Source organism: Pseudonocardia alni (assembly GCF_002813375.1).
Lineage (GTDB): Bacteria > Actinomycetota > Actinomycetes > Mycobacteriales > Pseudonocardiaceae > Pseudonocardia > Pseudonocardia alni.
Genome location: NZ_PHUJ01000003.1, coordinates 3595730 through 3708079, shown reverse-complemented (window position 1 = coordinate 3708079; position 112350 = coordinate 3595730). Strand labels below are relative to the sequence as shown.

Annotated in this window: 111 protein-coding genes, 3 tRNA genes, 1 other RNA gene, 2 pseudogenes and 1 riboswitch (1 of these 118 running past the window's edge); of the genes and pseudogenes, 51 read left to right on the top strand and 66 right to left on the bottom strand. The window is 73.7% G+C overall.

What is annotated here, in order from left to right; all coding sequences use genetic code 11:
* Positions 1 to 266: 266 nt before the first annotated feature.
* Entirely contained in the window at positions 267 to 3098 is a 2832-nt protein-coding gene (gene topA / locus ATL51_RS18385) for a type I DNA topoisomerase (protein WP_322789686.1), read from the top strand.
* A 68-nt stretch (positions 3099 to 3166) separates the two neighbouring features.
* Here topA and ATL51_RS18380 read toward each other — a convergent pair whose 3' ends face one another.
* Positions 3167 to 3640 (bottom strand): GatB/YqeY domain-containing protein, encoded by a 474-nt coding sequence (locus ATL51_RS18380; RefSeq protein ID WP_100879338.1) that lies wholly within the window; start codon positions 3638 to 3640, stop codon positions 3167 to 3169.
* Between the two features lie 38 nt (positions 3641 to 3678).
* On the opposite strand from ATL51_RS18380, the gene ATL51_RS18375 reads away from it, so the two are divergent.
* Positions 3679 to 4629 (top strand): metallophosphoesterase, encoded by a 951-nt coding sequence (locus ATL51_RS18375; RefSeq protein ID WP_208623025.1) that lies wholly within the window; start codon positions 3679 to 3681, stop codon positions 4627 to 4629.
* 37 nt (positions 4630 to 4666) lie between these two features.
* Positions 4667 to 4740, top strand: a tRNA-Pro gene (locus ATL51_RS18370).
* A gap of 53 nt (positions 4741 to 4793) precedes the next feature.
* On the opposite strand, the gene ATL51_RS18365 is transcribed toward ATL51_RS18370, so the two are convergent.
* Positions 4794 to 5507 (bottom strand): SDR family NAD(P)-dependent oxidoreductase, encoded by a 714-nt coding sequence (locus ATL51_RS18365; protein WP_100879336.1) that lies wholly within the window; start codon positions 5505 to 5507, stop codon positions 4794 to 4796.
* Here ATL51_RS18365 and ATL51_RS18360 point away from each other — a divergent pair.
* From ATL51_RS18360 to ATL51_RS18335, 6 genes are all read left to right on the top strand, one after another.
* On the top strand, positions 5467 to 5979 hold the full coding sequence (locus tag ATL51_RS18360; RefSeq protein WP_100879335.1) for a polyketide cyclase: 513 nt from the start codon (positions 5467 to 5469) through the stop codon (positions 5977 to 5979). The genes ATL51_RS18365 and ATL51_RS18360 overlap by 41 nt on opposite strands.
* A 57-nt stretch (positions 5980 to 6036) precedes the next feature.
* Entirely contained in the window at positions 6037 to 6369 is a 333-nt protein-coding gene (locus ATL51_RS18355; protein WP_062399612.1) for a hypothetical protein, read from the top strand.
* Between the two features lie 349 nt (positions 6370 to 6718).
* A complete protein-coding gene (locus ATL51_RS18350; RefSeq protein WP_020627798.1) occupies positions 6719 to 6922 on the top strand; it encodes a cold-shock protein in 204 nt (67 codons plus the stop codon).
* Between the two features lie 104 nt (positions 6923 to 7026).
* The gene (locus tag ATL51_RS18345) at positions 7027 to 7857 is read left to right on the top strand and encodes a phosphotransferase (protein ID WP_100879334.1); all 831 of its coding nucleotides are present in this window, start codon (positions 7027 to 7029) and stop codon (positions 7855 to 7857) included.
* Between the two features lie 9 nt (positions 7858 to 7866).
* Positions 7867 to 8445 carry a GNAT family N-acetyltransferase gene (locus tag ATL51_RS18340; RefSeq protein ID WP_100879333.1) on the top strand — a complete coding sequence of 193 codons (579 nt, stop codon included), beginning with the start codon at positions 7867 to 7869 and terminating at the stop codon, positions 8443 to 8445.
* A gap of 119 nt (positions 8446 to 8564) precedes the next feature.
* Positions 8565 to 8930, top strand: a complete 366-nt coding sequence (locus tag ATL51_RS18335; protein ID WP_100879332.1) for a DUF4345 family protein — start codon at positions 8565 to 8567, stop codon at positions 8928 to 8930.
* Here ATL51_RS18335 and ATL51_RS18330 read toward each other — a convergent pair.
* The 8 genes from ATL51_RS18330 to ATL51_RS18300 all read right to left on the bottom strand — a co-directional run bounded on the left by ATL51_RS18330 (position 8873) and on the right by ATL51_RS18300 (position 18046).
* Complete coding sequence (locus tag ATL51_RS18330; protein WP_157818426.1) at positions 8873 to 9583, bottom strand: helix-turn-helix domain-containing protein; 711 nt, start codon at positions 9581 to 9583, stop codon at positions 8873 to 8875. The two genes, ATL51_RS18335 and ATL51_RS18330, sit on opposite strands and share 58 nt — an antisense overlap.
* Before the next feature lie 62 nt (positions 9584 to 9645).
* A complete protein-coding gene (gene lnt / locus ATL51_RS18325; RefSeq protein ID WP_100879330.1) occupies positions 9646 to 11130 on the bottom strand; it encodes an apolipoprotein N-acyltransferase in 1485 nt (494 codons plus the stop codon).
* A 4-nt stretch (positions 11131 to 11134) separates the two neighbouring features.
* Complete coding sequence (gene mptB, locus ATL51_RS18320; protein ID WP_100879329.1) at positions 11135 to 12523, bottom strand: polyprenol phosphomannose-dependent alpha 1,6 mannosyltransferase MptB; 1389 nt, start codon at positions 12521 to 12523, stop codon at positions 11135 to 11137.
* Positions 12524 to 12531: 8 nt separating this feature from the next.
* A complete protein-coding gene (locus ATL51_RS18315) occupies positions 12532 to 14562 on the bottom strand; it encodes a hypothetical protein (protein WP_100879328.1) in 2031 nt (676 codons plus the stop codon).
* A gap of 49 nt (positions 14563 to 14611) precedes the next feature.
* Positions 14612 to 15853, bottom strand: coding sequence for an ATP-grasp domain-containing protein (locus tag ATL51_RS18310; RefSeq protein ID WP_100879327.1), 1242 nt, complete (start codon positions 15851 to 15853; stop codon positions 14612 to 14614).
* A 99-nt stretch (positions 15854 to 15952) separates the two neighbouring features.
* Positions 15953 to 16891, bottom strand: a complete 939-nt coding sequence (gene whiA / locus ATL51_RS18305; RefSeq protein ID WP_157818425.1) for a DNA-binding protein WhiA — start codon at positions 16889 to 16891, stop codon at positions 15953 to 15955.
* Positions 16892 to 16997: 106 nt separating this feature from the next.
* On the bottom strand, positions 16998 to 17192 hold the full coding sequence (locus ATL51_RS28330; protein ID WP_157818424.1) for a hypothetical protein: 195 nt from the start codon (positions 17190 to 17192) through the stop codon (positions 16998 to 17000).
* 140 nt (positions 17193 to 17332) lie between these two features.
* Positions 17333 to 18046, bottom strand: a complete 714-nt coding sequence (locus tag ATL51_RS18300) for a TetR/AcrR family transcriptional regulator (RefSeq protein ID WP_167410015.1) — start codon at positions 18044 to 18046, stop codon at positions 17333 to 17335.
* A gap of 186 nt (positions 18047 to 18232) precedes the next feature.
* Between ATL51_RS18300 and ATL51_RS18295 the strand changes: the two genes are divergently transcribed.
* Together ATL51_RS18295 and ATL51_RS29515 are read left to right on the top strand one after the other, a co-directional pair.
* The gene (locus tag ATL51_RS18295; protein ID WP_301549078.1) at positions 18233 to 19171 is read left to right on the top strand and encodes an NADPH:quinone oxidoreductase family protein; all 939 of its coding nucleotides are present in this window, start codon (positions 18233 to 18235) and stop codon (positions 19169 to 19171) included.
* A gap of 104 nt (positions 19172 to 19275) precedes the next feature.
* Positions 19276 to 20130 carry an excalibur calcium-binding domain-containing protein gene (locus tag ATL51_RS29515; RefSeq protein WP_301549077.1) on the top strand — a complete coding sequence of 285 codons (855 nt, stop codon included), beginning with the start codon at positions 19276 to 19278 and terminating at the stop codon, positions 20128 to 20130.
* Between the two features lie 56 nt (positions 20131 to 20186).
* Here the strand turns inward: ATL51_RS29515 and ATL51_RS18285 are convergent, their stop codons facing one another.
* The gene (locus ATL51_RS18285; protein ID WP_157818423.1) at positions 20187 to 20687 is read right to left on the bottom strand and encodes a class I SAM-dependent methyltransferase; all 501 of its coding nucleotides are present in this window, start codon (positions 20685 to 20687) and stop codon (positions 20187 to 20189) included.
* A gap of 48 nt (positions 20688 to 20735) precedes the next feature.
* Between ATL51_RS18285 and ATL51_RS18280 the strand changes: the two genes are divergently transcribed.
* Positions 20736 to 21167, top strand: coding sequence for a DUF1707 SHOCT-like domain-containing protein (locus tag ATL51_RS18280; protein WP_100879323.1), 432 nt, complete (start codon positions 20736 to 20738; stop codon positions 21165 to 21167).
* An 18-nt stretch (positions 21168 to 21185) separates the two neighbouring features.
* Here ATL51_RS18280 and ATL51_RS18275 read toward each other — a convergent pair whose 3' ends face one another.
* On the bottom strand, positions 21186 to 22352 hold the full coding sequence (locus ATL51_RS18275; RefSeq protein WP_073575774.1) for an LLM class flavin-dependent oxidoreductase: 1167 nt from the start codon (positions 22350 to 22352) through the stop codon (positions 21186 to 21188).
* A gap of 159 nt (positions 22353 to 22511) precedes the next feature.
* Between ATL51_RS18275 and ATL51_RS18270 the strand changes: the two genes are divergently transcribed.
* Positions 22512 to 23102, top strand: coding sequence for a TetR/AcrR family transcriptional regulator (locus ATL51_RS18270; protein WP_073575772.1), 591 nt, complete (start codon positions 22512 to 22514; stop codon positions 23100 to 23102).
* Between the two features lie 12 nt (positions 23103 to 23114).
* On the opposite strand, the gene ATL51_RS18265 is transcribed toward ATL51_RS18270, so the two are convergent.
* A complete protein-coding gene (locus ATL51_RS18265) occupies positions 23115 to 23525 on the bottom strand; it encodes a hypothetical protein (RefSeq protein ID WP_073575771.1) in 411 nt (136 codons plus the stop codon).
* A 75-nt stretch (positions 23526 to 23600) separates the two neighbouring features.
* Here ATL51_RS18265 and ATL51_RS18260 point away from each other — a divergent pair, with 75 nt between their 5' ends.
* Positions 23601 to 25439: a prolyl oligopeptidase family serine peptidase gene (locus ATL51_RS18260; protein ID WP_073575770.1), complete on the top strand. Its 1839-nt coding sequence runs from the start codon at positions 23601 to 23603 to the stop codon at positions 25437 to 25439.
* Here the strand turns inward: ATL51_RS18260 and arsC are convergent.
* Positions 25436 to 25780 (bottom strand): arsenate reductase (glutaredoxin), encoded by a 345-nt coding sequence (gene arsC / locus ATL51_RS18255; RefSeq protein ID WP_100879322.1) that lies wholly within the window; start codon positions 25778 to 25780, stop codon positions 25436 to 25438. The genes ATL51_RS18260 and arsC overlap by 4 nt on opposite strands.
* Before the next feature lie 68 nt (positions 25781 to 25848).
* Complete coding sequence (locus ATL51_RS18250) at positions 25849 to 27306, bottom strand: catalase (RefSeq protein ID WP_073575767.1); 1458 nt, start codon at positions 27304 to 27306, stop codon at positions 25849 to 25851.
* A gap of 187 nt (positions 27307 to 27493) precedes the next feature.
* On the opposite strand from ATL51_RS18250, the gene ATL51_RS18245 reads away from it, so the two are divergent.
* Together ATL51_RS18245 and ATL51_RS18240 are read left to right on the top strand one after the other, a co-directional pair.
* The gene (locus ATL51_RS18245) at positions 27494 to 28687 is read left to right on the top strand and encodes an MFS transporter (protein ID WP_100879321.1); all 1194 of its coding nucleotides are present in this window, start codon (positions 27494 to 27496) and stop codon (positions 28685 to 28687) included.
* Positions 28688 to 29044: 357 nt separating this feature from the next.
* Positions 29045 to 29989, top strand: coding sequence for an endonuclease/exonuclease/phosphatase family protein (locus ATL51_RS18240; protein ID WP_100879320.1), 945 nt, complete (start codon positions 29045 to 29047; stop codon positions 29987 to 29989).
* A gap of 69 nt (positions 29990 to 30058) precedes the next feature.
* Here the strand turns inward: ATL51_RS18240 and ATL51_RS18235 are convergent, their stop codons facing one another.
* The 3 genes from ATL51_RS18235 to ATL51_RS18225 form a co-directional block, all read right to left on the bottom strand.
* Complete coding sequence (locus ATL51_RS18235; protein ID WP_100879319.1) at positions 30059 to 31132, bottom strand: aspartate-semialdehyde dehydrogenase; 1074 nt, start codon at positions 31130 to 31132, stop codon at positions 30059 to 30061.
* Between the two features lie 6 nt (positions 31133 to 31138).
* Positions 31139 to 32404, bottom strand: coding sequence for an aspartate kinase (locus ATL51_RS18230; protein ID WP_073575765.1), 1266 nt, complete (start codon positions 32402 to 32404; stop codon positions 31139 to 31141).
* A 227-nt stretch (positions 32405 to 32631) separates the two neighbouring features.
* Positions 32632 to 33129 (bottom strand): CGNR zinc finger domain-containing protein, encoded by a 498-nt coding sequence (locus tag ATL51_RS18225; RefSeq protein ID WP_208623024.1) that lies wholly within the window; start codon positions 33127 to 33129, stop codon positions 32632 to 32634.
* Between the two features lie 56 nt (positions 33130 to 33185).
* Here ATL51_RS18225 and ATL51_RS28325 point away from each other — a divergent pair, with 56 nt between their 5' ends.
* Positions 33186 to 33347, top strand: a complete 162-nt coding sequence (locus ATL51_RS28325) for a hypothetical protein (protein ID WP_157818422.1) — start codon at positions 33186 to 33188, stop codon at positions 33345 to 33347.
* A gap of 6 nt (positions 33348 to 33353) precedes the next feature.
* Here the strand turns inward: ATL51_RS28325 and ATL51_RS18220 are convergent, their stop codons facing one another.
* On the bottom strand, positions 33354 to 34751 hold the full coding sequence (locus ATL51_RS18220; RefSeq protein ID WP_301549076.1) for an amidase: 1398 nt from the start codon (positions 34749 to 34751) through the stop codon (positions 33354 to 33356).
* A gap of 144 nt (positions 34752 to 34895) precedes the next feature.
* On the bottom strand, positions 34896 to 35201 hold the full coding sequence (locus ATL51_RS18215) for a hypothetical protein (RefSeq protein WP_073575761.1): 306 nt from the start codon (positions 35199 to 35201) through the stop codon (positions 34896 to 34898).
* A gap of 293 nt (positions 35202 to 35494) precedes the next feature.
* On the opposite strand from ATL51_RS18215, the gene leuA reads away from it, so the two are divergent.
* Positions 35495 to 37291, top strand: a complete 1797-nt coding sequence (gene leuA / locus ATL51_RS18210; protein WP_100879317.1) for a 2-isopropylmalate synthase — start codon at positions 35495 to 35497, stop codon at positions 37289 to 37291.
* Between the two features lie 109 nt (positions 37292 to 37400).
* Here leuA and ATL51_RS18205 read toward each other — a convergent pair whose 3' ends face one another.
* From ATL51_RS18205 to ATL51_RS18180, 6 genes are all read right to left on the bottom strand, one after another.
* Positions 37401 to 38504 carry an ABC transporter ATP-binding protein gene (locus tag ATL51_RS18205; protein WP_073575759.1) on the bottom strand — a complete coding sequence of 368 codons (1104 nt, stop codon included), beginning with the start codon at positions 38502 to 38504 and terminating at the stop codon, positions 37401 to 37403.
* Complete coding sequence (locus ATL51_RS18200) at positions 38501 to 39511, bottom strand: ABC transporter ATP-binding protein (RefSeq protein ID WP_301549075.1); 1011 nt, start codon at positions 39509 to 39511, stop codon at positions 38501 to 38503. The genes ATL51_RS18205 and ATL51_RS18200 overlap by 4 nt, the downstream gene beginning before the upstream one ends.
* A complete protein-coding gene (locus ATL51_RS18195; RefSeq protein ID WP_100879315.1) occupies positions 39508 to 40434 on the bottom strand; it encodes an ABC transporter permease in 927 nt (308 codons plus the stop codon). The genes ATL51_RS18200 and ATL51_RS18195 overlap by 4 nt, the downstream gene beginning before the upstream one ends.
* Positions 40431 to 41435, bottom strand: a complete 1005-nt coding sequence (locus tag ATL51_RS18190; protein WP_062399555.1) for an ABC transporter permease — start codon at positions 41433 to 41435, stop codon at positions 40431 to 40433. The genes ATL51_RS18195 and ATL51_RS18190 overlap by 4 nt, the downstream gene beginning before the upstream one ends.
* Before the next feature lie 76 nt (positions 41436 to 41511).
* Positions 41512 to 43149, bottom strand: coding sequence for an ABC transporter substrate-binding protein (locus ATL51_RS18185; RefSeq protein ID WP_073575755.1), 1638 nt, complete (start codon positions 43147 to 43149; stop codon positions 41512 to 41514).
* 129 nt (positions 43150 to 43278) lie between these two features.
* Positions 43279 to 44199 carry a helix-turn-helix domain-containing protein gene (locus ATL51_RS18180; protein WP_157818421.1) on the bottom strand — a complete coding sequence of 307 codons (921 nt, stop codon included), beginning with the start codon at positions 44197 to 44199 and terminating at the stop codon, positions 43279 to 43281.
* Between the two features lie 246 nt (positions 44200 to 44445).
* On the opposite strand from ATL51_RS18180, the gene ATL51_RS18175 reads away from it, so the two are divergent.
* Positions 44446 to 44649 (top strand): hypothetical protein, encoded by a 204-nt coding sequence (locus tag ATL51_RS18175; protein ID WP_157818420.1) that lies wholly within the window; start codon positions 44446 to 44448, stop codon positions 44647 to 44649.
* A 244-nt stretch (positions 44650 to 44893) separates the two neighbouring features.
* Here the strand turns inward: ATL51_RS18175 and recR are convergent, their stop codons facing one another.
* Entirely contained in the window at positions 44894 to 45511 is a 618-nt protein-coding gene (gene recR / locus ATL51_RS18170; RefSeq protein WP_062399547.1) for a recombination mediator RecR, read from the bottom strand.
* A gap of 1 nt (position 45512) precedes the next feature.
* Entirely contained in the window at positions 45513 to 45827 is a 315-nt protein-coding gene (locus tag ATL51_RS18165; RefSeq protein ID WP_100879312.1) for a YbaB/EbfC family nucleoid-associated protein, read from the bottom strand.
* Between the two features lie 127 nt (positions 45828 to 45954).
* On the opposite strand from ATL51_RS18165, the gene ATL51_RS18160 reads away from it, so the two are divergent.
* Positions 45955 to 46758: an N-acetylmuramoyl-L-alanine amidase gene (locus tag ATL51_RS18160; RefSeq protein ID WP_322789685.1), complete on the top strand. Its 804-nt coding sequence runs from the start codon at positions 45955 to 45957 to the stop codon at positions 46756 to 46758.
* A 38-nt stretch (positions 46759 to 46796) separates the two neighbouring features.
* Here ATL51_RS18160 and ATL51_RS29995 read toward each other — a convergent pair whose 3' ends face one another.
* The 3 genes and pseudogenes from ATL51_RS29995 to ffs form a co-directional block, all read right to left on the bottom strand.
* A complete protein-coding gene (locus tag ATL51_RS29995) occupies positions 46797 to 47441 on the bottom strand; it encodes a hypothetical protein (RefSeq protein ID WP_435827765.1) in 645 nt (214 codons plus the stop codon).
* 366 nt (positions 47442 to 47807) lie between these two features.
* Positions 47808 to 49424: pseudogene (locus ATL51_RS29990) on the bottom strand (DNA polymerase III subunit gamma and tau); the annotation flags it as partial.
* A gap of 51 nt (positions 49425 to 49475) precedes the next feature.
* Positions 49476 to 49570: signal recognition particle sRNA small type (gene ffs / locus ATL51_RS18150), an RNA gene on the bottom strand.
* 80 nt (positions 49571 to 49650) lie between these two features.
* Here ffs and ATL51_RS18145 point away from each other — a divergent pair.
* The 7 genes and pseudogenes from ATL51_RS18145 (at position 49651) to ATL51_RS18115 (ending at position 56021) form a co-directional block, all read left to right on the top strand.
* Positions 49651 to 49738, top strand: a tRNA-Ser gene (locus ATL51_RS18145).
* Positions 49739 to 49906: 168 nt separating this feature from the next.
* A complete protein-coding gene (locus ATL51_RS29085; RefSeq protein WP_208623022.1) occupies positions 49907 to 50149 on the top strand; it encodes a hypothetical protein in 243 nt (80 codons plus the stop codon).
* A gap of 482 nt (positions 50150 to 50631) precedes the next feature.
* A pseudogene (locus ATL51_RS18135) lies at positions 50632 to 51465 on the top strand (LysR family transcriptional regulator); the annotation flags it as partial.
* Positions 51466 to 51487: 22 nt separating this feature from the next.
* Positions 51488 to 52603 carry an amidohydrolase family protein gene (locus ATL51_RS18130; protein WP_100879311.1) on the top strand — a complete coding sequence of 372 codons (1116 nt, stop codon included), beginning with the start codon at positions 51488 to 51490 and terminating at the stop codon, positions 52601 to 52603.
* Positions 52600 to 53529 (top strand): MBL fold metallo-hydrolase, encoded by a 930-nt coding sequence (locus tag ATL51_RS18125; RefSeq protein WP_100880787.1) that lies wholly within the window; start codon positions 52600 to 52602, stop codon positions 53527 to 53529. Before ATL51_RS18130 ends, ATL51_RS18125 begins: the two co-directional genes overlap by 4 nt.
* Before the next feature lie 9 nt (positions 53530 to 53538).
* Positions 53539 to 54507 (top strand): fumarylacetoacetate hydrolase family protein, encoded by a 969-nt coding sequence (locus ATL51_RS18120; protein ID WP_100879310.1) that lies wholly within the window; start codon positions 53539 to 53541, stop codon positions 54505 to 54507.
* Complete coding sequence (locus ATL51_RS18115; RefSeq protein ID WP_100880786.1) at positions 54504 to 56021, top strand: AMP-binding protein; 1518 nt, start codon at positions 54504 to 54506, stop codon at positions 56019 to 56021. Before ATL51_RS18120 ends, ATL51_RS18115 begins: the two co-directional genes overlap by 4 nt.
* A gap of 461 nt (positions 56022 to 56482) precedes the next feature.
* Here ATL51_RS18115 and ATL51_RS18110 read toward each other — a convergent pair whose 3' ends face one another.
* Both ATL51_RS18110 and ATL51_RS18105 read right to left on the bottom strand, forming a co-directional pair.
* The gene (locus ATL51_RS18110; RefSeq protein WP_100879309.1) at positions 56483 to 57775 is read right to left on the bottom strand and encodes an NAD(P)/FAD-dependent oxidoreductase; all 1293 of its coding nucleotides are present in this window, start codon (positions 57773 to 57775) and stop codon (positions 56483 to 56485) included.
* A 461-nt stretch (positions 57776 to 58236) separates the two neighbouring features.
* Complete coding sequence (locus ATL51_RS18105; RefSeq protein WP_100879308.1) at positions 58237 to 58761, bottom strand: DinB family protein; 525 nt, start codon at positions 58759 to 58761, stop codon at positions 58237 to 58239.
* A 122-nt stretch (positions 58762 to 58883) separates the two neighbouring features.
* On the opposite strand from ATL51_RS18105, the gene ATL51_RS18100 reads away from it, so the two are divergent.
* The 3 genes from ATL51_RS18100 (at position 58884) to ATL51_RS18090 (ending at position 61835) form a co-directional block, all read left to right on the top strand.
* On the top strand, positions 58884 to 59870 hold the full coding sequence (locus ATL51_RS18100; protein WP_208623021.1) for a DUF418 domain-containing protein: 987 nt from the start codon (positions 58884 to 58886) through the stop codon (positions 59868 to 59870).
* Positions 59871 to 59979: 109 nt separating this feature from the next.
* A complete protein-coding gene (locus ATL51_RS29505; protein WP_100879306.1) occupies positions 59980 to 60825 on the top strand; it encodes a CPBP family intramembrane glutamic endopeptidase in 846 nt (281 codons plus the stop codon).
* Positions 60822 to 61835, top strand: coding sequence for a YdcF family protein (locus ATL51_RS18090; RefSeq protein ID WP_301549074.1), 1014 nt, complete (start codon positions 60822 to 60824; stop codon positions 61833 to 61835). Before ATL51_RS29505 ends, ATL51_RS18090 begins: the two co-directional genes overlap by 4 nt.
* A gap of 7 nt (positions 61836 to 61842) precedes the next feature.
* On the opposite strand, the gene ATL51_RS18085 is transcribed toward ATL51_RS18090, so the two are convergent.
* Positions 61843 to 62481 carry a LysE family translocator gene (locus ATL51_RS18085; RefSeq protein WP_100879304.1) on the bottom strand — a complete coding sequence of 213 codons (639 nt, stop codon included), beginning with the start codon at positions 62479 to 62481 and terminating at the stop codon, positions 61843 to 61845.
* A gap of 124 nt (positions 62482 to 62605) precedes the next feature.
* Positions 62606 to 62672: riboswitch (guanidine-III (ykkC-III) riboswitch) on the top strand.
* 19 nt (positions 62673 to 62691) lie between these two features.
* Here ATL51_RS18085 and ATL51_RS18080 point away from each other — a divergent pair.
* The gene (locus ATL51_RS18080) at positions 62692 to 63006 is read left to right on the top strand and encodes a DMT family transporter (protein ID WP_060713653.1); all 315 of its coding nucleotides are present in this window, start codon (positions 62692 to 62694) and stop codon (positions 63004 to 63006) included.
* 63 nt (positions 63007 to 63069) lie between these two features.
* On the opposite strand, the gene ATL51_RS18075 is transcribed toward ATL51_RS18080, so the two are convergent.
* The 10 genes from ATL51_RS18075 to ATL51_RS18030 all read right to left on the bottom strand — a co-directional run bounded on the left by ATL51_RS18075 (position 63070) and on the right by ATL51_RS18030 (position 72090).
* The gene (locus ATL51_RS18075; RefSeq protein ID WP_073575740.1) at positions 63070 to 63387 is read right to left on the bottom strand and encodes a hypothetical protein; all 318 of its coding nucleotides are present in this window, start codon (positions 63385 to 63387) and stop codon (positions 63070 to 63072) included.
* 83 nt (positions 63388 to 63470) lie between these two features.
* Positions 63471 to 63941 (bottom strand): (2Fe-2S)-binding protein, encoded by a 471-nt coding sequence (locus ATL51_RS18070; RefSeq protein WP_073575739.1) that lies wholly within the window; start codon positions 63939 to 63941, stop codon positions 63471 to 63473.
* Between the two features lie 10 nt (positions 63942 to 63951).
* A complete protein-coding gene (locus tag ATL51_RS18065) occupies positions 63952 to 66303 on the bottom strand; it encodes a xanthine dehydrogenase family protein molybdopterin-binding subunit (RefSeq protein ID WP_073575737.1) in 2352 nt (783 codons plus the stop codon).
* Between the two features lie 387 nt (positions 66304 to 66690).
* Positions 66691 to 67161, bottom strand: a complete 471-nt coding sequence (locus ATL51_RS18060) for a (2Fe-2S)-binding protein (RefSeq protein ID WP_073575739.1) — start codon at positions 67159 to 67161, stop codon at positions 66691 to 66693.
* A 10-nt stretch (positions 67162 to 67171) separates the two neighbouring features.
* Positions 67172 to 69496 (bottom strand): molybdopterin cofactor-binding domain-containing protein, encoded by a 2325-nt coding sequence (locus ATL51_RS18055; RefSeq protein ID WP_100879303.1) that lies wholly within the window; start codon positions 69494 to 69496, stop codon positions 67172 to 67174.
* Between the two features lie 250 nt (positions 69497 to 69746).
* Positions 69747 to 70133 (bottom strand): hypothetical protein, encoded by a 387-nt coding sequence (locus ATL51_RS18050; protein WP_157818418.1) that lies wholly within the window; start codon positions 70131 to 70133, stop codon positions 69747 to 69749.
* A 112-nt stretch (positions 70134 to 70245) separates the two neighbouring features.
* Positions 70246 to 70869 carry a maleylpyruvate isomerase family mycothiol-dependent enzyme gene (locus ATL51_RS18045; protein ID WP_100879301.1) on the bottom strand — a complete coding sequence of 208 codons (624 nt, stop codon included), beginning with the start codon at positions 70867 to 70869 and terminating at the stop codon, positions 70246 to 70248.
* Positions 70870 to 70993: 124 nt separating this feature from the next.
* Positions 70994 to 71078, bottom strand: a tRNA-Ser gene (locus tag ATL51_RS18040).
* A 21-nt stretch (positions 71079 to 71099) separates the two neighbouring features.
* A complete protein-coding gene (locus tag ATL51_RS18035) occupies positions 71100 to 71573 on the bottom strand; it encodes a nucleoside deaminase (RefSeq protein WP_208623019.1) in 474 nt (157 codons plus the stop codon).
* A gap of 1 nt (position 71574) precedes the next feature.
* Positions 71575 to 72090: a tRNA adenosine deaminase-associated protein gene (locus ATL51_RS18030; protein ID WP_174525539.1), complete on the bottom strand. Its 516-nt coding sequence runs from the start codon at positions 72088 to 72090 to the stop codon at positions 71575 to 71577.
* A 109-nt stretch (positions 72091 to 72199) separates the two neighbouring features.
* On the opposite strand from ATL51_RS18030, the gene ATL51_RS18025 reads away from it, so the two are divergent.
* Entirely contained in the window at positions 72200 to 73411 is a 1212-nt protein-coding gene (locus ATL51_RS18025; protein ID WP_100879300.1) for a M20 metallopeptidase family protein, read from the top strand.
* 55 nt (positions 73412 to 73466) lie between these two features.
* On the opposite strand, the gene ATL51_RS28320 is transcribed toward ATL51_RS18025, so the two are convergent.
* Entirely contained in the window at positions 73467 to 73616 is a 150-nt protein-coding gene (locus ATL51_RS28320; RefSeq protein ID WP_157818417.1) for a hypothetical protein, read from the bottom strand.
* A 323-nt stretch (positions 73617 to 73939) separates the two neighbouring features.
* On the opposite strand from ATL51_RS28320, the gene ATL51_RS18020 reads away from it, so the two are divergent.
* The 3 genes from ATL51_RS18020 to ATL51_RS18010 all read left to right on the top strand — a co-directional run bounded on the left by ATL51_RS18020 (position 73940) and on the right by ATL51_RS18010 (position 77704).
* Positions 73940 to 75346, top strand: a complete 1407-nt coding sequence (locus ATL51_RS18020) for an MFS transporter (RefSeq protein WP_455342409.1) — start codon at positions 73940 to 73942, stop codon at positions 75344 to 75346.
* A 42-nt stretch (positions 75347 to 75388) separates the two neighbouring features.
* The gene (locus tag ATL51_RS18015; RefSeq protein ID WP_100879299.1) at positions 75389 to 76687 is read left to right on the top strand and encodes an amidase; all 1299 of its coding nucleotides are present in this window, start codon (positions 75389 to 75391) and stop codon (positions 76685 to 76687) included.
* A gap of 72 nt (positions 76688 to 76759) precedes the next feature.
* Positions 76760 to 77704: a prephenate dehydrogenase gene (locus ATL51_RS18010; protein ID WP_100879298.1), complete on the top strand. Its 945-nt coding sequence runs from the start codon at positions 76760 to 76762 to the stop codon at positions 77702 to 77704.
* Here the strand turns inward: ATL51_RS18010 and ATL51_RS18005 are convergent.
* On the bottom strand, positions 77701 to 78324 hold the full coding sequence (locus ATL51_RS18005; protein ID WP_301549073.1) for a putative glycolipid-binding domain-containing protein: 624 nt from the start codon (positions 78322 to 78324) through the stop codon (positions 77701 to 77703). The genes ATL51_RS18010 and ATL51_RS18005 overlap by 4 nt on opposite strands.
* A 52-nt stretch (positions 78325 to 78376) precedes the next feature.
* Entirely contained in the window at positions 78377 to 79291 is a 915-nt protein-coding gene (gene ligD, locus ATL51_RS18000; RefSeq protein WP_100879297.1) for a non-homologous end-joining DNA ligase, read from the bottom strand.
* Positions 79292 to 79343: 52 nt separating this feature from the next.
* On the opposite strand from ligD, the gene ku reads away from it, so the two are divergent.
* Positions 79344 to 80297, top strand: coding sequence for a non-homologous end joining protein Ku (gene ku / locus ATL51_RS17995; protein WP_100879296.1), 954 nt, complete (start codon positions 79344 to 79346; stop codon positions 80295 to 80297).
* A 9-nt stretch (positions 80298 to 80306) separates the two neighbouring features.
* Here the strand turns inward: ku and ATL51_RS17990 are convergent, their stop codons facing one another.
* Positions 80307 to 81644, bottom strand: coding sequence for an LCP family protein (locus ATL51_RS17990; protein WP_100879295.1), 1338 nt, complete (start codon positions 81642 to 81644; stop codon positions 80307 to 80309).
* A 149-nt stretch (positions 81645 to 81793) separates the two neighbouring features.
* Here ATL51_RS17990 and ATL51_RS17985 point away from each other — a divergent pair, with 149 nt between their 5' ends.
* The 8 genes from ATL51_RS17985 (at position 81794) to ATL51_RS17950 (ending at position 87789) form a co-directional block, all read left to right on the top strand.
* Positions 81794 to 82645, top strand: coding sequence for a nucleoside phosphorylase (locus tag ATL51_RS17985; RefSeq protein WP_100879294.1), 852 nt, complete (start codon positions 81794 to 81796; stop codon positions 82643 to 82645).
* An 11-nt stretch (positions 82646 to 82656) separates the two neighbouring features.
* Entirely contained in the window at positions 82657 to 83715 is a 1059-nt protein-coding gene (locus ATL51_RS17980; protein WP_100879293.1) for an NAD-dependent epimerase/dehydratase family protein, read from the top strand.
* A gap of 78 nt (positions 83716 to 83793) precedes the next feature.
* Positions 83794 to 84441, top strand: coding sequence for a glycosyltransferase family 2 protein (locus ATL51_RS17975; protein ID WP_100879292.1), 648 nt, complete (start codon positions 83794 to 83796; stop codon positions 84439 to 84441).
* Positions 84438 to 85127 (top strand): TIGR04282 family arsenosugar biosynthesis glycosyltransferase, encoded by a 690-nt coding sequence (locus tag ATL51_RS17970; RefSeq protein ID WP_100879291.1) that lies wholly within the window; start codon positions 84438 to 84440, stop codon positions 85125 to 85127. The genes ATL51_RS17975 and ATL51_RS17970 overlap by 4 nt, the downstream gene beginning before the upstream one ends.
* Positions 85124 to 85747: a methyltransferase domain-containing protein gene (locus tag ATL51_RS17965; RefSeq protein WP_301549072.1), complete on the top strand. Its 624-nt coding sequence runs from the start codon at positions 85124 to 85126 to the stop codon at positions 85745 to 85747. Before ATL51_RS17970 ends, ATL51_RS17965 begins: the two co-directional genes overlap by 4 nt.
* Positions 85744 to 87000 carry a molybdopterin-dependent oxidoreductase gene (locus ATL51_RS17960; protein ID WP_301549071.1) on the top strand — a complete coding sequence of 419 codons (1257 nt, stop codon included), beginning with the start codon at positions 85744 to 85746 and terminating at the stop codon, positions 86998 to 87000. The genes ATL51_RS17965 and ATL51_RS17960 overlap by 4 nt, the downstream gene beginning before the upstream one ends.
* On the top strand, positions 86984 to 87424 hold the full coding sequence (locus ATL51_RS17955; protein WP_100879289.1) for a hypothetical protein: 441 nt from the start codon (positions 86984 to 86986) through the stop codon (positions 87422 to 87424). The genes ATL51_RS17960 and ATL51_RS17955 overlap by 17 nt, the downstream gene beginning before the upstream one ends.
* A complete protein-coding gene (locus ATL51_RS17950; protein WP_100879288.1) occupies positions 87421 to 87789 on the top strand; it encodes a PH domain-containing protein in 369 nt (122 codons plus the stop codon). The genes ATL51_RS17955 and ATL51_RS17950 overlap by 4 nt, the downstream gene beginning before the upstream one ends.
* Positions 87790 to 87796: 7 nt before the next feature.
* On the opposite strand, the gene hepT is transcribed toward ATL51_RS17950, so the two are convergent.
* Together hepT and ATL51_RS17940 are read right to left on the bottom strand one after the other, a co-directional pair.
* A complete protein-coding gene (gene hepT, locus ATL51_RS17945; RefSeq protein ID WP_073575717.1) occupies positions 87797 to 88216 on the bottom strand; it encodes a type VII toxin-antitoxin system HepT family RNase toxin in 420 nt (139 codons plus the stop codon).
* Positions 88213 to 88611, bottom strand: a complete 399-nt coding sequence (locus ATL51_RS17940) for a nucleotidyltransferase family protein (protein WP_073575716.1) — start codon at positions 88609 to 88611, stop codon at positions 88213 to 88215. The genes hepT and ATL51_RS17940 overlap by 4 nt, the downstream gene beginning before the upstream one ends.
* 80 nt (positions 88612 to 88691) lie before the next feature.
* Here ATL51_RS17940 and ATL51_RS17935 point away from each other — a divergent pair, with 80 nt between their 5' ends.
* The 3 genes from ATL51_RS17935 to ATL51_RS17925 all read left to right on the top strand — a co-directional run bounded on the left by ATL51_RS17935 (position 88692) and on the right by ATL51_RS17925 (position 93858).
* Positions 88692 to 89975, top strand: coding sequence for a geranylgeranyl reductase family protein (locus ATL51_RS17935; protein ID WP_100879287.1), 1284 nt, complete (start codon positions 88692 to 88694; stop codon positions 89973 to 89975).
* Positions 89976 to 90132: 157 nt separating this feature from the next.
* On the top strand, positions 90133 to 91716 hold the full coding sequence (locus ATL51_RS17930) for a serine/threonine-protein kinase (RefSeq protein WP_100879286.1): 1584 nt from the start codon (positions 90133 to 90135) through the stop codon (positions 91714 to 91716).
* A 105-nt stretch (positions 91717 to 91821) separates the two neighbouring features.
* The gene (locus tag ATL51_RS17925) at positions 91822 to 93858 is read left to right on the top strand and encodes a cytochrome c oxidase assembly protein (RefSeq protein WP_100879285.1); all 2037 of its coding nucleotides are present in this window, start codon (positions 91822 to 91824) and stop codon (positions 93856 to 93858) included.
* A 100-nt stretch (positions 93859 to 93958) separates the two neighbouring features.
* On the opposite strand, the gene ATL51_RS29500 is transcribed toward ATL51_RS17925, so the two are convergent.
* A complete protein-coding gene (locus tag ATL51_RS29500; RefSeq protein ID WP_301549070.1) occupies positions 93959 to 94093 on the bottom strand; it encodes a hypothetical protein in 135 nt (44 codons plus the stop codon).
* 208 nt (positions 94094 to 94301) lie between these two features.
* Positions 94302 to 96611, bottom strand: a complete 2310-nt coding sequence (locus tag ATL51_RS17920; RefSeq protein ID WP_301549069.1) for a heavy metal translocating P-type ATPase — start codon at positions 96609 to 96611, stop codon at positions 94302 to 94304.
* A gap of 149 nt (positions 96612 to 96760) precedes the next feature.
* On the opposite strand from ATL51_RS17920, the gene ATL51_RS17915 reads away from it, so the two are divergent.
* On the top strand, positions 96761 to 97447 hold the full coding sequence (locus tag ATL51_RS17915; protein ID WP_100879284.1) for a DsbA family protein: 687 nt from the start codon (positions 96761 to 96763) through the stop codon (positions 97445 to 97447).
* A gap of 37 nt (positions 97448 to 97484) precedes the next feature.
* Here ATL51_RS17915 and ATL51_RS17910 read toward each other — a convergent pair whose 3' ends face one another.
* Positions 97485 to 97778, bottom strand: a complete 294-nt coding sequence (locus ATL51_RS17910; RefSeq protein ID WP_157818416.1) for a hypothetical protein — start codon at positions 97776 to 97778, stop codon at positions 97485 to 97487.
* Positions 97779 to 97810: 32 nt separating this feature from the next.
* Positions 97811 to 98011, bottom strand: coding sequence for a hypothetical protein (locus ATL51_RS17905; protein ID WP_100879282.1), 201 nt, complete (start codon positions 98009 to 98011; stop codon positions 97811 to 97813).
* A 243-nt stretch (positions 98012 to 98254) separates the two neighbouring features.
* Between ATL51_RS17905 and ATL51_RS17900 the strand changes: the two genes are divergently transcribed.
* Complete coding sequence (locus ATL51_RS17900; protein WP_100879281.1) at positions 98255 to 99151, top strand: helix-turn-helix domain-containing protein; 897 nt, start codon at positions 98255 to 98257, stop codon at positions 99149 to 99151.
* On the opposite strand, the gene ATL51_RS17895 is transcribed toward ATL51_RS17900, so the two are convergent.
* On the bottom strand, positions 99118 to 99324 hold the full coding sequence (locus ATL51_RS17895; protein WP_100880780.1) for a DUF397 domain-containing protein: 207 nt from the start codon (positions 99322 to 99324) through the stop codon (positions 99118 to 99120). The two genes, ATL51_RS17900 and ATL51_RS17895, sit on opposite strands and share 34 nt — an antisense overlap.
* A gap of 105 nt (positions 99325 to 99429) precedes the next feature.
* Positions 99430 to 100374: an EamA family transporter gene (locus tag ATL51_RS17890; RefSeq protein WP_167410014.1), complete on the bottom strand. Its 945-nt coding sequence runs from the start codon at positions 100372 to 100374 to the stop codon at positions 99430 to 99432.
* Between the two features lie 55 nt (positions 100375 to 100429).
* Between ATL51_RS17890 and ATL51_RS17885 the strand changes: the two genes are divergently transcribed.
* Positions 100430 to 100999 (top strand): CGNR zinc finger domain-containing protein, encoded by a 570-nt coding sequence (locus ATL51_RS17885; protein WP_100879279.1) that lies wholly within the window; start codon positions 100430 to 100432, stop codon positions 100997 to 100999.
* A gap of 79 nt (positions 101000 to 101078) precedes the next feature.
* Here the strand turns inward: ATL51_RS17885 and pcaD are convergent, their stop codons facing one another.
* A complete protein-coding gene (gene pcaD, locus ATL51_RS17880; RefSeq protein ID WP_073575705.1) occupies positions 101079 to 101846 on the bottom strand; it encodes a 3-oxoadipate enol-lactonase in 768 nt (255 codons plus the stop codon).
* 95 nt (positions 101847 to 101941) lie between these two features.
* Here pcaD and ATL51_RS17875 point away from each other — a divergent pair, with 95 nt between their 5' ends.
* Entirely contained in the window at positions 101942 to 103417 is a 1476-nt protein-coding gene (locus ATL51_RS17875; protein ID WP_073575704.1) for an aldehyde dehydrogenase, read from the top strand.
* Here the strand turns inward: ATL51_RS17875 and ATL51_RS28315 are convergent.
* The 9 genes from ATL51_RS28315 to trpB all read right to left on the bottom strand — a co-directional run.
* Positions 103404 to 103541, bottom strand: a complete 138-nt coding sequence (locus tag ATL51_RS28315; RefSeq protein WP_157818415.1) for a hypothetical protein — start codon at positions 103539 to 103541, stop codon at positions 103404 to 103406. The two genes, ATL51_RS17875 and ATL51_RS28315, sit on opposite strands and share 14 nt — an antisense overlap.
* 414 nt (positions 103542 to 103955) lie before the next feature.
* Positions 103956 to 104414: a Rieske (2Fe-2S) protein gene (locus ATL51_RS17870; protein WP_100879278.1), complete on the bottom strand. Its 459-nt coding sequence runs from the start codon at positions 104412 to 104414 to the stop codon at positions 103956 to 103958.
* A gap of 39 nt (positions 104415 to 104453) precedes the next feature.
* Positions 104454 to 105800: a DUF6529 family protein gene (locus ATL51_RS29495; RefSeq protein ID WP_301549068.1), complete on the bottom strand. Its 1347-nt coding sequence runs from the start codon at positions 105798 to 105800 to the stop codon at positions 104454 to 104456.
* Entirely contained in the window at positions 105800 to 106360 is a 561-nt protein-coding gene (locus ATL51_RS17860) for a hypothetical protein (RefSeq protein WP_100879277.1), read from the bottom strand. Before ATL51_RS17860 ends, ATL51_RS29495 begins: the two co-directional genes overlap by 1 nt.
* A gap of 1 nt (position 106361) precedes the next feature.
* Positions 106362 to 107324: a Pecanex-like protein 1 gene (locus tag ATL51_RS17855; protein ID WP_100879276.1), complete on the bottom strand. Its 963-nt coding sequence runs from the start codon at positions 107322 to 107324 to the stop codon at positions 106362 to 106364.
* Positions 107321 to 108289, bottom strand: a complete 969-nt coding sequence (locus ATL51_RS17850; RefSeq protein ID WP_100879275.1) for a DUF4142 domain-containing protein — start codon at positions 108287 to 108289, stop codon at positions 107321 to 107323. Before ATL51_RS17850 ends, ATL51_RS17855 begins: the two co-directional genes overlap by 4 nt.
* Before the next feature lie 17 nt (positions 108290 to 108306).
* Positions 108307 to 109683: a ferredoxin reductase family protein gene (locus tag ATL51_RS17845; RefSeq protein WP_083658629.1), complete on the bottom strand. Its 1377-nt coding sequence runs from the start codon at positions 109681 to 109683 to the stop codon at positions 108307 to 108309.
* A 627-nt stretch (positions 109684 to 110310) separates the two neighbouring features.
* Positions 110311 to 111105 (bottom strand): tryptophan synthase subunit alpha, encoded by a 795-nt coding sequence (gene trpA / locus ATL51_RS17840; RefSeq protein ID WP_062399443.1) that lies wholly within the window; start codon positions 111103 to 111105, stop codon positions 110311 to 110313.
* Positions 111105 to 112350, bottom strand: the 3' portion of a protein-coding gene (trpB, locus tag ATL51_RS17835) for a tryptophan synthase subunit beta (protein ID WP_208623018.1). 17 nt of this gene lie beyond the right edge of the window; only the last 1246 of its 1263 coding nucleotides appear in the window; its start codon lies beyond the right edge, outside the window — the gene reads right to left on this strand; it ends in the stop codon at positions 111105 to 111107. The genes trpA and trpB overlap by 1 nt, the downstream gene beginning before the upstream one ends.

Below are 112350 nucleotides of genomic sequence, written 5' to 3'. Positions count from 1 at the left end.
CGACGGTGTGAGATCGTGCGATCGTCGACCCCGAACAAGACGCTCAGCGCAACCGTCCCGGCACGCTCCGGGACCGCACGGTGTAACAGTGCGAGGTCGGGAAACGGCTACGACGTCGCAGGGACCGCGACGCAGCCGAGGAGATGAGGTAGGACCACGTGGCAGCAGCGACAACGGGAACGACGGGTTCGGCACGCACGTCGGGGGGCAGCACGCGCAAGCCGACCTCGACGGCGAACGCATCCGGCCGCCCGACGCGCCGCCTGGTGATCGTCGAGTCCCCCAGCAAGGCGAAGAAGATCCAGCCCTACCTGGGCAACGACTACATCGTCGAGTCCTCGGTCGGTCACATCCGTGACCTGCCGCGCGGCGCGGCGGACGTCCCCGCCAAGTACAAGGGCGAGTCCTGGGCGCGGCTCGGCGTCGACGTCGACAACCAGTTCAGCCCGCTCTACATCGTCACGCCGGAGAAGCGCAGCACCGTCTCGGAGCTGCGCGAGGCGCTGAAGACCGTCGACGAACTCCTGCTCGCGACGGACCCCGACCGTGAGGGCGAGGCCATCGCCTGGCACCTCCTGGAGACCCTCCAGCCGAAGGTCCCGGTCCGGCGGATGGTCTTCCACGAGATCACCGAGTCGGCGATCCGCGCGGCCGCCGAGAACACCCGCGAGCTCGACCAGCACCTCGTCGACGCACAGGAGACCCGCCGCATCCTGGACCGCCTCTACGGCTACGAGGTCTCCCCCGTGCTGTGGAAGAAGGTCATGCCGAAGCTGTCGGCGGGCCGCGTCCAGTCGGTCGCGACCCGGCTGATCGTGCAGCGCGAGCGGGACCGCATCGCGTTCCGCTCCGCGGAGTACTGGGACATCGCCGCGACCCTCGACGCCGGGGAGAAGGCCACACCGCGCTCGTTCGGTGCGCGGCTGCTGCAGGTCGACGACAAGCGTGTCGCCACCGGCCGCGACTTCGACTCGCTCGGGCAGCTGAAGAAGGGCTCCGCGGAGGTCGTCACCCTGAACGAGGCCGAGGCGCGCCGCCTCGCCGAGGGGCTGCAGGACCGTCCGATGGAGGTCGCCTCCGTCGACTCCAAGCCCTACACGCGCAAGCCGTACCCGCCGTTCATGACCTCGACGCTGCAGCAGGAGGCGGGCCGCAAGCTGCGGTTCTCCTCCGAGCGCACGATGCGCAGCGCGCAGCGTCTGTACGAGAACGGCTACATCACCTACATGCGTACGGACTCGACGACGCTGTCGGCGACGGCCATCGAGGCGGCCCGCTCGCAGGCCCGTGAGCTGTACGGCGACGCCTACGTCGCGGACTCGCCCCGCCAGTACACGCGCAAGGTGAAGAACGCCCAGGAGGCCCACGAGGCCATCCGTCCCTCCGGCGAGACCTTCCGGACCCCGGGTGCCATCGCCCGCGAGGTCGACGGCGACGACTTCCGCCTCTACGAGATGATCTGGCAGCGGACCATCGCCTCGCAGATGAACGACGCCCGCGGGACCACCGTGAGCGTCCGGATCGCGGGCACCGCGGGGACCGGCGAGAAGGTCGTGTTCGCGTCCTCGGGCCGCACGATCACCTTCCCCGGCTTCCTCAAGGCCTACGTCGAGACCCTCGACGACGAGGCCTCGGGCCAGCAGGCCGACGACGCCGAGTCCCGGCTGCCCGAGCTGACCGAGGGCCAGCCGCTGACCGCCACCGAGCTGGTGCCCGACGGGCACTCCACCAGCCCGCCATCGCGGTTCACCGAGCCCGCGCTGGTCAAGGCGATGGAGGAGATGGGGATCGGCCGGCCGTCGACGTACGCGTCGACGATCAAGACGATCCTCGACCGCGGCTACGTCTGGAAGAAGGGCTCCGCGCTCGTCCCGTCGTGGGTGGCGTTCGCCGTCGTCGGGCTGATGGAGCAGCACTTCGGCCAGCTCGTCGACTACGACTTCACGGCCGCGATGGAGGACGACCTCGACTCCATCGCCTCCGGTGACGACTCCCGTGTGCACTGGCTGTCCGGGTTCTACTTCGGCACCGACGGCGCGAGCAGCGGCTCGGAGATCGCCCGGGCCGGTGGGCTGAAGAAGCTCGTCGGATCGAACCTGGAGGAGATCGACGCCCGCACGGTGAACTCGATCCCGATGTTCGCCGACGCGGCGGGCAACGACGTCGTCGTCCGGGTGGGGCGTTACGGCCCGTACCTGGAGCGGATCGTCGACGGCGAGTCCCAGCGCGCGAACCTGCCCGACGACCTGGCCCCGGACGAGCTGTCCGAGGAGATCGCCGAGAAGCTGTTCTCGGTGCCGCAGGAAGGCCGCAAGCTGGGCACCGATCCGGTCACCGGACACGAGATCGTGGCGAAGGAGGGCCGCTTCGGCCCCTACGTCACCGAGCTCCTGCCCGAGCCGGAGGTGCCCGAGGGCGCCAAGAAGAAGCCGGCCAAGCCGAAGCCGCGCACCGGCTCGCTGTTCAAGTCGATGACGGTCGACACCATCACCCTCGAGGACGCGCTGCGGCTGCTGTCGCTGCCGCGGATCGTCGGCACGGACCCGGACTCCGGTGACGAGATCACCGCGCAGAACGGCCGCTACGGCCCGTACCTGAAGAAGGGCACGGACTCGAGGTCGCTCTCCGGCGAGGAGCAGCTCTTCACGGTCACCCTGGAGGAGGCCCTGGAGATCTACAAGCAGCCCAAGCAGCGGGGCCGCGCCGCCGCGGCGCCGCCGCTGCGCGAACTGGGCGAGGACGCCTCGACGAAGAAGAAGATGGTGATCAAGGACGGCCGGTTCGGCCCCTACGTCACCGACGGCGAGACCAACGCCAGCCTGCGCAAGGGCGACTCGGTCGAGGAGATCACCGACGACCGGGCCTCCGAGCTGCTCGCCGAGCGGCGGGCGAAGGCCCCGGCGAAGAAGAAGACGACGACCCGCAAGCCGGCGGCGTCGAAGAGCACGGCGGCCAAGAGCACCGCAGCCAAGAGCACCGCGGCCAAGACCGGGACCCGCACCGCCGCGACGAAGAAGACGACGACCCGCAGCACCGCGGCCAAGACCACGCCGACGAAGTCGACCGGGACCCGGACGCGCACGACCCCGACGACCTGAGACCGGTGACGACGACGGGCCCCGCTCCGGATGATCCGGTGCGGGGCCCGTCGCGTCGGCGGGGCCGGTCAGCCCGCGGCGAGGGCCTTCTTCACGGCGGCGGCGACGCGGCCGCCCTCGGCGCGGCCCGCCGCGGCGGCGTTCGCCTTCTTCATGACCTGGCCCATCTGCTTCATGCCGGGCTTCTCCCCGGTCTCGGACTCCACCTCGGCGACGGCAGCGGTCGCCAGGGCGGCCACCTCGTCGTCGTCGAGCTGGGTCGGCAGGTACCGGGCGAGGACCTCGCCCTCGGCGCGCTCACGCTCGGCGGACTCGGGGCGGCCGCCGTCGGCGAAGGCCTGGGCGGACTCGGCGCGCCGCTTGGTCTCCTTGGTGATGACCGCGCGGACCTCGTCGTCGGAGAGCTCCCGGGCGGTGTCACCGGCCACCTCGGCGTTGCCGATGGAGGTCAGGACGGATCGCAGGGTCGTCCGCACCAGCTCGTCCCTGGCCTTCATCGCGATGGTCAGGTCGGCCCGCAGCTGCTCCTTGAGGGTGCTCACGGGTCGCCACGATAGTCCCGCGACGTAGGCTGGATCGCGTGAGTATCGCCGGGACCCTCGCCCGTACCGCCGCCGGCGCCGCCCTGCTCGGAGCGTCGGGCATCGGGTACGCGGCGGGGATCGAGCGGCGGCACTGGACGTTGCGCCGGGTCGAGCTGCCCGTCCTCGACGAGGGTGCGCGGCCGCTGCGGATCCTGCACCTGTCGGACTTCCACCTCACGCCGGGCCAGCGCAGCAAGATCCGGTGGATCGCGGCGCTGGACGAGCTCGACCCGCACCTGGTGATCGACACCGGGGACAACCTGGCGCACCCCGACGCGGTCCCGGGCGTGCTTACCGCGCTGGGGAGGCTGCTGGAGCGGCCGGGCGCGTTCGTGTTCGGCAGCAACGACTACTACGGCCCCACCCCGAAGAACCCGGCCCGCTACCTGCGCCGCGGGGACACGAAGCGGGTGCACGGGGCGGACCTGCCCTGGACCGACCTGCGCGCCGCGTTCCGCGAGCACGGCTGGGTCGACGCCACCCACGCCCGGCACGTGCTCGAGGTCGACGGCCGGACGGTCCGGATCGCGGGCGTCGACGACCCGCACCTGAACCTGGACCGCTACCCGCGCATCGCCGGCCACGACGCCGACGCCGACCTGCGCATCGGACTGACCCACTCCCCCGAGCCGCGGGTCCTCGACGGCTTCGCCGCCGACGGCTACGACCTCGTCCTCGCCGGGCACACCCACGGCGGTCAGCTGCGGGTGCCCGGCTACGGCGCACTCGTCACCAACTGCGGGATCGACCGGTCCCGGGCCCGCGGGGCGAGCCGCTGGGGCAGCCGGATGCGGCTGCACGTGTCGGCCGGGCTGGGCACCTCGCCGTACGCACCGGTGCGCTTCGCGTGCCCGCCGGAGGCCTCGCTGCTGACCCTCGTCCCCCGCGCGACCGGCCCCGATGCGCGGACGGGAACCCCCGCGCAGGCCTCGGAGGGCATCGGGTAGAGTCCTCCACGGCTCACGGGGAGACCCGGGTGTCCATCGGGGTGTGGCGCAGCTTGGTAGCGCGCTTCGTTCGGGACGAAGAGGTCGCAGGTTCAAATCCTGTCACCCCGACAACACGAAGGCCCAGGTCCGGCGGACCTGGGCCTTCGTCGTGTTCCACGGCCTCACCGGAGGGCCGGGCCGAGCAGCAGGCCGCCGTCGCTCACGTACTCCGAGCCCGTCACGAAGGACGCCGCCGGGGAGGCGAGGAACAGCACCAGCGCCGAGATGTCCGCCGGTTCCCCCAGCCGCGGCACCGCGAAGGGGTCGGGCGAGTAGAAGTCGGCGATGGGGGCGGCGGCTCCGGCGGCGGGCTCGGTGATGAACGGCGTCGCGATGACCCCCGGGTGGACGACGTTGACCCGGATCCCGTCGCGGCCCAGCTCGAGCGCCGCGGTCCTGGTCAGGCCGCGCAGCGCCCACTTGGCGGCGACGTACGGCGCGTAGTGGGCGGTCCCCCCGGCCCCCATGACGGAACCGATGTTGGTGATGGACCCGCCGCCCGCACGGCGCAGGGCCGGCGTCACCGCCTTGATGCCGAAGAACGCACCGGTCAGATCGATGTCGAGCACACGCCGCCACGTGGACGCCTCGGTCGTCTCGATCGGTGCGGGCGGGTTCTGGACGCCGGCGTTGTTGACCAGGACGGTCAGCCGGCCGAACCGGTGCTCGGCCTCGGCGACGGCCGCGCTCCACGACGGCGCGGTACGCGGGTCCGGGCCACCGACCCCGGGTCGTGACGACGACCGCGCGGTTCGTGGCGCGGACGGCGGACGGCGTCGGGTGCACGATGGACCCGTGATCGGTGACCGCTGGGGCGTGAGCGACGCCGAGACCACCCGCCCCTACCCGTGCGACGAGCTCGTCCGGGCCCCCACGCTGCAGGCGTGGCGGGGCGTCTCCGTCGCCGCGCCGGCCGCCGTCGTCTGGCCGTGGGTCGCCCAGATCCGGCTCGCCCCGTACTCCTACGACTGGGTCGACAACCTCGGACGCCGATCCCCGCAGGAGCTCGTGGGGCTCCCGGAACCGCAGGTCGGGGACGCCTTCACCGCGACCGGCGGACGGCGGCTCGGCCGGATCCTCTCGGTCGACCCCGGCGTGCAGCTCACCGGCAGCGTCCTGGGTGCCGTCATGTCCTACGTCCTCGCGCCGCTGGGGGCGGACACGACCCGCCTGCTGCTCAAGGTCGTCATGGGCGGCACCCGCGCACTCGCACCGCTGGTGTCGGTCGGCGACCTCGTGATGGCCCGGCGACAGCTGCTGAACCTGGGACGGCTCGCCGAGCGCCACAGCCGGCCACGGGGTCGTTGACGACACACCGGGCACGGTGGGGTGCGGCGACGGGGGGTGATGCGCGATCCTGACGGGATGAGTGAGAACCCGGTAGCGCTCGATCTCGACGACGCGGGACTGGCCGGTGGCCTCCCCCGCCCGGCGCACCAGCTCGACGGGATCCAGGACGTACCGTTCCGCCCGGTCCAGTTCCGCGACAACGACCTCCCGACCGCACTGGAGCGGGCCGCGCAGTGGCTGCGGGAGACCCAGTCCTGGCTGGGTGAGCCGGTCGACGTGATCGCCATCCACCTCGACTACAACGAGGCGTCCGAGGCGGCGTACTACGAGCTCAAGCTGCTGTGCAACGAGGAGGACCTCGCCGGGGCACCCATCGCGGTGCGCCAGCGGGCCGCCGCCGACGCCTGACCACGCCACGACAGGTCGCCGCCCCGGCACCGACCGTGCCGGGGCGGCGCTCATCCAGTGATCAGAGTCACGCCGAGCGTGACGATCAGCAGGTCGCGACCCTGCAGAACGTCCGCAGGAGCGCTGCGGGGCGGACGGCTGTTTGGCCGACACCGGACCCTGCGGTAGCGTTCTCCTCGGTCACCGTAGTTCTGAGTTTCGTGTCTCAAGCGCGCTCGCAGAATGATGATGCGGGCGGATCCGCTGTCTTTGGTGTAGCTGAAGCTGGCTGCCGTCTGGGAATTCCTCTGACCCGGGCAGCCGCACGACGTGGTTGTTCCGTCCGAATGCTGCATGACAAGGAGTCACCATGACCAACGGCACCGTGAAGTGGTTCAACGCCGAGAAGGGCTTCGGCTTCATCGCCCCCGAGGACGGCGGCGCCGACGTGTTCGTCCACTACTCGGCCATCGAGGGTTCGGGCTTCAAGGAGCTCCAGGAGAACCAGGCCGTGTCCTACGAGGTCACCCAGGGCGCCAAGGGCCCGCAGGCCTCCTCGGTGTCCCCCCGCTGACACCCCCGCCCGGCCGTGCGGCCGGGCACTGTTCCTCCGTCCGATGGCGGCATCCCCACGCGGGATGCCGCCATCGGCGTCTCCGGGGCCGCTACCGTGGCGGCGTGCCGCTGTCCGCCCGCCAGGCCGCACTGCTCGAGAGCCGGCTGCCCGGGCACGAGGTCGTCGCCGACCACGGCTGGGGTCTGGTCGGGACCACCGTGCTGCAGGTCCGTCACGACGGCGCCGACCTCATCGTGAAGGCCGGCGACGACGCCGACACCCACATCGCCCGCGAGCTGCGCGCCCACCGCGAGTGGCTGGCCCCGCTCGTCGCCCGCGGCCGCGCACCGGAGCTCCGCCACGCCGACGCCGACGCGAAGCTGCTGGTCACCCGCTACCTGCCCGGGGCCCTGGTGCAGGACACGCCCGCCGAGCACGAGCCCTCGACCTACCGCGGGGCCGGGGAGCTGCTGGCGCTGCTGCACGACCGGCCCGCCGTCGTCGACGAGGGGTACGGCGCCCGGCTGCGCGACACCGTGCTGACCAGGCTCGGGCGTCCGCACCGCATCGCACCCGGACTGCTCACGCGGCTCCGGGCGGAGGTGGCCGGCTGGCCGACCCCGGCGGCCCGGCTCGTCCCCACCCACGGTGACTGGCACCCGCGCAACTGGCTGGTGCACGACGGGGTCGTCGCCGTGATCGACCTGGGCCGGGCGGCGCTGCGCCCGGCGCCCACCGACCTGGTGCGTCTCGCCGCCCGCCAGTTCCGGTGGGACCCGGCGCTGGAGACCGCCCACCACGACGGCTACGGCGGCGACCCGCGCGAGCCCGGCCCGTGGCGCCGGGAGTGGATAGCCGAGGCCGTCGGCACCGCGACCTGGGCCCTGGAGGTCGGCGACGAGCCGTTCGAGGCCCACGGACACCGGATGCTCGCCGAGGCGTTCCCCGACTAGCCTGCGCCGGTGCCCCTCGTCGTCGGTCCGGCCACCTCGTTCGACGACCTCGCGACCCTGCTGGGCCCGAAGCGCGACCCCGACGCGTCGGTCTGCTGGTGTCTCTCGCACCGCCTGCCCGCGGCGACGCACCGCGCCCTGACCGGCCGGGCCCGGGGCGAGTACGTGCGGGAGCTGACGACCCGCGCGGTCGCACCCGGCGTCGTCGCCCACGACGACGGCGAACCGGTCGGCTGGGCCGCCGTCGCCCCACGCTCCGAGCTGCCGTTCGCCCGCTCCCGCACCATCCCGCACGTCGACGACCTCCCGGTCTGGTCGGTGTGGTGCTTCCGGGTCCGCGCCGGGCACCGGGGCCGTGGCGTCGCGCGTGCCCTGCTCGCCGCAGCCGTCGCGTACGCCCGGGACCAGGGGGCGCCGGCCGTCGAGGGCTACCCGGTGGACAACCGGGGCGCCCGGGTCGACCTGACGATGGCCTACGTCGGCACCCGCGCGTTGTTCGAGGCGGGCGGGTTCACGGTCGCCGCGGCGACCACCGGGGTGTCCGGCGGGTTCCCGCGGGTGGTCATGCGCCGCGCGCTGACCGGCTGACCCGGCACCGCCCCGGATCGCGCAGATCCGTGACGGCGGACCGCTCCCGTTCCCGGCAGGCTCGCCCACGTCCTGACGAGCCTCCGGTCGCCGCGGAGGAGCACCGAGACGGAGGAGCGATGATCGTGGTCATCGTCGTGGTCGGCATCTTCTTCCTGCTCATGGGCGGGTACGCGCTGGCCGCGCCGGCCGCGCTGGTCCGGCCGTTCGGGCTGGTGGCCGACGGCCCGGAGAGCAGGTCGGAGGTGCGCGCCGTCTACGGCGGGTTCGGCCTGGGGATCGCGGCCGTGCTCGGGCTGGCCCTCGCCGTCCCCGGGCTCCGCATCGGTGTGGTGCTCACCGTCGCCTTCGCGCTCGGCGGGATGGCCGTCGGGCGCGTGCTGTCCCGGATGGTCGACCGGCCCACCGCGTTCTACCCGATCTGGTTCTACGGCCTGGTCGAGGCGGTCGCGGCCGGTGCGCTGGTCGTCGTCGCCGCGACCTGACCGGGCACGACCCGGATGTCGAGCCCCGACCGGAAGAGCCGCCCGGGCGGAAGGCCGAACATCCGGCGGAACGCCAGCCCGAGGTGCGACGGCGTCGCGAAACCGGCGTCGGCCGCGGCCCGGGTGAGGTCCCCGCCGTCGCGCACGACGCCCGCGACGATCTGCATCCGCGCCCACCTGCGGTAGGCCCGCAGGCCTGCCCCCGTCTGCCGGGTGAACAGGCGCGCGAAGTGGCCCGGTGACAGCCCGGCCGCCGCCGCGAGGTCACCGGTCGGCAGGTCCGGGCCGCCGGGCCGGTGCAGGGCCGCGATCGCCCGCGCGATGCGGGCGTCGGGCTCGGCGCGGGCGTCCGGCGCCGTACCGCTGTCGACCAGGATCCGCCGCAGCCCCGGCCCGTCGCCGCCGACCGCGCAGGCGACGAGGTCGGGCTCGGCCGGGTGCCCGGTCACGATCCCGGCGGGCCCGCGACCGGGCTCGAGGAACACGAAGGCCGCCCGGTGCGCGCCGCCGGTGATGCGGTGGCGCAGTCCGGCCGGGACCAGCAGGGTCCGCGCCGTGCGGTCCGGCGCGCCGTCGACGCGCACGGTCAGGTCGTCGTCGACACCGACCGCGAGGCACGCCACCGCACCCCGGTGTGCGTCGAGTCCGAGCATCGGCCCCAGGTGGACGGCCCAGCAGGGCCCCACCCACAGCCGTGCCGGGCCCGCCGCCACGGTCACCGGACGCCCGCCCGCCGGCGTCGCCACCCGAAGCCGGCGGCCGCCGCGAGCAGCCCGGCGAGCGCCAGACCGTGCTCGAACCACGCCCCCCAGCGGGTCGCGAACGTCAGGTCGGTGCGCAGCGGCACCTGTTCGACCAGGGTGTCCGCGGTGTACAGCCCGGTCTCGGCGACGACGGAGCCGTCGGGCCGGATCACCGCACTCGCCCCGGACAGCGCCGCGACGACCGCAGCCCGCCCGTGCTCGACGGCCCGCAGCCGCGACATCGCGAGGTGCTGCCAGGTCATCTCGCCCCGCCCGTACCAGGCGTTGTTCGTCGGGATGACCAGCAGCGAACCGCCGTCGGCGACGCCGTCGCGCAGCACGTGGTCGTAGGCGGTCTCGTAGCAGATCGCCGTCGCCATCCGGGTGCCCGCGACGGGCAGTACCGCGGGCGCCGTACCGGGGGTGAAGTCGGCCAGCGCGACGAACGGGGTCAGGTACTGCGTGACCGCCCGCAGCGGGATGCGCTCGCCGAACGGCACGAGCTCCTGCTTGGCGTAGCGCTCCCCCACCCCGGTCCCCGGGTTCCAGACGGCCACCGCGTTCTCGGTGTCGGTCGCGCCCGCCCTGTAGTTGGTGCCGACCAGGAACGGCACGCCGAGCGCGTCGACGACCCGGTCGACCGCCGGGTCGACGCCGTCGGTCGACAGCGAGCTCTCCGGCCACACGACGAGGTCGGGCCGACCGACCGCGCCGGACCGGACGCGGTCGATCAGCACGGAGGTCTCGGCGAGGCTGTTCGCGCGCAGGGTCCGACCGGCGTCGAACAGGCCGAGCCCGATGTCGGGGGCGTTGCCCTGCACGACCGCGACGGTGCGGGTGCCGTCCTGCGCGTCGACGGGCGGGGTCGGCACCGCGAGCAGCACAAGCACGACCGCCACGACCGGGACGAGGCCGACGACCCGGCGGGGACGCTGCAGGAACGCCGCCACGCAGAACCCGGCCGCGACCACCGCGACCGACACCAGCGGGGCCCCACCGATCGCGGCGAGCGGTAGGAACGGCCCCTCGACCTGCCCGAACGCGACCCGGCCCCAGGGGAAGCCGTTGAGCGGGAACCGGCTCTGCAGCCACTCCTGCGCGGCGAAGGCGAGCGCACCCCACACCGGCGCGGCGGGCAGCCGGGCGGCGAGGGCGACGAGCGCACCGCCGAGCGCCGGGAACCCCGCCATCACCAGCGACAGCCCCACCCACGGGAACGGGCCGTAGTCGCGGCCGAGGAAGTCCTGGATCCACATCAGGTGCGCCAGGTAGAAGGCGAACCCGAACACCGCACCGAGCAGCGCGGCGCGGCGCACCCGGACCCCGGACAGGGCCCACCAGAGCAGCGCGAACGCCACGATCGCGGTCCACCACACGGTGCGCGGCGGGAACGCCAGGTGCAGCAGCACCCCGCCGACGACGACCGCTGCGATCCGCAGCGCGAGTGCCTTCACCACACGGTCAGCATGATCCGGCCGCGGCGCGGGCCCGCGCGCGGGTCCCGGCGGTCACCGCCCCCACCACCGCGACGACGAGCAGCCCGCCCGCGTAGGCGGCGACGAGCTGCATCGGCCGCCCGGAGAAGTCCCCCGCGAGCGGCGGCACCAGCACCGCGAACAGCGCCACGACGCCCGTCAGCGCCGCCCGTGGCCGCCGCGGGAGCGGCACGCAGGCCAGCGGGGTCAGGGCCCACAGCAGGTACCACGGGTGCAGCACCGGCCCGAGCACGACGACGGCGCCGAGCAGCAGGCCGAGCGCCGTCGTCGCACCGGTCCGGCCGCGGGCCTGCGCGACGAGCACCCCGGCGGCGAGGAGCGCGGCGAGCACCGTCCCGGCGGTCCGCGTCGCCGTCAGTGCCGTGGCCGGATCGGCGCCGAGCACGCCCGCGACCGCCGCGGCCCAGTTGGTGGGCGCCATCCAGCTGAACAGCTGCCCGGGCGCGGAGACCGCGCCGAGCCAGCTCCCCCCGCCGGCGTCGACGGCCGACACCGCGACCGCGACCGCCGCGGCCACCCCCGCGACCAGTACGACCGCCCCCCACCGGCGGGTACCGCCGGGCGCGGACCGGGCCGCGGCGACCGCCAGGACCACGAGCCCGACCGCCGCGGGGGCCTTCACCAACGCCCCCAGCACGACGAGCACGGCGCCCGCGGCGAGCGCCGCCCACGGCCCGCGCAGGCCGACGGCGAGGCCCACGAGCAGCAGCGCGAGCATCGGGCCGTCGTTGTGCATCCCGCCGACGACGTGCCAGAGCACCAGCGGGTTCGCGACCCCCCACGCCAGCGCCGTCCCCGGTGGGATCCCGTGGGCACGGGCCAGGCGCAGCACCGCCCACCCGATCCCCACCACCGCGACGACGGCGAGCAGCCGGTATGCCGCCACCCCGGCGACCACCCCGTCCCCGGCGACGGCGGCGACCGCCTTCTGCCACAGGTCGGTCACCGGCCCGTACGGCGACGGCGTCTCCCTCCAGTAGCCGTCGACCCGCGCGAGGACCGGCGACCCGGCGGGCAGCCCGGCCGCCGGGCCGGTCCGGTGCGGGTCGGCGCCGCCGAGCGCGACCATCCCCTGGGCGAGGTAGCTGTACACGTCGCGGGAGAACAGCGGCGGTGCGACGAGCAGTGGCGTGGCCCAGGCGAGCAGCGCCCGCACCGCCTGCACCGGGAGCACCGGAGCGCGCACCAGCAGCACCCAGGCCACGACGACCAGCCCCGTCCCGGCCACCGCGGCGCCGAGCGCCACCGTCGACCCGGGGCGGAGCACCACCGCCCAGGCGCCGGCGGTCAGCAGCACCGCCCCGGCGGCGCCGAGCGCGGTCGGTGCCGCGACCGGGCGGCGTCGCTCCCCCACGGCCGGGGTCAGGCGGTCGGGACCGCCGGGCCGTCGGAGGCCTGGAGTGCGCCGGCGGGGAGCCGGTCGGCGCCCCAGCTGCGTTCGATGTAGCCGACGATCGTGGCGATGTCCTCCGCGGGCACGCGCTCGGGCTCCCCGTGCTCCAGCGGATCGCCGTGGAAGATGTAGAGGCGCGACGCGAACTGGTCGAACGGCAGCGACGCCTCGCCGAAGCGTTCCCCGTTGCCCGCCGTCGAGACGACGACGCCGTCGCCCCAGTCCTGCCCGCTGTCGTTGTTCGGGTTGTAGAAGTACACCCGCATCACGTCGTTCGGGTCCGGCGCGACCCGCAGGATGGCGATGGCGTGCCAGCCGACGTAGCGGGCGGCGCTGTCGGTGACCGCGATCCCGGCGGGCTGCGGGTGGATCAGCGGCTGGCCGCCGTTGTACCCGGGGTGGTAGCCGGCGTGGAACTGACGCAGGAACGCGTCGAGGTCGGTCAGGTTGCCGGTCCCGACGTCGACGTTGATGTGGAAGCCGCGGGCCGCCCACCAGCCGTGGAACTCGGGGTTGACCCAGCGGTGCGGGTCCCCGGGCCGGTCGGCGCAGCGGCGGCCCATCTCGGCGTAGATCCGGTCCAGGTGCGGGACGACGACCAGCGACACCGGGTCGAGGTCGATCGGCAGCTTCTCCGCGACCCCGGCTCCGCTCTCCTGCGACGAGATCCGCTGCCCCTCGAAGTGCATGACGATCTCGTCGTCGCGGGCCGCCCAGACGACCATCTGCAGCAGGTAGTCCGGGTCGTTGTAGGCCCACATGGACAGGGCGCGCGCGGACTGGCAGGTGGGGTTGTCGCCCTGCCCGACGCCGAGCGGCTGGCCCAGCATCGACAGCACACCGGCCAGCAGCCGCACCTCGGGTGCGGGCTCCTCGCCGAACGCCGCGACCAGGCGCTCCCGCGCGGCCGGGCCGATCTCCAGCGCGATCTGGCGCCAGAGCCCGGGCACGACCGGCGGCTCGTAGAGGATGCCGCGGTCGAGCAGCAGCGCCAGGCCGTAGATGCACTGCGCGGTGTGCGGGGTGACGGCCTCCTCGATCAGCCGGTGCACCAGGTCCCGGAAGCGCAGCAGGCAGTTCTTGCCGGTGTCGGACAGGCCGAGCGCCTCGGCGAGCAGGTAGTCGCTCTCGTGGCGCAGGAACTGCAGCAGCTCCGCGTGGTACGGCGACACGAGCCCGGTGTCGTGCATGGCCCGGGCGAACCCGGCGGCCTCGTACTGCAGGCCTCCGGTGTCCATCGCCTCCAGTCGGGAGCGGAAGACGTCGATGCCCGGGTCCTCGCGGCTCGCCTCGGTGGTCCCGAACAGCGCGGTGATCAGCCGGTCGAGTCCCTGCCCGGAGGACAGGTCGACGCTCGGGTCGCCGCGCCACACCGACAGCCGGGTGATCAGCGACGACACCTGGTCGACCTGGATCGGGCGCTGGCGCAGGATCCGCCAGATCTCGTCCACCAGCTTGTCCAGGACGCTGTCGTAGCCGATGCCCTCGGCGATGTGGCGGAACAGGTCGCGGATCATCTGGGCCGTCCGGCCCTCGTGGACCCGCTCCGCCTCGGTCGGCGGGGTGAACAGCAGCTCGAGGTTCATCGCCAGCACCTGGGACAGGAACTGACGGGCCTCGTCGGCAGAGATCGCGGGGTGGTCGTACTCCCCGAGGGCGACCGCGAGCATCCGCAGCTCGCTGGTCGCCTCCATCACCACCGTGTCGGCGACGCCGCTGTGCAGCCCGGCCCCGACGAAGGTCGGAACCAGGATGTCCGGCTGCGCCCAGTCGGTGCCCGCGAACACGCCGGCGTCCTCCAGCTCACGGGCGCGGGCCTGCACGGCGGCGGGCCCTCCGTCCTGCAGCAGGACGCGGCGGAGCTGCTCCAGAACCCTGCGGATCTTCGTCGTCTTGCCGAAGTCCGGGGTCCGGGCCAGGTCCCGGGTGGCGTCGTCGAGCGAGACCAGGCGCCTGTCCAGCACCGAGGTCCCACTCGCGACGTCGACGGTCGGTTTCACACGGCTTCCCTCGTTCGGGCTCCACGGCCAGGGGCGGGGGTACCCGCCCTCAGACGTAGAAATCGAGTTCTTCCTGCTTCTTCAACAGATCGCGCATCCGGTAGGGGTCGTCCCCGAAGAAGTAGAGCAGACCCCAGTGCGTGCCGAACGCGGTCCTCTTCGTCACGGTCTCCTCGACCGGCGACGTGAGGTCGTGCGACTCGTAGTAGTCGTCGTCCTCGGTCTCCTCGGGGATCTGCAGGCTGCTGACGACGCGGCGGCGCGGGTAGACGCCGAAGCAGCCGGCCACGCCGGAGGCACCCTCGACCTCCTTCGGGAAGAAGGCGTCGATCTCCTCCTCGGTGGTCTTCGGGTCGAAGGCCAGCACCATGCCCTGGTAGGCGTTGAAGCCGTAGGAACGCTCGAGCAGCTCGAAGACCTTGAAGCCCGGCGGGCGGTAGGCCACCTCGCCGAAGTACATCTCGCCGTCGGAGGTGACGAAGTACTCCGGGTGGACGAAGCCGAACTCGATGTCGAAGGTCTTGATCAGCTTCTCGATCTGCGCGGTGATCGCGGGCCGGTACTTCTCCAGCTCCGGGGTCGCCGGCACGAACACCGAGTAGCCGAGGGTGACGTACTCGGAGATGTTGAGGAACTTGATCTTCCCGTTGTGCACCCACGCCTCGACGGCGAACTCCCACCCGTCGAGGTGGGACTCCATCAGGAGCGGGAACTCCTCGTCCGGGATGTTGTCGATGTCCTCGTAGGTGCGCACCACGCGGTGCCCGAGGCAGCCCGCCTTGTCGAACGCCTTGATGTGGATCGGGTCGTTCGGGTCACCGTCGAGCTTCAGCAGGGTCTGGTTGACGCGCTTGAGGAAACGGACGATGTCGTCACGGTCGTGGGCCTCTTCGAAGATGCCCACCCGGATCCCGCCGAGCTGTGCGCGACGCTTCATCAGCGCCTTGTCCCGGAGCAGCATCGCCTGCCCGAACAGCCGCGGGTTGTCGAGCAGCACGGAATTGATCGCGCCGGCCCATTCCACGGTTTCCTCGAACAGTGGGATGGCGACGTCGACGCCCATCTCCTGCAAGGTCTCCGCAATCTCCATCGATCGGTCGTTCAGCCGCTCGAAGTTCCACGGGACGTACGGGATCTCGTGTTCCTTGCAGTACTCCTCGGCCCAGTCCGGGGCCACGACGACGTACCGGCGGTCGAAGCGGTCGATCGCCTCCACCGCATTGAGACTCCACCCGAGAAGTGCGACGTATCCCTTTTCTGGATTCTTGGCGGCTGAGTCGGACCGAGGCATGGAAAAGCAACCTCCCGATGTCGACGAATTAAGGCGGCAAATGCTTGAGTCCACACCGTACCCTGAGTACGCCGCAGCGGCGGATCGTGGCGGCGGGACTCAGTCGTCGTCGGGTCCGGCGACACCGGAGAGCCGGACCAGCCTGCGCAGCCGCCCGGCGACCGTGTCCTTCGTCAGCGGCGGGTCGGCGAGACGGCCGAGCTCCGCCAGCGACAGCGAGGGGTGCTCCAGACGCAGCAGCGCGGTCTCCCGCAGGTGAGGGGCGACGTCGTCGCCGAGCGCGCGCAGCGCCGCCCGGACCCGCTCGGTCGTCGCGGCGGCGGCCGTCGCCGCCCGGCGGGCGTTCACCGTCTGCAGCGACCCGTCCGCGGTGGTCGCGCCCCGCGGGGCGACCGGGACCCGGCTCAGCACCTCGGCCACACCCGGCGCGCCGACACTGCGCAGCAGCGCTTCGGCGCTCTCCGGATCCCGCACGACGACGCGGTGCTCGCTCACCGTCTCCTGCGGCGCAGCCAGCACCCCGAGCCCGCGGGCCGCTCCGACCAGTGCGAGCACGACGGCCGGACCCGGGCAGGTGACGACCAGGCGGACCCGCCCGGCCGGCCGCACGACCCGGCCCCGCGCGATCAGCGCCCCGCGCCACACCCCGGCGGCGACGGCGGACCCCGCCGCGACGACGGCGGGTGGCAGGCCGAGCACCGGCCGTCCGGTCCGGTCGACCAGACCCGTCGCCCGGGCCAGGTCGGTCCCCGGCGCCGTGACCCGCACCTGGTAGCGCAGGATCGCCCCGCCGCCGGTCACGACCTCGGCCCGCAGCCCGCCGCGACCGTGCAGCGCCCCGAGCTCGGAGCGCATCCGCAGCGCGGGGGCCGGGGCGTCGAACTCGGCGTGGATCGTCGTCCTGCCGTCGCGGACGCCGACCTCCCCCGCCAGACGCAGCTGGGTGACGAGCCCGGCATGCCGGACACCGGGGCGTTCCTCGCGGACCGCGCCGAGTTCACGGTGCAGCTCTGCGGTCACGCGCTCCAGGTCGAACACGATCGTCTCCTGCGGATGGGAGGCGGCAGGGCGGGGACACATCCCCCGAGGTGAACCCCGCCCTGCCCGGAAGGGCGGAGCGCCGGGGCGCCCCACCGTGGTGGGATCAGTCCTCGGACGGGTCGGCGTGCATCGGGCAGCGCGGGTCGATACAGGGCCTGCTCTCGGCCCCGGCCCGGAACGCCGCGTTCGCCAGTACCGAGCACAGGCAGCCCTGGGCCTTCGCCCGCGGCCCGCCCGGCGCCAGCTCGTCGACCGGCACAGGACCGGGCCGGCCCCCGCCGTTAGCCCCCTCGGACATGGCTCCCCCTCCGCACGACTGCGCGCCCGGAGTTCCCCGGCGACGGGGCCCGTGCGCAGATACATCCGGCGGTCGCCACGAGGGTCCGGGACCTGCCGGGGCGACCGGCTCGCGACGGTACCCTATACGCCGAGTAACGCCTATTTCGGCATGACTCTCACAGGGAGTAGTGATTCGCGACTCAGAGTCAACCCCCGCTGTCGCCCCACCCCCTCGATCTGGGTCCAGATCAGGTCCGTCAGGTGGGTGGTGACGACATCGCGCCCGGGGGCGTTCCCGGTCGCCCGGCCCCGCAGCCACCACTCCGCGGTCCCCTGGACCGCGCCGACCAGCGACTGCGACCACACCCGGACCAGCTCGGGATCGTCGAGGCCGAGCACCTCGGCGTAGGACCCGAGCAGCCCGGTCAGCGCGGAGGCGATGAACTCCCGGCCGGCGTCGACGACCTCCCCCCGCTGCCCGGGCAGGCGGCGGCGGAACAGCAGGTCGACGCCCGGTGAGTCGTCGAGGAAGCCCAGGACCGCGTCGACCGAGTCGTGGATCCGCTTCCAGGCCGCGCACTCCCGGTAGAGGGCGGGCATGAGCCGTTCCATCAGACGGTCGGTCGCGCGCTCCGCCATCGCGTCGAGCAGCGCGGCCCGGTCGCCGAAGTGCCGGTAGATCACCGGCTTGGTCACGCCCGCCTCGTGCGCCACCTGGTCCAGGCCGAAGTCCTGCCCATCGCGGCCCAGCACGACCAGTGCGGCGTCGACCACCTGCTCCCGACGGCGCGCGCGGTGCGCGTCCCAGCGCGTACTGCGGCCGTCGGACCGGAGGTCGTCCGCGGCCCCGGGTTCCGTGCGGTCCGACGACACGCCCACCATGCTCCTCCCTCGGCGGGCCCGGCGGGAGGAAGGCCGGACCCGGGCGACAGTGGATCACGAAGGCGTCCGGGGCCGCGCTCACCGCCCCGCCATGACCGCGGCCACACCGACGATCACCGCCGGGCACCCCCGTGCGAGGCTCGCCCACGGACGCAGCGGGCGACGCGAGGAGGCGTGGTGCGACGGGTGCTCTGCCGGGAGTTCGCCGATCCGGAGCGGTTCGAGCTGGTGGAGGAGCCGGACCCGGAGCCGGGACCGGGCGAGGTGCTCGTCGCCGTCGAGGCCGCCGCGGTCAGCTTCGTCGACGGGCTGATCGCCCGCGGCGGCTACCAGCTACGACCGCCGCTGCCGTTCACGCCCGGCACCGCGGTCGCCGGGACGACCCCGGACGGCAGGCGGGTCGCCGCCCTGCTCACGAGCTTCGGCGGGTTCGCCAGCCACGTCGTCGTCCCGGAGGATCGCCTGGTCCCGGTGCCCGACGGGGTCGACGCGGACGTCGCGGCCAGCTCGATGGAGAGCCACGGGACGATCGCCTTCGCCTTCCGGGACCGGGTCACCGTCCGCCCGGGCGAGTGGGTCGTCGTGCTCGGGGCGAGCGGGGGGATCGGGCAGGCCGCGGTCGACCACGCCCGCGCCGCCGGGGCGCGGGTGCTCGCCGTCGCGTCCACACCGGACAAGCGCGCGGCCGCGCTCGCCGCCGGGGCCGAGGCCGCCGTCGGCTACGACGCCCTCAAGGACACGATCCGCGAGCACACCGGCGGTGGCGCGGACGTCGTGATCGACCCGGTCGGCGGCGACGCCGCAGAGGCCGCGCTGCGGGCGCTGGGCGCCGGCGGCCGGTTCTGCGTGCTGGGCTTCACCTCAGGCGCGATCCCGAAGCTGCCCGCGAACGTCGTGCTGCTGCGGAACCGGACCGTCGTCGGCGTCGACTGGGGCGACTGGTCGCGCACCGACCCCGCCGCGTCGCGGGACCTGGCCGAGGACGTGCTGCGCCGGATCGGTGCCGGGGAGCTGCACCCGGCCCGCCCGCGGGCCCTGCCGCTGGCCGACGCGGCGACCGCGACCCGCGCGTACGCCGAGCGCTCCGCGGTCGGGAAGCTCGTGCTCACTCCCTAGTCATCAACCCTGATGACGGGCGGTAATGGCCGCGTCACGCCCCTCGATAGGCCGTTCGTCGGAGCGGGAGCAGCTCCGGTCGGGCCACCACGAGGGGACCAGTCATGACCGCCACCCAGCCCTGGACGACCGTCGCCGAGCCGGTCCCGGCGACCCGCGGGAACACCCCCGCGACTGCCGGCTTCTGGCTCTCGGTGCTGGGGATGGTGGTCGGGTTCGTGCCGGTGCTCGGCCTGCTGGTCACGGTGCCCGCCGCGCTGCTGTCGCACGCCGGCCGCGCCCGTTTCCGGGCCGGCGGGGCGTCGACGCCGGGCCGCTCGACGGTCGGCATCGTGCTCGGCTGGACGGCCACCGCGCTCTGTGTGCTCATGACCGTCCTCGGGATCGTGGGCGCGGCCACCGCTCCGGTGCGTCCGCTCGCGGCGGCCCCGGCCGCTCCCCCCGCCCCGGCGGCGCCGGTGCTGCTGACGGTGCCCAACGTCGTCGGGATGACCGACGTGCAGGCGCGGGACACGCTCCGTGCCGCCGGGTTCACCCAGGTCGTCCTCGGCCCGTCGACCGGCTCGGTCGCCGGGGTCGCCGCCGGGACCGTCACCACCCAGCTGCCCGGCCCCGCGGCGCTGGCCTCCGCCGGTGACCCGATCACGATCGGCGAGGCCGCCGCCCCGCCGGTCCCGCCCGCTCCGTTGGTGGTGCCGCAGAGCGCCCCGGTCACCGAGTCCGCCCCGCCGGCCGCGCCGCTGGTCGCCGACACCGACGTCGACCGGCCCTACGTCCCGGCCGCGCCGCAGCCCCTGGTCTCCTCCGGCTCGTCGTCCTCCGGCTCGTCCGGCGGCGGCTCGGCCTACTACACGAACTGCGCCGCGGCCCGCGCCGCCGGGGCGGCCCCGCTGAGCAGCGGCGACCCGGGCTACCGCTCGGGCCTCGACCGCGACGGCGACGGCATCGCCTGCGAGTGAACCGACCCACGTGACCCGGTGCCCGGCGGGACGGTCCCGCCGGGCACCTGCGCGGCTCAGGCCGGCCGGGCCGTCACCCCGGCCCCGCCGTCACCGGACACCGGAACCGGGTCCCAGCCGTTGCGGCGGAGCCCCGCCGCAACGGCCGCGGGTGGGGTGCCCTCGTAGAGCACGTGCAGCACCCCGCCCGGCGCGAGCACCCCGCGCAGCACCGCCAGCTCGGGCCCGGGGTCGCGGGTCCAGAACAGGTTGACGTTCAGCGTGAACGCGACGTCCACCGAGCCCGCCGCGAGCCGCAGCCCGGCCAGGTCCGACCGGAGCACGGTGAGCACGCCGTCGTCGACGGCGGCCGCGCAGCGTTCGGTGGTCCGCGCGACGGCGACGGCCGAGCGGTCCACCGCCCACATCGCGCCGCCCGCGACCCGGTCGAGCCGGGGGCAGACCAGCGACGCCACGGCACCCGGCCCGCAGCCCACCTCCAGCACCCGGGTGCCCGGACGCGCGCCGACGACGGCGGCCGCGAACCGCGCCCGCGCCGGGACCGCCCTCGCCGCCACAGCGGTCATCCTGGCACGGACCGGGCACCGACAGGCATCATCGAGGAGGTGGACGAGGTGGTGGGACCCGAGCAGATCCGTATCTCCGACGCCGAACGCCAGGCCGTCGCCGACCGGCTGCGCGCCGCCCACGCCGAGGGCTACCTCGACCTCGCCGAGTACGACGAGCGCGTGACCGAGGTCTGGCGGATGCGCACCCGCGGCGACCTGGGCCGGGTGACCCTGGACCTGCCCGCCTCCTCGGCCCCGTCCCGGCGCGACGGCCTGGTGTTCTCCGCGACGGCCGGGGGCATCGCGATGCGGGTCCTGACGGTCATCTGGCTGTGCATCACCGCCGCGGCCGCCGCCGGGACCTCGGTGCTGGCGTTGCTGACCGACCTGAGCCCGTGGTGGTTCCTGGTCTTCTCCGCGCCGACCGGGGCGGTGCTGCTGACGTTGTGGGTGGCGGGCGCGGGGCGCCCGCGGCGCGGCGGCCGGTAGCCGCCGCGCCGGGACCCGTCAGCCGCCCGCCTTCTCCTGCTCGTAGCGCTTGGTCATGGTGTCGACGGCGTCGAGTTGGGTCTGCGCGTGCTTCTCCCGGGTCGAGCTGGCCCGGTCCCTGGCCGCCAGCGTGCCCGCGGCCTGCCCCTGGAACTCGGGCATGACGTGCTGGGCGATGAGCTCGTAGGAGCGCTTGGTCGCGACCGGGTTGGCCCACTCGTGGCCGAGCAGCAGGAAGGCGCCGAACCCGCCGGACTGGTCGACGAGCTTCTGCACCTGCGCCTTCGCGTCCTCGACGGTGCCGATCGCGCCGATCCCGGCGTCGTTGATGAAGTCGATCATCTCCTTGACGTCGCCGCCCGCGACCGCCATCTGCGGGAACGCCGCGACCTTCTGGAAGTAGCGGAACCAGTGCTCGATGCCGTACTCGACCTCGCGGTAGGCCTGTTCCCGGGTCTCGGCGACGTGCATGAGGCCGACCAGGCGCCACGTGCTGCGGTCGGGCGCGGGCTGACCGTGGTGGGCGGCGCGCTCCTCGACGACGCTCCAGTGGTGGGCCAGCGCGTCGAAGCCGTCCTGGGTGAGGGTGGCGCCGATGGACAGCAGACCGACGCCGTGCTGCCCCGCCATCCGCGGCCCGGTCGGGGACGCGACGGCGGCGACCGCGATGTCGAAACACGGGTCGCTGTAGGGCGCGAGCTGCAGCTGGGCGTCGATCAGCGTGTGGGTCCTGGTCTCGGCGTTCACGACCTCGCCGCGCAGCAGCCGCATGATGATGTCGAGGTTCACCTCGAGCAGCTCACGGGTGTCGGTGGGGTTCAGGCCGATCATCGACGAGTCGGTGGGCAGCGAACCGGGCCCGCAGCCGAGCATCGTGCGGCCGCGGGTGAGGTGGTCGAGCATCACCATGCGGTCGGCCACCCACAGCGGGTTGTGGTAGCTGATGGAGGTGACGCCGGTCCCGAGCTTGATGTTCCGGGTCCGCTCCGCCGCCGCGGCGATGAAGATCTCGGGCGAGGCGATGATCTCCGAGCCCGCGGAGTGGTGCTCGCCGATCCACGCCTCGTCGAAGCCGAGCCGGTCGAGGTGTTCGACGAGCTCCAGGTCGCGCTGCAGCGCAAGGGTGGGGTTCTGCCCGGGCTGGTGGAACGGGGCCAGGAAGGTGCCGAATCGCAGTCTGCTCACGGTGACTCCTCGTCGCTCCGGCGCCCGCTCCGTCGGGGGCACCGCCACGACAGTCCTTACCCGTCGTGACCGGCGTCACGCAAGCGTTGCACGACAGTGGCAGACCGGGTGAACGGCCGGTGTACGGACGTCCGTGACGACCCGATAGGTTCCGCGATCATGGGACACCGCGAGGAGCTTCTGGACGGGGCCGCGCAGTGCCTCTACGAGAAGGGGTTCGGCCGCACGACCGCACGGGACGTGGTGGCCGCGTCGGGGACGAACCTGGCCTCCATCGGCTACCACTTCGGTTCCAAGGACGCCCTGCTCACCGAGGCCCTGCTGCGGGCGACGACGGCCTGGGGCGAGGAGCTCGACCGGGCGCTCGCCGAGCCCGCGGGAGGGACCACCGACCCGCAGCGCCGGGTCGAGGAGACCTGGAGCCGGGTGGTCGGCCTGTTCTCCACCCAGCGACGCCTGTGGGCCACCCACGTCGAGGCGCTCGCCCAGGCCGAGCGGCTGCCGGAGCTGCGCGCGAAGCTCGCCGAGGCCCAGCGGGAGGTCCGTGAGGGCCTGGCCCTGACCTTCCACACGCTGCCCGACGACCCGGCCGCCGCGGACCGCCGCGTGCACGTCCTCGGCTCCGTCTACCAGGCGCTGCTCACCGGGCTCATGGTCCAGTGGATGCTCGACCCCGGCACCGCGCCGTCCGGTGTGGACATCGCCGAGGGGCTGCGCGCCATCGCCGACCGGGCCGACGCCTTCGCCTGATCCCCCGGCGGGTCAGTGCCAGGGCTCGACCCGGCCGATGATCGTCCCGCCGCGGACCGCACCGGGCTCGGCCACCCGCACGGTGAACGTCCCCAGCGCGAGGAAGCGCAGGGTGACCGTGCCCCCGGCGCTGACGTCGAGGGCACGGCCCTGCTCCGGGACCAGCACCCGGCGCGCGACGTCGCTGCCGACGGTGAGCACCACCGTCGTCCCGCGGCGCACCCGCACCGTCGGGACGGCGGGCTCCGGATGCGTCGCGGAGTGGTCGAACCGGACCGCGGTGAGGCCCTGCGAGTCGGCCCTGGCGGTGACCGTCGGACCACTCACGACGGTGCCGGCGGTCGATCCGGCCGCACCGCAGCCCGCAGCGGCCGGGAAGAGGACGAGCACCCCGGCGAGCAGCAGCCGGGCCGGTCTCCGCATGCCTCCATGCTGCCGGATGCGCGTCCGACGACCCCGCCCGGTGCACCCGTTCGTGGCGTTCGGCACGATCGGGGCGTGAGCCCGCACCCCAGCGCACCCGTTCCCCCGACGCTCTTCGACGACGAGCGCGAGCAGCGCTGGCGGTCCCGGTTCACCGCGGTGCGCATGTCGCGCCCCGGCTGGGCCCGCGACGCACCGGCCCGCTCGGTCTACGTGTCCAACGCGACCGGGACCTTCGAGATCCACGCCTGGGACCGCGACTCCGGGGAGCACCGCCAGGTCACCGACCGGCGCAACGGCACCACCTCGGCCGTGCTGCCGCCGGACGGCGGGCACGTCTGGTGGTTCGCCGACACCGACGGCGACGAGTTCGGCCACTGGGTCGCCCAGCCGTGGTCCTCCACGGCGGGCACCGACACCGTGCCCGCCGTCCCCGGCGCCGGCGACGGCTACCCGGCGGGCCTGGAGATCGGCCGCCGGGTCACCGCGATCGGGGTGTCCACCGACGACGGCACGGTCCTGGCGGTGCACGAGCGCGGCTCCGGCACCGACGCCCGGGAGATCTACCGGCACACCGAGGACGCGGGCGTCGGCGCGCTGTCGGAGGACGAGACGCTGCTGGCGATCTCGCACTCCGAACACGGCGACTCGCGGCACCCGTCGCTGCGGGTGCTCGACGTCGCCACCGGGGACACCGTCGCCGAGCTGCACGACGGGCCCGGCCGCGGCCTCGCCGCGCTGGAGTTCTCCCCCGTCGCGGGCGACCAGCGGCTGCTCGTCGGCCACGAGCGCCGCGGCCGTGACGAGCTGCTGGTCTGGGATCCGACCACCGGTGAGGTCACCGAGCTCGCGGTCGACCTGCCCGGCGAGCTGGTCGGCGGGTTCGTCCCGGACGCCTCCGCGCTGCTTATCGCGCACACCCACGCCGCCCGCACCCGGCTGTTCCGGTACGTCCTGGCATCCGGCGAGCTGACCGAGCTGCCCACCGCGCCCGGCTGCGTCGGGTCCGCCGAGGTCCGCGACGACGGCACCGTCGAGTACTCCGCGTCGTCGGCGGCCACCCCGTCGCAGATCCGGGCACTGCGCCCGGACGGCACCGACGAGGTGCTGGTCGCCCCGCCCGGGGAGCGCCCGCCCGGCTCGGTCGCCGTCCGCGACGTGTGGACCGGGGTCCCCGCCGGGCAGGTGCACAGCCTGGTCGCCGAGGCGCCGCGCGTCGACGGCCGTCCGGCGCCCGCGGTGTTCGTGCTGCACGGCGGTCCGCACGCCGCCGACGAGGACCGTTTCGACGCCGGCCGCGCCACCTGGGTGGAGGCGGGGTTCACCGTCGTCGAGGTGAACTACCGCGGTTCCACCGGCTACGGCTCGGCCTGGCGGGACGCGATCGAGGGCAGGCCGGGGCTGACCGAGCTGGAGGACGTCGCCGCCGTCCAGGACGCGCTGGTCGCCGACGGCACCGTCGACCCGGCCCGCTGCGCCGTCGACGGCTGGTCCTGGGGCGGGTACCTGTCGCTGCTCGCCGCCGGGACACAGCCGCAGCGGTGGGCCGCGGCCGTCGCCGGGGTGCCGGTGGCCGACTACGCCGCCGCCTACGCCGACGAGATGGAGCAGCTGCGCGCGTTCGACCGTGCGCTGTTCGGCGGCTCCCCCGACGAGCTGCCCGACCTCTACCGGGAGGCCTCGCCACTGACCTACGTCGACGAGGTCCGCGTGCCGGTCCTGGTGCTGGCCGGGGAGAACGACCCGCGCTGCCCGATCCGGCAGATCGACAACTACCTGGACGCGCTGGCCGGACGCGGGGACGTGACCTACGAGGTCAGCCGGTTCGACGCCGGGCACGGCTCGCTGGTGGTGTCCGACCAGCTGGACCTGATCGCGACCGAGGTCGACTTCGTGCGGCGGGCTCTGGGCTAGTCGCCGAGCAGACCCAGCACGTTCTCCGGCGGCCGGCCGACGACGGCCCGGTCACCGTCGATCACCACGGGCCGCTCGATGAGCTTCGGCTCGGCGGCCAGCGCGTCGAGCAGGGTGTCCCGGTCGGCGCCGGCGAGGCCCTGCCCGCGGAACGCGGGCTCGCCGGTGCGGGTGATCGCGAGCGGGTCCTCGGTGCCGAGCGCGGCCAGGGCCCGCTCCAGCTCGGCGCGGGTCGGCGGGTCGTCGAGGTAGCGCCGCACCGTCGGTTCGACGCCGCGGTCGGTCAGCAGCGCGAGGGCGGCGCGGCTCTTCGAGCAGCGCGGGTTGTGCCAGATCTCCACACCCCGAGCCTAGGACGCACGACGGCCCCGGGGGTGTCCCCGGGGCCGTCGGTCGGTGCGCGGAGCGGTCAGCCGCCGTTGCGGACGGCCTGCTCGATCCGGTCGCCGATGTTCTTGTCGACGTTGCGCCAGTACTCGAAGGCGCGCTGCAGCACGGGCTCGGTCACGCCGTCGAGCAGGTGCCCGGCGACGTTGCCGACGAAGCGCTCGCGGGCGGCGTCGTCGAAGACCTCGCGGACCATGATCCCGGCCTGGCCCCAGTCGTCGTCGGACTCGCGCAGGGAGTACGCGCTGCGGACCATCTCACCGTCGGCGTACCAGAGGGCCTCGGAGACGCGCTTCGGGTCGGCCGCCGGGCCGCCGTAGGAGTTGGGCGCGTAGATCGGGTCACGGGTGTTCGTGATCCGCATGGCGCCGTCCTTCTGGTAGTTGTTCACCTCGCTGCGGGGCGCGTTGACCGGGATCTGCTTGTAGTTGACCCCGAGCCGGGCGCGGTGGGCGTCGGCGTAGGAGAACCCGCGGGCGAGCAGCATCTTGTCCGGCGACAGCCCGGTGCCGGGCACCAGGTTGTTCGGCTCGAACGCGGCCTGCTCCATCTCGGCGTGGTAGTCCTCGACGTTCCGGTCCAGCGTCAGCTTCCCGACCTTGATCAGCGGGTAGTCGCTGTGCGGCCACACCTTGGTCAGGTCGAACGGGTTGTACCGGTAGGTCTTGGCGTCGGCGAACGGCATGACCTGCACGTACAGCGTCCAGGACGGGTGGTTGCCCGCCTCGATCTCGTTGTAGAGGTCGGCCTGGTGGTAGTCGGGGTCCGAGCCGGCGAGGGTGTCGGCCTCGTCCTGGGTCAGGCACTCCACGCCCTGGTCGGACTTGAAGTGGTACTTCACCCAGACCATCTCGCCGGCCTCGTTGATCCAGCTGTAGGTGTGGCTGGAGTAGCCGTTCATCTGCCGCCAGGTCTTCGGGATGCCCCGGTCGCCCATGAGCCAGGTGACCTGGTGCGCCGACTCCGGCGACAGCGTCCAGAAGTCCCACTGCATGTCGTGGTCGCGCAGGTTGTTCGCGACGCGCCGCTTCTGGCTGCGGATGAAGTGCTGGAACTTCATGGGGTCGCGGACGAAGAAGACCGGCGTGTTGTTGCCGACCATGTCCCAGTTGCCCTCGGTCGTCCACAGCTTCAGCGAGAAGCCGCGCGGGTCGCGCCAGGTGTCGGGGCTGCCGCGCTCACCGGCGACGGTCGAGAACCGGATCACGCCACGGGACTCGACGCCGGGCTGGAGGAACGCGGCCTTGGTGTACTGCGAGACGTCCTCGGTGGTCTCGAACCGCGCGAACGCCCCACCGCCCTTCGCGTGCGGTTGACGCTCCGGGATGCGCTCCCGGTTGAAGTTCGCCATCTGCTCGATGAGGTAGTGGTCGTTGAGCAGGAGCGGGCCGTCGGGGCCGATCGTCAGCGAGTGCTCGTCGCTGGCGACCGGGCTGCCGGAGTCCGTGGTGGTGGGCTTGGGCTGGTGCGACGTGGTCACGGCCGAGCCTCCTCGTACGCGTGGTGGGTGGGGCGGGCGGTGCCCCGCCGGGTCGACCGGGACGCTCCCGCGGCTGCGCGGCCGCGTCGCGGTCGGCGGTGTTCGGTCCCCAGGGACTTCCCGTGGGGTCCCGGCCGAAACCCGAAACCGGTGCGCGACGACGACGGGCGCGGGTCAGGATGGGGTCGTGCCCGACACCGCCGCCACCGCACCCCGCGCCGGCCCGGGTGCGTTCGCCGACGTGCTGCGCCTGCCCGGGGTCGGTGCGATCACCGCGATCGGCATGGCCGCCCGCATCCCCGCGACGGCCGTCGGCGTCACCCTGACCCTGCACACCGTCACCACGCTCGGCCACGGCTTCGGCGCCGCCGGGCTCGTCGCCGCCGCGGTCCCGACCGGGATGGCGATCGGCGCCCCGCTGCTCGGCACGATGGTCGACCGGCACGGGCTGCGCCCGGTCCTGGCGCTGACGATGACCGCGGGCCTGCTGTTCTGGTCGGTGGCGCCGCTGCTGGGCTACGCCGGTCTGCTCGGCGCCGCCTTCGTCGCCGGCATCCTCACCCTCCCGGTGTTCTCGCTGGTCCGGCAGGTCATCGCGGCCGCCGTCCCGGCCGGACGACGCCGCCCCGCCTTCGCGCTGGACTCGATGACCGTCGAGATCTCCTACATGACCGGGCCCGCCGTCGGGTCGCTGCTGACGGTGTGGCTGGGCTCGGCGACGACGATGCGCGTGATCGGCGCCGGGTTCGTCCTGGCCGGGATCGCGCTGTGGCGGCTCGACCCACCGGTCCGCGCCGACGGCGACGGGGCCGCCCGCACCGGCCCCCGCCCTCCGCTGCGCAGCTGGCTGACCCGGCCGCTGGTCGGCGCGCTGCTGGCGGTGACCGCCGCAGTGATCGCGATCATGGGCACCGAGTTCGCGTTCATCGCCGCCCTCACCTCCTCCGGGCAGGCGTGGGCGATCGCGCTGGTCAACGCCGTGTGGTGCCTGGCGTCGCTGGTCGGCGGGTTCCTCTACGGCAGCGCCCGCCGCGGCCTCCCGCTGCCGCTGCTGCTCGCCGCGCTCGGGCTGGCGACGCTCCCGGCGGCGCTGGCCTGGTCGTGGTGGAGCCTGCTGTTCCTGCTGCTCCCCGCGGGTCTGGCGACCGCGTCGACGCTCGCGGCGGGCAGTGCCGCGATCGGCGACCTCGCCCCGGACCGGGTGCGTGGCCTGGTCACCGGCCTGCAGGGCTCCGCGACGACGCTCGGCATCGCCATCGCGACCCCGCTGGCGGGGGTACTGGTCGACACCGCCTCCCCCGGCGTGGCGATGCTGGCCTGCGGGTCGATCGCGGTCGTCGCCGCCGGGGTGGCGGCGCCGCTGCTGCGCGTCCGGGCCTGACCGGCCCGGGCTGCACACGGGCGGCGGAGTCACCGAGATGCACCTCAGCGGGAATTGTGGATCTTCCAGGCCCGCTGGGCTGCATCTCGGCGATCCCGCTGCCGCCGAGATGCACCTCAGGGTCGTCCGAATCGCTCCGCCGGGGCCCTGATCTGCACCTCGACGTGCGAACGGTCGACGAGCGGTCGCGCAAGTCGGACACTGAGAGCGCCCACAGACGATCGGCGCAGGGCACCGTCCGGATGCGGCGGGCAGGTGTGCCCCTCGGGCAGACTGGATCGAGTGAGCGCACCGCCCCACCCCGACTCCGAGACCCAGCCCATCCCGAGTGGGCGGCCCCGTCGTCGGGGAGGTCGGGTGCGCTGGGGGTTCGCGCTGTTCCTCGGTGCCGCCGCCGCGCTCGCGACGCTGCCCGACCTCGTCGGTCTCGACGCCCACTCCCCGTTCGCGCAGGTCATCGCCTTCCGGCCGCTGATGGTCGCCGCGCTCGGCGTGCTGGTGGTGATCGGCCTGCTGATCACCCTGGCCGCCCGCCGGTTCTGGCCGGTGCCGGTCGTCCTCGCGCTGGTCGCGCTGGTCGGCGCGGCGATGGTGCTCCCGCGCACCGTGGCCGACCCCGCGCCCACCGGCGGCACCCCGCTGAAGGTGCTGGCGCTCAACGTCTACGAGGGCAACGCCGACGCCGACTCCCTCGCCGCGCTCGTCGCCGCGGAGAACCCCGACGTCGTCTCGATCCCGGAGGCGGGCGGCCGCTACGAGAGCGAGATCGCGCCGCTGCTGGAGCCGCTGGGCTACCGGACGGCGTCCAGCGTCGACCGCTGGGACCGCGACGTCACCGGCAACACCGTGGCCTGGTCGAACCGGCTCGGCGACGTCCGCACCCGGATCGGCAAGGACGTCCGCTTCGACTACATCGAGATCACCGGCGGCGGCCTGGGGAACCTGCGCTTCGTCGCGTTCCACTCCGTCGCGCCGGTCCCGCGCTCGGTCGGGCAGTGGCGCTCGGACCTGGAGACCGTCGCGAAGTGGTGCTCCGCGACGAGCCCGGCGATCGTCGCCGGCGACTTCAACGCGAGCCTCGACCACTCGGTCTTCCGCAACGCGATCCAGGGCTGCGGCGACGCGGGCTCGCAGACCGGCAACGGGCTGGCCGGAACCTGGCCGACCTGGGCGCCGTCGTGGCTGGGGCCGCAGATCGACCACATCGTCTACAACGGCGGGATCGCCGCCGAGTCCTTCGGGACGCGGTTGGTGCCCGGCACCGACCACCGCGCGATCGTGGCGACGCTGCGCCTGCCCTAGACCCGCACACGACGACGGCCGCCGCCCCGGGCTCCGGGGCGGCGGCCGTCGAACGTGCGGAGGGGTCGGTCAGCCGGCCGCGGCGACCGTCTCCGCCACCTCGTAGGTGTTCAGGGCGGCACCCTTGCGCAGGTTGTCCCCGCACACGAACAGCTCCAGGGTGTTCGGGAAGTCCAGCGACTGCCGGATCCGGCCCACCACGGTCGGGTCCCCGCCGACGGCGTCGGCCGGGGTCGGCCACTCGCCGGCGGCCGGGTCGTCCTTGACGACGATCGTCGGCTGCGCACCGAGCACCTTGCGGGCCGCGTCGACCGGGACCTCCGAGGAGAAGGTCGCGTGGATCGCCAGCGCGTGCGTGGTGACGACCGGGACGCGCACGCAGGTCGCGGAGACCTTGAGCTCCGGGATCCCGAGGATCTTGCGGGACTCGTTGCGGACCTTCAGCTCCTCCGACGACCAGCCGTCGTCCTTGAGGGAGCCGGCCCACGGCACGACGTTGAGCACCAGCGGAGCCGGGAACGGCGAGTCGCCGCCGACCGGGATGCCGGCCTCGGTCAGGACTGCCGCGACGTCGCCGGCGGCCTTGCCGAGGTCCTTGCCGGCGACCGCGGACAGCTCGGCCTGCAGCTGGTCGATGCCGGGCTGGCCGGCACCCGACGCGGCCTGGTACGACGACACGACCAGCGCCTCGAGCCCGAACTCGCGGTGCAGCGCACCCATTGCCGCCATCATCGACAGCGTCGTGCAGTTCGGGTTCGCGATGATGCCCTTGGGCCGCTCGGTCACCTTCTCCGGGTTCACCTCGGGCACCACGAGCGGGACCTCGGGGTCCATCCGGAACGCGCCGGAGTTGTCGACGGCGATCGCGCCGCGGGAGGCGGCGATCGGCGCCCACTCGGCGGAGACCTCGTCGGGGACGTCGAACATCGCGATGTCGACGCCGTCGAAGACCTCGGGCTTCAGCTCCAGGACGGTGATGTCCTGGCCGCGGACCGTCAGCACCTTGCCTGCGCTGCGGGCCGAGGCGATCAGGCGGATCTCGCCCCACGGCACCGACTCGCGGGAGTCGATGATCTCGATCATGGTGGTGCCGACGGCACCGGTCGCGCCGACCAGCGCGAGAACGGGCTTGTCCATGGCCATCTCAGCTCACCGGCCCGTTCCGGCGGCGACCACCGCGTCGTCCTCGGCGCCGAGCTCGAACGCCTCGTGCAGCGCCTGCACCGCGTCGTCGAGCTGGTCGGAGCGGCAGATCACCGAGATCCGGATCTCCGAGGTGTTCATGGTCTCGATGTTGATCCCGGCGTCGGAGAGCGCCTCGCAGAACTTCGCGGTGACGCCGGGGTGGTTGCGCATACCGGCGCCGACGAGCGAGACCTTGCCGATGTCGTTGTCGTAGATCAGCTCGGTGAACCCGATCTCGCCCTTCGCGCGCTCCAGCGCCGCGACGGCGGTGTCACCGTCGGTGCGGGGCAGCGAGAAGGTGATGTCGGTCTTCTTGTCCGACACGTTGGAGATGTTCTGCAGCACCATATCGATGTTGATCTCCGCGTCGGCGACCGTGCGGAAGATCTTCGCCGCCATGCCGGGGGTGTCCGGCACCCCGGTGACGGTGATCTTGCCTTCGGACCGGTCGTGGGCGACGCCGGTGATGATCGGATTCTCCAACGGGATCTCCTCGATCGAGCCGGAGACCAGGGTGCCCGGCTTGTCGTTGTAGGAACTGCGCACCCGCAGCGGGACGCCGTAGCGGCGGGCGTACTCGACGGCGCGCAGGTGCAGCACCTTGGCGCCGGACGCGGCGAGCTCGAGCATCTCCTCGTAGGTCACCGTCTCGAGCAGGCTCGCCTTGGAGACGATCCGCGGGTCGGCGGTGTAGACGCCGTCGACGTCGGAGTAGATCTCGCAGACGTCGGCGTTCAGCGCGGCCGCGAGCGCGACGGCGGTGGTGTCCGAGCCGCCGCGGCCCAGCGTGGTGATGTCGCGGGAGTCCGCGCTCATGCCCTGGAAGCCGGCGACGAGCACGATGTGCCCCTCGTCGAGGGCCTCACGCAGGCGCCACGGGTTCACCTCGGTGATGCGGGCGTCACCGTGCTTCGAGGTGGTGAGCATGCCCGCCTGCGAGCCGGTGAACGACCGGGCCTCCGCGCCGAGGGCGTGGATCGCCATCGCGACGAGTGCGTTCGAGATCCGCTCACCGGAGGTGAGCAGCATGTCCATCTCCCGCAGCGGGGGCTTCGGGGAGATCTGCTCGGCGAGATCGGTCAGCTCGTCGGTGGTGTCCCCCATGGCGGACACGACGACGACGACATCGTGGCCCTCCTTGCGGGTACGGACGATGCGCTCGGCGACCTTCTTGATCCGCTCAGCGTTCTCGACCGACGAACCGCCGTACTTCTGCACGACGAGGGCCACGCCGACCTCCAATCCTGGCTCCGCGGTGGGAGCCGTCGGGTGCTCTCTCTTCGACCGCCGGAATGCGCAGGTGACGCACCGGCGGCGTTGGTCGGAACGGAACAGTACCGGCGAGCGCCGTCCGTTTTCAGGATCTGGACGGTCACCGATGACCCAGACCACACGGGCTCGCCCGCGGACCCCCCGCTCGGGTATGCGCGCGGGCCGCACGGCCCCGGACCGGGGGCTCAGGCCCGGACGGGCTGCTGCCTGCCGCGGTGCCGACGGACCGCGTCGGTGTTGCCGCAGCGTGCGCTGCAGTACCGCTGCCTGCCGTTGCGGGAGACGTCGGCGTAGACGCGGGTGCAGCCCTCGGCGGCGCACCGGCCGAGCCGGTCCATCCCCCGGGTCGCCAGGTGGGTGGCGGTGCCGGTCGCGAGCAGGGCGCGCAGCACACCGGCCAGGCCCAGACCGTCGTCGCGGTGGTGCAGGTGCCAGTGGCCGTCGTGGTCGGTGAGGCGTGGCGGCCCGGTCGACTCGGCGAGCAGGGCGTTGAGCAGCCGTGCCCGCTCCGCGCCCGGCTCGGCGTCGACGACCCCCTCCCACCGGCGCAGGAAGTCGAGCACCGTCGGCAGGTCGGCGCCGACCGGGTCCCAGTCGCGCGTCACCCCGGCGGCGAGACAGCGCGCGACGAGCTCCCCGGTCGACGACGGCGGCGCGTTCACCAGGTCGGCGGCGAGGAGCACCGGATCACGTCCGTAAGGGTTGATGTGCACTGACCCATTACAGCAACGTCGTCGTCGTGAGTACACCCCTGGACCACGAGTGGGAGACGACGTCGCGGCACCGCACCGCCGACGGCGTCGTGAGCTACCAGCGCTGCCGGTGCGGGGCGTGGCGGATCCGGCTACGCCCGGACCGGGTGGACGGCCCGCGGACCCTCGCCCCGGCCGAGCGCGGGTAGGACCCTTCAGGCCGCGGGAGGCGCCAAGCGCTCGACGGCCGCGGCGATCTCCAGCAGGGCGCGGTCGGCGCCGTGGCGGGCGACGAGCTGGACCCCGACCGGGAGCCCGTCGGGGGTCCGGCCGAAGGGCACCGAGACGGCAGGGCAGCCGGTCACGGTGATCAGGTACGCCGAACGCATCCAGTCCAGGTAGGACGCCATCGGGACGCCGTCCACGGTGGCCGGGAACTCCTGGTCGGCCGGGAACGGCGGCACCTGCGACACCGGCAGCACCAGCACGTCGTGCTCGGTGAAGAACTCCCGCATCCGCTGGGCGAGCGTCGTGCGGCGCTGGTACGCGACGGCGACGTCAGCGCCGGTCAGCGCCTCGCCTGCCCTGATGTTCGCGGCCAGCGAGGCCTTGAACTCCTGCGGGTGCACGGCGAGCTGCATGCCGAACCGGGCCTGGAAGTGCCAGGCGCGCAAAGTGCGGAAGCACTCGTCGGCGCCGGTCAGGTCGGGCGCGGTGCCCGAGACCGCCGCCCCGGCGCCGGCCAGTGCGTCACCGGCCGCCTCGACGACCGCGGCGACGGAGCGGTCCACGGTGAACGCGCCACCGAGGTCGGCCGACAGCGCCACGCGCAGCCCGGCGAGCGGGACCGGGCGCAGCGGCGGGGCGAAGGTCTCCCCCGGGTCGCCCAGGGCGTGCGGGGCGCGCGGGTCCGGACCGGCGAGCACCGACAGCAGCAGCGCGGCGTCGTCGGCGGTGCGGGCCATCGGGCCCCCGGTCGACGTGGTCTCCCACATGTTCGACGACGGCCACTCCGGAACCCGTCCCCACGAGGGGCGCAACCCCACGACCCCGCAGAACGACGCCGGGTTGCGCAGCGAACCGCCCATGTCCGAGCCCTCGGCCAGCGGGACCATCCCGGCCGCCAGCGCGCACGCCGCGCCGCCGGACGACCCACCCGCGGACCGCGTCGGGTCGTGCGGGTTGACCGTGGTGCCGAAGACGCGGTTGAACGTGTGCGAACCGGCCGCGAACTCCGGCACGTTGGTCTTGCCGATCGGCACCACGCCGGCGGCCCGGATGCGCTCGACGATCAGGTCGTCGGTGTCGGGGACGTGGTCGGCGAACAGCGGCGAGCCGTAGGTCGTCCGCCACCCCGCGACGGCGTGGGTGTCCTTGAACGCGAACGGCAGCCCGTGCAGCGGCCCGACCGGCGCACCGGAGGCCAGCCGCTCGTCGGCGGCGGCGGCACCCGCCCGCGCGCGCTCCACGTCGAGGGAGACGACGGCGTTGAGCTCGGGGTTGCGGGCCTCGATCCGGGCCAGGTGCAGGTCCATCAGCTCGCGGGCCGAGATCTCCCGGGCGCGCAGCGCCGCGACCTGCTCGCGGGCGCTCGAGGCGACCGTGACGGTCACCGCGACCGCACCAGGACGGCCCCGACGCCGGTGGGTCGGTTAGGGCTCATGGGTGGTGCTCCTCCGGGCCGGACGGGTCCGGCGTCGCGGCGCCGGCACGTCCCGGCATCCTGCCACCGCATCCGCGCCCGGCGCGGGGACGTGTCAGACCCGGCGCAGCAGCCGCACGACCACCGTGGTGATGATCAGCCACAGGATCGCGGCGACCCCGTAGTTCAGCGTGACGGCCATCTTGGGCTGGGACGGGGTGAACAGGTCACCGAGACCGAGGTTCAGCTGGGCCGCCCAGGAGGACACGAACTCGGTGAGGAAGTTCGCCGGGTTGGCGTCGAGCAGGGTCAGCACGATGTGCGCGACCAGGATGGCCACGATCACCAGGCCCACGATCCGCACGATCGTCGCGATGATCCCCATGCCCTGCCGCACGGTCGTACCCACGGTTGCCGCCATCACAAACCCCTTCGTCACGGACGGCGTCATGGTTGCACCGCCGCATCCTCACTGCCCTTCCAACGAGGGGAAACGCCGCTGGTTGTGATCACTTCGTTGCGAGCCGGGGCTCGGGGGCCGGGTTCGACCGTGCGGGTGGCGACTTGCCGCGCAACGGGGGTTCGGGTCTACGGTAGGAGACATGGCGCGCCTGCTCCTTCGCCGCCGCGGCGGGGTCTGAACCGACCGGCCCCTCGTCGCGGGGTTTCGCGTGTCCGCCGGTCGCCACGACGGCACGACGACGGAGCATTCCCGTGACCACCTCTCCCGACGCCTACGAAGCCCGCGCCCGCAGCAACGTCCGCACCCCCGAGGGCGCGCCGCACGCGACCCAGCCCGCCTGGAACCGGCAGCGCGGCTCGCAGATGCCGGTCCACCGGTACAAGCCCTTCCATCAGCTGGTCGAGCCGGTCTCGCTGCCCGACCGCACCTGGCCGGACAAGGTCATCGACACCGCGCCGCTGTGGTGCGCGGTCGACCTGCGTGACGGCAACCAGGCACTGATCGACCCGATGAGCCCGCTGCGGAAGCGGCGCATGTTCGACCTGCTGGTACGCATGGGCTACAAGCAGATCGAGGTCGGCTTCCCGGCGGCGAGCCAGACCGACTTCGACTTCGTCCGCGAGATCATCGAGCAGGGCGCGATCCCGGAGGACGTGCAGATCCAGGTCCTGACCCAGGCCCGCCCGGAGCTGATCCAGCGGACCTTCGAGGCCTGCGAGGGCGCGCACTCGGCGATCGTCCACCTCTACAACTCGACGTCGATCCTGCAGCGCCGGGTCGTCTTCCGCTCCGACCGCGCGGGCATCACCAAGATCGCCACCGACGGCGCGGAGGAGGTCAGCAAGTTCGCCGAGAAGTACCCGGCGACCGACTGGACCTTCCAGTACTCCCCGGAGTCCTACACCGGCACCGAGCTGGAGTACGCCGTCGAGATCACCAACGCGGTGAGCGCGATCTGGCAGCCGACGCCCGAGCACCCGATGATCGTCAACCTGCCGGCGACGGTCGAGATGGCGACGCCGAACGTCTACGCGGACTCCATCGAGTGGATGCACCGCAACCTGGCCCGCCGCGACTCGCTGGTGCTGTCGCTGCACCCGCACAACGACCGCGGCACCGGCATCGCCGCCGCCGAGCTGGGCTACCAGGCCGGAGCCGACCGGATCGAGGGCTGCCTGTTCGGCAACGGCGAGCGCACCGGCAACGTCGACCTGGTCGCGCTGGGCATGAACATGTTCACCCAGGGCGTCGACCCGCAGATCGACCTCTCCGACATCGACGAGGTCCGGCGCACCGTCGAGTACTGCAACCAGCTGCCGGTCCACGAGCGCCACCCGTGGGGCGGCGACCTGGTCTACACCGCGTTCTCCGGCTCCCACCAGGACGCGATCAACAAGGGCTTCGCCGCGATGGAGGCCGACGCCGCGGAGGCCGGTCACCCGGTCGCCGACCACACCTGGGAGGTCCCGTACCTGCCGGTGGACCCGAAGGACATCGGCCGCACCTACGAGGCCGTCATCCGGGTCAACAGCCAGTCCGGCAAGGGCGGCATCGCCTACATCATGAAGACCGAGCACCAGCTCGACCTGCCGCGCCGGCTGCAGATCGAGTTCAGCCACGTCATCCAGGCCTTCACCGACACCGAGGGTGGCGAGGTCGAGCCCAAGGCCATGCGCGACGCGTTCGACGTCGAGTACCTGGGCCGCGAGACCCCGCTCAAGCTGGTGCGCCACCGCGTCCACAGCGACGGCGAGGGCCGCGACGAGATCGTGGCGACCGTGCGCGTCGAGTCCGACCTGCACGAGATCGCCGGCTCCGGCAACGGACCGATCGCGGCGTTCGTCGACGCTCTGGCCGGGATCGGGTTCGACGTGCGGGTGCTCGACTACCACGAGCACGCGATGGGCGGCGGTGACGACGCCCGCGCCGCGGCCTACGTCGAGTGCGCCGTCGAGGAGAAGGTGTTCTGGGGCGTCGGGATCGACAGCTCGATCACCAGCGCCAGCCTCAAGGGCGTCGTGAGCGCGATCAACCGCGCCCTGCGCTGAGTCCGCGCACCCCGCCCTGCCCCCAGGGTCACTCTCGTAGCGCTCTAAGCCACGAAAGTTCCCCTGGGGGCACCGCAGGGGAACCGCGAGGGCACCGCGGGGCCGGGGCTCAGCGGCCGATCGCGTCGCCGAGGGTGATCTGCCGGTCGGGATCCCGCGGGCCGGTGTCCGGTGCGGCGGCGGCCTCGGCCTCGTCCGCGGTCACCTCGTGCGGGATGATCCGCCCGTCGCGGACGGCCTCGGCGTGGTGGCAGGCGACCCGGTGCCCCGAGGTGTCGCCGTCGAGCACGCGCAGCTGCGGGCGCTCGGTGGAGCACCGGTCGTCCTGGCGCCACGGGCAGCGGGTGTGGAACCGGCACCCGGACGGCGGCGCGGCGGGCGAGGGCAGGTCCCCGGACAGCAGGATCCGCTCGCGGGTGTCCTCCACGGTCGGGTCCGGCTGCGGCACTGCCGAGAGCAGGGCCCGGGTGTAGGGGTGCAGCGGGCCGTCGTAGAGCGCGCGGGCGGGCGCCTCCTCCACGATCGACCCGAGGTACATCACCCCGACCCGGTCCGAGACGTGCCGCACGACGGCCAGGTCGTGCGCGATCACCAGGTAGGTCAGGCCGAGCTCGCGCTGCAGTGAGCGCAGCAGGTTGAGCACCTGGGCCTGCACCGACACGTCCAGCGCCGAGACCGGCTCGTCGGCGACGACGAGGTCGGGCTCCACGCACAGGGCCCGGGCGATCCCGATGCGCTGACGTTGCCCGCCGGAGAACTCGTGCGGGTAGCGGCGCAGTGCGGACTCGGGCAGCCCCACCGCGCGCATGAGCTCGGCGAGCCGGTCCGGACCGGCCTCGATCCCGTGCGCGGCCAGGCCCTCGCGCAGCAGCGACCCGACCGACTGCCGCGGGTCCAGGCTGGACATCGGGTCCTGGAACACCATTTGGAACCGGCGGCGCATCCGGCGCAGCGGCTCCCCCTTCAGCGCGGCGACGTCGGTGCCGTCGAAGGACACCGTGCCCGCGGTCGGCTCGGTGAGCTTGAGGATCGCCCGCCCGAGGGTCGACTTGCCGCAGCCGGACTCGCCGACCAGTCCGTAGGTCTCGCCGCGCTCGATCCGCAGCGAGACGCCGTCGACGGCCCGGACGTGCCCGACGGTGCGCTGCACGAGCACACCCCGGGTGATCGGGAAGTGGACCTGCAGGTCCTCGACCTCCAGCAGGGGGCTCATGCCGTCGCTCCGATCGGCTCGGGATTGTGGCAGCGCAGCAGCCGGCCCGCCTCGTCGTCGGCCACCGGGGTGACCGAGGTGCAGGTCTCCAGCGCCCGCGGGCAGCGCGGCGCGAACGCGCAGGCGTGGTCCCAGGGCAGGTTGTCCGACACCGACCCGGTGATCGCGGGCAGCTCCGCGGCGGGGTCGGAGTCCAGCCGCGGGATCGACCGGATGAGCCCCGAGGTGTACGGGTGACGCGGTCCCCCGAACAGGGCGTGCCGCTCGGCGCGTTCCACGACCCGGCCGCCGTAGAGGACGTTGACCCGGTCGCAGAGCCCCGCGACGACGCCCAGGTCGTGCGTGATCATGATGAGTGCCGTTCCCGTCTCGGCGACGAGCTCGCGCAGCAGCTCCAGGATCTGGGCCTGGATGGTGACGTCGAGGGCGGTGGTCGGCTCGTCGGCGATGAGCAGCTTCGGCCGGCAGGCGAGCGCGATCGCGATCAGCGCGCGCTGGCGCATCCCGCCCGACATCTGGTGCGGGTAGGCCGACACGCGTCGTGCCGGGTCGGGGATGCCGACCCGCTCCAGCAGGGAGACGGCCTCCGTACGCGCCTCGTCCTTGCTCATCCCGCGGTGCCGGGTGAGCGCCTCGGTGATCTGGACACCCACCGGGACGACCGGGTTCAGCGACGACAGCGGGTCCTGGAAGACCATCCCGATGTCGCGGCCGCGCCGCTCGCGCAGCTCGGCGTCGGACAGGGTGAGCAGGTCGACGGACTCGTCCCCGGAGGAGAACTGCACCGAGCCGCCCACCCGGGGGGTGCGGCCCGGCAGCAGTCCCATGATCGCCAGGGAGGTCACGGACTTGCCGCAGCCGGACTCGCCGACCAGGCCGACGACCTCGCCGGGACGGACGTCGAACGACACCCCGTCGACGGCGACGACGTCGGCCTCACCCCGCCGCACGAAGCGCACGGACAGGTCCTGGACCTGCAACAACGGGTTCATCGGAGGTGTGGTCATCTCCGGCCTTTCGGGTCGATGGCCTCGCGCAGCGACTCGCCGAGCAGCGTGAACCCGAGCGCGACGACGATGATCGCGATCGCCGGGTAGACCGCCAGTCCGGGCCGGACGTCGAGGTAGGGCTGCGCGGAGGCGAGCATCAGGCCCCACTCGGCGCGGGCCGGGTCGGCGTCGCCGAGGCCGAGGAAGGACAGCGCGGCCGCGTCGAGGATCGCCGTCGCCAGGGTCAGCGTGGCCTGCACGATCACCGGGCCGATCGCGTTGGGCAGCATGTGCCGCAGCACGACCGCCCGTCGCTTCACGCCGAGCGCGGTGGCCGCGAGGACGTGGTCGGAGTCGCGCTGGGCGAGCATCGACCCGCGCAGCAACCGCGCGAAGATCGGCACGTTCACCAGGGCGACCGCGATGATGACCGTGGTCTGGCTGGGCCGGGCCGCCAGCGCCGCGACCGAGATCGCGAGCAGCAGCGACGGGATCGACAACAGCACGTCGGTGACGCGCATCAGGACGGTGTCGATCCAGCCGCCGAACGCTCCGGCGAGCACGCCGATGACCAGGCCCGCGGCCAGCCCGAACACGGTGGCGAGCACGCCCACGAGCAGGGTCTGGCGCGACGCCAGGATCAACCGGGAGAACTCGTCGCGGCCGTTCTGGTCGCTGCCGAGCGGGAAGCCGGGCTGCGGTCCGGGGATCGAGCCGGGGCGCAGCTGGTCGAGCAGCTGCGGGAACGCCTGCGCCGGGTCGTGCGGGGCCAGCAGCGGCGCGAACACCGAGACCAGCACGAACACCCCGATGATCACCGTCCCGACGATCGCGGTGGGGCTGCGGCGCAGCCGGCGCAGTGCGTCCGCGGACAGGCTGCGGCCGGCGGTGTCGTCGATCCGGTCCTTCCGCCGCTGCGCCCAGGTGGTCGGTGCGCTCATCGCAGCCTCACCCTCGGGTCGATCACGGCGTAGGACAGGTCGACGAGCAGGTTGACCAGCACGTAGATGAGTGCGCCGAGCAGCACCACGGCCTGCAGCCGCGGGTAGTCACGGCGCTCGATGCCCTCGGCGATCAGGGTGCCGATGCCGGGCCGGTTGAACACCTTCTCGGTCAGCACCGCACCGGCGAGGAGCAGGCCGGTCTGCAGACCGATCGTCGTCGAGACCGGCAGCAGCGCGTTGCGCAGCACGTGCCGGCCGCGGACGGTGCCCGGCGCGAGCCCCTTGGCGTTGGCGGTGCGGACGAAGTCGGACTCCAGCACGTCGAGCACCGAGGCCCGGGTGATCCGCACGATGACGGCGAGCGGGATCGTGGCGAGGGTGACGGCGGGCAGCACGAGGTGAAGCAGCGAGTCCCAGCTGGCGTCGAACTCGCGGGTCAGCAGGCCGTCGAGGGTGGGGAAGCCGGTGACCGAGGTGGCGTCGATGCCGGTCGACTGCAGCCCGGACGGCGGGAACAGGCCGAGGTCGACGGCCAGGAACTGCTTGAGCACGTAGCCGAGGAAGAACACCGGCACGGCGACGCCGACCAGGGTGCCGACGATGGTCAGGTTGTCCCAGATCCCGCCGCGGTGGCGGGCGGCGAGGTAGCCCAGCGGGATCCCGAGGGCGACGGCGAGCAGCAGCGCCGACAGGGACAGCTCGATCGTCCCCGGCAGCGCGCGGCCGAGCTCGGTGATCACCGGGTCACCGGTGACCAGCGAGGCGCCGAAGTCGCCGGTCAGCGCCCGGCCGAGGTAGTGCAGGTACTGGATCGGGATGGGCTGGTCCAGGCCCAGCGTCTTGTTCAGTGCCGCGATCGACTCCGGGGTCGCCTTGTCTCCGAGCAGCGCACCGGCCGGCCCGCCGGGCAGCGAGCGCAGCCAGGCGAACAACAGCACGGACAGGATGAGCAGCGTCGGGACGACCTGGAGCAGGCGGCGCGCGACGAAGCGCAGCATGCGTGGATGTCCTCAGTGGTGGGAGGCGGGACACGCGACCGGGCGCCGCGGGGTCTCCGCGGCGCCCGGGGCACGGTCAGTTCTTGCTGACGGAGACGAAGCGCTCGTCGGTCAGCGGCGACGGGATCACGCCCTGCACGTCCGGTCCGACGACGATCGCCGGGCCGGTGGTCAGGATCGGCACGGCCGGCAGGTACTTGGCCATGATGTCCTTGTTCGCCTGCTGGTACGCGGCGGCGTGACCGGCCGGGTCCGGGATGGAGTCGGCCTTGGCCAGCTCGGCGAACATCGCCGGGTCCTGCGGCCCGAACTCGGCCTTCTCCCGGCCGAAGAACGTGCCGACGAAGTTGCCGGCGTCGTTGTAGTCGCCGGTCCAGCCGAGCATGTGCAGGTCGTGCTTGCCCGCCTTCTGGACGTCGTCCTTGTAGCCGCCGTTCCACGGCCGCGCGACCGGGTTGACCGTGATGCCGACGGCCTTCAGGTTCGCCGACATCGCCGAGAACAGGTCCGCCGGGTTCGGCATGTAGGGCCGGGTGATCTCGGTCGGGTAGTAGAAGTTCAGCGTCAGGTTCTGCGCGCCGGCCTCGGCGAGCAGCTGCTTGGCCTTCTCCGGGTCGTACGGGTACTGGGTGACGTCGTCGGCGTAGCCCGCGACGGTCGGCGGCACGAACTCCTTAGCGACCGCGGAGCCCTCGGGCATCTTGGTGCGGACCAGCGACTCGCGGTCGATGGCGTACGCGAGCGCCTGGCGGACCCGCAGGTCCTTGAGCTTCGGGTTGTTCTTGGTGTTGATGCCCATGTAGAGCAGCGAGAACGGCTGGCGGATCAGCACCTGGTCACCCTGGTCCTTCAGGGTCTGGTAGTCCGCCGGGGACGGGTAGTCGTAGCCGTCGATGGTGCCGGCGGCCAGCTCCTGCTTGCGGGCGTTCTCGTCGGGAATGATCTTGAAGATGAGCCGGTCGAGCTTCGCCTTCTCGCCCCAGTACTGGTCGTTGCGGACCAGGGTGATCGTGTTGTTCGCCTTGTCGAAGCTCTCGAACTTGAACGGCCCGGTGCCCGTCGGGTGCTCGTTCGCATAGGCGGGGTAGGTGAAGGAGTCACCACTCTGGGTGACGGCGTCGGCGTCGTACTGCTCGAGCGCCGCCGGGCTGGAGATCGAGAACGACGTGAGGCCGAAGGCGGCCGGGAACGCGCCCTTGAACTTGTTCAGCGCCAGGACGGCGGTGTTCGGGCTCTGCGCCGTGCAGGACTTGTACAGCGGGGCACCCGAGGCGTCGCCCTCGTTCTTGGCGAAGCCCTCGAAGACGTCGCCGTAGTAGATCATCTGGCTCTGCGCCGCGGCGCCGGCCATGTTGAACCAGCGGTCGAAGTTCGCACAGACCGCCGTCGCGTCGAGCGGCGTGCCGTCGTGGAACGTGACGCCCTCGCGGAGGGTGAACGTCCAGGTCTTGCCGTCCGGCGTGGACGTCCACTCGGTGGCCAGGCCGGGCTCGAGTTCGGTGGTCCCGGGCTTATAGGTGATCAGCGTGTCGAACATCTGCCGGGCCGGGCGGAAGCTCTCGCCGTCGTCGTTGAAGATCGGGTCGAAGTTCTTCGGCGCGCCGGCGGCGCCGAACACGAACGTCCCCCCGGCGGCGTCACCACCCGCTCCGCGCTCCGAGCTCGCGCAGGCGGTCATGCCCACTGCGAGCACGCCCGCCATGACCGCCGTCATCCACCGTCTGCGCATTCCGGTCCCCTCGTCGGCAGAGGTGTCCTCCCGATGTGTGCGCGAGGACCCCTGATGACGGGGAAACCTATAGCGGTCCGTTACCAACCGGTAGACCCTTGCGTCACGATAGTGCTACGAACTGGTACGCACGTCCCGTTCGTCCGGACCGTCGTCGACGGCCGACCGGTGCGCGTCCCGGTGGCCCGACACCGCGGCCCGCGAGGCGTCCTCGTCGAGCGCGGCGGCCCGGACCTCGTCGAAGACCTCGCGGTAGGTGCGCAGGTCGGCGGGCGACTCCAGGAACGACTCCCCCGCGTGCCCCTCGGTGTGGACGACGTCGGGGCCGAGCTCGTCGGGGACGGTCAGGATCGCGAAGCGGCCGGCGTGCGCCCGCTGCGGTCCGGCGCCGAACGGGAGCACGCGCAGCGTCACGTCGGACAGGCCCGACAGCGTGAGCAGCCGGTCGAGCTGCTCGGCCATCACCGCGGGGCCGCCGGTCGCGCGGGCGAGCACGGCCTCGTCGACGACGGCGTCGAACACCAGCGGCGGCGTCGCGGTGAGCGCCTCGTGGCGACGTCCGCGCAGCCGCACGAGCTGGTCGATCTCCCAGTCCGCACGCCCCGGGAGCCGGGCACGCAGCGCGGCGTGTGCGTAGGCGGGCGTCTGGAGCAGCCCGTGCAACACGGTCAAATCGAACGCGGCGACGGCGGTCGCGTCGGACTCGGCGGCGGCGTAGCGCCCTGGCGACGGCAGGAAGTGCGGGTCGCTGCGCAGGCCCTCGGTGAACGGCTCCCACCAGCCGCGGGTGCGGCTCTCGGTGACGAGCCGCTCGAGCATCTCCGCCTCGACCCCGGCGACCCCGCCGTAGACCTCGACCAGCGCGGCGACGTCGGCCGGGCGCGGCACCCCCTTGCCGTTCTCCAGCCTGCTGATCTTCGACGTCGAGCAGCCCACGCCGCCCGCGGCGTCCTCCAGCTTCAGACCGGCGTTGACGCGCAGCCTGCGCAGTTCGGCACCCAGCCGTCGTCGCGCGCCGGTCGGCTCCTGCTCCACCTCGCGCCCCCTCCGTGGCCCCGCCGTGCAATCTACAGTTCTGTGCAATTCCCTGTGCCTGCAATTGCACGGCGACGTGTCGTCGTGCATCCTGGAATCACCCGGACGTGACGGCGGCCACACCGGCCGTGTCAACCGGGGACCACGGACCGACCGCGACACACGAAGGGAGATTGACATGATCCGCAGGACGCAGGTGCCGCACACAGGCACGCACCACAGCGCCCGTACCGGGCGGTGGTCGCCGTGATCGCGCTGGTGGCGGTGGCCCTGGCCGGGCTGGCCATGCTGGTCGTCTCGGCGATCGTGATCGGGGTGACCGACCGGCGCCAGAGCGAGGCGTGGCGCCGGATCGCCGAGCAGCGACGCCGGGAGTGGGAGCGCAGGCAGCGCCAGCTCCACGGCCGGCCGCACCACGTGGACGCGTGGGGCGACGAGGACACCGACTGAGGCTCGCCGAAGGAGTATCGATACCGACTGAGGCTCGGCCGAAGGAGTATCGATACCGACTGAGGCTCGGCCGACGTCGTATCGATACCGACTGAGGCTCACCGAAGGAGTGTCGATACGGCTGACGCCGCTTTCGGGACCCACCAGGAAGGACGGCGCAGCGGCGGGGGGTTGCTGCGCCGGGTGGCCGGCCACGACCGGGACGACACGCCCGGGACGGGCCGGCCCGTTCCGTGTCCGGGGGCTAGAGGGCCCGCCGGCCGGCGAGCGCGCGGCCGAGCGTCATCTCGTCGGCGAACTCCAGGTCGCCGCCCATCGGCAGGCCGGACGCGAGCCGCGTGACGCTCAGGCCCGGGAAGTCGCGCAGCAGCCGGACCAGGTAGGTCGCGGTCGCCTCGCCCTCGGTGTTGGGGTCGGTCGCGATGATGACCTCGGAGATCTCGGTCTCGTCGGTCGCCGGACCGGTGCCGCCGAGGCGGGCGAGCAGCTCGCGGATCCGCAGCGTGTCCGGGCCGATCCCGGCCAGCGGGTCGAGCGCGCCGCCGAGCACGTGGTAGCGCCCCTTGAACTCCCGGGTCCGCTCGACGGCCAGGACGTCCTTGGGCTCCTCGACCACGCACACCAGCGTCGGGTCGCGTCGTGCGTCGGAGCAGTAGCGGCAGCGGGTGTCCGACGCGACGTTGCCGCACACGTCGCAGAACGCGACGCCCTGCTTGACCGTCTGCAGGACTTCCTGGAGCCGGTTGATGTCGGCCGGGTCCGCGGCGAGCAGGTGGAACGCGATGCGCTGGGCGCTCTTCGGACCGACCCCGGGCAGGCGCCCCAGCTCGTCGATCAGGTCCTGGACCGGTCCTTCGAACACCTCAGGCGCCCGGGAGGCCCAGGCCGCCCATGTCGAGACCGCCGGCGAGCGGACCCATCTTCTCCTGCTGCAGCTCCTGCGCACGGCGGACCGCGTCGGCGAGCGCGCCGGCGACGAGGTCCTGCAGGGTCTCGACGTCGCCGGGATCCACGACCTTCGGGTCGATCCGCACCGAGCGCGGCTCCAGGCCCGCGGTGACGGTGACCTCGACCAGCCCGTTCCCGGCCTGGCCGGTGACCTCGGCGGTCGCGAGCTCGGCCTGGGCCTGCTGGAGCTGCTGCTGCATCTTCTGGGCCTGCTGCAGGATCATCTGCATGTCGGGCTGACCGGGTTGCACGCGTACCCCTCGCTGTCGGGTCCGGCTCGCGCGATCGGGGGCTTCCCCGGCGCGACCGGCGCGGACGTGTCCTTCTCCCAGGGTAGACGTGTCAGGCTGACCGACCGTGCGCGCCCTGATCCGTTCCGCCACAGCCGTCCTCCCGGCCGTCGTCGCGCTGCTGTGCGCCGGCTGCGGCGCAGCGGCGCCGGCTCCGCCCTCGGTCGACGCGACCCCGGTACCCGCCGCGACGACCCGTTCGCTGCCCACCACCCCGGCGCCGGTCCCCGCCCCCGTCGTGCTGCTCGACCCCGGGCACAACGGCGGCAACGCCGCGGCCCCGGCCGCGGTGAACCGGCCGGTCCCCGACGGGCGCGGCGGGACCAAACCGTGCAACACGACCGGCACATCCACGAACGCCGGCTACGCCGAGCACACCTTCACCTGGGACCTGGCCGGGCGGGTGCGGTCCCGGCTGGAGGCCGCCGGTGTGCGGGTGGTGCTCACCCGGCCCGACGACGACGGCGTCGGCCCCTGCGTCGACGCCCGCGGCGCGGCGGGCGGCCGGGCCGGTGCGGCGCTGGCCGTGTCGCTGCACGCGGACGGCGCGGCGGCCTCGGCCGCCGGGTTCCACGTCGCCTACGCGGAGCCCACGGTGCACGGGACCGGATCGGCGTCGCTGCGCCTGGCCACCGGGCTGCGGGACGCGCTGCGCTCGGCCGGGTTCGCGTCGGCCGGTTACACCGGCCGCGACGGGCTCGACGGCCGCGAGGACCTGGCCGGCCTGAACACCTCGACCGTGCCGACCGCGCTGGTGGAGGCGGGCAACATGCGCAACGCCGACGACGCCGCCGTGCTCACCGACCCCGCCGGGCGGGACCGGATCGCGGCGGCGGTGGCCGCCGCGGTGCTGGCACAGCTGCGCGGCTGAGCACCTGTGCCGCGGCCACGACCCGTCCGGGCCGGGGGTCAGCGCGGGTCGATCGCCCGGGCCCCCAGGTGCGAGGTGAGGATCTCCAGCGCGGCGGCCTCGGGGTCGCGACGGGCGCCCGGCGACGCCGCCTCGGCCGCGGCCTCGGCGAGCATGTCCTCCTCCTCGGCGGCCTGGTTCCGTACCGGGGCGGGTCGTGCGCCCGGACCGTCGCCCCCCTGCGGTCCGGCATCACGAGGGTCCGGCGGTGCGTCCTCCGGCGGCGGCTCCGGCGGCAGCGGGACGTCGGAGTCCCCCGCGGGACCGCGGGTGGGCCGCCCGCCCTGCTCGCGCTGCGGGGCGTCGCGCTGGGAGGGGCGCTGCGGCACCGCCCGCTGCGCGCGTTCCGGTGTGGCGGCGCGACGCGCGGTCGCGGCCTCCCCGGTGTCGCAGTGGACCCGCCACTGGACCCCGAGGACGGCGCGCAGCGCATCGGCGATCACGTCGGTGTTGCGCGCCTCGGACAGCCGCCGGGCCAGCGGCGGGGCGCCGATCGCGAGGACCAGGGTGTCGCCGTCGACCGCCCGGACGGTGGCGTTGACCAGCAGCGCCTCGGTGCTGCGGCTGCGCTGACGGACAGCGGCGAGGATCTCCGGCCAGACCCGGCGGACCGCCGTCGCGTCCAGCGAGGACGCCGACGACACCGGCTGCGCCGACTCCGGCGGTACGGCGTCGGCGGGGGCGCCGTCGCGGGGCGGGGCGGGGCGACGGGCTGCGGCCTCCTGCGCGGCGGGCTCCTCGGCCCCGCCCGCTCCCGGCCCGTCCGCCCGGCGACCGTCCGCCGGCCGACCCTCTGCGGCCGGGCCGTCCGTATCCGGGCCCTCGGCAGCAGGTCGGTCGGCAGCCGGGCCGTCCACCGGGGCCGGGCCGGCGGTCGCCGGGGCGCGTTCCGCGGAACGCTCCGCGCCGGACTCCGCACCGGCGGAGGGAGCAGCGGGCCTGCCCGAGGACGCCGCCTCCGTCGCGGCGCCGCCCGGCCCGCGTGGTCCGGTCGCGGCCTCGGCGTGGGGCGCCGTGGCGCCCGCCGGACGGTTCCCGGCATCCGCGGACGCGGGGCCACGACCGGAGGGCTCACCGCCCCGGTCGTGGGCGTCGCCGCCCCGGTCGTGGGCGTCGCCGCCCCGGTCATGGGGGCCGTCGCTCTGGTGCGCGCCGGGGGCTGCGGCCGGGGCGGCAGCGGTGGCCGTGGCCCGGCCGTCGTTGCGTTCCGCGGAACGCGCCGCGCCCGCCTCCGGTCCGGTCCCCGCCGGCTCCGGGACGGCGGGTGCCGGGGCGGTGGGTGACGGGACGGGCCCGGCCGGCCGCGGCGGTGCCGGGGCGGGCACGGCCGTCGGCGCCCCTGCCTCGCGTTCCGCGGAACGCGACGGTGCGCCGCCGGTCGGCTCCGGGGTGGCCGGGCGCTCGCTGGGCCGGACGAACCGCTTGGCGGCTCCGCCGTCGTCGGCCGGGCCGGCGGGGCCCGGCGCGATCGCGTTGCGCCGCTCGATGCGCTCCAGGCGTTCGAGCAGCCCGCCGTCGGAGGTCGTGGCCGCCGGGAGCAGCATCCGCGAGACCAGCAGCTCCAGCAGCAGCCGCGGGGCGGTCGCCCCGCGCATCTCGATCAGACCCTGGTGCAGGATCTCGCCGTAGCGGGTGAGGGTGGCCGGGCCGAGCCGGGCGGCCTGGTCGGCCATCCGGGACAGCTCGTCCGCGGCGCCGTCGACCAGTCCCTGCTCGGCGGCGTCCGGCACGGCCTGCACGAGCATCAGGTCGCGGAAGCGCTGCAGCAGGTCCGAGGCGAAGCGACGGGGGTCGTGCCCGGCCTCGACGAGCCGGTCCACCGCGCCGTAGACGGCCGCGCCGTCGGCCGCGGCGAGCGCGTCGACGGTGTCGTCGATCAGGCCGGAGTCGGTCACCCCGAGCAGCGCGACCGCGCGCTCGTAGGTCACACCCTGCGGCCCGGCGCCGGCGAGCAGCTGGTCCAGCACCGACAGCGTGTCCCGGGCCGAGCCGCCCCCCGCCCGGATGACCAGCGGGAACACCGGCGGCGCGACGGTCACCTGCTCCTCGCCGCAGATCTTCTCCAGCAGCGCGCGCATCGTGCCGGGCGGGATCAGCCGGAACGGGTAGTGGTGGGTCCGCGACCGGATCGTCGGGAGCACCTTCTCCGGCTCCGTCGTCGCGAACACGAAAACCAGGTGCTCCGGGGGCTCCTCGACGATCTTGAGCAGCGCGTTGAAGCCCTGGGTGGTGACCATGTGCGCCTCGTCGACGACGAACACGCGGTAGCGCGACTCGGCGGGCGCGTAGAACGCCCGGTCACGCAGCTCGCGCGCGTCCTCGACACCACCGTGCGACGCCGCGTCGAGCTCGACGACGTCGATGCTGCCCGACCCCTCGGGGGCGAGCGCGATGCACGAGTTGCAGACGCCGCAGGGATCCGGGGTCGGCCCCTGCTCGCAGTTCAGCGAGCGCGCCAGGATGCGCGCCGAGGACGTCTTGCCGCAGCCCCGCGGCCCCGAGAACAGATACGCGTGGTTGATCCGCCCCGCGGTGAGGGCGGTGGCCAGGGGCTCGGTGACGTGCTCCTGCCCCACGACGTCGGCCAGCTTGGCCGGGCGGTACTTGCGGTACAGAGCCAGAGCCACGAGGGGAAGGCTACCCAGGGGGTCCGACACTCCGGGGACCCGCTCGGAGACAGAAGGGGACCCCGCGCACCCGCCAGAGCCTGTTGACCCTTGCTGCCTTCCGGCCCTGGGGGAGTTCACAGGATGGACGCCGCACGGGGTCCACGGACAGTGTGCCACGGACGGCGCCGTCGGGCGGCGAGGGGGCCGCGTCGGATCACCGAGGGCGTCGCGTAACCTCTTTCGCGGAGGATTCGCCTAGTGGCCTAGGGCGCACGCTTGGAAAGCGTGTTGGGAGCAATCCCTCAGGGGTTCAAATCCCCTATCCTCCGCCAGCAGGAAGGCGGAACGCCGGGCACACCCTCGCGGGTGGCCCGGCGTTCGTCGTTCCCGGCCCCGGTCTCCGCGGTGGACGGGCGAGGCGACGAGGTCCGGCATCCCTGCGCACCCTGCGACGGCCCGGCGGCGGACGGGACGTCGAGGCGCTGCGAGGTGGGAAGGCGGTGCTCGATCCGAACCGGGTCCTCCTCAGCGCCGCACTCGGCCTGTGGACGGCGGCACCGCTGATCGCCTTCTTCGCGCAGCTCTCCGCGGGAGTCGGCCTCCCCGTCGTACTGACACCGGCGGCAGGACTCGGCCCGCTCATCGTCGTCGTCCCGGCTGTCGTGACCCGGCACAGCCACTCGGCGATCGGTCCGTTCGACCTCCTCCGTGCGGCGATCGCCGGGGCGGCGCTCGTCGTCTGATCCGGCTTCGACGCGGCTCCCACCGCGATGGTCTTCGCGGTCGGCGCCGACACGGCAGCGGCACTCCCCCACCGTCCGGAAGACCTGGCGCGACCGCCGGCTCCGAGAACCTGGTGTTCCACGTCCTGGTCGGCCTCGGAGCTGCGTTCACGCTCCTGACGCTGCGCAGCGGGGTCCCGCCCGGCTGGGCATTCGCGGTGTACATCCTGGTCCTGTGCCTGCTGCTCATCAGCCTCGTCACGGCACGCAGGCCCTCCGCGCTCGTGTGCTCCGCTCATCGGCTGCAGGGGCACCTGCGGGCACCAGGCGTCCGCTCGGAGCTCGCCGGCGGTCGATCCGGGTCTAGGGTCGACGACGGACCGGCATCGGAGGACCTGCTGGGGGCCGGCCGCGCCGCCGGTCGAGAGCCGTCGTCCCGCCCGGCCGCGCGGTGTCCCGGATACCCGGTCCCTGGATCCTGCCGTCGTGGAGTGAGGTGGGCGATGGACGTCGATGTCCTGCGCTACGTGGTGACGCTCTCCGAGGAGCTGCACTTCGGACGGTCCGCGGCGCGGCACTATGTCGCCGAGGGGCATTTCGGACGACGGATCCGGCGGCTCGAACGGGAGCTCGGTGTCCGGCTGTTCGACCGCACGACGCGCCGGGTGTCGGTGACGCCGGCCGGGGCCCGCGTCATCGCGCACGCCCGCACGACCCTGGCCTCGTTCGACAGCCTGGTCGAAGCCGTTCGCGGCGTGGAGGCCGACGGGCAGGTGCTGCGGGTCGGGGTACTCGGGTTCGGTGTCGCGCACCGATGGCGGACGCTCGTCTCGGGCATCGCCGCCGCGGCACCGGGGGTCCGCATCGAGTACGAGGAGCTCGATCTGATGGACCAGTACGACGCCGTACGGAGCGGCGACGTGGACGTCGGGCTGGTGCACCATCTGGGTGGCCTCGACGGCCTGGTGATGCAGCCGGTGCTGAGTACGCCACGGGTGGCGGTGGTCCCCCGCACGTCGCCGTTGGCCGACGCGGACCGGCTCGTGGAGGCCGATGTGGCGGATCTGCCGTGGCTCCCGATGGCCGGAGCGGACCCCCGGCTCGCCGAGTGGGCGGCGGCGGGCCGGCAGGGCGGGCGGACAGGGCAGGTGATCCGCCGACCGGCCGCGATCCCGACCGCCGTCGCGACGTCCGGGCGGATCGGCCTGCACGGGGCGGTGGCGGTCCGCTACTGCAGCCATCCGGAGGTGGCCTTCGTGCCGCTGGAGGGAGCGCCCGTCGACGTCGCCGTGGCCACCGGCGGGCACGACGACCGCCCGGTGATCCGGGCGGTCCGGGCGGCCGCGGAGGCCACCGCCGGTGCCCGGGGCCCGGGGATTACGGCCGATCCGATACACCACGCTGCTCGACTTCTCGCACACCAACAACACCCCCGACCACTCGGACGCGGCGGTGCAGGGCCTGCGCGACGCGCACATCCGGGCAGCCCACTGCCACGGATTCTTCGAGAGCTCGCCGGGGGGCTCCCGGTTCGGGACCCACGCGGACCGTCTCCGGGACTTCCGACGGCTGGCCGACACCTGGTTCCGCGACGGCGACGGCCTGCTCTCCCTCGGCGTCTCGCTGAACGAGGTCTTCGGAGTGCCCTGGCAGGCGACCCTCGACGAGTTCGCCGTCGCCCGCGAGTACGGCGCCCTGCTCGTCAACCACACCGGATGCGTGTGGGGCAGCTCGATCACCGGTGGGGTCCTCGAGCTCGACGCCGCAGGTGTCCTGGGCCCGGACATCGTCCATGTGCACTGCAACGCACTCACCGGCGAGGAGTGGGCCGCGCTCGTGCGGTCCGGCGGCAAGGTGTCGATCTCGGTCGAGACCGAGCTCAACATGGGTATGGGACGGCCGGTGTTCGAGGCCTGCCGGCGTCACGGCCTGGCCCCGACCCTGTCCGCGGACGTCACGAGCCTCAACAGCGGCGACCTCTGGCACCAGATGCGGTTCGGCCTGGGCTTCGACCGGTGGGACGCCACGCACGCGCTGAACCTGTCCGGCCGCATGCCCGACGTCGTCACCACACCGGCGTCCGACGCGCTGCGGTGGACCACCGTGAACGCGGCCGAGGCGATGGGGCTCGGGGACCGCATCGGCTCGCTCACCCCCGGCAAGCGGGCGGATCTCGTGCTCGTCGGCGGAGACGCACTCGAGCAGCACCCGCGGACGGACCCCTACGGGAGTCTCGTGTTCCAGACGACGGTCGCGGACGTCCGGACCGTGCTGGTCGACGGCCGGGTGGTCAAGCGGGACGGCGTGCTCGTCGATCTCGACACGGTGGACCTCGGTCGTCGGGCGGACGCAGCGGTCGACGCCCTCCTCGCCCGCATCGCGGACGGCGGCGGGACGCTCCCGGGCACACCACCCGGTGCCTGGGACGCGCTCGAACCGGTCTTCGCCGAGCATCGCAGGGCCGTTGGCCGATGAGCCGCGCGATCGAGCGGGCGGACCTGGTCGAGGTCGCGGCCGGAGTCTTCGCCTACGTGCAGCCCGACGGCAGCTGGATGATCAACAACACCGGTGTCGTGCTGGGCACGCCGAATCGTCCGCTGCTGGTCGACACGACCTCGACGGAGACCCGGAACCGAGCGCTGCTGTCCGCGGTCGCGGAGGTGGCACCGGGCCGCCCGCACGCGCTGGTCAACACCCACCACCACGGGGACCACACCTTCGGCAACTGGCTTCTGGGAGCGGACACCCCGATCCTCGCCCACGAGCACTGCCGCGAGGACCTCCTGGCCGCGGGGCTCGTCGCCGCCCGGCTGCTACCCGGCCCGGACTACGGGCGGCAGGAGATCCGCCCGCCCGACGTCACGTTCGCGGGCCCGATGACCCTGCACCTCGGTGACCGGCCGGTGCAGCTGATACCGGTCGGACCGGCCCACACCCGTGGGGACATCGTCGTCCGGCTCCCCGAGGACGGCGTCGTCTTCGCCGGTGACATCGCGTTCGCCGGTGGCCAGCCCTTCCTCGTCGAGGGCAGCGTCGCCGGGTACCTCCGTGCACTCGAGGAGCTCCGTGCACTCGACGCCGAGGTGCTCGTACCGGGGCACGGCCCGGTGTGCCGTGGAGCCGAGGTCGGCCGCCTGCTGGACGATCTGGAGGGCTACGCCCGCTTCGTCGATGCCGTCGCGAGGGAGGGTCACGCCGCGGGAACTCCCCCGCTGGAGGCCGCACGTGCCGTCGCCGACGACCCCTACCGGGACTGGCAGGAGGCCGAGCGACTCGTCGGCAACCTGTACCGCGCCTACAGCGAGCTCGACGGCGACCCGCCCGGCACCCGGCTCGACCTGGGCGCCGTGTGGGAGGACATGACGGCGTTCCACGGCGGCCCCATCCGCTGTTTCGCCTGAGGAGGAGAGATGCGTCTCGCGACCTGGTCACATGAGGGCGTCGTCCGGTCGGGCGTCGTCACCGACGTCGGGCTGCACGCGTTACCCGACGGCAGGACCGTGCTGGACCTGGTCCACGCCGGTCTGCCCGCCGCGTTGGAGGCGGGCGCGTCCGCGCTGTCCACGGCGCCGGTCCCGCTGTCCGAGGTCCGGCTGCTGCCGCCGATCGCCCCGCCGACGATCCGCGACTTCGTCGCCTTCGAGGAGCACGTCGAGGGCGTGCTGCGCGCGGTCACCGCCGAGGCGGCGGTGCCGCCGGAGTGGTACCAGGCCCCGACGTTCTACTTCACCAACCCCTACGCCGTCGTGGGCGCGTTCGACGACGTCGCGGTGCCACCGGGCAGCGAGCGGTTCGACTTCGAGCTCGAGGTCGCCTGTGTCGTCGGCAGGGACGGACGCTCGCTGACACCCGAGCAGGCCCGGGGCCATGTCTTCGGCTACACGGTGCTCAACGACTGGTCGGCGCGCGACCTGCAGAGCCGGGAGATGCGCGTACAGCTCGGACCGGTCAAGGGCAAGGACTCGGCGACGACGCTCGGACCGTGGCTCGTCACCGCCGACGAGGTCGAACAGCACCGTGACGCCCACGGCTTCCTGGACCTCGCGATGTCGGTCACGCTGAACGACACGCTCGTCGGGCACGACCTGCTGGGGAACATGGGCTGGCCGTTCGAGGAGCTCCTGGCCTATGCCTCACGCGGGACGGAGGTCCGGGCCGGGGACGTCATCGGCTCGGGGACCTGCGGGAACGGTGGCTGTCTCGCGGAGCTGTGGGGTCTGCGGGGGACGGACGACCCGCCGCCGCTGCGCCCCGGTGACGTCGTCGAGATGACGGTCGAGGGGATCGGGTCGATCCGCAACCGAGTCGTCGCGGGCCCGACGTGCCCGGACGTCCGACCTGCCCGGCCCCGTCCACGTACCCGGAGGGAGACCCCGTGACCCACACGGACGAGCAGACCTGGTCGGCGACCTTCGGTGCCGCCGACGCCGACGCGGCGTGGTTGCTGTGCGACCGGCACGATCCCGACGCGATCGCCTTCACCCTGGTCGACGTCGACCTCGCCGGCCGCGACCTGAGCTACGGGGAGCTGGCGGACCGGTCCCGCCGGATGGCCACGGTCCTGGCCACCCACGGGGTCCGGGCCGGTGACCGGGTGGCGGTGCTGATGGGCAAGCGGATCGAGCTGGTGGTGACGCTCATGGCGATCTGGCGGCTCGGTGCCGTCCACGTACCGCTGTTCACCGCGTTCGCCGCCCCCGCTGTCGAGATGCGGGTGGAGGCCAGCAGCGTCGGTGTGATCGTGACCGAGCCGGCCCAGCGGGCCAAGCTCGACGCCCTCGACGGCCGGATCGTGCTGGAGGCGGGGCCGCGTCTGGACGCCGAGCTCGATGCCGCCGAGCCCGTCACCGGGCGGGTGGCCGTCGGGGGCGACGGCCAGCTGGTCGAGCTCTACACCAGCGGCACCACAGGACACCCCAAGGCGGTCCCGGTCCCGGTCCGTGCCCTCGCGGCGTTCAGTTCCTACATGGTCTTCGGACTCGACGTCACCGACGACGACGTGTTCTGGAACGCCGCGGATCCCGGCTGGGCGTACGGGCTCTACTACGGCGTGCTCGGCCCGCTGGCCATCGGCGGGCGGAACCTCCTGCTCGACGCCGGCTTCGGCGTCGAGACCACGTACGCGGTGCTGGAACGCTTCGGCGTCACCAACTTCGCGGCGGCCCCCACCGTGTACCGCGCACTGAGCCGCGCGACCACGGCGCCGACGGTGCGGTTGCGGCGGGCGTCCTCCGCGGGCGAACCGCTGACCCCCGACGTGGTCACCTGGGGGAAGGACGCCCTGGACGTCGAGATCCGCGATCACTACGGGCAGACCGAACAGGGGATGGTGATCGTCAACGGTTGGCACGACGAGGTCCGCGCCCCGGTGCGGCCCGGCTCGATGGGGCGGGCGCTGCCGGGGTTCCGGGCAGCGGTCGTCGATGGACAGATCGCGCTCGCCACCGACAGCCCGTTGATGTGGTTCACCGGGTACGTCGACGCCCCGGAGCGGACCGCCGAACGCTTCACCACCGATGCCGCCTGGTACCTGACAGCCGATATCGGGAAGGTCGACGCGGACGGGTACTTCTTCTTCACCTCCCGTGACGACGACGTCATCCTCGCCGCCGGATACCGGATCGGCCCGGTCGACGTCGAGAGCGTCCTGGCCACACATCCACTGATCGCCGACGTCGCCGTCGTCGGCGCCCCCGACGAGGTGCGTGGTCAGATCGTCGTCGCCCACGTCGTCCTGGTGGACGGTGTCGCTGCTCCGGACGACCTCGTCACCGAGCTGCAGGACATGGTCCGGTCCCGGTACTCGGCCCACGCCTATCCACGGCAGGTGCACGTCGTGGACTCCCTGCCCCGCACCCCCAGCGGGAAGGTCCAGCGCTACCTGCTCCGGTGACCACGATCCCGCTCGACCACACCGGAACCGCGTACCAGCCGCAGCTGCCCCGACCTCCGCGACGAGGTCGTCGGACAGTCCGTCCAGGGCGTGCGTCCACTCGTCACGCAGCGCGCGCATCCGGGCGACGGTCGATGCGGCGTCGCCCGGCCACACCACGTCGGTGCGGTCCCGCGGCGTCCGGCTACGGAGGAGGACCGGCGTCATCGACCACCACCAGCCGATGCCGGGTGACCCAGGCGATGACCGGGACCGGGTCGGGCTCGGAGCCCGCCCGGTCGGGCCACCACGTCCCGTCGCCGGACCGGTGCGAGGGTGCCTCCGGCGTCGCTGCGCGATGGCTAAGCCACCCTTGCCCCCCGCCCCCACGACGAGTAGGGCGGCCGGTACGTGGGGGACGGGGGAGGAACCGAGCACACCCCGCACCGGCAGTCACCTCCCCGATGACCGCCGAGCTCAGCCTATGCGCCGAGGTGGTCCGTGATCCGCTCGGCCGCCTGCTGTCCGCTACGAATGGCTCCGTCGACCCACGGCGCGGTCATGTGGTCCCCGGCCAGGTCCACGTTTCCGGCGGGCAGAACCGCACGTGCGGCGGCGAGACGACGAACGGTGCCCGGGCCGAAGGTGGGGGTGTAGGGCTGGTGCCGCATCACGACGCGGTCGGTGACCTGCCCGACGACCTCGGGGTGGTACTTCTCGACGTCGACCTGAAGACGGTCGGCCAGCTCGGTGTCGTCGAGGTCCTCCGCGCGTGCCGGACGGGCCGCGGTGACGAGCAGCAGACCACCCTCCTCGGCCCAGCTGTTGGCGAGGTAGATGCCGCCCATCGTCGCCTGTCCGACCTCGGGGGTAGTGACGACCTCCATCCCGACGGGGCGGCCCTGCGCGGTCAGTGAGATCGCCTCGCGGGTACGGAGGTAGACGTAGTCGATGCGCGAGTAGGGGATCGTCAGGTGGGCCGCGACCGGCGCCGGTGCCTGCGCCCAGATGCGGGCCGTGACGTCGGCTGGGCAGGCCAGCACGGCGCGTCGTGCGGTGATCTGCTCGCCGCGGGCGTGGACCACGACGCCGTCGCCGGTGTCCTCGACCTGGTCGACCGGTGTGTCGTGGCGGACGTCGAGTCCCTGGGCGAGCGTCGTGACAAGGCGGTCGGCGCCGCCGGCGATCTCGCGGAGCTGGCCGGAGAAGACATGGAGCTGCAGGGCAAGCATCGCCGCCGACAGCTGGTCGCTGGTGACGCCCCAGAGGAACTCGTGCGGAGCTGCGGTGAACCAGCCTCCCGCGGTGGGGGTGAGCCCGTCGGTGACCGCACGCGAGTCCCGCCCGGCGAAGGAGACCAGGTCGCCGAGGTCCTTCGGTCGCGACACCAGGATCGGGCCGGCGGCCTTGAGCACGGAGACCTTGTCCCTGACTGACAGTGCGGAGGTCCGCAGCGGGCCGGGGACCGAGCCGTAGTCGACGTGATGCCACGTGCCGCCGCGTCGCAGCGCGGTGTGGAACCCGGTCGGGATCGCGACCGTCTCCCCGTCGAGACCGACCTCCCGGAGGAGCCGCGCCATCGCGCGGTAGCCGTGGGTGTGGAAGATGCCGCCGTGCTCCAACCGAAGACCGGGGCGTCGCTCGGTGCGGATGCGGCCGCCGGTGTGGCTCTCCGCCTCCAGCACCACGACGGACAGCCCTCGGGCGGTCAAGGTCCGCGCGGCGACCACTCCGGCCATACCCGCACCCACAACTACGACATCGACGTCGGCCATGGATCGAGACGGTAGGGACGTGCGAACCGCCTGCCGTCCCGCGCCAGGGGGAGAGATGTACCCCCATCTGCGCGGTAGCCCGTGGAATGCTGCCGAGCAGAGCTCCGCCGAATACGTGCCGAAGTCTCGACCGGACTGCCCTCCGGACTAGAGTTCCCACAGGTCAACGGGGCCGTCACCCGGCCAGCGTGGCTCCCCTTGAAAGGATCACACCGTCCTGCTCCCAGTCTCAGTCGCAGTCTCATTCGCCCTCGTTCACCGAGGTCCGCGGCAGCGGGACCGGGAAACTCAGACGCAGGTGCGGGACGAGCTGGTCCCATCCGAACACCGCTCCCCAGACTTGGAAAGCGTGTTGGGAGCAATCCCTCAGGGGTTCAAATCCCCTATCCTCCGCCAGCAGGAAGGCGGAACGCCGGGCACACCCTCGCGGGTGGCCCGGCGTTCGTCGTTCCCGGGTCCGCTCAGTGACCGGCCGCGCGCACCAGCCGCAGCTGCCCGACCTCCGCGACGTTCTTCGCCAGCTCGGTGTTCACCCAGGCCAGGGTGTGGCCGACCGTCATCTCCGGATCCCCCTGCCACGGGAACGTGGCGACCGCGACGAGGTCGTCGTCGGACAGCCCGTCCAGGACGTCCGCCCACTCGTCACGCAGCGCGCGCATCCGGGCGACGGTCGATGCGGCGTCGCCCGGCCACACCACGTCGGTGCGGTCCCGCGGGGTCCGGCCGCGGAGGTGGTCCAGCGTCACCGACCACCACCAGTCGATGTGCCAGGTGACCCACGCGATCGTCGGGACGGGGACCGGGTCGGGTTCGGAGTCCGCCCAGTCGGGCCGCCACGTCCCGTCGCCGGACGGGTGCACCGTCCAGCAGACGCGCGCCGGCCGCCACAGGGTCTCGTGGTCGTCGAGCCGGTCGAGGTGGTACTCGAACAGGGCCCACGTCAGGTCGAACTGCCACCGCAGGAGCGCGACACGGGATGCGGACATCGTCCGAGCCTGGCATTCCACGGTCCCGGCCGAAAGTACGAGGCCCCGCAGGCGGAACCGGCCTCCGGGCCGATCCGCGAGCCCCGCACGGCCGCCACGCTGGACCGGTGCACCGAACAGACGTGAGCGCTCCTCCGGATCCGACGGCCACCGCCCCCGGCCGGGTCGACGCCCTCGACACCCTCCGCGGGCTGGCCCTGTGCGGGATCCTGCTCGTCAACATGCCCGCGATCGCCGGGCTGCCGTCCGCCGCGGGCCCCTGGAGCGGCACCCTGCCGCAGTGGCTGGAGCTCACCGCGCACCAGCGCTTCTTCCCACTGTTCTCCTTCCTGTTCGGACTCGGCACCGCCCTGTTCCTGGACGGGGCCGCCCGGCGGACCACCCGGCCACGGCTCGTGCTGCTGCGCCGGCTGCTCGTGCTCGGCGTGCTCGGCGCCGCGCACCATCTCCTGCAGCCCGGTGAGGCGCTGCTCCCGTACGCGATCGTCGGCGTCGTCGTCCTCCTCCCGGCCTCCTGGCTGCCGCGGCCGGTGATCGCGCTCGGCGGCGCGGTCGCGACGGGCGTGGCGCTCGCGTTCACCAGCGGCGGGCTCCTCCTCGTGCCCGGCCTGTTCCTGCTCGGTCTCGCCGCCGCCCGCTACGGCCTGCACCACCGGATGGCGGCGCCGAACCGGGCCGTGTGGACGGCCGTGCTGGCCGGGGCCGTCGTCGTCGCGGTGCCGCTGCTCAGCATCCAGGTCGACACGATCGAGCACAGCGGGTTCGACCGGGTGTCCTCGACCGCCGGGCTCGCCATGGCCGTCGGGTACGCGAGCGCACTGGTGCTGCTGACGGCGTCCCGGTTCGGGCCGTGGGCGTCGTCGGTGCTCGCCCCGCTCGGCCGGCTCGCGTTGACGAACTACCTCACGGCGACGCTGATGGTCGTGCTGCTGACCACGGCCCCGGCGTTCTCCGGCCCGGGCGGGTACCGCGCCCTGCTCCCGCTCGCCGCCGCGATCCTGGTGGTCCAGGTCGTCGCGAGTCGCTGGTGGCTGCGGCGCTTCCGGTACGGGCCGGTGGAGTGGTTGTGGCGCAGCATCGTCTGGTGGTCACCCGCTCGGATGAGATGAGCCGACGGCGGTCACACGGACGTGCGGACCTCTCGTCGGACCGGTGGACGAATCGCCATGATCGGACACTCACGGCTCGGGCACGCAGTCGTCGCGACGAGGAGGACCGATGACCGGCCAGGACGACGGACAGGGTGTGGACGGCCGCTGGGGGCGCGCGGCGGTGGCGACGGCCGTCGTCGTGACGGCGGTGTTCGCAGGCCAGTTCCTCTGGACGGCGGTGCGTCCACCGGCGCCCCCGTCGGACGGGATGCGGTTGTGGCAGGCGACCGAGCTGATCGTCCCCTTCGGTGTGTCGCTGGTCCTGCTCGTGCTGTGGCTGCGGCTGCGGGAGAGCCGGGGGCTGTCGGATCTCGGGGTCCCCGTCCGCCGGCGGGCCCGGGCGGTGCTCGGTGCGGGACTGCTGGCGCTGCTGGTTCTCGCGGTGGCCTCCGTCGCCGGTGCGCTCGCCGCCGGCGACGACGGCGGCGGCGGCGGCGGACCGACACCGGAGGGAGCCACCGCGCTCCCGGGAGTGCTCGCCGTCGTGCTCGTGCTCGCCGCCACAGCGCTCCAGTCCTCGACCGAGGAGCTGCTGTTCCGCGGCTACCTGCTCGGCGCGGTGCGCACCGGATTCGGCAGCGGCGCCGCCGTCGCGTTCAGCTCCGTCGTGTTCGGTCTGTGCCACTCGTTCAACTCGGGCGCGACCGTCGTCTACGTGGCGACGACCGTCGCGCTGGGCGCCCTGCTGGGGGTCATCTCGCTCGGCCGGGGCGGGCTGTGGGCCGCATGCTCCTTCCACACCGTGTGGGACGTGGTGCAGAACATCCAGGCCGACCCGACCGCCCCGGCCCGGGACACCGGGTCGACCGCGGTCGACGTCGCGGTCCTGTTCGCGATCGTGTGCTGCGTGGTCGTCGCGGTGTGGCTCCGTCGCCGTCGCCCCGCCCCGCAACGCCCGCAGGTGGCCCGGTGACGGTTGCCGGAGTCCTGTCGGCCCTGGCCGCACTGTCGGCGACGCTGTGCGTCGTCGGCGTGCTCGTCGAACGGCGGCGGTTCCGCAACGCCGTGGCCGGTGGGACGACGGTGGTCCTGCTCCTGATGGCGTCGATCGCCGCGATCCCCCGGGTCGACGTCGGCGTCGTCGACCTCGTGACGGCGCTGGTCGCGGCGCTGCTCATCGTGTTCGTGCTCGTGCTGACGGGATTCCTGCTCGTCAACGGCGTCGTGATGATGCGGCGGGAGGGGCGTCGGCCGGCGAACCTGCTGTCGCTGCTCGCGGGTCTGGCCTGTCTCGCGGTCGTGGTCCTCGTCCCGCTCACGCTGCAGCTCGAGAACCGGTTCCTGACCACGGTCACCTACGTGACGCTGCTGCTCGCGGCCCACCTCGGCCTCCTGCTGTGCAGCCTGCTGGCCTACTCCTTCGTCTACGGGCGGATGGGGGTCCGACCCGGGGTCGACTTCGTCGTGGTGCTCGGGTCGGGGCTCATCCGGGGTGCGGTGCCGCCGCTGCTCGCCGCCCGCCTGGACCGCGGAGTGGCGCTGTGGGTCCAGGAGCGGGAGCGGGGCGGGGACCCGATGCTGGTGACCTCGGGTGGACGCGGTCCCGACGAGCCGGTCGCCGAGGCCGTCGCGATGGCCGACTACCTCGTGGCCAGCGGTGTGCCGTCGGAGAGGATCCTGCGGGAGGACCGGTCGAGGACGACGCGGGAGAACCTCGTGTTCAGCCGGGCGCTGATGACCGAGCGGGCGCCCGACCACCGGTGCGCCGTCGTCACCAACAACTTCCACGCCTTCCGGGCCGCGCTCACCGCCCGCCGGGCCGGGGTGAACGGCCAGGTCGTCGGTTCGCCGACCGCCCGCTACTACTGGCCCAGCGCCATGCTGCGCGAGTTCGTCGCGGTCCTCGCCGAGCACCCGGTCCTGAACGGCGCGATCTGCCTCGCGCTGGTCGTCCTCGGGGTCCTGGTCGGCCTCGACCGGTAGCCGCCGGCTACTGCGACGACCCCGTCGCCGCCACCCCGACGCCGAGCCCGATCATCGCGAGCCCACCGGCTCCGCCGACGGCCGCGATCCGCCTCGGCGACGACGCGAACCAGGCCCGGGCCGATCCGGCGGCGAGGGCCCACACGCTGTCGAGCACCAGACCGATGGCGACGAAGAACGCCCCCAGCAGCAGGATCTGCGTGACGACCGGCCCGCGGGCGTCGACGAACTGGGGCAGGAACGCCACGAAGAAGACGACGGACTTCGGGTTCAGCACGCCGACCACCAGTCCGTCGACGACGCTGCGGGCCGGCCCCACCCGTCGGTCCTCACCGGCGGAACTCTGCATCGCGCGGACGACGTCGTGCCGGTGCCGGAACGCCGTGATCCCCAGGTACACCAGGTAGGCGGCACCCACCAGCTTCAGGACGGTGAACGCCGCGGCGGACTGTGCGACGAGGTGCCCGAGGCCCACCGCCACCGCGACCACCTGCAGGAAGACGCCGACGGCGTTGCCGACGACCGTCGCCAGCGCGGCAGACCGGCCGGCCGCGAGCGCGCGGCCGACGGTGAACACGACGCTGGGTCCGGGGATGACGATGACGACCGCCGCGGCGGCGGCGAACGCGAGGAGTCGGTGGTCCACGGCGGAAGCGTCCGCCGGCCGGCCGCCGGTGTCGAGCCCGTTCCCGATCAGCGTCGGGGCGGTGCGCGGCGGTCCGACCGGTCACCATCACTCGACCCGGGCCCGGCGGTCCGCCATCCTGGTACCGGACCGCCCACCCGGCGGCTCCCCGGACGAGACGCGCCGTACCCGGAACGCCAAGACGACGCATCCTTCCGGGAGGAGCTCGTCATGGCATGGATCTACCTCGTGGTCTCCGGTGTGCTGGAGACGGTGTGGGCCGCGGCGCTGTCGCAGAGCCGCGGCTTCAGCAGGCTCGGCCCGTCGCTGCTGTTCGCGGGCGCGCTGGCCCTGAGCATGGGCGGGCTGGCCCTGGCGTTGCGCGACCTGCCGGTCGGCACCGCGTACGCCGTGTGGGTGGGCATCGGCGCGGTCGGCACCGCGCTCTACGGCATGGCCGCCCTCGGGGAGCCGGCGACGACGGCGCGGCTGTTGTGTCTGCTGGCGATCGTCGCCGGTGTGGTGGGGCTGAAGGTCCTGCACTGAGGCTGGAGACGACGGCGGGGCCGGACCTCGTGAGAGGTGCCGGCCCCGCCGCCTGGGAGCCCCTTACTCGAAGGGTCCGTCCTTCAGCAGCCCACCGACGGGACCCTCGACGAAGCGGGGGTCGGCCTGCGGGATCTCGGTGTCGGTGCCGTTGACTCCGTCCGGCCGGTTGTTCGGCGAGAAGGTGTCCGCGGCGTCGAGGAAGCTGTAGCCGAACGTGTCGGAGGTCTCGAGCACGGCGTCGAGGCCCTGCGTCGGGCTCTGGGTGCTCGGGTAGCCGTGGTCGCGGTCCTCGTCGGCCGCGGCGATGCCGGCCAGCGGGAACGCCACGGCGCCGAGGGCGCCGACGGCGATCAGTGAGCGGCGCATCCGGTTCTTCATCGAATCCGTCCTTCGGTTGGGGAGCAGGCCGTTCACACTAACGGCCCAGTGCGGTACGGCGTACGGAGCACGCCGCACGGTCGTCACATGTTGTCGGCGCCGGCCTTGATCGCCTCGCGGATGCGGTTGTAGGTGCCGCACCGGCAGATGTTGCGGATCTCGTCCAGGGCGTCGTCGTCGATCGAGCGGCCCTCGGCCGCACACCGCTTGACCAGGTCGATCGCGGCCATGATCTGACCGGGCTGGCAGTAGCCGCACTGCGCGACGTCGTTGTCGATCCAGGCCTGCTGCATCGGGTGCAGCTCCTCACCCTTCGCGATCCCCTCGATGGTGGTGATCTCGTCGGACTCGGAGATGGCGCCGACCGGCACCGAGCAGGGGTTGAACGCCTTGCCGTTGATGTGGCTCGTGCAGGCCTTGCAGACGTTGATCCCGCAGCCGTACTTCGGACCGGTCACGCCCAGCAGGTCACGCAGGACCCACAGGACCCGGACGTCGTCCTCGACGTCGACGGTGACCTTCTCGCCGTTGACCGTGAAGGTGTGGGAAGGCATGTCAGTCTCCTCAGCGGACGAAGTCGAGGCCGTTGGTCGGCGACGGCGGGACGGGCGGGACGGTCGGATACGGCTCGAACGGCAGCGGCTCGTTGTGCAGGATCGGGAACTCGGTCGGGACCTTCCCGGTCGCGCGGGCGTAGGCGTTCGCGATCGCGCCGCAGGTGGCCGCCACGCCGAACTCGCCGGCGCCGCCGGGCTCCGGGGCCTCGGAGTCCTCGATGAGCACGATGTTCATCTCCGGCGGGGTGTTCCACTGCCGGGTGTAGAAGTAGTTGTCCCAGCTGGCCTCGACGAAGTGACCGTCGACCAGGTGCAGGCCTGAGGTCAACGTCATCGCGATGCCGTCGTTGATCCCGCCCATCATCTGGGCCTCGAGACCGCGGGGGTTGATGATCAGGCCGACGTCGACGACGTAGGTGACCTTGGTGACGCGCGGGCCGGTGCGAGCGGAACGGATCTTCCGGTTCACCGTCTCGGGGCGGCAGTCCAGCTCGACGACGGCGCAGGCCACGCCCTTGTACTCGACGTGCATCGCGATGCCCTGGGCGGTGCCCTCCGGCATCGACTTGCCCCAGTCCGCCTCCTGCGCGGCCCGGTCGACGACGTTCTTCCAGCGGGTCAGCTTGGTGAACTCCGAACGGAACTCGTACGGGTCCTTGCCCATCTTCGCCGCGACCTGGTCGATCATCAGCTCGCGCGCCGTGGCCGTGTCGGGCGAGTAGATGTTGCGCATCGAGCAGGTGTTGAAGCGCATGTCGACCTCGTTGAGCAGCGAGGTGGCAGCGCCGACGTTGTACGGGTTGGTCTGCGTCGTCAGGTAGATGCTCTGCGAGATCGTGTAGTTACCGCCCGGAGCCTTGTTCGCCGCGGCGGTGATCGCCTCGGACAGGCCGGGGTTGATCTCGGTGGCGACGCTGGTGTGGCGGATCTCGAAGCTCGAGACGCTCTCCCCGGAGACCTGCGCCCGGACCCGGGTGGTGGCCATCGGGTGCGTGCGGCCCTGGCGGGAGTCGTCGGAGCGGGTCCACATGAGCTTGACCGGCTTGCCGAACGCCTGCGAGCACTCGGCGGCCTCCTCGAGACCGTCGAAGAACAGCCGGCGGCCGAACGAGCCGCCGCCCTCGGTGACGTGCACGGTGACCGCGTTCTGCGCGATCCCGAGCTTCTTGGCGATCTCGGCCTGCGCGGCGATCGGCGACTTGGACGGTCCCCAGATCTCGGCCGAGCCGTCGCGGACGTCGGCGATGGCGCAGTTGGTCTCCAGCGCGGAGTTGCTGCGGAAATAGAACGTGAAGTCGCCCTCGACGGTCTCACCCGGCACCTGGGGCACGGCCAGCGGCAGCTCGCCACGGCGCAGGGCCGCCAGCACGGACTCGTCGTTCTCGCCCTCGACCGTGCCGCCGTCCCAGTCGACACGCAGCGCGTTGACCGCGTCCACGGCCTGCCCGAACGTCTTCGCGCGGACCGCCACGCCGGTCGGGACCTGCTCGACGTCGGTGACGCCGGGCATGTTCCGGACCTCGTCGATGTTGCGCACACCCTGCGGGGCCGAGTTGATGTTCGGGCCGCGGCAGATGACGGTCGGCAGCGCGTCCGGGATCTGCAGGTCGGCGAGGAACTTCTTCTTCCCTGTCACCATGGCGCGTGCGTCGGACTTGGTCCGCGGCGTGCCGATGACGGTGAACTCCTCGCGGTCCTTCAGGACGACGTCGACGGCCTCGTTCACCGCGCTGGAGGCCATCTCGGTGAGCTCCCCGAAGGGCAGCTGCTCGCCGTTGTTGCCGGTGATGAGCCCCTGACGGCTGCGCAGCACGTTCACGTCCTGGCGCAGCTCGTTCGCGGCCGCGTCGAGCAGCCGCTTCTGCGCGAGCGCCGCCGCGACCCGGATCGGGGTGTAGGTGGAGAACGTGGTCGTCGAGCCGCCGGTGAGCTGGTTGAACACCAGTTCCGGGCGGGCGTCGGCCAGGGTGACGATCACCTGGTCGGGGTCGAGGTTCATCTCCTCCGCGATGATCATCTGCGTCGAGGTGATGATGCCCTGGCCGTTGTCCGAGCGCGGCAGCGCGAACGAGACGGTGCCGTCGCGGTTGACCTCGATGCGGATGAGGTTGGCGGTCGGGCGCGCCGAGTCGCGGATGACGTCGAGCAGGTCGTAGAGCTCGGCGGGCAGGGGCGGCGACGGGATCGCGGCCGCGTTGGCCTGCGGGACGCCCGGGAAGTAGGTCTGGCGCCCGATCTCGGCCGCGACGACCAGCGTGGGGGCGGCGACCAGGTAGCCGAGGAACCGTCGGCGGCTGACGTTCTTGCGGTCGTCTCCGGACGCCGGACGCTCGGGGGCGGTGGCGCTGTGAGCGGGCATCGTTGTCCTCTCGGAATGTGCTGCGGTGCGCGCCCGATGCGACGTCCGGTGCGGGGAGCGGGGGACGACTGCGGGGCTTTCAGGCGATCAACGACGCGCCTGATTCGACGGATACGCGTCGGTACGCGCAGCACGCGTAGAGAGAAATCCGCTGGTCGCACTGTCGGAGATCCAATGATTCGCAGGTCAACGATCTGGCAGTCAGGGTTCCCTTACCCGCAGATGCGGATGACTTGCCGCCACAAGTTCCGCAGGATGGGGTTGCTCTCCCGCCGAGTAGACCACTCGTACGGGTGATCCGGTGGAGAGCACCCGAACCGGGACCGGGTGTCGACCGAAGGGGCTGCGCCCGCCGCCCGGGTCCCCGGTGCGGCGGGCGCACGGTCGTCACATGTTGTCGGCGCCGGCCTTGATCGCCTCGCGGATGCGGTTGTAGGTGCCGCACCGGCAGATGTTGCGGATCTCGTCCAGGGCGTCGTCGTCGATCGAGCGGCCCTCGGCCGCACACCGCTTGACCAGGTCGATCGCGGCCATGATCTGACCGGGCTGGCAGTAGCCGCACTGCGCGACGTCGTTGTCGATCCAGGCCTGCTGCATCGGGTGCAGCTCCTCACCCTTCGCGATCCCCTCGATGGTGGTGATCTCGTCGGACTCGGAGATGGCGCCGACCGGCACCGAGCAGGGGTTGAACGCCTTGCCGTTGATGTGGCTCGTGCAGGCCTTGCAGACGTTGATCCCGCAGCCGTACTTCGGACCGGTCACGCCCAGCAGGTCACGCAGGACCCACAGGACCCGGACGTCGTCCTCGACGTCGACGGTGACCTTCTCGCCGTTGACCGTGAAGGTGTGGGAAGGCATGTCAGTCTCCTCAGCGGACGAAGTCGAGGCCGTTGGTCGGCGACGGCGGGACGGGCGGGACGGTCGGATACGGCTCGAACGGCAGCGGCTCGTTGTGCAGGATCGGGAAGTGGTCCGGCACCCGGCCGGTGGCGCGGGCGTAGGCGTTCGCGATCGCCCCGCAGGTCGGGGCGACGCCGAACTCGCCGGCCCCACCGGGCTCCGGCCGGCCGTTGTCGACCAGGTGGACCTGCAGATCGAGCGGGGTGTTCCACTGCCGGGTGTAGAAGTAGTTGTCCCAGCTCGCCTCGAGGAAGTGACCGTCGACCAGGTGCAGGCTTGAGGTCAGCGTCATCGCGATCGCGTCGTTGATCCCGCCCATGATCTGGGCCTTGAAGCCGAGCGGGTTGATGACCAGACCGCCGTCGACGGCGAAGACCGCCTTGGTCACCCGCGGGCCGGTCCGCGCCTGGCGGACCTTACGGTCCACGGTCTGCGGGCGGCAGTCGATCTCGACCAGGCAGGCGGCGAAGCCCTTGTACTCGACGTGGAACCCGATCCCCTGCGCCGTGCCGTCGGGCATCGACCGGCCCCAGTCGCCCTCCTCGGCGACCTTGTCGAGCACGGCGCGCATCGCGTCGTTGCGGAGGAACTCGCGGCGGAACTCGTACGAGTCCTTGCCCATCTTCTCCGCGATACGGTCGACGATCAGGTCGCGCGCGGTGCAGACGTCGGGCGAGTACACGTTGCGCATCGAGCCGGTGTTGAACCGCATGTCGACCTCGTTGAGCACCCGGGTCTGGGCACCGAAGTCGTAGGGCGTGGCCTGGGTCAGCTCCCAGATCGCCTCCGCGACCGAGACCTGGCCCAGCGGCGCCTTCGCGGCGGCCGCGGTGACGGCGTCACCGAAGCCGTGCCCGAAGTCGCAGCTGACACCGGTGTGCCGCTGCTCGAAGCTGACGACGGACTCGCCGGCGACGACCGCCCGGATCCGGGAGGTCGCCATCGGGTGCACCCGGCCCTGGCGGGAGTCGTCGGCGCGCGACCAGATCAGCTTGACCGGCTTGCCGAGCTTCTGGGAGATCTCGGCGGCCTCCTTGGCCGCGTCGCCGAAGAGGCGACGGCCGAACGAGCCGCCGCCCGGGACGATGTGGATGGTGACCGCGTTGACCGGCAGCCCGAGCTGCTCGGCGATGTCGTGCTGCACGGTGATCGGGATCTTCAGCGAGGTCCAGATCTCGCACCGGCCGTCCCGGACGTCGGCGATCGCGGTGTTGGTCTCCAGCGCCGAGCTGCTGCGGAAGTAGAAGGTGAAGTCGCCCTCGACGGTCTCCCCCGGCACCGACGGGACCGCCAGCGGCAGCTCGGCCGCCCGTACCTTCTGCAGCACGGACTCGTCGTTCTCGCCCTCGACGGTGCCCGCGTCCCAGCGCACGCGCAGCGCGTTCGCACCGTCGACGGCCTGGCCGTAGGTGTGTGCCCGCACGGCGACGCCGGTGGCGCACTCGACGACGTCGGTGACGCCCGGCATGGAGCGCACCTCGTCGGCGTTGGCGACCGAGACCGGGGCGCAGTTCAGGTTCGGGCCGCGGCAGATCACCGTCGGCAGCGCGTCGGGGATCTTCATGTCGGCGATGAACTGCTTGCGGCCGGTGACGATGTCGCGGGCCTGCGCGTTGCGCCGGTCGGTCCCGATGACCGTGAACTCCTCGCGCGGCTTGAGCACCACCTCCACCGAGCGGGTGGCGTCGACGGCCGCGGCCTCGGTGAGCTCCCCGAACGGGATCGCGCTGCCCCCGGCGCCGGTGATGAGCCCCGCGCGGCTGGTGAGGGTGCCCACGTCCTGCTGGAGGAGGGCGGCGGCCGCGTCGAGCAGCCGGCCCTTCGCGATCGCCGCGGCGACCCGGATCGGGGTGTAGGTCGAGAACGTCGTGCTGGAGCCACCGGTGAGCTGGTTGAAGACCAGCTCGGGACGCGAGTCGGCCAAGGTGACCGTCACCTGGTCCGGGTCGAGGTCCATCTCCTCGGCGATGATCATCGCGGTCGAGGTGATGATCCCCTGCCCGTTGTCCGACCGCGGGAGCTGGAACGACACCGTGCCGTCCCGGTTCACCTCCACCCGGATCAGGGCCGAGGTCGGCCGGGAGGAGTCGCGGACGGCGTCGAGCAGGTCGTAGGCGTCGGCCACCTGGGGCGGCGACGGGATCGCGGCGGCCGAGGCCCCCGGCGGGGCGAACAGCTGCTGGCGGCCGACCTCCGCCGCGACGACGAGGGTGGGGGCGGCGACCAGGTAGCCGAGGAATCGGCGACGGCTGACATCGCGGCGTTCGGTGCGTGCACGTGTCGGGGCAGACATCGTTGTCCTCTCCTTCGCTCCGTGGCCCGGGGGGAGCGGCCGGCGGAGTCCGTTGGAGAGCGGAACGAGAGGGCAGTGGTCGTGATGCGCTCGGCGATGTGACCCACGGAACCCACTGAGATCCGCACAACGCCGATAATCGGGCCGAACATACCCGCAGATGCGGATGCGATGTGTCTCACAGGTCCGAATCAGGAGGTTGTGCGCCCGATATTCCGTTCACCTGTTCGAGCGAGCGTCGCTACCAACTTCAGTGGGTACGCCGACCGGCGCGCAGCAGCTTCACGAAGGTCCAGGGCAGGACGACCAGCGCACCCAGGACACCGACGATCCCGGCGACGACGATCGCCCAGTGCCCGGCACCCGGCTCCGGGGTCGCCACGAAGCCGGCGACCAGCACCAGCGCCGGGACGGCCACGATGCCCGGCCACACCAGGGTGCCGAGCCACTTCTCCCCGACCGTCCAGGAGCGACCGGTCCACAGCATCACGACACCGGCGAGCCAGCCGACGACGGGCAGTACGAAGCCGCCGAGCATCAGCATCAGGACGGTGAGGACGGGGTAGGCGTCCGGGTCGCCGGGGCGGGCGGGCTCCGGGGTCGCGTGGTCGTGCGGGGTGGTGGTCATCGTGGTCATCTCCAGCTCCTCGTGTCGGGGTGTGCACCCACTGTCGCGCCGGACGAGGGTCGGCCACATCGGAGCCGGGAATGATCCACGCCGTCGGACCACGGTCGGAGACGGGACGCGCTCACTCCGCCCGCGAGAGTGCCTCCACCCCGGGACCGGTGAGCGCGTCGCCCCCCGGCGGCCGGCCCGAGATCGCGAGGAGCAGGGCCAGCGCGGTCCCCCGCACCTCCGGGCCGCTGCCGACCACCAGGCCGGTGTCGGTGGCCGACAGGCGGAGGCCGGCGACGGTCTCGCGGGCACCTCCGAACGAGGTGGAGGTCCGGATCTGCAGCGCGAGCGCGCCGGCCACCGCCGCGGGGGCGTAGGTCCGGACGATCCCGAGCGGACGACGGACGTCCTCCCCGTGCACGACCATCTCGACCAGCCGGGTCGCGAGCGGGGCCGGCGGCGTGGCGGTCATCGGCACGCACTCCGCGAACCGGCGCAGGGTCTCGTCCGGCGTCGCACCGCGTGCGCGGGCGAGCCCGTGCTCGTTCTGCCGGTCGAAGTCCATGCGCGCCCGCAGCATGCCGACGACGAACCGGCCCCGGGTCGTCCGGGCGGTGTCGACGAGGTGGGCCAGCACGTCGTGGACGGTCCACCCGGGACAGAGCGACGGCGTGTCCCACCGGTCGCCGGACACGTCCCGCAGGTCGGCGACGAGCGCGGCACGCTCGGAGTGGACGAGCTTCCAGACCTCGGTCACGGTGGTCCTCCCGGGCGTCGAGCGGATGGTCGGCTGCTCCTGGGGACCGCCCGGCGGCCGTGGACTCATCGGCCCGACGACAGAGGGCCGGACCCCCGACTCGGGGATCCGGCCCTCTGACCAGCGGTAGCGGTGGGATTTGAACCCACGGAGGCGTGAACCTCACGCGCTTTCGAGGCGCGCTCCTTCGGCCGCTCGGACACGCTACCGCCGACAAGGTTACAAGAAGCTCAGTCGCGGTCGGTGCACGGGGTCCGGCCGAAGAACTCGCGCATCAGCGCGGCCGCCTCACCTGCGCGGACCCCGCCGACGACCTCGGGCCGGTGCGCGAGCCGCCGGTCGCGCAGCACGTCCCAGAGCGAGCCCGCGGCACCGGTCTTGGGCTCCCACGCCCCGAACACGACGCGCTCGACCCGGGCCAGCCCGATCGCGCCGGCGCACATCGTGCACGGTTCGACGGTCACGGCGAGGGTCGTCCCGGTCAGCCGCCACTCCCCCACGACGGCCGCGGCGGCGCGCAGGGCGAGCACCTCGGCGTGCGCGGTCGGGTCGCCGGTGGCCTCGCGGGCGTTGCAGGCCGCGGCGAGCTCGGTGCCGTCGGCGGCGAACACGACCGCGCCGATCGGGACGTCCCCGGTCGCCGCGGCGTCGCGCGCGACGTCGAGGGCACGGCCCAGCGCGAGCCGGTCGGCCGGGCGGAACAACTCAGGAGCCGACGAGCTCGTCCAGCGCGGCGGCGAACCCGCAGCGGCGGGCGATGGTGTCCAGCTGCTCGTCGGGGTACAGCTCGAGGTCGGAGACGAGGATCTCCAGCTCGTCGGCGGGCAGGCCGAGATCGGCCAGGATGCCGAGGTCCCCCTCCGGCCAGGCGTCGTCGAGGGCGTCGTCGTCCGGGGGGAGCTCGACGCGGAGCAGGTCGAGCACGTCCGCCGCGATGTCGTAGTCCAGCGCGGCGACGGCGTCGGAGATCAGCAGCCGCACCCCGCCCGCGGACGGGCGGAGGAGGACGAAGAACTCGTCGTCGACGTCGAGGAGGCCGAGCACCGCGCCGGTGGAGCGCTGCGCGCGCAGCGCGGTGATCGCCGCGTCGAGGTCCACGAGCGCTTCGGAGTCCAGCCGGACACAGCGCCAACGGCCCTCCTCCCGGATCGCGGCGACCGCGAATCCGGGCAGGGCGGCGCCCCGGGTGTCCGGGGCTGCCTCGACGCTCTGTGTGGCCACGGGTCAACGGTACGTCGCTCCGGGGTTGTGAGTCACGCCACGACCAGGTACGCGTGGTCACACCGGGCCCGCGGGCGCCGGACGGGCTCCGGTCAGCGACGATCGGTCCATGCCCATCACGCCCGCCTCGGTCGCGGGGCTCCCCGGCGGCCTGCTCGAGGCCGCCCGCGTCCTGCAGCCGCGGACGGTCGCGCTGCGCCGGGAGCTGCACCGGGCACCGGAGCTCGGACTGCACCTGCCCCGCACCCGGGACGCGGTCCTGCGGGCCCTCGACGGGCTGCCGCTGCGGATCCGCACGGGCGGGTCCTGCACCTCGGTGACCGCCGTCCTCGACGGCGACCGTCCCGGGCCGACGGTGCTCCTGCGGGGTGACATGGACGCGCTGCCGCTGCCCGAGGACAGCGGCCTGGACTTCGCCTCGGCCACCGACGGCGTCATGCACGCCTGCGGGCACGACACCCACACCGCCATGCTCGCCTCGGCCGCGCGGCTGCTCGCGGACCGGCGGGACCGGATCGCCGGCCGGGTGGTGTTCATGTTCCAGCCGGGCGAGGAGGGGTTCCACGGCGCCCGGCACATGATCGACGAGGGCGTACTCGACGAGGACCCCGAGCTGGCCTACGCCCTGCACATCACCTCGACGGTGCCGACGGGGCAGCTCCACCACCGGCCGGGCCCGATCATGGCGGCCGCGGACGTGCTGCGGGTCCGGGTGACCGGCCGCGGCGGGCACGCCTCGGCCCCGCAGGACGCCTGCGACCCGGTCCCCGCCGCCGCGGCGATGGTCGGCGGCCTGCAGACGCTGCTGACCCGCCGGGTCGGGCCGCAGGAGTCCGCGGTCCTCACGGTGTCCCGGATCGAGGCGGGCACCACCGACAACGTCATCCCGGAGACCGCGGAGCTGACCGGGACACTGCGGACGTTGTCGCAGCCGGTGCGGACGCTGCTGCACCGGGCGGTCACCGAGCACTGCCGGCACACCGCGCTGGCCTACGGCTGCACGGCCGAGGCCGAGATCGTCCCGGGCTACCCCGTCACCCGCAACGACGACCGCGCGACCGCCGGGCTGGTCCGCGTCGCGGAGAAGGTGCTCGGCCGCGGCGCCTGCGTGGCCATGCCGGACCCGCTGATGGGGTCGGAGGACTTCTCCTACGTGCTGGACCGGGTGCCGGGCTCGCTGGCGTTCCTGGGGGCGCGGCCGCCGTCGGTCGACCCGGCCCTCGCCCCGCCGAACCACTCGAACCGAGTGGTGTTCGACGAGGCCGCGTTCCCGGCCGGAGTCGCCGTGTACGCGGGACTCGCCCTGGCCGCGACGGGCTGAACGCACGACGGCGCCGCACCCCTGGACGGGGACGCGGCGCCGTGGACGCGATCGCTCAGACGGTCTCCTCGACCTGCTCGGCCGGGGCCACGCGGCCGTAGCCCTTCCAGGTGCGCTGGGCGTAGGCGGCCAGCGCGGAGGTGACCGCCAGGCCCACCCCCGTGCTCGCGATGATCGACAGGAAGACGGCGTTCGACACAGCCATGACGGCTCCTCCTCACACCGGCACGCGCCGGGTCCGGTGACCGGGTCCGGATGACCCGGGCGGAGTCGCGACGCTTGCGAGTCCCACGGGCGCTACCTGCGCCCGCCGACCACGGTCCCACGTCGGAAAAGCGCTGTCCCGCCTGCGGAAGTACCGATTCGAATGACTCCGCTCACAGATATGTCGGTGCCTCATCCGGCACCGGGAGCGACGTCTGGTTAACGTCGGTACGAACTATTCAACGAAACAGACAGAACGACACGGATTGACAGTTTCCCGACGAAAGCTTCATCCGTGGCGTGCACTGTCGCCAGGGGGAACGCGTGGACGACACAGCAGAGGGGACGGTCGACGGCGTCACCGTCACCGATCCCGCGACCATGCGGCGCGCTGTTGCGGCGGCCGCGGTCGGCAATATCACCGAATGGTTCGACTTCGGTGTCTACGGTTATCTGGCCACGACCATCGAGGCCGAATTCTTCCCACCCGGGCCGCTGTCCCAGGTGGCGGTGTTCGCGACGTTCGCGATCGCGTTCTTCTTCCGTCCGCTGGGCGGGCTGTTCTTCGGTCCGCTGGGCGACCGCATCGGCCGGACCAAGGTCCTGTCGATCACGGTCATCCTGATGGCGCTGGGCACGTTCCTGATCGGGCTCATCCCGTCGTACGCCTCGATCGGGCTGGCCGCGCCGATCCTGCTCGTCGCCGCCCGCGTCCTGCAGGGCTTCTCCACCGGCGGTGAGTACGCCGGCGCCATGACCTTCATCGCCGAGTACGCCCCCGACCGTCGTCGCGGGTACTTCGGCAGCTTCCTGGAGCTCGGCACGTTCGTCGGCTACGCGCTCGGCGCCACCATCGCCTCGGTGCTGCCGCTGGTCCTCAGCGCCGAGTCCATGTCGAGCTGGGGCTGGCGGATCCCGTTCTTCGTCGCGCTGCCGCTGGGCATCGTCGGGGTGTACCTGCGGGTCAAGCTGGAGGAGACCCCGGCCTTCCAGACCCTGCTCTCGGAGTCCGAGGAGCGCGAGGGCACCCAGGTGAAGGACGGCCTCAAGCTGATCTTCACGAAGTACCTGCCGACCTTCGTCATGGTCGGTGGCGTCGTCGTCGCCTGGAACGTCACGAACTACATGCTGACCAGCTACATGCCGACCTATCTTGAGACCACGGTCGACCAGCACGGCGGCACCTCGATCGACTCCACGACGTCGTCGTGGCTGCAGATCGCGGTGCTGTGGCTGGCGGTGTTCATCATCCCGCTGCTCGGGCGGCTCTCCGACCGCACCGGGCGCAAGCCGATCATGTGGGTCGGCGCGGGCGGGCTGATCGTGCTCGGCATCCCGATGATCCTTCTGATGCAGAACGGGTCGGTGCCCGCGGTGTTCCTCGGCCTGCTGGTCATGGGGCTGCTGCTGATCTGCTTCTCGGCCACCGGACCGTCGACGCTGCCGGCGCTGTTCCCGACACAGATCCGCTACGGCGGACTGTCGATCGCGTTCAACATCTTCGTGTCGGCGTTCGCCGGGACCGTGTCGCTGGTGATGTCGGCGCTCGTCCTGTCCACGGGCGACCTGCTGTGGCCCGGCTACTACCTGATCGCGGCGGGGGTCATCGGCGTCGTGACGCTGCTGTTCCTCCCCGAGACGGCGAACCGGCCGCTGCGGGACTCGCAGCCGTCGGCGGGGTCGGTGGACGAGGCGCGCGAGATCGCGGCGACGATGCACGCCGCGCGCTGACCACCGGTTGTCGGAGTCGGGGAGCGACGGCACGCTGAGCGCGTGCTGCCGCTCCCCGATCTGTTGCGGGCCCTCGACTCCGGGGAGCTCTCCCCCTCCGAGCACGTCGACGACGTGCTGTCCCGGCTCGGGTCCGACACCACGAACTGCGTGGTCGCCCTCGACGCCGACCGCGCCCGCGAGCGCGCCGCCGAGCTGACCGCGCTGTCCGCCGCGGGACGACGGCTGGGCCCGCTGCACGGCGTCGCCGTGGGGATCAAGGACCTGGTCGACGTCACCGGGCTGCCGACCCGGTGCGGCTCGCGGCTCCTGGCCGACGCCGCCCCCGCGACCGCCGACGCACCGGTGGTGACGATGCTGCGGGCCGCGGGGGCCGTGGTCGTCGCGAAGCTCCACACCCACGAGTTCGCCTACGGCCCCACCGGCGACGTCGCCGCCACCGGCGCGGCCCGCAACCCGCACGACCCGGCACGGATCACGGGCGGCTCGTCGTCCGGGTCCGCCGCGGCCGTCGCCGCCGGGCACCTCGCGCTGGCCGTCGGCACCGACACCGGGGCGAGCGTGCGCACCCCGGCCGCGCTGTGCGGCGTCGCCGGGCTGAAGCCGCGGCGCGGGGCGATCCCGGGGGAGCGGGTGTTCCCGCTGGCCGAGTCGTTCGACACGGTCGGGCTGCTGGCCGCCGACGCCGCCTCGCTCGCCGTCGCCCGCACCGCGCTCGGGGAGCCCGGCGCGTCGGCCGCGGCGGTGCTGCCCCGGATCGGCGTCGCCGACGACGACTGGTGGCGCCCGCACGACCCGGTGATCGCCGACGCCGTCCGGGCCGTGGCCGACGCGCTCACCGCGCTCGGCGCGCCCGTCGCCGCCCAGGACACCCCCGGCGTGGCCGAGCTCGCCGCCACCTACCCGGTGATCACCGGCGCGGAGGCCTACGCGACCCACCGGCGCTGGTTCGCCGAGCGCCGCGACGAGTACCAGCCCGCGACGGCCGCCCGGCTCGCCCCGCACGCCGAGGCGCCGGCGCACCTCTACGTCGACGCCCGGCGCGAGCGCCGCCGGGTCGGACGCGCCCTGCTCGACCGGCTCGGGGCCTCCTGCGACGTGCTGCTCTGCCCCACCACCCGGCTGCGGGCCACGCCGATCGGCGCGACCGAGCACGACGGGGTGCCGGTGCTGCCGTCGATGCTGCAGCTGACCTCGCCGTTCAACCTGCTCGACCGGCCCGTCGTCGCGCTACCGGTCCCGGTGCCGGGGCTGCCCGCGGGGGTGCAGCTGGTGGGGGTCACCGTCGGTGAGGACGTGCTGCTGGGGCTGGCACGGGCGCTGGAGAGGGCGTTGCGGTGATCACCGGGTCGGGCGGTGCGACGAGCGGAGTCCGCGCGGGGCCGGGAACCGCGGTCTCTACCCTCGTGACGCATGCGAGCGGTGTGCGTGCTGGGGACCGGACTGATCGGCGGGTCGCTGCTGCGGGCCGCGGCCCGCGCCGGGCGTGAGGTGTGGGGCACCGCCGCGTCCGAGCCGACCGCGGCCGCCGCCGTCGCCGACGGGTTCGACGTCACCACCGACACCGACGCCGCGCTGGTCCGGGCCGCCGAGGCCGACGCGCTGGTCGTCGTGTGCGTCCCGCTGACCGCGCTGGAGGCGGTACTGCGCCGCGTCGACGCGGTCGCCCCCACCTGCCGGCTCACCGACGCGGTGAGCGTGAAGGTGCCGGTCGCCGACGCGGTCGCCCAGTTCGCACCGCGCACCCGGTTCGTCGGCGGGCACCCGATGGCCGGCACCGCCGAGTCCGGGTGGCCCGCCGGGTCCGCGGACCTGTTCACCGGCGCCGCCTGGGTGGTCGCCTCCGACGACGGCCTCGACGTCGAGGTGTGGCGCGACGTCGCGGAGCTGGCCTGGGACTGCGGGTCCCGGGTGGTGCCCGCGGCCGTCGACGAGCACGACGTCGCCGTCGCCCGGATCTCGCACCTGCCGCACCTGTTCGCCGCGGTGCTCGCCTCCGTCGGCGCCGGTGAGCAGGGCGACGACCTCGCCCTCGCCCTGTCCGCGAGCTCGTTCGCCGACGGCACCCGGGTGGCCGGGACCCGGCCCGAGCTGGTCCTGGCGATGTGCGAGGGCAACCGGGGCGCGCTGCTCGCCGCCGTCGACGACGCCCTGGGCAGGCTCGGCGCGATGCGCGGGGCGCTGGCCTCCACCGGTGGGCTGGCCGCGACCGTGCGCTCCGGGCACGAGGCGCGGATGCGGTGGGCCTCGACCCGCGAGCCGCTGGAGGTGCCGGTCGACCTCGGCGCACCGGACGTGTTCGCCGAGCTGCGCGAGCTCGGCCGCCGCGGCGACGTCGTCGAGCCGGTGAAGCGCTAGAGCGTCACCCGGGACGCGATGCCCGGGTAGTCGAGGACGAAGCCGTCGTCGTCGACGGTCATGTCGGCGGCGAACGAACCCGCGGCGAAGCCGACGACCGTGGGTGTGCCGGGCGACCCGGCCGTCACGGTGCGGTAGGTCTGCTCGGTGTTCTCGACGGTCAGTGTCGGGAGGTCGACGAACACCATCGGCAGCACGTGCTCGGCGGGCTCCCGGTGCAGGGCGAGGCGCCGGACCGGGAGCGCGTTGAACACCGGGCTGAAGGCGAGGTCGACGTCACGGGCGCCGCCGAAGTGGCCGCGGCTGCCGCCGGAGCCGTCGTCGACCAGCCAGACGCCGTCGGTGCTGCGCGACAGCGTGAGCTGCTGCTCCCCCTCGGCGGTGGCGACGTCGACGGCGAGCCGCGACAGCGTCCCGTCGCCGGCGACGACGAGCCGGTAGGACGCGGTGAGCACCCCGCCCTCCCCGCCGCGGATGATCCGGCCGACGGCACGGAACCCGCCGCCGTTGGTCGTGATGCGCGCCGACTCCATGCCCGCGGCGCCGTCGGTCTCGGGGTCGGACCGCCAGGTCAGCATGACCGCCACGCGCGTCACCTCCGGGTCGTCGATGTCGGGCACACCGAACCACATCGCCGCGCGGACCACGCGAACGGGTGATGATCAGGCGTCCTCAGCGGGGCTCCCGGCGGACGTCGGCGGCGTCGACGTCGTCGCGGATCCCGCGGAAGACCGGCTGCCGCAGCCGGCCGGCCGCCGTCCACCCGAGGTGGGCGACCTCGGCGACGACCGTCGGGGAACACCAGCGTGCGCCCGCGGCGTCGACCCGGGGCAGGACCTGCGCGAACGGCGACTCCGGTGCCCCGGTCAGCCGGGCGGTGAGCAGCTCCTGCACCGCCGCCCCGGCCAGCCCGGACCCGACCCGGCCGGCGAACTCCAGCCCGTCCGGCCCGGGGACACCGAGCAGCAGCGCCCCGATCCGCCCCGCAGCACCGGACCTCTCGGGTTTCCAGCCGCCCACCACACAGGACTGCGAGTGCCGGTGGGCGATCTTCACCCAGTCCGGGCTGCGCCGGCCCGGCCGGTACCGCGAGTCCTCCCTCTTGGCGACGACGCCCTCCAGCCCCCGCGACGCCGTCACCTCCAGCAGTGCGGCCCCGTCCGGGTAGAGCGGCGAGGTCTCGACGTGCGGGGTCGCGGACAGGTCGAGCCGTTCCAGGGTGGCCCGGCGCTCGGCCAGCGGGCGGTCGAGCAGCGGGACCCCGTAGAGGCGCAGCACGTCGAACACCATGAACGTGACCGGGCGGCCGCCCGCGGGGCCGTGGATCCGGTGGGCGAGCGCGGCGAAGCTGGGGACACCACCGTCGAGCAGCACCACCTCGCCGTCGAGGAGCACGTCGGGGGCAAGGTCCACCAGACCGGCGAGCTCGGGGAAGTTCGCGGTGACATCGCGGCCGGAACGGGTACGCAGGCGCAGCGCCGGCTCACCACCGCCGTCGGTGACCTCGGCCAGCACGCGCATGCCGTCCCACTTGACCTCGAACGACCAGCCGGCCCCGGTCGGCAGGGGTCCGGGGGTGGCGAGCATGGGCTGCACACCGTCATGCTGTCACTTCGGACGGCACGCGAGGGGGGACCGTATGCGCGCGATCTGGAGCGGGGCCGTGTCCTTCGGGCTGGTCAGCGTGCCGATCAAGGTCTATTCGGCGACGTCCAACCACGACGTCCGGTTCCACCAGGTGCACGGTGAGGACGGCGGCCGCATCCGCTACAAGCGGACCTGCGAGGTGTGCGGCGAGGAGGTCACCTACGCCGACATCGTGAAGGGCTTCGAGACCCCCGACGGCGAGCTGATCACCCTCGACGACTCCGACCTCGCGTCGCTGCCCGTGAAGACGGGGCACGAGATCGACGTCATCGAGTTCGTGCCGAACGACCAGATCGACCCGATGCTGTTCGACAAGAGCTACTACCTCGAGCCGGAGACCAAGGCCGCCAAGCCCTACGCGCTGCTGCGCGAGGCACTCGAGGAGACCGACCGCACCGCCGTGGTGAAGGTGGCGCTGCGCCAGCGCGAGACCCTCGCGCTGCTGCGGGTGCGCGGCAAGGCGATCGTGCTCCAGACCCTCATCTGGCAGGACGAGATCCGCGAGCCGGAGTTCGACATCCTCGCAGGCGAGGTCGACCTCAAGCCGCAGGAACTGAAGATGGCGTCGTCGCTGGTCGAGAGCATGGGCGCGGACTTCGACCCGTCGGAGTTCCACGACGAGTACCGCGACGCGATGGCCGACCTCATCGAGGCGAAGAAGTCCGACGGCGACGCCCGCCCGGCGCCCGCCGCGGAGGCCGCCGACGACGGCGGGGACTCGATGAGCGACCTCCTGTCGGCACTGCAGGCCAGTGTGGACGCGGCCCGGTCGACGAAGTCGGACTCCGGGTCGGGGTCCGGGCCGACGGAGAAGAAGACCCCGAACCGGCGATCGTCCTCCCGGACGAAGAAGACCGAGGAGAACGACGCCGAGACCGGCACCGACGACGCGAAGCCCGCGAAGCCGGCCACCACACGTCGGCGGTCGACGAAGAAGACCGCCTGACCGGCGCCCTCAGGGGCCGAAGCTGGACTCCGGCGGCGCCTGGTCGTTCTGCAGGGCGCCGAACAGCGCCTGGGCCCGGGTGCGGTCCCAGCGCAGGTTCGACCCGCCCGCGCTGCCGCCGATCGGGACGGTCGTCTGCACGCCGTCGCCGCCGGAGACGCCCTTCATCCCCCAGGCCAGGCCGGCGAGGTTCCAGATGTGGTCGGAGTCGTCGACGGTGATCGTGCCGGTCACCGCGGACGCCAGCGGGACCATCCGGAACGGGTTGATCAGCGTGAGCGGGCTGGTGGCCCTGCCGAGCAGCGCGGAGAGGAACTCGCGCTGGCGCTGGACGCGGTCGAAGTCCGAGCCGGGCGTCGCGCGGGTGCGGACGTAGCCGAGCGCGGTCGTCCCGTCGAGCTCCTGGCAGCCCGCCTGGATGTCGAGGCCCGCCTTCGGGTCGTCGATGGCGCGGGGGACGCACATGTCCACCCCGCCGACCGCGTCGACCGCGCCGACGAACCCGCCGAAGCCGACTTCGACGTAGTGGTCGATGCGCAGGCCGGTCGCGGCCTCGACGGTCTCGACGAGCAGCTCCGGGCCGCCGAACGCGAACGCCGCGTTGACCTTGTTGCTGCCGTTCCCGGGGATCGGGAGGTACGAGTCGCGCGGGATGGAGACGAGCACGCTGCCGGAGCTGCCCGTGTGCAGCAGCATGATCGTGTCGGTGCGCTGGCCCGCCGCGTCGCCGGTGGCGAGGCGTTCCTCGTCCTCGGCGGAGAGTCCCTCGCGGCTGTCCGATCCCACGATCAGGTAGTTCGTCCCCGACGACGCCTGGGAGTCCGCGGGCAGCGCCTGCACCCGGGTCATGTTCTGGTCGAGGTAGACGCCGAACCCGACGAACGCGACCAGCAGCAGGATCAGCACGGCCTTCCAGCGCCCGCGGGTGGCACGACGGACGCGGCGCCAGTCCGGCATCGACGGGCCGCGGGTGACCCGGCCGTCGCGGGGGGCCTGCGACGCGGGATGCACCCCGGCCCCCGCTCCCCCGGCTCCGGAACCGGCAGGGCGCGGCATGACCGGACCACGGGGCGGCGCGGCGGCCCGGGTCGGTGGCGGCGCCCCGGCGACCCGGCCGGGCGGCGGCTTGCGCAGCGGGCCGCGGCCCCCGCGCGACGGCGGGGCCCCGGGCGGCTGCTGCGGCGGGGACGGCGGCGGGAGCGGACGGCCCCCGTGTCCGGGCAGCGGGTTGCGGGGCTGGTTCGTCCAGCCGGGGCTGCCGGGCCGCGCGGGACGGCCGCCGCGCGGCGGCTCGCCCTGCGGCGGACGCCCGCCCGCGGGGGGCGGGCCGCGGAAGTCTCCGGCCATGCCTGTGCCACCCTCCGATCGGCCCGGATCCTGGGCATCCGCGGCCGACGATACTGCGCGCCGTCGTCACCGGGACGCCGGGCGAGAGGGTCACCCCGCCCACCTGCGGTGTTCCACCCGACCGGGTGCGCGGGGGATGATCGTCGACGATGGACCTCCCCCTGCACGAGGACGACCTGGACGCCGAGGGCGTGATCCGGGCGTCGGCGATCACCCCGCTCCGCCCGGACATGCCGGCCGCGGCGGTGCTGTGCTGGTTCCCCGAGGTCGTCGAGGACGTCGGGACCCGCTCCGAGACGGTGACCGTGCTGCGCAGCGAGCTCGGCCGCAGCCCGGTGTGGCGTGCGACCGGGCCCGGCGGGACACCGGTCGCGGTGCTGCACCCCGGCGTCGGCGCGCCGCTGGCGGCGATGTTCCTGGAGCACCTCGCGGCGCTGGGCGTCCGCACCGTCGTCGGGGTCGGCGGGGCCGGGGCGCTGCGGCACGAGCTGACGCTGGGGCACGCCGTCGTCCTGGGCAGCGCGCTGCGCGACGAGGGCACCTCGTTCCACTACCAGCCGCCGTCGCGGACGATCGACGCCGACCCGGACGGCGTCGACGCGGTGGTCCGGGTGCTCGACGGCGCCGGGGTGCCGCACGTCGTCGGGCGGTGCTGGACCACCGACGCCGTGTTCCGGGAGACCCCGGCGCGGGTCGCGCGGCGCCGCGACGAGGGCTGCGCGGTGGTCGACATGGAGGCGTCCGCGCTGGTCGCGGCCGCGCGCCGGATCGGGGTCGGCTACGGCCAGGTGTTCCTCGCCGCGGACTCGCTCGCCGGGCCGGAGTGGGAGCACCGCGGCTGGACCAGTGCCCGCGAGGCCCGGGCGGGCCTGTTCGGCCTGGCGCTGGCCGCGGCCGAGACCTGGGACGGGAGCCGCGGCTCCGGGGCCGGACCACGCGACGACCCGGCCGGCGCCGCGGACGGGGACGGGCGGTGGGCGGGCGGGACCGGTACGCCCTAGCGTCTGCGGGCATGCGCGTCCTCGTCACCGGCGGTGCCGGATTCATCGGGTCCCACGTCGCCGACCGCTTCGTCGCGGACGGCCACGAGGTCGTCCTGTTCGACGCGCTGCTGCCGCAGGCGCACGGCGGCGAGGCCCCGGAGCTGGACCACGAGCTGGTCCGCGGCGACGTGCGCGACGCCGACACCCTGTCCCGGCTCCTGCCGGGGGTGGACGCGGTCTGCCACCAGGCCGCCATGGTCGGGCACGGTGTCTCCCCCGCCGACGCCCCCGACTACGCCTCCCACAACGACCTCGGCACCGCGGTGCTGCTGGCGCAGATGCACGCCGCGAAGGTGGACCGGCTCGTGCTGGCCGGGTCGATGGTCGTCTACGGGGAGGGCCGTTACGACTGCCCCGACCACGGCGTCGTCCGGCCCGGGCCGCGTGCGCTCGACGACATCGACGCCGGCCGCTACGAGCCCCGCTGCCCGGAGTGCGGCAAGGACCTCGAGTCCGGCCTCGTCCCGGAGTCCGCGCCGGTCGACCCGCGCAGCACCTACGCCGCCACCAAGCTCGCCCAGGAGCACCTCGCGAGCGCCTGGGCCCGCCAGACCGGCGGGACGGTGTGGTCGCTGCGCTACCACAACGTCTACGGCCCGCGGATGCCCCGCGACACCCCGTACGCGGGCGTCGCGTCGATCTTCCGGTCCGCGCTGGAGCGCGGTGAGGCGCCGCGGGTGATGGAGGACGGCCGGCAGCGCCGGGACTTCGTGCACGTCACCGACGTCGCGGCCGCCAACGCCGCCGCACTCGTCGCCGCCCCGGAGCCGACCGGCTTCGGCGCCGCGAACGTCTGCTCCGGCGAGCCGCACACCATCGGCGACCTCGCCGCCGAGCTGGCCCGCGCGATGGACGGCCCCGAGCCCGAGATCGTCGGCGGCGCCCGGCCCGGCGACGTGCGCCACGTCGTCGCCGATCCGGCCTACGCGGCGGCCCGGCTGGGCTTCCGCGCCCGGACCACCTTCACCGACGGGGTGACGGCGTTCGCGACCGACCCGCTCCGTTCACCGATCACCACGAACCGCTGAGGGGCGCCGTTCGAACCTCCTGCGGGACCCTCCCGCATTCGGCGGGCGGTGGACCGGCGGAGAGGTGAAGATCGCGACGTGCACCCGGAGATCGTCCTGCCGTGCCTCGACGAGGCGGAGGCGCTGCCGTATGTCCTGAAGCGGATGCCCGACGACTGGCCGGTGATCGTCGTCGACAACGGGTCGACCGACGACACCGCGGCCGTCGCGCGCGGGCACGGGGCGCGGGTGGTCGTCGAACCGCGTCGCGGCTACGGCGCGGCCGTGCACGCCGGGCTGGAGGCGGCCAGCGGTGAGCTCGTGGCCTTCCTCGACGGCGACGGCTCCCTCGACGCCGACGTGCTGCCCGGCATGGCCGAGACCGTCGCGTCCGGCCGCGCCGACATCGCCGTCGGACGGCGGGTCCCCGACACGGTCGGTGTGTGGCCCTGGCACGCCCGCGCGGCGAACGCGGTGATCGCCGGGATGCTGCGGACCCGAGGGGTCCCGGTGCACGACATCGCCCCGATCCGGGTCGCACGCCGGCAGGCGCTGCTGGACCTGCGGATCGAGGACCGGGCGTTCGGCTACCCGCTGGAGCTGCTGCTGCGGGCGGGCCGGGCGGGCTGGCGGTTCGACGAGATCCCGGTCACCTACTCCCGGCGTGCCGGCGGGCGGTCCAAGGTCTCCGGCTCGGTCAAGGGCACCGTCCGGGCCGGGCGCGACATGATCCGGCTGCTGCGATGACCGGCCCCGTCACCACCGTCGTCCTCGCGAAGGCACCCGAGCCGGGCCGGGTCAAGACGAGGCTGTGCCCGCCCGCGACGCCCGAGCTCGCCGCGGCGATCGCCTCGGCGGCGCTGCTCGACACCCTCGACGCCGCCGCCGGGGTGGCCGGGGACACCGTCGTCGCGCTGACCGGGGACCGGGCCGCCGCCGTCGGCGCGGCCGATCTGGCCGCCGCGCTGGACGGGCTCGCCGTCGTCACGCAGCGCGGGGAGGGGCTGGCCGCGCGGATCGCCGCCGCGCACGCCGACGCCGCCGCGCTGCACCCGGGCCGCCCGACCCTGCAGGTCGGGATGGACACCCCGCAGGCCACGGCCGAGCTGCTGTCCCACTGTGCGGAGCGACTCGCCGAACCGGGGGTGGACGCCGTCCTCGGCCCCGCGACCGACGGCGGCTGGTGGGTGCTGGGCCTGCGCGACCCGCTCGCCGCCACCGCGCTGCACGGCGTGCCGATGTCGACCGCCGAGACCGGCGACCGGACGCTGGACGCGCTGCGGGCCGCCGGTCTGCGGGTGGCCCTCGCCGAGCCGCTGACCGACGTCGACACGGCCGCGGAGGCCGTCGCCGTCGCCGCGCAGGTCCCGGGGAGCCGCTTCGCCCGCGCCGTCGCCGAGCTGACGCTCCGATGTCCGGAGGTGTCGGTGTGACCGTGACCGCCGAGGGCTTCGACATGCCGCTGTCCGGCGCCCCCTCCCGCCTGCTCTGCGACGACGGCACCGAGATCGCGCTGGACGTCGACCGCTGGGCCGACGCCGCCGGAGGCTGCGACGACTGGCTGCTGCGCCACTGCACGGGCCCCACCCTCGACCTCGGCTGCGGACCCGGCCGCCTGCTCGTCGCGCTCGCCGCACGCGGGATCGCCGCCCTCGGCGTCGACGGCTCCGCCGTCTCCCGGGTGCTGTGCCGCCGCCGCAGCGTCGCGATGGTCCAGGCCGACCTGTTCGGCCCGCTGCCCGGCGAGGGCAGCTGGTCCCACGTGCTGCTCGCCGACGGCAACATCGGCATCGGCGGCGACCCGGTCGCCCTGCTCACCCGCGCCGCTCGGCTGCTCGCCCACGGCGGGACGGTGCTGGTCGAGGCCGACCCGCGCCCCGAACACGCGTGGCGCGGTACCGCCCGGGTGCTGTGCGGCAGCGGTGCGGGCGAGCCGATCCCGTGGGCCGCGCAGGGCGCGGTGCCCCTCGCCGTGACGGCCGGGCGTGCCGGTCTGCGGGTGACCGACGTGCACCTCGGCGCCCGGGTGTTCCTGGAGCTGACCGGGCCGTGAGGCGCGTGGTGCGGTGGCGCAGCCCGATCCGGGGCCCCTGGCTGACCTCGATGTTCGCGCTGCCACTGCTGGTCGGGCTCCCCGTCGTGGCGTTCACCGGGCTGCTCGACCGGCTCGCCTACGGCCGGGAACAGGCCATCCCGGCCGCCGACGCCGTCGGCGGGCTGCAGCTGCCGTGGTGGGACTGGCCCGCGTCACCGGCCTGGCTGTTCCGGCTCACCGAGGGCCTGCACGTCGGGCTCGGGATCGTGCTGGTGCCGCTGGTCCTGGCGAAGCTGTGGTCGGTCATCCCGAAGCTGTTCACCGCACCCGGACGCAACCCGGTGACGCTCCTGGAACGGCTGTCGCTGGTGCTGCTGGTCGGCTCGATCCTGTTCCTGATCGTCACCGGCCTGCTGAACGTCCAGTACGACTACGTCTTCGGCTTCTCGTTCTACGACGGCCACTACGCCGCGGCCTGGGTGTTCCTGGCCTCGTTCGCGCTGCACGTGGTCACGAAGCTCCCGACGATGGTCCGGTCGCTGCGGGGCCGATCGCTGCGCACCGAGCTGGCCACGCCGCTCGCCGCCACCCGGCCCGAGCCGGCACACCCGCTGGTCGCGCCCGACCCGGACCCCCCGACGATGTCGCGGCGCGGCGCGCTCGCCCTGGTCGGCGGCGGGATGCTCTTCGTCGCGGCACTGACCGTCGGCCAGTTCACCGACCGGCTCCGGTCGACGGCGCTGCTGCTGCCCCGCGGCCGGACGACGGCGCCCGACAGCACCGAGCGGGGCGGCCCGAACGACTTCCCGGTCAACCGCACGTTCGTCGCGTCCGGCATCGCCCCGGCCGCGGTCGGGAGCGCCTGGACGCTGACCCTGACCGGCGGCACGGCACCGGTGGTGCTCGACCGGGCGGCGCTGGCCGCGCTGCCGCAGCACACCGCGGAGCTGCCGATCGCCTGCGTCGAGGGCTGGTCGACCGCGCAGGTGTGGACGGGGGTGCGGCTGACCGACCTGGCCCGCGCCGCGGGCGTGACCGACCCGGAGACCGCGGAGGTGCGGTCGGCCGAGGTGGGGAGCCCGTTCGCCCGGTCGCTGCTCAACCGCGGCCAGACGGTGTCGCCGGACTCGCTGCTCGCGCTGCGGGTCAACGGCGCCGAGCTGTCACCCGACCACGGGTACCCGGCGCGGCTGATCGTCCCGGCGCTCCCCGGGGTGCACAACACCAAGTGGGTCGTGACGATCGGGTTCTCCCGTGCTGCTCCTCGGTAGCCGCCTGCTCGCCGCCCTCGGCTGCTTCGCGCTCGCCGGATGGGCGGCGTACGCGATCGTCGGCGGGTCCCCCGACCTGGTCACGATGGCCTGGTGGTTCGCCGGCGCGGTCCTGCTGCACGACCTCGTGCTGTTCCCGCTCTACGCTGCCGGGGACCGGCTGCTGCTGCTCGCGCTGCCCCGCACCCGGGTGCCGCTGGTCAACCACGTGCGGATCCCGGTGCTCGGCTCCGGGCTCGCGCTGCTGATGTTCCTGCCCGGGATCATCCGGCAGGGTGCGCTGAGCACGCTGAACGCGACCGGGCTGGACCAGGAGCCGTACCGGATGCGGTGGGTGTGGCTGACCGTCGTGCTGTTCGTCGTCTCCGCGCTGGTCTGGACGGCGCGGACACTGCTCGCCCGCCGGGCAGTATCGGAGCCATGAGCGAACCCGTCTTCGACAAGCGCGACCAGCTCGACAAGGTCGCCGCCGGCCTGCTGGAGGGCGAGCGGATCATCGCCGTCTACGACGCGATCGGTGCCGGCACCGGCTTCCTCGGCCTCACCGACCTGCGGGCGGTCCTGCAGGACAACTCCTTCGTCGGCAAGCGCACCGCGATCACCTCGATCCCCTACGGCCGGATCTCCTCGGTCTCGTTCGTCGCCGATCGGAACCTGCTGGGCCGGTTCGCGAGCTCCGGCCAGATCGCGATCACCGTCGGGGCGGCCGTGCACGAGGTGGCCTTCCGCGGCGACGACAAGGCCCGCCACGCCCACGACGTGATCCTCTGGCACCTGACCCGGTCGTGACCGGAGTTCACGCGTCGCGCAGCGCCGCCAGGAACGCGAGCAGGTCGGCAGGGCCCTGCGAGGCGATGGTGTGGACCCGGCGCAGGTCGAGCTCGCCGTAGGCGTGGACCAGTAGGTTGCGGAACGCGGCCGCCCTGGCCAGCCGGTCCGCCAGTCCGGTCTCGACGACGCCGTGCCTCCCGAGCAGGCGGAACGCGTCACCGTAGGTGGGCGGCGAGCCGAGCCCCGATGTGACGCAGGCCGACACCGCCATGTCGATGACGACCTGGATGGCCTGCCACAGGTGCAGGACGACGGCGTCGGTCGCGTCGGTCATCGGGGCCAGCCCGTCCGGGTCCGACGGCAGCCGGTCCCGCACACGGTCGAGGTGCCGGCGGACCGTCGCCGCGCGCTCGGCGAGCAGTTCCGGCCGGATCGCCCCGCTCACCGCCCGAGCCCCGCGAGGACGTCCTGCTGAGCACGCCGGATCACGGGACCGGCGTCGCACCAGAAGCGGGTGGCCTCCAGCACGAAGTCGCGATACGCGTCGCCGGACGTGTACAGGGCGACGCCGTCGCGGGCTGCCTCGTACCGGAGCAGCGCAGTGGCCCGGTCGAGGTCGACGAGGTCGACGGCGTCCGTACCCAGCGCCGACGCGACCGCGTCGAGCAGCGTGGCCGGGTCGGCGTCGCCGCGATAGCCCAGGTCCCAGTCCGACCCGGCATGCTCCTGACCGCGGCTGCGCGACCCGTGCAGGAGCAGGAGCGTCAGTCCCGGTACCCGGGCCGCCACCACCCGGACGGCGTCGAGCCGGGCCGGGTCCTGTGTCTGCGGTCCGATCACGGGTGCCACGGTAGCGGCCCCGGTCGTGACCGGGGGCACGCTCGGCGGCGGCGGCCCAGCCGGGTTGCGACACTGGGGTCATGCGCACCGGCCCCGTCCCGCCCGCCACCACTCCGGACTCCACCGACGTGCTCGTCGTCGGGGCGGGACCGGCCGGGTCGGCGGCGGCGGCGTGGGCGGCCCGGCACGGGCTCGACGTCGTCCTCGCCGACTCCGCCACCTTCCCCCGCGACAAGGCCTGCGGTGACGGGCTGACCCCGCGCGCGATCGCCGAGCTGGGGCACCTGGGCCTCGGTGGCTGGGTCGACTCGCACGGCACCAACCAGGGGCTGCGCGCGCACGGGTTCGGGCAGGTCCTGGAGCTGCCGTGGCCGGGCGGGTCGCTGCCGGCGCACGGCTCGGCGATCCCGCGCACCGAGCTCGACGCGGGCATCCGCCGGGTCGCCCTGGAGGCCGGCGTGACCCCGATGGAGGGCGCCAAGGCCGTCGACGTGACGTTCGCCGGGGGCCGGGTCGACTCCGTGCTGTTCGACGACGGCCGCTCCGTCCGGTGCCGCAGGCTCGTCGTCGCCGACGGGGCGCGCTCCACGCTCGGGCGGGTGCTGGGCCGGGAGTGGCACCAGGACACCGCCTACGGCGTCGCCGCCCGCGGCTACGTCAGCTCCGGCCGGCACGACGACCCGTGGATCAGCTCGCACCTGGAGCTGCGCGGCGAGGCCGACGAGGTCCTGGCCGGGTACGGCTGGCTGTTCCCGCTGAACGACGGCCGGGTCAACATCGGCGTCGGCACCCTGGCCACCGACCGGCGCCCGGCGAACATCAAGCTGCGCGGCCTGATCGACCACTACGCGAACGCGCGCCGCGCCGAGTGGGAGCTCGGCCCGGAGGTCGAGCTGGTCCGCTCCGCGCTGCTGCCGATGGGCGGGGCGGTGTCCGGCGTCGCCGGGCCGAACTGGGCGCTGGTCGGCGACGCGGCGGGCTGCGTGAACCCGCTCAACGGGGAGGGCATCGACTACGGCCTGGAGACCGGCCGGCTCGTCGCGGAGCTGCTCGCGTCGGGCGCCGACCTGGACCGCGCCTGGCCCGCGACCCTGCGCTCGCACTACGGCCTGGCGTTCTCGATCGCGCGGCGGCTCGCCGGGCTGATCACGATCCCGCGACTGCTGCCGCTGGCCGGGCCGGTCGGGATGCGGTCGCGGGCACTGATGACCGTCGCGCTGCGGGTGATGGGCAACCTCGTGACCGACGAGGACCGCGACCTGACCGCCCGTGCCTGGCGGGCCGCCGGGAAGCTGTCGGTCCGCCTCGACGACCGGCCCCCGTTCCCCGCGGCCGACCTGCGCACACCGGTCACGGCGCGCTGAGGTCTCCGGACCGCAGGATCACCGGGTGGTGGCAGCGCGCCGTCCACCGGGGTGACCGGCTCCGGACGGTACGGTCGCCGCCAGGAGGTCCGCCACGACGGCGGACGGCCGGTGCGCGCGCCCGCGGCCCGGCTGCACCACCAGACCGGGAGGGCCCGTGACCCGCGGCGACGATCCGGAGCGCACCCGCAGGGATGCGTCCGACCCGTGGCGGACGGGGAACCGCCGGCAGCGGCCGCCGGGCGCCCCCGCGCCCGACCCCACCCGTCGCGTCGGCGGTACCCGGCCCGCGCCGCGGCGTGCCGACGACGACCCGTCGACCCGCAGCAACGCGCCGGACGCCACCCGCCGGGTCGGCCCGCCCCACGGCCCCGGCCGCCCGGGCCCCGGTGCCCCCGCGGACGGCACCCGGCGCCTCGGGCCCGGCGAGGCCCCGACCCACCACCTCGGCGCCCCGCCGACCGCCGCCCACGGCGCGCCGCGCCCGTCGCGCCCGGACGCGACCCGGATGATGCCCGCCCCCATCACCGAGCCCGAGCTGCTCGGCGGCCGGTACCGGCTGGAGGGGCTGCTCGGCCAGGGCGGGATGTCCGACGTGCACCGGGCCACCGACACCCGGCTCAACCGGCCGGTCGCGGTAAAGATCTTCGGTGCGGCCGACGACCCGAGCGCCGACCAGCGCTTCGAGCAGGAGGCGCAGGTCATGGCGAACCTGCGCCACCCGGGGCTGGTCGCGGTGCACGACTTCGCCGTCGAGGCCGACCGCGCCTACCTGGTCATGGAACTCGTCGACGGGCCCACGCTCAAGGACGTCATCGCCCGCGAGGACCTGCCGCCCGAGGACATCCGACGGATCGGCACCGAGGTCGCCCAGACCCTGGCCTACGTCCACTCGCAGGGCGTCACACACCGCGACATCAAGCCGTCGAACATCCTCGTCGACTCCGACGGCCGGGCCCGGCTCGCCGACTTCGGCATCGCCGCCCTGCTCGGCGCCGACGGCCACACCGCGGCCGGCGAGATCATCGGGACACCGGCGTACCTGTCGCCGGAGCAGGTCCAGGGCCGACCGGTCGGGCCGCCGACCGACGTGTACGCGCTCGGCCTCGTGCTGCTGGAGGCCTGGACCGGGCGGCAGGAGTACCAGGGCCAGGGGCTGCAGGGCGCCGCCGAGCGCGTGAACCGCGCCCCGGTGGTGCCCGCGGACGTGCCCGAACCGGTGCGGACGGCGATCGACCGGTCCACCGCGACCGACCCGCAGCGACGCCCGGACGCCCGCCGCGTCGCCGAGATCCTCTCCGAGCCGGCCGCCGTCGCTCCGCCGGTCGTCGCACCGGAGCCGGAGCCGGAGCCGCGTGACCTCGGCTCGTCGGGGATCGGGAAATGGATCGCGATCGGCGCGCTCGTCGTCGCGCTGCTGGTCCTGCTCCTCGGGTTCCTGCTGTTCGGGAACGACGACTCCGACACCCAGGCCCCGCCGACCACCGAGACCAGCGCACCGCCCACCACCGAGACGACGACCGAGGCCCCGACCAGCGAGAACGACGGCGGCATCCAGCTGCCGAGCAACATCCCGGGTCTGCCGTCGGGTCTGCCCTCGCTCCCGTCGAACCTGCCGTCGCTGCCGAGCGAGCTGCCGTCGCTCCCGTCGAACCTGCCCGACCCCGACCAGATCGGTCAGGGCGCGCAGGGTTTCTGGGAGTCGATCCAGCGCTGGTGGTCCGGGATCACCGGGAACTGACGTGACCCGTCCGACCCGGTGCGGCGCGCGCCGGGCCGGGCGGGGACCATCGGAGGTGACACGGGCGCGGTACGTGCCCGGTGACCACCTGCGGAGGGGTTCTCGGTGAGCGCGAGCACGGAGCAGGCGACGACCGATGCGGCCGGTGGTGCGCAGCCCGCACCGGCGGTGCCGGCGCGGCGCGACCGCCGTGCCCTCCTGACCGCGCTCACGGTCGCCCTGGTGCTGCTGTGCGCCGGCGTCGCGGTCGCCGTCTCGATCGGCGACGACGGCTTCTGGCGGCAGAGCGGGCTGCCGGTGCCCGAGCCGGGCCTGAAGGCCGCGACGGTCGTCGCGAAGGTCCTGGCCGTCGCCGCGACCGCGCTCGCCGCCGGGTCGCTGCTGGTCGGCGGCCTGGTCGCGGCGCCGCAGAGGTCCGGGACGGTCGACGTCCACGGCTACCGCGCGCTGCGCCGGGGCACCCTGGCCGCCACCGTCGCCGGGGTGTCGGCGATCGCCGCGGGCTGGCTGTCGGTGGCCGACATGACCGGCAACTCCCCCGGTGTCCTGGCGTCGGTGGGCCCGTTCGGGTGGCTCGGCGCCGCCGCGACGATCGAGGAGCCGCTGGGCTGGGCGCTCGCGGGGGCGCTGCTGCTGCTCGTCGCCCTCGGGGCGGCGTTCTCGCTGAGCTGGAAGGCCGTCGCCGCGCTCGGCCTGGTCGCCGCGTGCGCGATGGCGGTACCCGCCGCGGTCCACCCGGCCGCGACCGGAGCCGGGCACGACTGGAGCGGCGACGCGAACGTGCTGCGCGCCGTCGCCGGGACCGCCTGGCTCGGGCTGGTCGCCGCGCTGGCCGCGTTCCGCGCGCACGGCGGCGTCGTCGAGGGACGGACCGTGGGCCGGGTCCGCGGGCTGCTCGCCGTCGGCGGGGTCGTGTACCTGGCCGGTGAGCTCATCTTCCAGTTGGTGGTGACCGACGCCGGGCCGCTCGGCGGGTCGGCCTACGTGCGGGTCGCCGTGGTCGTCGCGGTGCTGCTCGCGGCCCTGGTCCCGCTGACCGCGCTTCTGGTCCGCGGGCTCGTCGCCGCCCCGGGCGGACCGGTCCCGGGCCGGCTGCTGCCGGTGGTCGCGGTGCTGGGGGCTGTGGTGGCGACGCTGGGCGTCGCGAGCATCCGGCTGGTGCCGCCGCGGTTCGTCGTCGCCGACGACTCGGCGCTGCAGACCCTGATCGGCTGGGACATCGACCGGCCGTTCTCCGCGCTCACGGTGCTGACCGACTGGCGCTGGAACCTGCTGTTCGGCACCGGTGCGCTGGTGCTGGCCGGGCTGTACCTGGTGGCCGTGCGCCGGCTCGCGTCCCGCGGGGTGGTGTGGCCGGTCGGCCGCACCGTCGCCTGGCTGCTGGGCTGCGCGACGTTGCTGCTGGCGACGTCGTCGGGGCTGGGCTTCTACTCCCCGTCCATGTTCAGCGTCCACATGATCAGCCACATGACGCTGAACATGCTCGCGCCGATCCTGCTGAGCCTCGGCGGCGCGGTCACGCTCGCGCTGCGGGTGCTGCGCCCGGCGGGCCGCGGCAACCCACCCGGCCCGCGCGAGTGGCTGCTCGCCGCGGTGCACTCGCGCGTCGCGAAGGTCATGACCCACCCGGCGTTCGCGGCGGTGCTGTTCGTCGGCTCGTTCTACGTCCTGTACTTCACCCCGCTGTTCGACGGGGCGCTGCGGTTCCACTGGACCCACCAGCTGATGAACCTGCACTTCGTGCTGGCCGGCTACCTGTTCTTCTGGCCGCTGATCGGCGTCGACGCCGCCCCGCACCGGCTGCCGCACCTGGGGCGGCTCGCGGTCATGCTCGCGACGATGCCGTTCCACGCGTTCTTCGGCGTCGCGGTGATGAGCTCCTCGACGGTGCTGGGGGAGAACTTCTACCGCCAGGTCGGGCTGCCGTGGCTGGACCTGCTCGACGACCAGCGCACCGGCGGCGGCATCGCCTGGGCGACGGGCGAGATCCCGATGCTGCTGGTGATGGTCACGCTGGTGGTGCAGTGGTCGCGCGACGACTCCCGGGAGGCGGCCCGCAAGGACCGGCAGGCCGAGCGGGACGACGACGCCGAGCTGAAGGCCTACAACGCGATGCTGGAGCAGATGCGCCGGGGCGGCTGAGCGCCGGTCGCGCTCACGCCGTCGCGGCGGTCGCCCTCAGCCGGGTCAGGCCCGGCGAACACGACGGCGGCGAGGCCAGCCCCGTCCTCGCCGCGGACCTTCAGGTCCCCGGCCGCGGGACCAGGACGAGCTCCCCCGCCGCGACGGTCGTCCAGCAGCCGGTCGTCGTGCGGACCGGGGCGCGGCCCTCGTGCAGGAAGACTGACCCGGTGGCGTCGCGGAGCACCGTGGCCATCGCGCCGTCGGTCACCCGGGAGCGGCGGGACCGCCGCAGCTGCCACTCCGACCGGCCGGCATCCGGTCGAGGCGGGTGTCGATCGCATCGGGCAGGGGTGCGGTCACCCCCGGATCAGCCGCGTGACGGGTCGCCGTATTCCGGCGACCGCGCCCGCCCACACCCTCCGGCGGCCGTCCACACCCGCTGCGACGGGTGTGGGGACCCGTCAGGGGGTGTGGACCGTGGGCTCCACGTAGTCGGTCGACTCCTCGCCGACCGGGGTGCGCGTCCCGCCGAGGGTTCCGTCGGCCCAGCTCGCCGCCTTCCGCAGCCGCAGGCTGTTGGTGACGACCAGGAACGACGACAGCGCCATCGCAGCCCCGGCGAGCAGGGGGTTCAGCAGGCCCGCCATGGCGATGGGGATCGCCGCGGTGTTGTAGCCGAACGCCCACCACAGGTTCCCGCGGATGGTGCCCATCGTGGCGCGGGCGAGCTCGACGGTCGCCGGGAGCACGCGCAGGTCGTCGCGCACGAGCACGACGTCGGCGGCCTCCAGGGCGACGTCGGTGCCCGAGCCGACGGCGATGCCCAGGTCGGCCGCGGCGAGCGCGGCGGCGTCGTTCACGCCGTCGCCGACCATGGCGACGGTGCGGCCCTGCCCCTGCAGCGCACGGACGTGGTCGACCTTGCCGTCGGGCAGCGCCCCGGCGACGACCTCGGTGATCCCGCAGGCCCGGGCGACGGCGTGCGCGGCGGCGGGCCGGTCACCGGTCAGCAGCACCGGGCGCAGCCCCATCGCGACGAGCTCGGCCACCGCGACCGGCGCGGACTCCTTCACCGGGTCGGCCAGCGCGACCAGCCCGGCGAGGGCGTCGTCGACGTGCACGGCGACGACGGTGTGCCCGGCCGCCTCCCACTCCGCGAGCCGCGACGCGAGCGCGCCCGTGTCCTCCGGGGGACGCCCGACGGAGACGGTGCGGCCGTCGACGGTGCCGCGGGCGCCGAGCCCGGGCAGCGCGACGAAGTCCTCCACCGCCGGGACGTCCGGTCCGGCGTGGGCCCGGATCGCGGCGGCGATGGCGTGTTCGGACCCGCTCTCGACCGCGGCGGCGCGGGCCAGCAGCTGCGCCGCGTCCGTACCCGGGAGGGCGGCGACCTCGACCACGGCCATCCGCCCGGTCGTCAGCGTGCCGGTCTTGTCGAGGACGACGGTGTCGGCGGCCCGGGTGGTCTCCAGCGCCCGGTGCCCCTTCACGAAGATCCCCAGCTCGGCGCCGCGGCCGGTCGCGACCATCAGCGCGGTCGGCGTCGCCAGCCCCAGCGCGCAGGGGCAGGCGATGATCACCACGGCGATCGCGGGCGCCAGCGCACCGGCCCAGCCGGCGCCGGCCAGCAGCCAGCCCCCGAGGGTGAGCAGCGCCAGCGCCAGCACCACCGGCACGAACACCGACGACACCCGGTCGACCAGCCGCTGCGTCGCGGACTTCTCGGTCTGCGCGCGCTCGACGGCCGCGATCATCCGGGCGAGCCGGGTGTCCGCGCCGACCTGCTCGGCGACGACGACCAGCCGCCCGCCCGCGGCGATCGTGCCACCGGTGACGGCGTCGCCCGGCCCGACCTCGACCGGGACCGGCTCGCCGGTCATCGCGCTCGTGTCGACGGCGGCCCGCCCGGTCTCGACGACGCCGTCGGCGGCGACCCGCTCGCCCGGCCGCACCAGGAACCGGTCGCCCACCCGCAGCCGTCGCACGGGGATGCGGGACTCCGTCCCCCCGGACAGGACGGTGACCTCGTCGGTCTCCAGCGCGGCGAGCGAGCGCATGACACGCCCGGCGGTACGGCGGGCGCGGGCCTCGAAGTACCGCCCGGCCAGCACGAACGTCGTGACCCCGGCGGCGACCTCGAGGTAGAGCGGGCCGGACGGGTGCAGCACCGCGTCCCACCCGGTGAGGGTCTGCCGGGTGTCGAGGAAGGCCATCTCCCCCAGCGACCAGGCCGACGCCGAGATCACGCCGAGCGAGACCAGGGTGTCCATCGACGTCGTCCCGTGGCGCAGGTTCAGCACGGCGGTGCGGTGGAACGGCCACGCCGCCCAGCCGACGACGGGCAGCGCCAGCGCGACGACCACCCACTGCCAGTAGGGGAAGCGCAGCGACGGGACCAGCGACATCGCCAGCGACAGGTCGGCCAGCGGGATGAACAGGATGAGTGCGACGGCCATCCGGGTCCGCAGCCGGCGCAGCGCGGTGTCGTCGGAGGTGGCCTCGTCGCCGGTGTCGGTCGGGCGGATCTCGGTGGCGCCGTAGCCGGCCTTGCGGACCGTCTCGACCAGGGTCGCGACCGGGGTCGCCGACGGGTACCGGACCAGCGCGCGCTCGGTGGCGAGGTTGACGGTCGCGTCGACGCCGTCGAGCTTGCCGAGCTTGCGCTCGACCCGTCCGACGCAGGCCGCGCAGGTCATGCCGTCGATCTTGAGCTCGACCGTACGGACGTCCGTCTCCCCCACGGTCCGGTCCACGGCGCTGTCGGTACTCACGACCCCATGGTTCTACACGCGATCGAAGATCCGCCACCCGGGCCCCTGACCTGCGGCGGACCAGCGCCCCGCCGAACCGTTGCGAGGCGACAGGGCGTACAACTGGTCGTCGGGAGTGGGGGTACGCGGACGTCCGAGGAGGAACCCTGATGGCCACCGGGAAGCGGAAGGCGGCGGCGAAGAACCCGCTCACCGCGAAGGAGGGACCGTCGCAGTTCACGGTGATCGCGCTGATCGTCGTGGTGGCCTTCGCCGCGGTCGTCGGTGTCGGCGTCTACTGGAAGAACTCCGGCGGCGGGATCGCGGTCCCGGCGAACGCGTCCGCGCAGGGCGTGACCGTCGGCAACGAGGCGGCCCCGAAGACGATCGACATCTACCTCGACTTCCAGTGCCCGATCTGCAAGCAGTTCGAGGCACAGGCCGGGCAGACGCTCGACCAGATCGTGTCCTCCGGCCAGGCGAAGATCGTCTACCACCCGATCGCCATCCTGGACCGGGCGTCGTCGACCCGGTACTCGACCCGTGCGGGCGCCGCGGCCGGATGCGCCGCCGCGGCCGGGGTGTTCCCGCAGTTCGAGAAGGAGCTCTACGACAACCAGCCCGCCGAGGGCGGCGCCGGGCTCCCGAACGAGCAGCTGGTCGCGCTCGGGCAGAAGGTCGGCGCGGGCGGCGACTTCGCCCAGTGCGTCGACGACCAGCGCTACGCGCCGTGGGTCACCCAGCTCACCCAGCAGTCGCTGCGCGACGGCGTGTCCGGCACTCCGACCGTGAAGGTCGACGGCACCCAGGTCGACGCGACCCCGCAGGCCGTCGCGCAGGCGGTCGCCGCGGGCTGAGGCCCGGGTCCTCCGCGCCACCGGAGCGCCACACGGCTCAGTCCGTCGCGCCACCGGAGCGCCACGCAGCGACGGCCGCGGTCACCTCGTGGCCGCGGGCGCGGGTCAGGTCGCGCTCCCGGAACGGCGATCGGACCCGGTACGCGACGGTCGCGGCGAGATCGTCCAGGTAGCCGCGTCCGCCCCCGTCGAGGGCCCGCCGCTCGTCGTCGTCGAGCTCCAGGAGCACCGAGTACCCGACCGGGCCGTGCGAGCAGTTCACGTCCAGGTAGGTCCCGGCGTCGTCGCGCAGCAGGAACCAGGCGTGCGGCTCATGGTCGACGACCTGCATCACGGCGCTCCCCTCGGGCCCGGGCCTGCCGGTCAGCCGGGGCGGCGGAGCGGACAGTCCAGCCGGGGGCAGCTGCGGAGGAGCAGCTGCCGTTCCTCCCAGCGGTCCCGGCGTTCGGCGGCGATCCGCTTCCACTGCCGTCGCTGGTTCTCGGTGTCCATCGACATACCGATGAGCACGGAGAACCAGATGAGGGCGAGGACTCCGCCGACGACGATCAGCGAGGTGGTCATGGTGTGCCACCTCCGCTCCGGTGCGGCGGGGTGGGGATCTCGGGACCGTGTGTGGTGCCGTCATGGTCGTGCATGGCGCACCCCCTTCAGCGGTGGTGACCGCTGTCCAGGATCTGGGAGTCGAGTATGCGGTGCGAACGCCCGGCTGCACCAGACTGAAAGCAACACTTCGTCTGCAATTGCAGGAGTCGTAGGCTGGCCGGAGTAGTCGTTCGCTCGTCGAGTCGCCGGGGGGTCGGAACCATGACGGTGACGCACGGACCCGTCGTCATCCGGCGCCGGCTCGGCTGGGCGTTGAAGCAGTTGCGGGTCAAGCGGAAGCGGCAGCTCGCCGAAATCGCGAAGCTGCTCGAGGTCTCCCCCTCCAAGCTCTCCAGGATCGAGACGGGTCAGGTCGAACCGAAGTTTCGCGACGTTCGGGATCTCCTGAACATCTACGACGCGGCGGAGAGCGAACGGTCCCAGATCTTGGAATGGGCCAACGAGGCCAAACAGCCCGGCTGGTGGCAACCCTTCTCGATCGAGATCCCGAACGATCTGGACATGTACATATCGCTGGAATCAGAGGCGCAGTCGATCTCGATCTACAGCACTCCGATCAGTGGACTTCTGCAGACTCGGGAGTACGCACACGCCATCCTCGGAGGAGCCGTACCCACCGCGACCGAATCGGAGCTCACGACCCTGGTCGATGTCCGTATCGGCCGCCAGGCCATCCTTTCGACCGACCGCGACGATGCGGCGCCGGTCGAACTCCATGCCGTGCTCGACGAGAGCGCCTTGCATCGGGGCCCACGGAAGGGCTCCATCATGGTCGACCAACTGGACGCGCTGCTGAGCCATTCGGAACGACCCAATGTGACCTTGCAGGTCTTGCCCTTCGAGTCGGGGTACACACGGGCCACCAGCACATTCGCCCTGTTCGAACCGCGTGTCGACGACGACTGGGCTGTGGTGAACGTCGAGAGCACGGGGGCCGACGCCTACTTCGACAGCCCCTCGACCGTCGCTCGCTTCCGGGCGATCTGGGCCGAGGTCACCACCTCTGCGCTCGACCCGGAGGCCTCGCGGTCACGCATCCGCGCAGTCCGCGACGCGCTGGCCGATCACCGCGACGACAGTGCGGCCACGTCGTCGTAGTCGAACTCCCCGCGTCGCACGCCGGCGACGAACTCGTCCCACTCAGCCTTCGTGAAGGAGGCCACGGGGCCGTCCGCGACGAGTGTCGAGCGGACTCGCACGACTCCGTCATCGGCCGCAACGGCGACACAGCCACCGGAGTGACAACGGCTGGTCTTGACGAAGGCGCTCACTCCGACTCGCTGCACGGCGCGAAACTACCCGTTCGGCGGTTGATGTGGTCGGAATCAAGAGCGCTGTCGCCGACCGCGCGAAGCGGGCCGCCGAACGGCATCACCTCAGCCCTGGGTGGCGATCTCACTCGGCGTCGCCGCGACCCGGTTCTCCGCCCGCCGGATCAGCACGATCCCCCCGAGAATGAGCACTCCACCGCCCACCTGGACCAGGGTCGGCACCTGCGCGATCAGCACCCAGGCCGCCAGCACCCCGAACATCACCTCGGACAACCCGACGAACGAGGCGACGCGCGTGTCGAGCCGTCGGATGGCGACGATCCCCGTGAGGTACGGCAGCGCCGTCGCGAGCACGACGAGCATCCCCAGCAGCACCGGCCAGGACACGTCGACCCCCGCCAGCCGGCCGCTGGACTCCCCCACCCGCCACGGTGTGATGCCCAGCAGACCGGTCACGGTGAGTGTCACCGCACCCACGACCATCGCCCCGGAGATCATCAGCAGCGGCGGGACGCCGCCCTCGTCGTCGCCGCCGGGCAGCACGAAGTAGACGCACACGCACACCGCGGCGCCGAGGCCCCACAGGATTCCCGTCAGGTCGACGCGCTGGGGTCCGAACGGGTCGACGACCAGCACGAGCCCGGCGAGTGAGACCAGGCAGCCGACGAGCGTCACCGCGGCCGGGGTGCGCCGGGTCCGCGCCCAGGTCCAGCCGACGAGCAGCACGGGCGCGAGGAACTCCAGCAGCAGCGCGACGCCCACCGACAGGTGCTGCAACGCCTGGAAGAAGCACAGCTGGACACCGGCGACGGCGGCCAGGCCGTAGAGCAGGATCTTGCGGGCGTTCGGCGCGCTGAGCGGGTGCCGGCGCAGCATCACGACCGTCACCGGGAGCAGCAGGACGGCGGCGCCCGCGATGCGCAGCAGCGTCGTGAGCCCGGGCGACCAGCCCGCCTCCAGGAACGCCGCGCCGAGCGGTCCGGAGAAGCCGTACGCGGCGGCCGAGACCAGCGCCCACATCAGCCCGCGGACCATGTGATCCCGTGTCACGACCGAAGCACCCATAGACTCCTGACACTAGGAACCGACCATGTCAGGGGTCAACATGGAATTCGCCCATGACACCCAGGTGCTGCTCGCGGCGGCCGCGGCGCTGGTGAACACCCGTCGGGCCGAGCCGGACCCGCTCGACGACGTGCCGGGCTTCGCGGCGTGGCTGGCCGAGCAGCCGTACTCGGGGCGCCGCTCCGGCTCCGACGACGAGCGCCGGGCCGTCCGTGCGCTCCGCGAGCGGCTGGCCGGGCTGTGGCCCGCCCACAGCGACGACGACGGCCCCGACCGCGACGGCACCGTCACGCTGGTCAACGCGATCCTCGCCGAGACCGACGCGCGCCCCCACCTCGCGCGGCACGACGGCTGGGACTGGCACCTGCACGTCACGCCCCAGGACGCGCCGCTCGCGGACCGGATGGGCGCGGAGATCGCGATGTCGGTCGTCGACCTGGTGCGCGGCGACGATCTGTCCCGGCTGCGCCGCTGCGCCGCCGAGGACTGCGACGCCGTGCTGGTCGATCTGTCCCGCAACCGGTCCAAGCGGTTCTGCGACACCGGCAACTGCGCGAACCGCGCGCACGTCGCCGCCTACCGCGCCCGCCGCGCCACCCGGACGCCCTGACACCCCGTCCCCCGCCGTGTCGATCAGTACCTGAGCGCGGTGCGCCCCGGTCGGGACCGCCCTCAGGTACTGATCGAGGTCAGCTGCCGGGCAGGTGCTCGGTGAGCAGTGCGTTCACCTCGTCGGGGCGCTCGTAGTTCAGCAGGTGTGCCGAGTCGGCGACCTCGGCGTAGCGGGCGCCGGGGATCGCGTCGGCGATCTCGTGCAGCGACGACGGCGGCGTCGCCGGGTCGTCCGCCCCCGCCACGACGAGCGCCGGCACCGAGACCGCACCCAGCTCGGCGCGGATGTCGAAGGCGCCGATGGCGGCGCAGCAGGCGGCGTAGCTCTCGTCGTCCGCGGCGCGCAGCATGTCCAGCAGCCGCCGCTCACCGGCCGGGTCGCGCTGCGCCCAGGTCTCGACGTACCAGGTCCCGGGCCGGGAGCCGACCATCGCGGCCGTGCCGTCGGCCCGCACGGTCGCCGCGCGCTGCGGCCACGAGTCCGGGTTCGGGAAGCGCGCCGCCGTCGCCAGGACCGCGATGCTGCGGACCCGCTCCCCACCGTGCACGCCGAGCCACTGGCCGATCGCCCCGCCGATCGAGACGCCGACGTAGTGGAAGTCCCCGATCCCGGCGGCGTCGGCGGCGGCGAGCGCGCCGCGGCCGAGCTCGGAGATCGTGAGGTCACCGGTGACGGGGGCCGAGTCGCCGTGGCCGGGCAGGTCGAACCGGACGCAGCGGAAGCGGTCGGACAGGGCCGCCACCTGGGCGTCGAACAGGTGCAGGTCGGTCCCCAGCGACGGGCCGAACAGCACGGCCGGTCCGTCGGCCGGACCGTCCACGACATGGTGCAGATCGAGTGCCATGTGCCCATCCTGCACCGGCTGCGGATCGCGGCCCGGGTTCGTAGGGTCACCGGCGAGGACGTGCGCCACCGGAGCCGCTGGAGAGAGGACCGTCCATGGCCGAGCTCGAGACCTTCAGGATGCTCATCGGCGGGAAGCCGTCCGACGCGGCGTCCGGCCGCACCTTCGAGACGCAGAACCCGTTCACCGGAGCGCCGTGGGCGACCGTGCCGGACTGCGGCCCCGACGACGTCGACACCGCCGTCGCCGCCGCCCGCACCGCGCTCGACGGCGAGTGGGGCGCGATGACCCCGTTCGCCCGTGCCGCGTGCCTGCGCCGGCTGGGCGACCTGATCACCGAGAACGCCGAGGCGCTGGCCCGGACCGAGGTCAACGACTCCGGGAAGCTGTACCGGGAGATGATCGGCCAGCTGAGCGGGCTCGGCGGCTGGTACCACTACTACGCCGGGATCGCCCCGACGATCGAGGGCCGTCAGATCCCGGCACCAAACCCGAACTACCTGGTCTACACGCGCAAGGAGCCGGTCGGCGTCGTCGCGGCGATCACGCCGTGGAACTCCCCGCTGCTGCTGATGACCTGGAAGGTCGCGCCCGCGCTGGCCGCGGGATGCACGATCGTCGTGAAGCCGTCGGAGCACTCGCCCGCCTCGACGCTGAAGTGGGCCGAGCTGATCGAGAAGGCCGGGATCCCGGCCGGTGTGGTCAACGTCGTCACCACGAACGACCGGGACACCGCCGCGCACCTGGCCGGGCACCCGGGCGTCGACAAGGTCGCGTTCACCGGCTCCACCGCGACCGGGCGGTCGATCGCGAAGGCGGCCGCTGCGAACCTGAACAAGGTCACCCTGGAGCTGGGCGGCAAGTCCCCGCAGGTCGTGTTCCCCGACGCCGACCTGGAGTCGGCCGCGAACGGGGTCATCGCCGGCGTGTTCGCCGCGACCGGCCAGACCTGCATGGCGGGGTCGCGGCTGATCGTGCACGCCGACGTCCACGACGAGCTCGTCCGGCTCATCGCCGAGCGCGCGGCGACCATCGCGCTCGGCGACCCGAACGCCGAGGACACCGAGATGGGCCCCGTCGCGAACGGGCCGCAGTACGAGAAGGTCCTCGGCTACCTGGAGACGGCGAAGGCGGAGGGCAACACCATCGCCTACGGCGGGGCCGCGGAGTCCGGGCTGGGCGGCTACTTCGTGCAGCCGACGGTGATCACCGGGGTGACGCCCGAGTCCACGGTCTACCGGGAGGAGGTGTTCGGCCCGGTGCTCGCGGCGCTCACCTTCACCGACGAGGACGAGGCCGTGAAGCTGGCCAACGACACCCCGTACGGCCTGGCCGGCGCGGTGTGGACGAAGGACGTGCACCGGGCGCACCGCGTCGCCGGACGGATCCGGGCCGGCACGGTGTGGATCAACGCCTACCGGGTGGTGGCGCCGAGCGTCCCGTTCGGCGGGTTCGGGCACTCCGGGCTCGGCCGGGAGAACGGCGTCGCGGCCGTCGAGGAGTACCTGGAGAACAAGTCGGTGTGGGTGGAGCTGTCCGGCGGCACCCGCGACCCGTTCACGCTCGGCTGACCCGCTCGGGGTCCGGGGTCTCCTCCCAGCCGAGCCGATCGGTCCAGCTCTCGCCCCACTCCGAGCGCCGCGGGGCGGGGATCCGGACCTCGGGGGCGTCGCTGCGGGTCTCTGACGTGCTCATGGGTACCTCTCGTCGGCGGTGTGCACCGCCGTGCCCGGGGTCGAGGTCCCGGGCACGGCGGTCCTCCGGCACCGCGGCCAGGACGCGCGGATCCGGCGACGGGGAGCGTCGCCGGACCCGGCGGCGTGTCGCGCGGCGCGGAAGTCGGGGAGCGACCACGGAACCGGTGCGGACCGCACGCTACGGACCGGCGGGGGCTGCAGTTCGCGAGCTGAGACCCCGACCGGCGGGCGGACCCGCGAGCGCGACGGATGGGAATGCGTTCGGCCGTCCGGACCAGCCGAGCCCGTCGTTCGCCCGCGGGGCTCTCAGCGGGCGGCACACTCCAGGGCGAACGCGCGGACACCGCTCCGACGAGCGACGATCACGACGGTGTGGGCCCGCCGGGCCGGGGCCGGTCCCACGGGCTGCCGGTCAGGCCAGGATCACCTGCCCGCCCTCGACCCGCACCGGTCGCGAGGTGAGCGGGGCCTGGGCGGGGCCGTCGAGCGGGGCCCCGTCGGAGACGGCGAACAGGCTGCCGTGACAGGGACAGGAGATGCCGGCCGGGGAGACCTGGTCGACGAGACAGCCCTGGTGCGGGCAGGTCGCGTCGAACGCCAGGACGGTGTCCGCGTCCGGGCGGGTCACGACGACCTTCTGCTCGGCGAAGACCCGGCCGCCGCCGACCGGGACGTCGTCGACGGCGGCGATGCCGGCCGGTGCCGCGGCGGCGCTGCTGCTCGGGGCGGCCGCCGCGGGGGCGGGGGTGGTCGGTGCGGGCGCGGCGGGCGCCGTGTCGCGCGGGGTTCCGTAGGTGGCGCAGCCCGCGGCGCAGCAGGCCACGGCGGCACCGGCGCCGGCGAGGAGCCGGCGGCGCGGGATCGGGGACACGGGGGGACCTCCGGGGGGACGGTGGGAGCGGTCGGGGGGTCAGAACGACAGGCCGTGGCCGGCGAAGAACCACAGCGCCGAGGTCGACCAGACCCCGGCGAGGACCGCGAGCAGCACCCCGCCCGCGACGGCGAGCAGCCACCCGGGCACGCCGGGGCGGCGCAGGAGCAGCATCTTGGTGACGAACGCGCCGTAGAACAGGCAGCCGAGCGCGGAGTGCAGCAGCGCCGACGTCGTCGCGCCGGACCAGCCAAACGCGTAGAGGCACTGCACGGCGACGGGCACGGTCACCAGCACCGCGGCGCGGCCCGACCAGCGGTGCGCGACCGCGGTGACCGGGTCGGCGTAGCCGCGCATCATCATCCGGCCGGTGACGCCCTGGACGACCGCGAGGACCAGGGCGGCCGAACCGAGCCACGCCTTGGCCGCGGCGCCGCTGGAGAAGCCGGCGAGGTTGACCGCGACGCCGGTGCCGACGTGCTGGCGGGCCCAGACGCCGAGCGCGACCGCGACCAGCGACCCGACCACGACGGGGACGGCGACGACCCGCCACGACAGGCCCTCCGCCGGGACCGCGACGTCGTGGGCCGCCTCGGCGTCGGGGCGGCGACGGGCCCGCGCCGGGTCGGGTGCCGTCGCGCGGGACCGTCGACGGCCGGGGCCGCGCCGACCGGGCCGGCGGGCGGGGCCGTCGTCGCCGTCGGCCCGGTCGCGGACGGCGGGGCGTGCGGGGCGTGCGGGGCGCTCGCGGTACGCGGCAGCCGGGTCCTCGGCCGGGGCGCCGGTGCGGACGTCGGCACCGGCGGCCGCCCCGTCGCCCGTCCCGTAGCCCGTCCGGTCGTAGCGGCCGGGTTCGGCGTAGCCGGCGAGCGGTTCGTAGGCGTCGGGGTGGTCGGCCGTGCCTGCCGGCCGGCCGCGGTGGTCGGCGTCGTCGGACCGGTGCAGCCGGTCCGCACCGGCGGGCCGGGAGCGGCCGGGGGTGCTCCCGGACCAGGCCGTGTCGTCGGCGCCCGCGGACCATGCGGACGGCGGGTCGTCACCGGCGGCCCGGCGCGGGCGGCCGGGACGCGCGGCCCCGGCGTCGGGCGCCGGGCGGCGCGGCGTGGCGACCCCGTGGGTGCCCGAGCCGCCGCCCGGGGGCGGGGTGAGCGGGCCGGTCGGGGTGAACAGGTCACCCGCGACGGCGTCGCGGCGACGGTCGGCGGTGCCCGCCCACCGGTCCGCGCCGCCGCCGGGGTCGTGGTCGGGTGCCCAGGACGGCTCCGCAACGGCGGCCCAGCCGCCGCTGTGCTCGGGGCCGCGGGGGTTCGGGATGTCCGCGGAGACCGGGGCGAACCCGACCGGGTCGGTGAGCTCGCGGTCCGCGTGCCGCGCGCGGGGGGACATCAGTACCCACCGCCGTAGCCGCTGCCGCCGATGGACGGAGCCGGCGCCTCGGCCGGGGCCTCGGCGGGTGCGGCGGCCGGGGCCGGGGCCGGGTCGGACGCGTCGGTCCGGGTCGCGGTGAAGTCCCAGGACCTCCCGTCGGCGCGGGCGGTGCCGGTGGCGACGCCGTCGGCGACGGTGTACTCGACCTCGGCGCCGTCCTTGCCGGTCAGGCGGGTGGTGCCGCCGGGGGCGGCGGTGCCCCTCGTCCAGGACTCGATGCCGCGGTTGTCGCAGACGTAGGCCTGCACGGCGCCGTCGGTGACCCGGATGTCGACGGTGACCTTCCCGTTCGTCGACCGGCCCGTGTAGACGACCTCGTCGGTCGCGGCCGGTGCCGGGGCGGCCGTCGGAGCGGGCGCCGCCGGGAGGGGGAGCGAGCCCGCGGCCTGTTCGACGGCGGCGGGGGCCGCCGCGGGCAGCGGTTCCGGTTCCGCGGTGAGCACGACGTTCGCCGTCGCGGCCCCGGCGGCGACCGCGCCGACGGCGACCATGGTCAGGAGGGGTCCGGAGAGCCGCATGTCAGCCCACCTCGATCCGGACCGAGTCGAACGCGGGCGTCTGGTTGGCCCGCTGCATCATCGGGGTGCGGTGCGACCCGTCCCCCGCCCACGACGAGCACTGCAGCTCGCCGGCCTGTTCGACGCCGGGCACGTCGATCGTGACGCTGTCCGGCCGTGCCCCTCCACCGCCGTCCTCGGTGGCCTGGAAGAACAGCGGATCGGGCGACGAGTCCGGTGCCTCGCCCGGGTCGGGCAGGATCCGGCAGGCGGTGTGGAAGTGGCCGCGCTGGAGTCCCTGGCCGTCGAGCAGGGACGCCTCGGCGTAGTAGCCGCCCTGGGCCGCGGGGAGGAACCGGTCGCGGACCAGGTTCCGGGTGCTGACGGTCAGGCGGAACGACTCCCCGGGCCGGACCGTCGTCGGGGCCTGGGTGATGAGCAGCGACGGACTGCGGTCGGCGTCGGCGACCTCGCCGAACGCGGTGGACACGCAGCGGGGCGCCTTCTGGAAGCCGTCGTGGGCGGTGAGCCGGCTGCCGGAGCAGTCGACGGCGAGGATGTCGAGCGCCGACGGCGCGCCCTTCTTCTCCCCGTCGCCCGCGTCGGGCTCGTCCCCCGCGCTGCCGGAACCCTGGTCGGCCGAGCCGCCACCGGCCCCGGCCCCGGCGCTGTCACCGGACCCGTCACCGGAGCCCGATGAGCCGGAGCCCGACGAGCCGGAGCCCGACGAGCCGGAGCCCGTGTGCCCGGCGTGGTCGTGCTCCCCGCCCCCGGAGGAACTCCCGGATCCGGAGTCACCCTCGGACGAGCCGGACCCTCCGGACGAACCGGTCGAGTCGTACGGCCCGGAGGCGACGTTCGCCGGCCGGTCGCTCCGGTCGGCGGAGGCGGCCCCGGCGGCGTAGGCGGCGGGCCCGGCGACGAGCAGGCCCAGGGCGAGCGCGGTGACCGCGATCGTCCTGCTGCGGCTGGTGGAGGATCTCATCGGTATCGGCTCCTCGGGGCGGTGCGGTGCGCTCCGGTGGTGCGGGAGGGCGGCGCTCCGGTGTCGGTGTCCAGGTCGTGGGGGGTGGCGTCGGTGAGGCCGGGCTCGGGATCGGGCTGCGGCCGGACGGGTGGCACGTGCGCCAGCTCGTCCCAGGGGTCGGGTGGGCCGACCGGCAGGGCCCGCCGGGCGCCGTCGCGGGGGTGGCGCGGGGCGGGGACGAAGGCGGCGGCCGGGCCGGGGGCCGGGCGGCCGCGCCGGTGCAGGGTCATGAGCAGTCCGCCCGCGGCGAGCAGCGCGACCCCGACCACCAGCGCCGGCACGACGACGTCGGACGCGGTGCGGGTCCCGGTCGGCACCGGGTCGGGCGGGGCGGGCAGCGCCGCGTAGTCGACGAGCCCGGTCGACTCCAGATAGCCGATGTGCCGGGTGACGTACACCGACGCCTCGTTCGCGAACTGCCGCATGAGCTCGTTGCGGGTGCCGACCTTGACGTCGGTGATCACCGGCAGGACCGAGCCGTGCGCGGCGCGCAGGATCTGCACGAACTGGCGGTCGTAGTCGGTCCCGGTGCGGACCGTCAGGTCGTTCATCCAGCCGATCTGCTGGTCGTTGGGCCTGCTGGGCAGCAGGACCCCGAGCTGTTCGGCGGTGGAGCGGACCAGCTCGTCGAGGTCGTGGTGCTCGACGCCGAGCTTGCGGGCGACCTCGCGGACGGCGGGCGCGGTGGCCTGCTGCTCGCCCTGCTGCCCGGTCGGGGCCTCCCAGAGACCGGCGAGGCGCACCTTCTGGAGCAGGTCGCGGTCGGCGGGGCCGAGCGGACCCCACCGGGTCTGCGTCCACCCCTGCTGCTGGTCGGTGGCGGCCGACGTCGCCACCCAGTACTGGGCGAGCACGACGGCGGCGACCGCGGCCAGTGCGGCGAGCACCGACCAGCGGAGCGGGCCGGGGATCCGGCGGGACATGGGTTCTCCTCCCCTTCTCAGACCTGGGCGAACTGCTCGGTGTGCACCCGGTCGTCCGGGACACCGAGCGCGGTGAGGGTGGCGAGGACGTCGCCGACGAGCTGCGGTCGGCCGCAGACGAAGTAGTCGAGCCGGCGGGCCGGGTCGTCGAGGTCGGTCAGGACGGCGGCGAGCAGCGCGGTGTCGATCGGCCCGGTCGCCCCGGACCAGTCCGCCGACGGGCGGCGCAGCACCTCGGTGACCTGCAGGTCGATCAGCGTGCGCAGGTGCGCGAGCTCGGCCCGGAACAGCAGGTCGGCGCGGTCACGGGCGTGCACGACCAGCCGGTACGGCCGCCGGTCGCCGCGGTCGGCGGCGGTGCGCAGCATGCTCATCATCGGGGTGATCCCGACGCCGCCCGCGATCAGCACGAGCCCGGTGGACGGCACCGAGTCCGGGGTGAACGAGCCGTAGGGGCCGTCCACCCAGACCGGGTCGCCGCGACGCAGCTCGCGCAACCGCCCGGCGAAGTCGCCGGTGTGCCGGACGGTGAACTCGACCCGGCCGCGGTCGGACGCCGACGACGCGATGGTGAACGGGTGCTCCTCCACCGACATCCGCTCCAGCCGCAGCCAGGCGAACTGGCCGGGCCGGAACCACGGTCCGGCGTGCCGGCCGGGCCGGGCGAGGACGAGCGTCGACACGGTGGGGCTCTCCGGGCGCACGACGTGCACCCGGAACTCGCCGGTCGCCGCGCGGGCGCCCCAGCGGAGCACCAGCACCGCGACCAGCAGCAGGCCGAGCCCGCCCAGCACGGGCCCCATGACGGCGTCGCCGACCAGGTTGTTCAGCCACAGCACGTGCAGCGACGACGCGCCGACGACGACCGCGGCCAGACTCAGGTGCAGCCAACGCCACACCTCGTGCGAGCCGGACCGGACACCGCGCAGTGCGAGCACCAGCAGCACGACGACCGCGATCGTCGCGAGGGTGGCTGCCTGGCCGCGGGCCGGTGCGGCGAGCGGCACGAGCAACCCGACACGTTCGGGGTGGTCGGCCACCACGCAGGCGAGGTGCAGCGCGACCAGCACCCCGGCGAGCACGCCGAGCCTGCGGTGCAGGCCGAGCAGGGTCTCCAGGCCGAGGGCGCCGGAGAGCCCGCGCACCCGGGACGGCAGCACCGCGACGATCACCATCGCCGACAGCGCGAGCAGCCCGGTCAGCACCGAGAGCTGGTGCAGCAGCGGCTGCGGTCCGGAACGGAGCATCCAGATCAACGACGGGCCGACGAGGACCGTGACCAGCACAGATCCCCACACCGTGCGGGCGCGGCGGTGCGCCAGCCAGGCGTCGGCGGGCGGCGGGGTGTCCCGCCGCAGGGGTGCGGTGACCGGATGCGGAACCGGGCGGGTCACCGGTCGCCGGGCGTGCGCCCGGCCGGTGAGGGTGCCCGCAGCGGGCGGGGGTGGTGGGTGCGCGAGCGGTGGACCGTCACGGACCGGCCTCGGGCCGGTCGCGGGTGCGACGCTACGGTCGGGCGGACGCCGGGGGCGCGTCCGCGCAGGGGGCGGGTCATCGGATCACTCCGGTTCGTGGAACCGGCCGGGTGGGGAGCCCCGGCCACCGCCGCGGCATCCGGGGGGAGCGGGCCGCGGTGCGGTGACACGAACATAGGAACCCCACCGGGACGGGGTTGCGTTCCTGAGAACGCGCACCGCCGTCCGGTCGTCGGTGTCCGGCGGGCGGGGACCGATCGCTCCGGTCGGAGTACGGACGTACGACCGACCGGCGCGATGACTCTCAGGGACACGACGTTCACCGCGCGCGACCACCGCTGGTCCCGTGCAGTCGGCCTCCGGCGGCGCGGGCGGGCACGCCGGCACAGCCGGAGGCGGCAGCCCCGGGCGCCCCGGAGCCCGGCGGGACCGCCGCGGACGGCCGGTCGGTCGGCCGGTGGCCGGTCGGGAGCTGCGACCGACGGCCCGACGACACACGACGGCCGCGCCCGCCCACGAGGGGCGGACGCGGCCGCTGGAGGAGGGTCAGGCGGAGACGCGCTCCGCGGCGCGGACGCCCTCGGCGAGTTCGCGGGCGAGCGACTCGACCGCCGACGGCCCGCCGGACTCCAGCGCCTGCACGAACGCCGTCCCGACGATGACGCCGTCGGCGTAGGAGGCGACGTCGGCCGCCTGCTCGGCGGTCCGCACACCCAGGCCGACGCACACCGGCAGGGTTGCGACCTCGCGCGCGCGGGCGACCAGGTCACGGGCCTCGACGCCCACCGAGCGGACCCCGGTGACGCCCATCAGCGAGGCGGCGTAGAGGAAGCCGCGGCTGGCCTCGACGGTCATCCGCATCCGCTCGGGGGTGGTGGTCTGGGCGACCAGGAAGACCCGGTCCAGGTCGTGGGACTCCGACGCCGCCAGCCACTCGTCGCAGTCGTCGGGCAGCAGGTCGGGCGTGATCAGGCCGGAGCCGCCGGCCGCGGCGAGGTCGGCGGCGAACCGCTCGATGCCGTAGCGGTCGATCAGGTTCCAGTAGGTCATGACCAGCGCCGGGGCACCGGCGTCGACGACCCCGCGGACGGCGGTGAACGCGTCGCGGGAGCGGGCGCCGTTGTCCAGCGCCTGCTGGGTGGCGCGCTGGATGACCGGGCCGTCCATCAGCGGGTCGGAGTAGGGCAGGCCGATCTCGACGACGTCGACGCCGCCCGCGACCATCGCCCGCATCGCCTCGACCGAGCCCTCGACGGTCGGGTAGCCGACCGGCAGGTAGCCGACCAGCGCGGCCCGGCCCTCGGCGCGGACCTGCTCGATCCGCTGCGCCACGCTGCCCATCAGACCGCTCCGTCCGTCACGGCGTTGCCCTCGTCGTCGATCAGCTGGAAGTACTTCGCGGCGGTGTCGACGTCCTTGTCGCCACGGCCGGACAGGTTGACCAGCACGACCTTGCCCTCGCCCAGGCGCGTCGCCTCGCGCAGCGCACCGGCCAGCGCGTGCGCGCTCTCGATGGCCGGGATGATGCCCTCGGTGCGGCAGAGCAGGCGGAAGGCCTCCATCGCCTCGGCGTCGGTGACCGACTCGTAGCGGGCGCGCCTCATGTCGTGCAGCCACGAGTGCTCCGGGCCGACGCCCGGGTAGTCCAGGCCCGCGGAGATGGAGTGCGAGTCGCGGGTCTGGCCGTCCTCGTCCTGGAGGATGAAGCTGCGCGAGCCGTGCAGGACGCCGACGTCACCGCCGCCGATGGAGGAGGCGTGCCGCGGGGTGTCGACGCCGTCGCCGCCGGCCTCGAAGCCGACCAGCTCGACGGAGGTGTCGTCGAGGAACGCGTGGAAGATGCCCATCGCGTTGGAGCCGCCGCCGACGCAGGCGCAGACCAGGTCGGGCAGGGCACCGGTGAGGTCCTGGACCTGCTGCCGCGCCTCGACGCCGATGATCCGCTGGAAGTCGCGCACCATCGCCGGGAACGGGTGGGGCCCGGCGACCGAGCCGATGAGGTAGTGCGTGTCGGCCACGTTGGTGACCCAGTCGCGCATGGCCTCGTTCATCGCGTCCTTGAGGGTCCGCGTGCCCGAGGTGACCGGGCGGACCTCCGCTCCGAGCATGCGCATCCGGGCGACGTTGAGCGCCTGGCGCTCGGTGTCGACCTCGCCCATGTAGACGACGCACTCCAGGCCCATCAGGGCGGCGGCCGTGGCCGAGGCGACGCCGTGCTGGCCCGCACCGGTCTCGGCGATGACCCGGGTCTTGCCCATGCGCTTGGTGAGCAGCGCCTGCCCCAGCACATTGTTGATCTTGTGCGAGCCGGTGTGGTTCAGGTCCTCGCGCTTGAGCAGGATGCGCGCACCCCCGGCGTGCGCGGCGAACCGCGGCGCCTCGGTGACCAGGCTCGGGCGGCCCGAGTAGGTGCGGTGCAGCTCGGCGAGCTCGGCCTGGAAGGCCTCGTCGGACATGGCCGTGTGGTAGGCCCGCTCGAGCTCGTCCAGCGCGGCGACCAGCGCCTCCGGAACGTAGCGGCCACCGAAACGGCCGAAGTACGGGCCGGTCTGGTCGACCAGCCGCGCCGTGTCCCCGGCCGGGGGA

Bases quoted from the DNA above. Each gene is read 5' to 3' on its own strand.
- ATL51_RS18025 (WP_100879300.1), top strand. From the start codon at position 72,200: ATGCCCATCACGCCCGCCTCGGTCGCGGGGCTCCCCGGCGGCCTGCTC.
- ATL51_RS18010 (WP_100879298.1), top strand. From the start codon at position 76,760: ATGCGAGCGGTGTGCGTGCTGGGGACCGGACTGATCGGCGGGTCGCTG.
- ATL51_RS17950 (WP_100879288.1), top strand. From the start codon at position 87,421: ATGAGCGAACCCGTCTTCGACAAGCGCGACCAGCTCGACAAGGTCGCC.
- ATL51_RS18335 (WP_100879332.1), top strand. From the start codon at position 8,565: ATGATCGTGGTCATCGTCGTGGTCGGCATCTTCTTCCTGCTCATGGGC.
- ATL51_RS29495 (WP_301549068.1), bottom strand. From the start codon at position 105,800: ATGTCCCCCCGCGCGCGGCACGCGGACCGCGAGCTCACCGACCCGGTC.
- ATL51_RS17850 (WP_100879275.1), bottom strand. From the start codon at position 108,289: ATGTCCCGCCGGATCCCCGGCCCGCTCCGCTGGTCGGTGCTCGCCGCA.
- ATL51_RS18185 (WP_073575755.1), bottom strand. From the start codon at position 43,149: ATGACGGCGGTCATGGCGGGCGTGCTCGCAGTGGGCATGACCGCCTGC.
- ku (WP_100879296.1), top strand. From the start codon at position 79,344: ATGCGCGCGATCTGGAGCGGGGCCGTGTCCTTCGGGCTGGTCAGCGTG.
- ATL51_RS28320 (WP_157818417.1), bottom strand. From the start codon at position 73,616: ATGGCTGTGTCGAACGCCGTCTTCCTGTCGATCATCGCGAGCACGGGG.
- ligD (WP_100879297.1), bottom strand. From the start codon at position 79,291: ATGCTCGCCACCCCCGGACCCCTGCCGACCGGGGCCGGCTGGTCGTTC.
- ATL51_RS18265 (WP_073575771.1), bottom strand. From the start codon at position 23,525: ATGCGGAGACCGGCCCGGCTGCTGCTCGCCGGGGTGCTCGTCCTCTTC.
- ATL51_RS18215 (WP_073575761.1), bottom strand. From the start codon at position 35,201: ATGGCGGCAACCGTGGGTACGACCGTGCGGCAGGGCATGGGGATCATC.
- ATL51_RS18050 (WP_157818418.1), bottom strand. From the start codon at position 70,133: ATGACCACGATGACCACCACCCCGCACGACCACGCGACCCCGGAGCCC.
- pcaD (WP_073575705.1), bottom strand. From the start codon at position 101,846: ATGGCACTCGATCTGCACCATGTCGTGGACGGTCCGGCCGACGGACCG.
- ATL51_RS17875 (WP_073575704.1), top strand. From the start codon at position 101,942: ATGGCCGAGCTCGAGACCTTCAGGATGCTCATCGGCGGGAAGCCGTCC.
- ATL51_RS18070 (WP_073575739.1), bottom strand. From the start codon at position 63,941: ATGCCTTCCCACACCTTCACGGTCAACGGCGAGAAGGTCACCGTCGAC.
- ATL51_RS18270 (WP_073575772.1), top strand. From the start codon at position 22,512: ATGGGACACCGCGAGGAGCTTCTGGACGGGGCCGCGCAGTGCCTCTAC.
- ATL51_RS18355 (WP_062399612.1), top strand. From the start codon at position 6,037: ATGAGTGAGAACCCGGTAGCGCTCGATCTCGACGACGCGGGACTGGCC.
- trpA (WP_062399443.1), bottom strand. From the start codon at position 111,105: ATGGGCAGCGTGGCGCAGCGGATCGAGCAGGTCCGCGCCGAGGGCCGG.
- ATL51_RS17910 (WP_157818416.1), bottom strand. From the start codon at position 97,778: ATGCAGGTCGTCGACCATGAGCCGCACGCCTGGTTCCTGCTGCGCGAC.
- ATL51_RS28330 (WP_157818424.1), bottom strand. From the start codon at position 17,192: ATGTCCGAGGGGGCTAACGGCGGGGGCCGGCCCGGTCCTGTGCCGGTC.
- ATL51_RS17970 (WP_100879291.1), top strand. From the start codon at position 84,438: ATGACCGGCCCCGTCACCACCGTCGTCCTCGCGAAGGCACCCGAGCCG.
- ATL51_RS18110 (WP_100879309.1), bottom strand. From the start codon at position 57,775: ATGGCCGACGTCGATGTCGTAGTTGTGGGTGCGGGTATGGCCGGAGTG.
- ATL51_RS17855 (WP_100879276.1), bottom strand. From the start codon at position 107,324: ATGAGATCCTCCACCAGCCGCAGCAGGACGATCGCGGTCACCGCGCTC.
- ATL51_RS18120 (WP_100879310.1), top strand. From the start codon at position 53,539: ATGCGTCTCGCGACCTGGTCACATGAGGGCGTCGTCCGGTCGGGCGTC.
- ATL51_RS29505 (WP_100879306.1), top strand. From the start codon at position 59,980: ATGACCGGCCAGGACGACGGACAGGGTGTGGACGGCCGCTGGGGGCGC.
- ATL51_RS18125 (WP_100880787.1), top strand. From the start codon at position 52,600: ATGAGCCGCGCGATCGAGCGGGCGGACCTGGTCGAGGTCGCGGCCGGA.
- ATL51_RS17990 (WP_100879295.1), bottom strand. From the start codon at position 81,644: ATGGCCGGAGACTTCCGCGGCCCGCCCCCCGCGGGCGGGCGTCCGCCG.
- ATL51_RS18065 (WP_073575737.1), bottom strand. From the start codon at position 66,303: ATGCCCGCTCACAGCGCCACCGCCCCCGAGCGTCCGGCGTCCGGAGAC.
- ATL51_RS18350 (WP_020627798.1), top strand. From the start codon at position 6,719: ATGACCAACGGCACCGTGAAGTGGTTCAACGCCGAGAAGGGCTTCGGC.
- ATL51_RS18105 (WP_100879308.1), bottom strand. From the start codon at position 58,761: ATGTCCGCATCCCGTGTCGCGCTCCTGCGGTGGCAGTTCGACCTGACG.
- ATL51_RS18165 (WP_100879312.1), bottom strand. From the start codon at position 45,827: ATGCAGATGATCCTGCAGCAGGCCCAGAAGATGCAGCAGCAGCTCCAG.
- ATL51_RS18080 (WP_060713653.1), top strand. From the start codon at position 62,692: ATGGCATGGATCTACCTCGTGGTCTCCGGTGTGCTGGAGACGGTGTGG.
- ATL51_RS17900 (WP_100879281.1), top strand. From the start codon at position 98,255: ATGACGGTGACGCACGGACCCGTCGTCATCCGGCGCCGGCTCGGCTGG.
- ATL51_RS17985 (WP_100879294.1), top strand. From the start codon at position 81,794: ATGGACCTCCCCCTGCACGAGGACGACCTGGACGCCGAGGGCGTGATC.
- ATL51_RS18200 (WP_301549075.1), bottom strand. From the start codon at position 39,511: ATGACCACACCTCCGATGAACCCGTTGTTGCAGGTCCAGGACCTGTCC.
- ATL51_RS18310 (WP_100879327.1), bottom strand. From the start codon at position 15,853: ATGCCTCGGTCCGACTCAGCCGCCAAGAATCCAGAAAAGGGATACGTC.
- ATL51_RS29515 (WP_301549077.1), top strand. From the start codon at position 19,276: ATGACCGCCACCCAGCCCTGGACGACCGTCGCCGAGCCGGTCCCGGCG.
- ATL51_RS17905 (WP_100879282.1), bottom strand. From the start codon at position 98,011: ATGACCACCTCGCTGATCGTCGTCGGCGGAGTCCTCGCCCTCATCTGG.
- ATL51_RS17860 (WP_100879277.1), bottom strand. From the start codon at position 106,360: ATGCGGCTCTCCGGACCCCTCCTGACCATGGTCGCCGTCGGCGCGGTC.
- ATL51_RS17935 (WP_100879287.1), top strand. From the start codon at position 88,692: ATGCGCACCGGCCCCGTCCCGCCCGCCACCACTCCGGACTCCACCGAC.
- ATL51_RS17885 (WP_100879279.1), top strand. From the start codon at position 100,430: ATGGAATTCGCCCATGACACCCAGGTGCTGCTCGCGGCGGCCGCGGCG.
- ATL51_RS18060 (WP_073575739.1), bottom strand. From the start codon at position 67,161: ATGCCTTCCCACACCTTCACGGTCAACGGCGAGAAGGTCACCGTCGAC.
- ATL51_RS18190 (WP_062399555.1), bottom strand. From the start codon at position 41,435: ATGCTGCGCTTCGTCGCGCGCCGCCTGCTCCAGGTCGTCCCGACGCTG.
- ATL51_RS18195 (WP_100879315.1), bottom strand. From the start codon at position 40,434: ATGAGCGCACCGACCACCTGGGCGCAGCGGCGGAAGGACCGGATCGAC.
- ATL51_RS18075 (WP_073575740.1), bottom strand. From the start codon at position 63,387: ATGAAGAACCGGATGCGCCGCTCACTGATCGCCGTCGGCGCCCTCGGC.
- ATL51_RS18330 (WP_157818426.1), bottom strand. From the start codon at position 9,583: ATGCTCGGACTCGACGCACACCGGGGTGCGGTGGCGTGCCTCGCGGTC.
- ATL51_RS18205 (WP_073575759.1), bottom strand. From the start codon at position 38,504: ATGAGCCCCCTGCTGGAGGTCGAGGACCTGCAGGTCCACTTCCCGATC.
- ATL51_RS18235 (WP_100879319.1), bottom strand. From the start codon at position 31,132: ATGGCCATGGACAAGCCCGTTCTCGCGCTGGTCGGCGCGACCGGTGCC.
- ATL51_RS17915 (WP_100879284.1), top strand. From the start codon at position 96,761: ATGGCCACCGGGAAGCGGAAGGCGGCGGCGAAGAACCCGCTCACCGCG.
- ATL51_RS18055 (WP_100879303.1), bottom strand. From the start codon at position 69,496: ATGTCTGCCCCGACACGTGCACGCACCGAACGCCGCGATGTCAGCCGT.
- ATL51_RS17980 (WP_100879293.1), top strand. From the start codon at position 82,657: ATGCGCGTCCTCGTCACCGGCGGTGCCGGATTCATCGGGTCCCACGTC.
- ATL51_RS28315 (WP_157818415.1), bottom strand. From the start codon at position 103,541: ATGAGCACGTCAGAGACCCGCAGCGACGCCCCCGAGGTCCGGATCCCC.
- ATL51_RS29500 (WP_301549070.1), bottom strand. From the start codon at position 94,093: ATGGCCACGGTGCTCCGCGACGCCACCGGGTCAGTCTTCCTGCACGAG.